Here is a 113,470-nt window from a genome sequence, read left to right as displayed (position 1 = left end):
ACTGCGAGACGATGCGCGCCGGGCCCAACTGGGAACTGTTCGGCAACTGGTGGGGGATCTCACCGGCGATCATCATCCTGATCTTCCCGCTCGGCTTCCGCCTGACCTGCTACTACTACCGCAAGGCCTACTACCGGGGCTTCTGGGCCGCCCCGCCGGCCTGCGCGGTGGCCGAGCCGCACAAGAAGTACTCCGGGGAGACCCGCTTCCCGCTGATCCTGCAGAACGTCCACCGGTACTTCTTCTACGCGGCGCTCCTGGTCGCCGGGGTGCTGACCTACGACACCGTCCTCGCCTTCCGCGACGAGCACTACGCGTGGGGCCATATGGGGCTCGGCACCCTCGTCTTCCTGGTCAACATCGCGCTGATCTGGGCGTACACCATCTCCTGTCACTCCTGCCGGCACATCGTCGGCGGAAAGCTCAAGCACTTCTCGAAGCATCCCGTGCGCTACCGGATGTGGCAGTGGGTGAGCCGGCTGAACGCCCGGCACATGCAGCTCGCCTGGGCGTCGCTGGTGAGCGTGGCGGTCGCCGACTTCTACGTCTATCTCCTCGCGTCCGGTGTCTTCGACGATCCGCGCTTCTTCTGATGAGTGGGGCCTTTTGAGATGACCGTGGTCGACCGGCAGGAATGGGACGTCGTCGTGGTCGGTGCGGGCGGCGCCGGGCTGCGCGCCGCCATCGAGGCACGCGAGCGGGGGGCGCGTACGGCGGTGATCTGCAAGTCGCTGTTCGGCAAGGCGCACACCGTGATGGCCGAGGGCGGCATCGCCGCCGCCATGGCCAACGCCAACGAGCACGACACCTGGCAGGTCCACTTCCGCGACACCATGCGCGGCGGGAAGTTCCTCAACCAGTGGCGGATGGCCGAGCTGCACGCCCAGGAGGCACCGCAGCGGGTGTGGGAGCTGGAGACCTGGGGTGCGCTGTTCGACCGGACGAAGGACGGCCGGATCTCGCAGCGGAACTTCGGCGGCCACGAGTACCCCCGCCTCGCCCACGTCGGCGACCGGACCGGCCTGGAGCTGATCCGCACCCTCCAGCAGAAGATCGTCGCGCTCCAGCAGGAGGACTTCCGGGAGACCGGGGACTACGAGTCCCGGCTGAAGGTCTTCCAGGAGTGCACGGTCACCCGGGTGCTGAAGGACGGACCCCGTGTCTCCGGCGTCTTCGGCTACGAGCGGGAGTCCGGCCGTTTCTTCGTGCTGGAGGCGCCCGCCGTGGTCCTCGCGACGGGCGGCATCGGCAAGTCGTTCAAGGTGACGTCGAACTCGTGGGAGTACACCGGGGACGGACACGCGCTGGCGCTGCTGGCCGGGGCCCCGCTGGTCAACATGGAGTTCGTGCAGTTCCATCCGACGGGCATGGTCTGGCCACCGTCGGTGAAGGGCATCCTGGTCACCGAGTCGGTGCGCGGTGACGGCGGGGTGCTGCGCAACTCCGAGGGCAAGCGGTTCATGTTCGACTACGTGCCGGACGTCTTCAAGGAGAAGTACGCCGAGTCCGAGGAGGAGGGCGACCGCTGGTACGACGACCCGGAGCACAACCGGCGTCCCCCCGAGCTGCTCCCCCGCGACGAGGTGGCCCGCGCGATCAACGCCGAGGTGAAGGCGGGCCGTGGCTCCCCGCACGGCGGGGTCTTCCTGGACGTGTCCACCCGGATGCCCGCCGACGTCGTCAAGCGCCGGCTGCCGTCGATGTACCACCAGTTCAAGGAGCTGGCGGACGTCGACATCACGGCGGAGGCGATGGAGGTCGGCCCGACCTGCCACTACGTGATGGGCGGCATCGCCGTCGACTCCGACACGGCGGCGACGCGCGGGGTGCCGGGGCTGTTCGCGGCCGGTGAGGTGGCCGGCGGGATGCACGGCTCCAACCGGCTGGGCGGGAACTCCCTGTCCGACCTGCTGGTGTTCGGGCGCCGGGCGGGCCGGCACGCGGCCGAACACGCGGGGGCGCACACCGCCGGGACGGGCGCCGAGCGGCCCCGGGTGGACGAGGCCCAGGTCGACGCCGCGGCGGCGGAGGCCCTGCGGCCCTTCTCCGTCGAGGCCGGGGAACCGGCGAGGGGTCCGGCGTCCGCTCCGGAGAATCCGTACACCCTGCACCAGGAACTCCAGCAGACGATGAACGACCTGGTCGGCATCATCCGCCGGGAGCACGAGATGGAGGAGGCCCTGCACAAGCTCGCCGAGCTGCGGGTACGGGCGCGCCGGGCCGGGGTCGAGGGGCACCGGCAGTTCAACCCGGGCTGGCACCTCGCCCTGGACCTGCGGAACATGCTGCTGGTCAGCGAGTGTGTGGCACGGGCCGCGCGGGAGCGCACCGAGTCACGCGGCGGGCACACCCGCGAGGACCACTCCGAGATGGAACGCGCCTGGCGCAACGTCAATCTGCTGTGCTCGATGACCGATCCCACCGGCGGCACCGCGGCCACCGCCCCGGAGCGCGGCCAGATCACCCTGACCCGTGAGACCACCGAACCCATCCGCCCCGACCTGCTCGCCCTCTTCGAGAAGGAGGAGCTGGTCAAGTACCTCGCCGAAGAGGAGCTGTACGAGTGAGCAGCTATGAGGCCCGCTTCAAGGTGTGGCGGGGGGATGTCGAGGGCGGCGGCCTGGAGGACTTCCGCGTCGAGGTGAACGACGGCGAGGTGGTCCTCGACATCGTCCACCGGCTCCAGGCCACCCAGGCCCCCGACCTGGCCGTGCGCTGGAACTGCAAGGCCGGCAAGTGCGGCTCGTGCTCGGCGGAGGTCAACGGGCGCCCCCGGCTGCTGTGCATGACCCGGATGTCGGTGTTCGACCGGGACGAGACGGTCACGGTGACCCCGCTGCGGGCCTTCCCGGTGATCCGCGACCTGGTGACCGACGTCGGCTTCAACTACACGAAGGCACGCCAGGTGCCGGCCTTCGTACCGCCGAAGGGCCTCGGGCCCGGCGAGTACCGGATGACGCAGGAGGACGTGGACCGCCCGCAGGAGTTCCGCAAGTGCATCGAGTGCTTCCTGTGCCAGGACGTCTGCCATGTGGTCCGCGACCACGAGGAGAACAAGCGGGCGTTCGCGGGTCCGCGGTTCCTGATGCGGGTGGCGGAGCTGGACATGCATCCGCTGGACGCCGCCGAGGAGGCCGGCCTGGACCGCGGGCGCACGGCCCAGGACGAGCACGGGCTCGGCTACTGCAACATCACCAAGTGCTGCACGGAGGTGTGCCCCGAGGGCATCCGGATCACGGACAACGCACTGATCCCGCTGAAGGAACGGGCGGTCGACCGCAAGTACGACCCGCTCGTCTGGCTCGGCGACAAGATCCGGCGCCGGTCCGCGTCGTCCTGATCCGCCCGGTGCGTCAGGGACGGTTCACCCAGCCCTTTCGGTACGCCGTCCAGTCCGCCTCCGTCGCCGCGAAGTCCACGTAGAGGGCGACGCCGAAGCGGGGGCGGTCGGCGTCGGTGCGGGACAGCCCGAGCCGGACACCGCGGACGGCGGCGGGGACGGTCTCGGCGTGGGCCCAGTGGCCGAACCGGTTCTCCTTGAAGAAGGGCAGGCCCATGAGGAGGTCGGTGCCGGGCGGGGTGACCTCCAGGGCGAGCGCGGTCTGCTGGGCGACGTAGCCGCCGTAGGTGCCCTCCAGCGGCTGCATGGTGTCGTACGACATGACGGCGATCTGGTCGACGCGGCGCGCGACCTGCCCGAAGAACTCCTGCGACCACCACTTGGGGTGGCCGGTGACCGCGCCCCAGAAGGAGTGGAAGCCGGGGAGCGGGTCGATCTGGTGGGCGGCGACGGACAGCGGCACGTCGCGGGAGCCGGTCTCCTCGTGCAGGGCGTCGAGGAGCTCGAGGTAGTCGGCGTCCCCGGAGTGCAGGGGCTCGAGGTCGAAGTGGACGCCGTCGTAGCCGGTGTCCAGGATCTCCCGGGTGGACCGGAGGATCGCGGCGCGGGACTCGGCGCGCTCCAGGTGCAGCGCCTCGGGGTGCTCGGGCGCGAGGATGTCCCCGAGCCAGGCCTGGACCCGGACGCCGGGTATCTCCCGGTGCACGGACTCGATCAGCCAACGGGCCTGCGGGTAAAGGGACTTCGGCAGGCTTCCGTCGTGCTTCAGGGGTCCCGAGTGGACGTAGAGGTCGCGTATCCCGGTGCCCTCGAGGCGGCGGGCGAGGGCGGTGACGTCGGCGTCCTTCTTCCGCCCGTCGACCCAGGCGTGCCCGAGCCAGAGGGCGTCGCGGTCCCGGGTGTACGTCCCGTCGGCCGGGTCGCCGGTGAAGTTGACCCGTAACACCGTCCCGGCGGTCAGCAGGGGCACGAGGACGACGAGCACGACCGCGAGCGCGGTCCACGTGAGCCGGCGCTTCCAGCTCCGGGGCCGCTCGTCCGGCCGGTCTCGGGTGTGCTCCGCGCCCGCGGATCCGGGTGCGCCCGACTCCGTGGGTTCAGTGGCTTCCGTGGACCCTGTGGCTTCCGCGGGTTCCGTGCCTGACATCGCGCGTCCCCTCCGCCGCCGGTCCGTCCGGGCCGCGCGGCTGATCTTGCGGAGGAGGACGACGGCGGGGGGCCCGCGGTTGCGTTTCAGGCGGCGGTCGGCGCGTGCCGTTCGTGCACGTGTCCGTCCAGGGGGAAGGCGGGCGGTGCGGCCGGGAGGACACCGGTCCGTGCGAAACCGGCCTTCTCGGCGACGCGGCAGGACGCCACGTTGTCGGCCTGGTGCACCAGCTCCAGGCGGGTCAGGCCTTCCCGGGTGAAGGCCTCGAACGCCCAGTCGGTCAGCGCCGTCAGAGCTCGGTGGGCCACTCCCCGGCCGCGGGCGGGTGCCGCGGTCCAGTAGCCCACCTCGGCACAACCCGATCCCCTGGCCGCGTACTTGAGGACGGCGTGGCCGACGAGCCGCGGCGCGGAGCCGGGAACTCCCGTCTCCTGCACGGCGAACGCGAACCTGTCTCCCGCCTCCCAGCCCCGCTGCTGTGCCGTCACCCAGCGCGCCGCGCTCGCCTCGTCGTGCACGGCGGCGCTCGTCCAGCGGCGCATCGCCTCGTCCTGGAACAGCTCGGCCAGGCCGGCGGAGTCCTCCGGGCTCCAGGGCCGCAGGGTGAGGGTACCGACTGCCAGGTGTAACGGGATCGGGGGCATGGGGGCGAGCGTAGACGAGCGGCGGTCGGTCGACGTGTCGGGGGTCAGAAAAGGCTCATGAGGGCTTCGGCCGGGTCGGCGAGGGGGGTTTCGCCGCCGGGGAGGGGGAGTTCGAACCAGACGGTCTTGCCGCGGGGGGTACGACGGGAGCCCCAGGCCGCGCTGAGCAGGCCGACGAGCTGGAGACCTCGGCCGCCCTCGTCGGTGTCGCGGGCGCGGCGGCGGCGCGGCTGGACCAGGCCGGAGTCCCAGACCTCACAGACCAGGGTGCGGTCGAGCAGGAGGCGGAGCCTGATCTCTCCCTCGCCGTATCGCAGGGCGTTGGTGACCAGCTCGCTGACCAGGAGTTCCGTGGTGTCGACGAGGGGTTCCAGGTCCCAGGCGAGCAGTTGCGCGCGGGCGTACTCGCGGGCGCGGCCCACGCTGCGGGGTTCGCGCGGCAGCGTCCAGTCGCCGACGGAATCGGCGGGCAGCCCCTGGACCCTGGCCATCAGCAGCGCGATGTCGTCTTCGCCGTGGTGGGTGTTGAGGGCGTTGAGGACGTGGTCGCAGACGTCCTCCAGGTCCCTGTGGGTGTCGGCGCGCGGCGCCGTCGTCGCGGAGTGGCGGGCGGGCGACGGGTGGGACGGGCCGGTGAGGGCGCCCACGAAGGCCTGGAGGCCCTCGTCGAGGGGGTGGTCGCGGCTTTCGACCAGCCCGTCCGTGTAGAGCGCGAGCAGGGCGCCCTCGGGCAGTTCGACCTCGACCTCCTCGAAGGGCTCCCCGCCGACGCCGAGCGGCATGCCCGGCGGCACGTCCAGCATCAGGGCGGCCTCCCCCGGTTCGACCAGGACCGGCGGCGGATGGCCCGCGTTGGCGAAGGTGCACCGCCTGGTCACCGGGTCGTAGACCGCGTAGACGCAGGTCGCCAGGTAGACCTCGGAGAGGTCGGCCTCCCGGGGGCGGCGGGCGGCCCGGGTCGCCTGCTGGACGCCTCCGGGGGCGCCGAGTCCCTGGACGATCTCGTCCAAATGGGAGAGCACCTCCGCGGGTTCGAGGTCGAGCTGGGCCAGGGTGCGGACAGCGCTGCGCAGTTCACCCATGGCCACCGCGGCACGCAGCCCCCGCCCCATCACGTCCCCGACGACCAGCGCGGTGCGGTGGCCGGGCAGTTCGATGACGTCGAACCAGTCGCCGCCGACCTCGCCGGAGCGGCCGGTCGCCGCGCTGCCGGGCAGGTAGCGGCAGGCGATGTCGAGACCGGAGGCCTCCGGGTCGCCGGGCGGCAGCAGGGACCGCTGCAGCAGCAGGGCGCGTTCGTGCTCGCGCCGGTAGAGGCGGGCGTTGTCGATGCAGACGGCGGCGCGCGCGGCCAGTTCCACGGCGAGGTCGCGGTCGCGGTCCCCGAACGGCTCGCTGCCCTTGGTACGGGCGAACTGGGCGAGCCCGACCACCGTGTCGTGGGCGACCATCGGCACGGCGAGCGTGGTCCGCACCAGCCCGCCCTCCTCGCCCGGCACCAGTCGCGGGCGGCCGGTGCGCAGGGCGTCCGCGCACGGCGAGTTGAACGCGTAGTTGTGGACGGCGCCCAGCTTGACGGGCTCGCCGGTGACGCTGAACGGCGCTTCGGAGACGGCACTGGCGAAGGCGACGCGGCGCACGTCCGCACTGCCGTCGGCCAGCCCCGGCGGGGTCTCGTCGCCGGCCAGCAGCCCCTGATAGAGGTCGACGGTGGCCAGGTCGCAGAAGCCGGGGACGACGACGTCCAGGAGTTCGCGGGCCGTGGTCTCCAGGTCGAGGGAATTGCCGATCCGGGCGCCGGCCTCGTTGAGCAGGGCGAGGTTGCGCCGTGCGGCGGCGGCCTCGCGGGCGGCGGCACGGCGGGCGGTGATGTCGATTCCCAGCCAGGCGATGCCGATGGGACGGCCGCTGCCGCTGTGCACGCGGTAGAGGTTGACCGACCAGTGGCGCCGCCCGTCGGTGTCCGGGATGAATCCGGTGACGTGCATGTCCGTGATGGACTCGCCGGTCTCCAGCACCCTGCGCATGGTCGCGGCCACCCGCTCGGCCTCGGCGCGCGGCAGGTAGTCGTGGACACCCTTGCCCCGGTGGTCGTCGGGCATGCCGCCGAAGGTGGACGCGAACCGCTGGTTGGCGCGGCGCACCCGCAGGTCGGGGTCGATCAGCAGGAAGCCGAAGGGGGATTGGCCGAATATGGCCTGCGAGGCGGCGAGATCGGTCTCGATGCTGCGCAGGGTGCGCACGTCGACGACGATGCAGACGGCTGCCTTCTCGCCGTCCTCGGTGCGCGTCGGCATGACGTAGACCTCGGCGACTCCCTCCCGGCCGGGCCCGTCGTCCACCGTGTCGGGGGTCCGGAAGGGCACGACTCCGGTCCACTCCCGGCCGTCGAGGATCTCGGTCATCTTGCGCTGGCCCCGCTCACGCCGGTCCGGATCGACGAACGCCGCGATGGGGTCCATCCCGACGGCCCGCTCCGCCGGGATGCCGAGGAGCTGTTCGGCGCGCAGGCTCCACTGGTCGACCAGTCCGTCGGGGCCGATGGAGAAGGAGGCGACCTTTATGTAGTCGTACATGGAGCCGGGAGGGCTGCTCTGCCACATGCCATCGACGGTCGGGGCGTCGGTGGGGAAGGGGGCGCCGGAAGAGGCGTCGGTGGCCAATGCCTCGACGGGAGAAACGCCGGCGGGCACGGCGCCCGCGGACGGGACGTCGCCGGACGAGGCATCGCCGGAAGTGAGGCCGTCAGCGGCCTCGGCCCTTGCACCGTCCGACGGGTCCTTGGACTCCGTGGCCTTCGCTGGTATCTCGCCCACGCGAACCGTCCCCTCCAGCTCACCGCGTCCGGCACCGGTCGCCGGGGGCGGCTGCCCGCAGTATCCAGCACTACGGCGCCACACAACACGGTGTTCACGATCACAGCACGGTCCCGATGCTTTTCGGTCCGAACTGTGAGAACACTCCCAGTCTTCTAACCAGCGGACACGTCATCGAACCCCCTTCTTCGACAACCATCAGGGGCCGGAACCGGCCGCTCGACAGGAGTGGCCCGTGCGTACACGGCCGAGGCGCGGGACAGCGCCTCGTTTCAGCCGGGCGCGAACGCCTCACTCGGGCACCGTGAGTTCGAACCACACGGTCTTGCCGACCTCGCCCGGCCGGGTGCCCCAGCGGCGGGCGGTGCGGGCGACGAGCTGCAGCCCGCGCCCGCCCTCGTCCTCGGCCCGGGCCACGCGCTCGTGCGGGAAGTCCGGCAGCGGGTCGGAGACCTCGACCCGCAGGACGCCGTCCGGGCCGGAGGGACGCGACAGGCAGACGCCGATGGGACCGGTGGCGTGCCGCAGGGCGTTGGTGACCAGCTCACTGACCAGCAGGGCCGCCAGGTCACCGACGCCGTCGAGACCCCAGCCGTGCAACTGCGCGCGGACCGTGGAGCGCGCGGCGCCCACGGCACCCGGCTCCGCGGGGAAGGTCCACGTGACCCGGTCGTCTTCGGTGTCGATCACGCGGACCACTTCCGTCACTCCGGGGCTGACAACAGACTCCCCATATCAGGTTTCATGGGGTCAATGGACCCATACCCGACATCCCCGCCCGGGTATCGCGCATACGGACATCGGTCACAGGCCCGTCACCTCGAACGCACCGCGGGCTCCGCGTTCGGCGTCGCTCATGAGGTGCGAGGCGAACGGACAGGTACCCGTATCGGGGAAGGCGAGTCCGACGAGCCCTCCCGGTCCCGGGACCCCGAAGGGCCCCACCGCGCGTCAAGCGGCGGGGCCCTCGATCGGGTACGGGGTCGGGGCGGGTGGTCTAGGCGAGTTCGCCGGTGGCGGCCAGATCGTCGAAGAGCAACTGGTCCACTGGCGGCACCAGTTCCCGGTCGGCGTACGAGAACCAGGCCATCTCCTCGATCTCGCTGCTCGGCTCCGGCTCCCCCTCGCCCTCGGCGGTGTAACAGGCCATCCGGACGACCGCGCCCTTTGGAAGGCCGGGGGTCCCGAGGGTCCCGGGGATCGCCGCCTCGTACGTGCCCACGTGGACGGCCGTGTCCGGGTCGAGTGCGACCGCGAGCTCTTCCCTGATCTCCCGCAGCAGCGTCTCGACGTCGCTCTCCGCCCCCTCGCGCTTGCCGCCGGGGATGTAGAAGACGTCCTTCCCGCGCGGGCGCGCACACAGGATGCGGCCCTTCTCGATCCGCACCCAGGCCACCGTGTCGATCAGCACCGAACCCGTCCCGTTTCCGCTCGTTCGAACCACAGTCGAGCGGGACCCTACCGGGACGCGTGACGTCAGTCGGCGGTCGTCGCGTTCTGACCGATGCGCTCGACCCAGTACAGCTGCTTGTGCCCGCGGCCGTCGAGACTGTCCGCGATCTTCTGCGCCTCGGCCCGGGTCGCGTACCGGCCCACGCGGTACCGGTTGCCGTTGTCGTCCTGCCGCACCACGAGCCAGGGAAGCGTGGCCGTGCCGTCGCTCATCGCGCCCCTCCACTTCCCGCCCGCGACCTGCGTCGCGCCCAGCCCGGTAAGGAAACCCCAATCCGCATATGCCCGAGCCTACGCCTTACCTTTACGCAGCGAACATGGGTTTGCACAAAGAGGTACGCAACCAGCCAGTACCCAGGGGGCGCACGGTGGCGAACGCGCCGTACGCAAGCCCGACGTATCCGGTCAGCGGCATGCCGCCCCGGCTCCCCCAGCTCGGGGGCCACCTGCGAGAACGGCCAGATTTCTACGTCGCCCGACCAGGCATGCCGCCGCCCCGCCCCCGTCCGGACGCAGGGACGGGGCGCAGGCGGGGCGCAGAGGGAGCACTCCGGGCCCGGCGACGGCTCCGGGGCGATCTCCCGGGGCCGCCGCCCGCGATGTCCCGGGACGGGGCGGCTACCTCACCGGGAGGTGGTACGCGACCCGGTAGCGGTCGGCGGGGATCACCACGTCGGCCGTCTCGACCGGGCGGCCCGAGGCGTAGTACGTGCGCCGGACGACCAGGACGACGTGACCGGGGACGCCGCCCAGCGACGCCAGCTCCTCGGCGAGGCCGGGGCGGGCGCCGACCTCCTCGGTGACGTTGTCCACGATCACGTCGATGGCTCGCATGCGCTCGACCACGCCCATACCGCCGAGCGGCCCCTCCTCGGGCAGCATCACGGGCGTCCGGCCGGTCAGGGCGAGCGGCTCCCAGGAGGTGGAGAGCATCATCGGCTCGCCGGCCTCCCGGAAGAGGTACCGGGTGCGCATCACCCGGTCGCCCGGCTCGATCCCGAGCCGCTCGGCGACGGCCCCGCAGGCATCGGCCTGCGCACTGCTCGACTCCCAGGTGCCCTGCACGCTCCCGTCCGCCTGCTCCTGCCGGAACGGGGTGGCGCCACGCTCCGGACGGAACCCCGAACGGGCGATGCGCCGGGGGACGGGCCGCTCCCGGACGTAGGTCCCCGAGCCGGAGCGGCCCTCGACGAGGCCTTCCGCCATGAGCACCTTGCGCGCCTCCAGCGCGACCGTGTCGGAGACGCCGTACTCCTCGCGGATCCTCGCCTGGGACGGGAGGCGGGTGTGCGGCGGCAGCCGACCGTCGACGATCTTCTTACGGAGATCACCCGCGACGCGCAGATATGCCGGCTGCTCACCGAATGTCACTGGCCGCTCCCGTCAGGTTGTACAGATAGCGACAGGGTGGCAACCGTGGGTTGTACCGGGCAAGTAAAGGCCAGAGAATCACTCGAAGTGATGACGGACCCTTGCCGGGGTCTTTACCCAGGCACTTTCTCCCCGCTGTGGAAGCCCTCACACCTCGAGACTGCCGTCATCGGCCCCGTCGTTCCCGCCTCCGGTCCCACTCTCGCTCCCGCTCTCGCCCTCGTCGAACGTCGGCGGGATGGTGGCCAGGCCCAGAGCCTTGCGCGCGGTGACCGTCTTGCGGGCATCGATGAGCTCCCATCCCTCAGCGGAGTGCTCGTAGAAGGCGTCCAGGCCGTCGGCCTCGGCGGCCTTCGCCCATGCGGCCTCGGCCTTCTCGAGCTCACCGACGAGTTTCGTCACCGGCCGCTCGGCGTCGGCGGGCCACTCGTGCTCCCGCAGCATCCCGCTCTGCTGGGCGAGCGCCTCGGACATCTGCCCCGCCCACTTCTGGTTGCCGGGCAGGTCCTCCTCGGCCTCCTCCAAGGGGATCTGGTCCAGCGCCGCGTTGAGTACGTGCGTGGCCTTCAGATAGGCCACCTGGTCCGCGTCGAGCGTGCTCTCGTCCCGGCGCAGCGACCCGGTGAGGGTGGCGTCCGCGTCCCGGTTGCCGAACACACAGGTGATCACGCGGTCGCCGTAGTCCCAGCTCTCCCGGGACGGCGTGATGTGGTACACGTCCACGTCGGACGGCAGGGCCCAGGCGTCCATGGCGTAACCGTCCTGGAGGGCGTAGCACCGGTCGTCGGCGGTGTCGACGAGGCTGTCGTCGCCCGGGAAGGCGCCGTCGGGCAGGGTGACGAGGGCGAAGACCTCCCCGTCGTGCTCCTGCGAGCAGGGCACCTGGTCGGCCTCGATCGCCCAGCCCACCAGTCCGTCGGGCGAGTCGAAGCAGTCGCCCTCCTCCAGGGCGAGGACCGTGTTGCCGCGCGCCCCCTCCTTGAAGCCCTCCCAGAAGTCGGCCGCGGCACCGGTGGAGAGCGACAGCACCCACAGCGCCAGCCCGACGGAGGACAGCACGGATCCGGCGATCGCCATGCCCCGGCCGCGCTCCGAGCGCCGACGGATCTGCCACAGCGCGATCAGCCCCAGCACGAGCCCGACAGCCGGCAGGAAGCACAGCAGGCCGCACACGAGGGCGGCGATGGCGACCCCGTTGACAGTGCCGCCGGCGGCCGGGGGCTGCAGCCCGTAGGGGCCGTACGGGGGATAAGGGCCCTGGGGGCCGTGGAGGCCTTGAGGCCCGTAGGGGAACTGCGGTGGCGGAGGGGCCCCTTGCGGCTGCGGAGCAGCGTACGGGCCCTGGGGGTACTGCCCCTGGGCGTGCGGGCCCGGGAAGTCCTCGGGCTGACGGGGCCCGGGGGGCGGGGGTATGGACACGGGTGCCGTGCTCCTGGTTCTGCCGTGCTGATGCGGAGAGGTGCATCCGCTGGACGCGGGCCGACATACGGCTCCGCGCGCATCGTAAGCGGGCTGTACGCGGGGCCCGTCGGGGTGCCCCCGGTTCGGGCCGGGCCGGGTCCGCGGGGCTGCGTACCTCTCAGGACCTCTCAGGACCTCTCACCGCATGCCCGTGCCCCGCCGCGGGGGCGGGGCACAGGAACAGCATTGACGCGGGGTCAGGCCCTACGTCAGAACTGCAGGGCCCAGCCGTTGAGCCGGCCGGTGTCCCACCACGAACGGTCGCTGACGCGCAGCTTCCACGTGCCGTTCGCGGTCTCCGAGGAGGCATCGACCGTGTACGTGGTGTTGATGTCGTCCGCGCTGCCGCCGGTGCCGTACGACTTCAGCGTGTACGCCGTGCCGTCGGGGGCGATCAGCTGGACCTGGAGGTCACCGATGTAGGTGTGGGTGATGTCCACGTCGACGGCCAGGTCGGACGGTGCGTTGCCGGAGACGCCCGAGACGGTGATCGGGGACTCGACGGTGGAGAGGTCGTTGATTGTGTAGTCGGTGGTGTTCTCGAAGCGGTCACCGGTGGGCGGCGGGGTGGTGCCGCCCTCCCCCACGTTCAGCAGGAGGTTGGGGGAGCCGCTGCCCGGGTTGCCGACGACGCCGGTGGTGGCGGCGGCCGTCAGCGCGGAGGAGACCTGGGCAGGGGTGGCCGAGGGGTTGGCGGCCAGGTGGAGGGCGGCCGCTCCGGCGGCGTGCGGGCTCGCCATGGACGTACCGGAGATGGTGTTGGTGGCCGTGTCGCCGGTGTGCCAGGCGGAGGTGATGGAGGAGCCGGGCGCGAACACGTCGAGGATCGAGCCGTAGTTGGAGTAGCTGGCGCGGGCGTCGCTGGAGGTGGTGGCGCCGACGGTGATCGCCTCGGCGACGCGGGCCGGGGACTTGGTGGAGGCGTTGGTGGACTCGTTGCCCGCCGCGACGACGAAGGTGACGCCGGAGGCGACCGCGTTGCGCACGGCCGTGTCGAGGGCGCTGTCGGCACCGCCGCCGAGGGACATGTTGGCGACGGCGGGCTTGACCGCGTTCCGGGCGACCCAGTCGATGCCGGCGACGACCTGGGCGGTGGTGCCGGAGCCGGAGTTGTTCAGCACGCGGACGCCGACGACCTTCGCCTTCTTGGCCACGCCGTAGGCGTTGCCGGCGACGGTGCCCGCGACGTGGGTGCCGTGGCCGTTGCCGTCCTGGGCGGTGTTGTCGTTGTCGACGGCGTCGTAGCCGTAGGAGGCACGGCCACCGAAGTCGCTGTGCGTGATGCGGACGCCGGTGTCGATGACGTAGGCGGTCACGCCCTGCCCGGCCGAGTCCGGGTAGGTGTACGAGTTGTTCAGCGGCAGGTTCCGCTGGTCGATGCGGTCCAGGCCCCAGGAGGGCGGGCTGGGCTGGGTGGCGGTGATGTGGAAGGTGCGGTTCTGGATCACCGAGGCGACGGCCGGGTCGGCGGCGAGACGTTTCGCCTCGGCCTCGGAGGCCTCGACCTCGTAGCCGTTGAGGGCCTTGGTGTAGGTCCGCTCGATCTCGGCCCCGTACTTCTCCGCCAGGGCGCGGCCCTTGGCGGAGCCGGCCTTGGCCTCGTCCGCCTTCAGGGTCACGATGAAGCTGTCGGCGACGGCGTTCGCCGCGCCCTCGTACTGGATGCGGCCTTCGGCAGCGGCGGGGGCCGCGCCGGCGGGGAGTGCGGCGACGAGCCCCGCCACGAGCGCCGCGCTGGTCGCGACGCCGAGGGTGGCCATTCTTCGCCGGGGGTGACGCATCACTGCCATGTGAGGGTTCCTCCTCAGTCGGTGGTGCGTTGCTGTGGGGGGATGGTGCGGTCGACGCACGTGCTGCGCCGGTGGCACAGCGGGTCCACTATTGACCTGCTCATGTCAACTCTCTGTGACCGGTCAACTCCGTGCGCCAGATGAAAGATTGAGGGTTCCACAGGAATCGCACAAGGGCCCTGCGCGAACGAAACAGACCCGCCATGCGCGCGTCATATTCCCGCCGGGCCTTCGACGGCGCTTCTCCGGCGGCGCACCACGTCACGCGAAAGACCCCGCCGAACGCCCTCGAGCGAACACACGAAAGCCGCACCTCGGTCGAAGTGCGGCACGGTGAACACGAGATCACCGCGGGGCCTCGCCAGGCTCCGCGAACGGGTCCGAACGGTCGAGGTCCTGGGCGGCGACGTCAGCGCGGGCCGGCGGGCGGGCAGCGGTCTCGTCGTACGGGCCTGCCCACCCGCGGGACGGCCGTCGTGCCGCTCCCGCCGGTGGCCGGCCGTAGCAGCCCCCTCATGGGGTCAGGGCAGGGGCGTACCGCCCGTCGCGTTGAGGATCTCCGCGGTGATGAAACCGGCCTGCGCCGAGGCCAGATAGACATAGGCCGGTGCCATCTCCGCCGGCTGGGCGGGGCGGCCGAGAGGGCTCTGTTTGCCGAACTCGGCGGTGTCCTCCAGCGTCGCGGGGATCAGCGGGGTCCACACGGGCCCGGGCGCCACGGCGTTCACCCGGATCCCGTCGGACGCGAGCATCTGGGCCAGGCCCTGCGTGAACGTGACGATCCCCCCCTTCGTCATCGCGTAGTCGAGGAGATGGGGAGTGGGCTTGTAGGCCTGGACGGAAGCGGAGTTGATGATCGAGCCGCCCGCCGGGATGTGCGGCAGGGAGAACTTGCACAGCCAGAACATGCCGTAGAGGTTGGTGCGCACGACCCGGTCGAACTGCTCGGTGGAGATACTGCCGATGCCCTTCGGCTGAGCCATCTGGTAGGCGGCGTTGTTGACGAGGACGTCGATGCGCCCGAATTCCGCCACGGCCCTGTCGACCAGCGACCGGCACTGGGACTCCTCGCGGATGTCGCAGACGACGGCCACGGCGCGCCGGCCCGCCTCCTCCACGAGCCGCGTCGTCTCGCGCGCCTCGTCCCCTTCCTCCCGCAGATGGGTGAACAGGACGTCGGCGCCCTCCCGGGCGAACGCGAGGGCGACCGCTCGGCCGATACCGGAGTCGCCCCCGGTGACCACGGTCTTCCGGTCCTTCAGCAGCCCGCTGCCGCGGTAGGAGTCCTCGCCGTGGTCGGGCGGCGGGTCCATCGGACCGGTCCAACCCGGGTGCGGCTGGTCCTGCGAGGGAAAGTCCGGCTGCGGGTGCAGGCCGGTGGGGTCCTGCGGTGCCTCGTTCCCGTCCGTCATCGTGTCGCCTTCCTGTTCATGTCGTCCCCTGCTCGCGCCGCACTCCGTCCGCGCAGCACTCCGTCCGCGCCGCACTCCGTCCACGTCGCGTTCTGTCCGCCTCGCGCTCGGCCGTCACACGGAACGCTGGTTGTACGCCCTCGACGCGCGATCGTTGAGCGCGCTGCCCCATGCGCGGACCCTGCGCGCCACCGGATGGGACGGCGGTCCGACCTCGGCACCCCTCCGGAGCCCTCGCGGGCCGCCTCCGGCAGACGGCAGCATGCGGGCGGCCAGGGCGGTGGCCCGGGTGGTGAGCGTCGGCGCCACACCGTGCGCGAGGCCGGCCGCGCGGGCGGCGGGCGTGAGCACGATGCGCGTACGCCGCCGCTGGATGCCGCGGACGATGGCCTTCGCCGCCCGGCCGGCGTCCATGGACACCAACGGCATGCCCGCCAGCGTCGAGAACCAGGCGAACTCCTTCTCCTGCTCGCCCCCGAAAACGGCGTGCAGGTGCGAACCGGTGCGCATGAGGCCCGGATGGACGGCGGTGACGGTGACGCCGTCGCGGGCGGCTTCGGCGTAAAGCCCTTCCGCCAGCGTTCCCACGGCGGACTTGGCGCAGGAGTACGGCAGCAGGTGCGGGGCGGCGAGCAGCCCGCCGACCGAACCGATCAGCGCGAGCCGGCCGCCGGCCGGACTCCTCCGCAGATAAGGCAGCGCCTCCAGCGACGTGTGCAACGCGCCGTAGAAGATCGTGTCCATCGCGGACCGGAACTCCTCGGCACCGACGGCCTCCACGGGCGCCACCTGGATGATCCCCGCGTTGGCGATCACCAGGTCGACGCCTCCGCAGTCCCGGGCGGTTTCGCCGAGCACGTCCCGCACGGCCGCACGGTCCCGCACGTCGCACACCGCTGTACGGATGCGTGCCCCGCGGCGTCGGCGGAGCAGTTCCGCCGCCAGGGTCAGCTCTTCGCCGTCCCGGGCGACCATCGTCACGGCGCAGTGCCGAGCGGCCAGCTCGTCCGCGAGGAGCAGCCCCAGCCCCCGCGAGCCGCCGGTGACCACGGCTGACAGTCCCCGGATGGACGGGGCGGCGGTCAGAGGTGACATCACGGCCTCCTTGTACGGTGCGCGGCCCGCGCGGCTTCCTGGCGTTGCGGATCGGGGTGCCTCGCGGACGAGTGCCCATGTCGTGCGCGGTTAACGCCTGCGGCACGACGCGGTGGAGCAGCGCGGTGCGGTGCGGCAGCGCGGTGTGGCATGCCGCTGGTTGCGGGTACCCGCAGAGCGCCAGTGCCTGTGACATCCATGTGAGACATGTGAGACATGCGAGACAGAGGAGACGCGTCATGCCGTCCGGATCGAGCGCCAAGCGAGAGCGGCAGTACGAGCACATCAAGGAGAGCGCCGAGGAGCGCGGCAGGTCGGAGGAGCGTGCGAAGGAGATCGCCGCACGCACGGTGAACAAGGAGCGTGCGCGTTCGGGTGAGGCCAAGACCTCGAGCAAAACCTCCACACAGGACCCGAAGTCCGCCTCGCAGCGTGGCGGAGAGCGTTCCCACAGGGGTGCGCAGGGCCCCACGAAGGACCAGCTCTACGAAGAGGCGAAGAAGAAGAACATCGAAGGCCGTTCGTCCATGAACAAGCAACAACTGCGCAAGGCCGTCGGGCGCTGACCGCCCACGCCGAAACGGGCCGGCAGGGCCGCCCCGCGGCCCTGCCGGCACCGCGCGCCCGCCTCTACCGCTCCGGTGCGGGCGCGCGGCGCCGGCGTTCAGCCGCGTTCGCCAGTTCGCAGAGGAGCTGGTGGGTCTCGACGACGAGTTCGCCGCCCGTGGCGACCGCCGCTCCTTCTTCCCGCTGGATGTCCGTGATCAGTGCGTCGTGGGCGGTCAGCGCTTCTTCCAGTGCGGCATCCCGCCGGTCCTGCTGCGCTGCGGAGGGGGACCGTCCGGCCTGCTCCAGGATCTCCGCGTCCACGCGACACACGGTCGCCGCCTGCCCCAGCACTTCGGCACAGCGGGCCAGGCACGCGGAGGAGGGGGCCACCAGGCGCGGCTCGTCGCCGGCCGCGCCGTCGAGGGTGCGGGTGATGGCGACGAGATGACCGCTGATCCGCTCCCAGGCCACGTCCGCTTCGGCCGGGGGCAGCGCGGGACCGTTGCGGCGCATCCGCCGCCCGGGGTTGAACCGGTAGCTCTCCGAGGTCCACCGCCTGGCATCGGCCAGGGCCTGCACCGTCCCACCCAGCCGCCGGGCGCGGTCGTGCCACTGCGCGGCGTCCGAAAGCCCGTCCTCCTCACGGAGCCCCTCGGCCACCGAGGCCAGTAGCTCCCCACTGTGGTGGACCAGCCCATGAAGGTTCTCCCGCACACTGCGCAGATGCACCGGCGGCAGCACGAACGCGTTGACCGCAATGCCGACCACGGCACCGATCAGCGTCTCGAGCAGCCGGTGGCCGACGTCTCCCGCTGCGGACGCGCCGTAGGTGATGACGAACAGAGCCGTGGTGGCGCCGTAGATGCCCTGGCTGCCCAGTCGGCGGTAGTTGCCGATCAGCACCAGGGGCGGCAGGGTGAGGGCCATCGCGCCCAGGGTGGAATTCCCGGCGACGGCCAATGCCGCCGAAGCCCACAGCGTGCCCACCACGATGACGGCGAACTGCTGCACCCCCGAGTGCACCGACCGGTAGACGGTGCTCGCCACCAGCACGATGGCGGTCCAGGGTGCCAGCAGGGCCATCGGCGCTTCGAGCCACCATCCGGTCAGCGCCCAGGCGGCGATCGCCGCGCCGGCGGCCTTGAGCGACTGCACCATGGTGTCCCGTTCGGGGCCCGGACGCCTCAGCGCGGAACGTGCGCTACGGCCCACTGCGGCAAGCTCCCACCCCAGCGTGCGAGCCACCCTTCGAAGCCACGCTGCCAACCGATCTTCCTCCTGTTCCACGTCCGATCTCTCCCGGCCGCCGCCGTGGCGCGGCCCGCGCGCCGGCAACACCCCCGCCCCTTCGCCTCGGCGCGAGTACCCCGGCGCGGCCCGGGACACGCGCACCCGGCCGGCCGGGACGGTATAAAGAATTCCTATATCCGAGGAAACACTCTTCGCGGCTAGGCTCATGCCTCAATCATCCGGGCCGGTATCCAGACCTTCCGCATTTCGCCGCGCAAAAGGAGTCCATCCGTTGAACGCGATGTGGCGAGTACAGCCGAAGAATACGGCACTGCTCGTGATCGACATGCAGAACGATTTCGTTCCGGAGGGGCATCCGATGGAGGTGCCGATGGCACGCCGGAGGATACCGGAGATGCAGAAGGTCATTACCGGATGCCGGGAGGCCGGCATCCGGTGATTTACACCCAGCACATTCTGCTCGGCACGTTCGACGTGTCGCCGCTGGAATCCACCTACAATCCGGCGCTGCTGACCGCGGGCATGCGCGGCAGCACGTTCGGCGCGCAGGTCGTCGACGCCCTCGCACCGGAGCCCGAGGACGTCGTCGTCCAGAAGCACCGCTACGACGCCTTCCACAACACGCGGCTGGAAAGCGTACTGGCCGGCGTCTCGGGCCTGCGCCAGGTGGACACGGTGATCATCATCGGCACCCTCACCGAGGTCTGCTGCGATTCCACCGCGCGCGGCGCGTACATGCGCGACTTCAAGGTGGCTTTCGTCGCCGACGCCACCGGAGCGCGCAGCGACGCGGCACAGAAGGCGACGGAGGACACCATGGGCACTTTCTTCGGCCGGGTCCTCGACAGCGGAGAGCTGGTCACGGAAATCCGTGAAAGCGAAAGCAGAGAAGGAAGAGCGGCATGACAACAAAAGAGTACGACATCCGCTATGAGCGCTCGGCTTTTCTGCTGCTGTCCCTGGGATTCGGTCTCGTCGGCCTGGACCGCTGGATCATCAGCCCGCTCTTCCCCTCGATGATGAAGGAACTCGGGCTCGACTATCAGGACCTGGGCAACATCATCGGCGTCCTCGGTCTGGCCTGGGGTTGTTCCTCCCTCCTCATGGGCGGTCTCTCCGACCGGCTGGGACGGCGCAAGGTCCTGGTCGGTTCGATCGTGTTCTTCTCGGTCTGCTCGCTGCTGACCGGCATGGTCGGCGGGCTCGTCAGCCTGCTCCTGGTGCGGGTCGTCATGGGCGTCACCGAGGGGGCGTTCTCCCCGACCGCGGTGGCCGCCACGGCGGAGGCTTCGCGGCCCGAGCGGCGAGGGTTGAACATGGGCATCCAGCAGAGCACCTTCGCCCTGTTCGGGGTCGGCCTGGGGCCGGACCGGGTGACCCGCGCGTGAGCGCACCGTCAGCTCGACCAGCTCGATCTCGGTCGCCGTCTCGGACACGCAGGCCCAGGCCCCCACCAGCAGCAGCCCCAGGAGCAGCACCCACCGGAACACCGGACCCGCCCCCGCCGTCCTCACCGACCCACCCCGGCACCCCGCGCCCGTTCGACGCGGCCCAGTGTCCCCGCGGACGACGGACTTGATCAACGACGGTCCCGGGCAGTGGACGGCCCGTCGACGACCGGGCCGGTGGGCCGCCGCTCTCCCTGCCGCTCATTCGGGCGCTGTGGGCCTCCCGTCGGTCATGCCCAGGCGTGCCTGTTCCTCCTCGACGATCCGGCGCGCCAACTCGGTGTCCGAGACGTCGACCGCGTCCGGGGTGGCTTCGGCCACGGCGCTGCGGCGTGCGTAGGCGTCGAACAGGCGGGTCTTGTCCTCCAGCATCCTCACCATGCGTTCGTCCACTCCCCCGGTGGCGAGGAGTCGGTGCACGCAGACCGGCCTGACCTGACCCATGCGGTGGGCCCGGGCCACCGCCTGGTGCTCGAGGGTCGGCTTGATCTGGGGTTCGCAGATGATGACGACCGAGGCGGCCTGCATGTTGAGGCCGACGCCCGCCGCCTGGATCTGCGCCAGGAGCACCGCGGGGCCCGGGACACCGGCGAAGTCGTCGACGATCTGCTGCCGTCGTCCGGCCGGGACGCCTCCGGTGAGCGGACCGAACACCGCGGTGCCGGCAGCGGGTCCTGCGTCGAGTGCCTCCTTCACCACGCCCAGGACGTCCTTGAAGTTGGAGAAGACCACTGTCTTCTGCCCGTTCTCACCGGCCTCCTGGACGATCTCCCGGAGCCGGTCCAGCTTGGCCGACTTCCCGGGGCGCAGGTACGCGGCCCTGCGCATCGCCATGAAGTTGCCGGCGCGCACGGCCTCACGGTATGCCTCCTCGTCCGAGGCGCTCAGCTCCTCCCACTCGTCGGTCTGCTGGAGACTCGGCAGTTCCGTCAGCACGTCCTCCTGGTTGCGTCGCAGGTAGACCGGGGCGACGGCCTTGCGGAAGGCGACCGATCCGGCCAGCGCGTCCCGCTCGCCCAGGGATTCCGCGACGTCGCCGTCGAGCATCCGGACCAGATTGCGGAACTCCACGACCCTGTTCTCCATCGGGGTTCCGGTCATGAAGAGGACGCGCTCGCAGTGCTCCGCCCACAGGGCGACCGCCTGGGACCGCTTGGCCTTCGGGTTCTTCACACAGTGCGCCTCGTCGACCACGATCAGTCCGACCTCTCCGCCTCCCGGCGCGGGAAATCCCCGCAGCGCGTCGAACGTGGTCACCCCGACCCCGCCCCGCCCTTTCCAGTCGGCGAACGCGTCGTGCCGGTCGGGGCCGTGGAGCACCATGGCGCGCAGTGCGCTGCGGGTCTCGATCTCCCGGGTCCAGTTCACGAGGACGCTCGCCGGGCAGACGACCATGAAGTGGCTCTGCCCCTCGGCGGCCAGATGTGCCAGCACGGCGATCGCCTGGATGGTCTTGCCGAGCCCCATCTCGTCGCCGAGTACTACCTTGCGCTGCGCGAGGGCGAACCGCGCGCCGAACGCCTGGTAACCGCGCAGGGAGACCCGCCGGTGGGAGTCGTCGAGATGCTGGGTCCGTACCCGCTCGGCGATCTCGTCGGGCAGGAACCCCTCGGCGGCGGCCGCGTCGGGCAGCCGCCCGGAGATCTCGGCGAGCAGGCTGTAGTACTCGGCCGAGCGGAGCTCGAAGTCCACCCAGGCCGCGACGTCGGACGAGGGCCCCCGCAGCAGGTCCACCGAAGCCTGGGCGAGCAGTCCGGGCAGGCCCGCCTGCTCCTCCTCGTCCACCAGCACCCGGATCCCGGTGACCGCGGCCAGCGCGCGCGCCCTCTTCTCCCGGCCCGCCATGAGCATCCGGAAACGCCCGGCGGCGGGCCTGGCATCGGCCAGCAACGGACCGAGCCGCTCCGACAGCGCGGTGGCTTTGTCGACGGCGCGCCGGGCGTCCGGTCCGGCCTCCACCAATACGTGCAGGGCCCCGACGAGCGCAGTGGTGCTCGGTTCCGGCCGGTCCACGTCGATGTGGACGGCCACGGTCTCGTGCGCGGCCTCGGAAAGCCGGCGGGCGGCGGCGAGCATCTGGTCGACGGTGCGCTGCCCGACACCGGGAATCTGCCGCAACCGGTAGGGACCCGCTTCGAGCACACTGCCCACCGTGCGCAGTCCGCTCTTCTCGACGCCCCCCAGTCGGAGCCGCCCTTCGGTGACGTCCTGCAGCCGGGCGACGGGGATGGCGTCGAGTTCCCGCTGCACCGCCGCGTCGTGGATCGGCCTCAGTGCCGCCCGCACCGCCTCGACGGCCCTGCCGTGGTCACCGACCACCGCCTGCGCCGCCTCGTACAGTCGCGCTCCCCTCACGACCGTGTCCCGCTCACCCCGCCCCACGCTTCCCGCCCTTCCCTCGCCCTCCCCGCATCCTCCCACCGCCCGCACCGGGCCCCGCCGGACGTCCGCGGTGCGCTGCGGATCGTCCCGGCCCCACGCGCTCTCGGCCCCGGGCCCGGGTGTGTGCCGGGTGTGTAAGTGACAGGAGAGCGGACAAACGCGCGGAATGAGCAACTATCCCGAGAGGACCGTCCCGAGCGACAGCAGGTCCCCGTCCACGGTCTCGTGGCGCGGCCCGTCCCAGGGTGGGGTTCCGGGTGCAGGCCCGTCCCCGATGCGGCCCCGGCGGGACGGCGACGGCAGCCTCGCTCACGTGGTGGAAACCCTGCTGGACAAGGGCCTCGTGCTCAACGCCGACATCATGGTCTCGGTGGCCGGGGTGGAACTGCTGGGCATCCGGCTGCGCGCGGCGCTGGCCTCTTTCGAGACGGCTGCCCGCTACGGGCTGGAGTTCCCGTCCGGCACGGACACGGAGACCGCCGCGTGGCGCCGTACACGCGAGGAGAAGGAGACCTGCCCGGCCTGCGGCAAGCGCGCCCCGGTCGAGCAACTGCTGGACGAGTGGTGCCCCTGGTGCGGGTGGCGCAGCGCGCAGGCCCAGGTGCGGAGCCGCTCCGAGCACACACTCCCGGCGGCGGTGTCCGAGCGCCGGGAGGAGTCCACCACCACCGACGACGAGAGCGAGGGCGAGGCGGAACGGCGTGACGGCTGACCTGGCACCGATGCGCCCCACGCGGGATCCGCGGGTCACCCTGGACGACCTGCTGGAAGTCCTGTTGAACAAGGGCGCGGTCCTGCACCTCGACCTGATCGTCGCCGTGGCCGACATCCCGCTGATCGGCGTCTCCGTCCGGGCGGCCGTCGCCGGAATGGAGACGATGCTGGAGTACGGGATGATGCGCCACTGGGACGAGGACACCCGCGCCTGGGCCGAGCGGTCCGTCGCCCGCCGTGCCCTCGACCTGGGGGAGGACGAGAACATCGTCTGCCGGATGAGCGGCGGCCACCTCCTGACGGAGGGCCTCTACCACGGATGGCGGCCCGGCACCGTCTACCTCACCGACCGGCGCCTCGTCGTCCTGCGGGACGAACCGCGGGAGATCCTGTGGGAGACCGGACTCGACGCCGTCACCGCCGTGCGTCTCGAACCGGAGAGGACGGTGGGGGGCGAGGAACGGCTGCGCCTGGACGTCGCCCTGGCCGACGGCGGTCGGGAACGCCTCTCGGCCCGGGAGCCCGGAGAACTGCACGCCCTCCTCACCGAGGCGTGCGCGGGCCGCCCGGTGGCCGCCCTCCCGTTCACGCCCCCCGTCGAAGAGGATCCGCCTTTCGTCGAGGGGCACCTGTGGTACCACGAACCGCGCCGGGGCGGGCCGTTGTGGCGCGGCGGTCAGGGGCGGCTGACCGCCGACAGGCTGGTCTGGAAGTCTCCCGTGGATTCCCGGCCGGCGCTCGTGCTGTCCACGGCGGACATCACCGCGGTGCGACAGGTGCCCGCGTACAGCCCTGCCGGGGAGGGCTGCGTCCTCGCGGTGCACACCGCCACGGGCGACGAGGTGAGGCTGGCCGCGGACGATCCGGCGGCCTGGGCGGAACGGCTGCGCGCGACGGGGCCCGTGGCGGCGACCGGATGAGCGGGCGAGCACGACAGCAGGAGGAGGGAGAGCCGACATGCCGTTGACCGTCGACGAGAAGAGCCTCAAACACGGGGTGCTGTCCTTGGTGGTCACCTTGGTGGAGGTCATCCAGGAGGCGCTGGACCGCCAGGCGCTGCGCCGCATGAACGGCCACGACCTGACTCCGCAGGAGGCCGAACGCCTGGCGAACGCCCTGCTGGAACTGGACGAGGCGCTGGAGCAGATCAAGGAGGACCACGGCATCGTCTCCTCGGTCGCCGACCTGCACAGGGGGCTGGACGAGGTGGTCGACGACGTCGTGGACAAGCTGATCAACCCGCAGCGCTGGGCGGAGGAGGCAGACGGATGACCGAGCACACCGCGCTGTACGTGTACGCGCTGCTCCGGGACCGGCCGGACGCGGCCGACGGCGTCACCGGGATCGACGGCCACCCGCTGCGGCTGGTGCGCGTTCCCGGCACCTCCGTCGCGGCACTGGTACACGACGCTCCGCCGGCTCCTCTCCAGGGCAGCGACGAACAGGTGCGCCGCTGGGTGGAGGAGCAGAGCCGAGCGGTGAACACCGTGTGGGAACGCACCGGCAGCGTCCTGCCGATGACCTTCAACGTCCTGGTCGCCGAGGAGCCGCCGGCCGAGGGGCGGCCCGCGGCCGGGCGGAGCGCCGAACGGCGCCTGACCGAGTGGATCACCGAGCAGGCGGCGGACATCGCGGGCCGGTTGGAGGAACTGGCCGGCCGGTGCGAACTGCGGGTCGACATCACCGTGGACCACACGGCCGTCACCACGGACGAAGCGGGAGAGGACGCGCCCGAGGGCCGGCCGGACGGTCTGTCGCCCGGCATGCGCAGGCTGATGGCCAAGCAGCGGGAGCACCGGGCCCGCAACGCGGCCGGACGGCTCGCCGACACCCTGCACGCCGAGACCAGGCACCGTCTGCTGTCCATCGCCGAGGACTACCGCAACCGCGGCCCCACCCACCGTGCCGCGGACGAGACGGACGTCCTGTGCGCCGCCCTGCTCGTCGGACGGGAGGACATCGACACCGTCGGCACCGTGCTGGCCGACCTGCGGGCCCGCCGACCCGCCGTCCGCATCCGCTTCCTGGGCCCCTGGCCCCCGTACTCCTTCATCGACACCCGGCACCGCACACAGGCGGCAGAAACGGCCCCTTGAGCGTCCGTGAACGAACTGATCACCGCCAGCACTCGGCGTCCTACGTTCCCGCCAGGCACCGACATGGCGATGCTGCGCCCACTCACACGTTGAAGCGGAACGCCTGCCATCCGATCCTGACCTGCGGCGGCGCCCCGCCCAAGCCTCTGAACAGGGCTTTCACCGTTGACTGCGTTGGGTTCCGACGGCTGTCCACGAACGTCTTGCGGACTCTCTGCGGACCGGCGGACCGCCACTGGCCTGGAAATACATGGCACCGGGGACAGCAGGTCAATGAGACTACGCAGGTGAGCCGCCACTACCCCTGTCCTTGCTGTGGGCATCTCGTCCTGGACGAGATGCCCGGCTCGTACGCCATCTGCCCCGTCTGCTTCTGGGAGGACGACGCCATCCAGTTCCGGTGGCCCACCATGGACGGCGGGGCGAACAAGGTCTCCCTCATCGAGGCCCAGCACAACTACCGGGACTTCGGTGCCTGCGACCAGCACGGCCGACGGTTCGTCCGACCCCCGACAGCGGACGAACCGCCCGATCCGGCCTGGCGCCCGATCGACCTCACCCGGGATTCCTTCGAAGTCTGGGGAACGGAGGACTGGGCCCCGTGGCCGACGGACCCCTCCGTCCTCTGCTGGTGGCTGCCCACCTTCTGGCGCCGCGACCAGCCGGTGTCATGACCGCCCACATCAAGAGACTCGTCCAGCAGCTCGACGGAGAAGCCGGCGAGTCCTACGACGCCCGCGCGGAGCTGATCTGGATAGGCTCCGACGCCATCCCCGTCATCGTCGACGGCCTGCCTTCCCTCGGCGGCTTCGGGCAGCTGACCGCCATCGAGGTCTTCGAGGAAGTGGGCGCTCCCCACTGCGGCCCCGCCCTCATCAGACTGCTGGACAGCGACGACCCGACCGTCCGCGAATGGGCAGCCATGGCCCTGGCCAACCTGGAGATCGACGACTCCATCGAGCCCCTGCGCCGCGCCTACCGCGCCTGCCTGGAACGGCAGACCCCGCCCGACTGGACCGAGCCCAGCGGCATCCGCTGGGCCTTGACGGAACTCGGCGCCCGCACCCCGGTCGTCCCGCCGCTCACCGCGCGCCTACGAGCCAGCGCTGCGGACGACGCTCCTGGCTGGCCCTCGGCCCACTTCGCCGAGATCATCAACGACCTTGCCGACCACGCCCAGGTGATCCTCTGCTCCCAGTTCTGGCGGGTGGACGCCGGCCGCACGTACGGCATCTCCGGCACCGGCCTGGAGTGGGAGCTCGACTGGGCGGCGCCCTGGGAGCACCTGGTCGAGGAGTCCCGCACCTGGTCCCTGCTGGAAGCCTCCGAAGCCCCCGCCGGCGACACCATCTTCGTCGCTCCCACCTGGATCGACCGTACCGACCTGTACCCGGAGAGGTGACCGATGCCGTTCCAGCACCCCGAGGAGACCAGCTACGGCCAAGTGGTCGAGCGCTACGTGACGAGGACGTACGCGGGCCTCCCGCGCTACCTCGTACTGAACGGCGGACGCTTCCTGAGCCCCCGGTGGTGGCACACCACCCGCTTCACCCGACACCTACTCAACGACGCCGCCGCGATCACCGACGAGGAACTGGAAGCCCTCCTCGGGTACGAATGGCGCTCACGTCTCACAGCCAGCTGGCTGATCGGCGTCGACCGCCGTGACCGGTTCCGGGCGCGCATCGGCGACCTGCTCCTGGCCAGTGAGGTCTGCTACTCCGGCAGCGCCTACTGCTTCGCCCTGGCCCGCCTCGGCACCCACGCCGACGCCGAGATCCTCACCGCGTACCTCGACCGCTACCTCCCCCGCACCGACCTCCGCTACGACCAGCCCGCCGCCCTCGGCGCCCTCCTCCGCCTCGACGCCCACCTCGGCACCCACCACGCCGACCACTTCATCCAGCCCGAAGGCCTCTGGGACCGGTGGGTCCAGGCCCTGGTCCACCCCCGCGACCACCCCGGCTGCACACCCGCCGAACAGCACCGCCGGACCAACCTCCAGCTCGACTTCGCCAACGGCTGGACCCGCCCGTAGCCAGTGTGAACCGCTATTTCGGGAGTGTCGCATCACCGGCCCTGTCTCCCATACGGTGCCGGTCCTGCTCGATCGCGCGTCCGCGACTGCTCCCCTTGAAGCTCGGACCAGGCACATCAGCAATGACTTTCCGTTACCACCGCATGTGAGACAGGGCCGTTAAAGTGACACACCCAGACCCGGTGGTCGAGCGGAAGAGGCCCAGGGGGTCATCCCCCCACCTCCTCGAAACCCGCCCCACATCGACGCCATACAGGGGTATGGTATTGGTATGGCTACCAAGAAGGTGACGATCACCCTCGATGAATCCTTGGTCGCGGCCCTGGCGGGCGCCGCCGAGGAAGAAGGCATCCCGCTGTCCCGGCTCGTCGCCGGAGCAGCTGAGCGAGAGTTGCGGCTGCGAGCCGGACGGGCCGTGGTCCAGGAGTGGCAGGCGGAGCACGGAGGCTTCACCCCCGAAGAGCTCGCCGCCGCCCGCTCTGAGATGGCCGACGCCGACGCCGAGTACCTCAGCAGCTCGAGGGCCTCGGCCGCGTGAACATCCCCTATCTGTACGACGCCGGTGCGCTCATCGCCATCGACAACGGCGACCGGCACATGTGGGCCCGCCACCATCTGGCTCTGGAGGACGGCCGGGACATCCACGTCCCCTCTGTCGTCGTGAGCCAAGCCTGGCGGGACGCCCGGCGCCAGGTCCGGCTCGGCAAGTTCCTCGCCGGATGCGATGTCGCGCCCGTGGGCCTGGAGACCGCCAAGGCTGCGGGCATCCTGTGCGGCAAAGCAGGCACTGCCGACGTCGTCGACGCCACCGTCGTCGTCATGGCCGCCACACTCGGCGCCATCATCTGGACCTCCGACCCGGACGACATCCGCACCCTCATCGACGCCCAGGACATCAAGCCCGCCCCCGTCATCCGCACCGTCTGACCTCCCGTGCTCCCCGGTCGACACCCGGCCGGAGGGTCAGCACCAAGTCAGCACACGACCCGGAAACAGCCCACATCCGCAGGAGGAAACAGGAAGGGGCCAGACCCAAAGATCTGGCCCCTGACCTGGGGTTTCCTACCCCGACCAGCCGCTTCCGGCGATCAAGGAATCAGGCGCTACACGTTGAAGCGGAACTCCACCACGTCGCCGTCGCGCATGACGTAGTCCTTGCCCTCCATGCGGGCCTTGCCCTTGGCGCGGGCCTCGGTGACCGAGCCGGTTTCGACGAGGTCGGCGAAGGAGATGACCTCCGCCTTGATGAAGCCCTTCTGGAAGTCGGTGTGGATGACTCCGGCGGCCTCGGGGGCGGTGGCGCCGCGCTTGATGGTCCAGGCGCGGGACTCCTTCGGGCCGGCCGTGAGGTACGTCTGCAGGCCGAGGGTGTTGAAGCCGACGCGGGCGAGGGTGGCGAGGCCGGGTTCCTCGGCGCCGACCGACTCCAGCAGCTCCATCGCGTCCTCCTCGTCCAGCTCGGCGAGGTCCGCCTCCAGCTTGGCGTTGAGGAAGATCGCCTCGGCGGGTGCGACCAGGGCGCGCTGCTCGTTCTTGAAGTCCTCGTCGGTCAGCTCGTCCTCGTCGACGTTGAAGACGTAGAGGAAGGGCTTGGTGGTGAGCAGGTGCAGGTCGTGCAGGAGCTCGTCGCGCTCGCTGCCCTGGAGGATGCCGTGCGCGAAGAGCGTGTCGCCCTTCTCCAGGATCTCCTTGGCCTCCTCGACCGCCTTGACCTTGGGCGCGATGTCCTTCTTGATCCGCGACTCCTTCTGCAGGCGCGGCAGGACCTTCTCGATGGTCTGCAGGTCGGCGAGGATCAGCTCGGTGTTGATCGTCTCGATGTCGTCCTTCGGCGAGACCTTGCCGTCGACGTGGACGACGTTCTCGTCCTTGAAGGCGCGGATGACCTGGCAGATCGCGTCGGACTCGCGGATGTTCGCCAGGAACTTGTTGCCGAGTCCCTCACCCTCGCTGGCGCCGCGCACGATGCCCGCGATGTCGACGAAGTCGACCGTCGCCGGGAGGATCCGCTGGGAGCCGAAGATCTCCGCGAGCTTCGTCAGGCGGGCGTCGGGGACGCCGACCACGCCGACGTTCGGCTCGATGGTGGCGAACGGGTAGTTGGCCGCCAGCACGTCGTTCTTGGTCAGGGCGTTGAACAGGGTCGACTTGCCGACATTCGGCAGGCCGACGATTCCGATCGTGAGCGACACGTTGCGACTTCCCGTACGTGAGGTTGGGGGACTGAGGCCCCGCCGACTGGGCTGCGTGGGCCGATCCACCAGTCTACGGCGTGCCCGCCCTCACCCCGGCGATCCGTCGAACGTCTGGACGGTCTTCGCTTCCCGGCGTGTCTGACGGGCTATTCAGCACATAAACAGACCTAAGTTGGTCCAGTGGAGCAACACAGGACGCGACCCGCCCGGTACGGACCGCGACGCGACAGGCCGCCCCGGCCGCCCCGGCCACCGCTGCCCCCGCAGGCGGGGCGGGCACCCGGGGGCGGGGTCGCGCGGTCCGCCCGGCCCGCCGCCCGCCCGGTGCCGGGCCGGCCGGCCCGGGCGCGGCGGCCCGCTCCCCCTGCCGCCCGGCACCTGCCGAACCCCCGGCTCACCGGGCTGGGCGGAGGCCTCTTCTGCGGGTTCGTGATGCTGACGCTCGGGTTCCTCGTCGCGCTGCTGTTCGGGTCGGTCCAGACCGTGTACGGCGTTCTGTTCCTGCCGGTGTGCGTGCTGACGGCGCTGTGGGTGCGCGAGGGGGACCTGCTCACCGCGCCCGTGATCGTCCCGATCGCCTTCGCCCTGGGGCTGCTTCCCCTGGTCGACGACGGCGGGAGCGGCGGCTGGCTGATGGGCATGGTGACCGGCCTCGCCACCCAGGCCGGCTGGCTGTACGGGGGCACCCTCGTCGCCGGTGCGACCGTGCTCGGCCGGAGGATGCGCACGATCCGCGTGATCAACCGCCGGGCCGCCGCCGCCCGGAGCCGTCTCCGGGCCTGAGCGGCTCCCCGGTCCGGAGCCGACTCCGGGCCCGATCCGTCGGGCGTCGCGTCACATGCCCGTGGCCGCCCGCATCGCCGCCCCGACGATGCCCGCGTTGTTCTGCAGCTGCGCCGGGACGATCTCGGCCTTGATGCCGTGGATGTGGTGCAGGAACTTGTCGGACTTGCGACTGACGCCGCCGCCGATGACGAAGAGCTCCGGCGAGAACAGCATCTCCACATGGGCCAGGTACTTCTGCACCCGGCGCGCCCAGTGCTCCCACGTCAGGTTGTGGTCCTCCTTGGCCTTGCTGGAGGCACGCTTCTCCGCCTCGTGGCCGTTCAGCTCCAGATGGCCGAGCTCCGTGTTGGGGACGAGGAGGCCGTCCACGAACACGGCGCTGCCGATCCCCGTGCCGAAGGTCAGCAGGACGACCGTGCCCCGGCGGCCCCGGCCGGCGCCGAAGTGCACCTCGGCGATGCCCGCCGCGTCCGCGTCGTTGACCACCGTCACGGGCATGCCGCCGAGACGGTCACCGAGCAGCATGCGCGCGTCGGTGTCGATCCAGCCCTTGTCGACGTTGGCCGCCGAACGGACCGTGCTGCCGTCGGTGACCACACCGGGGAAGGTGACCCCGACCGGCCCGGACCAGCCGAAGTGGTCGACGACCTCCTTGACGCCGTCGGCCACCGCGTCCGGCGTCGACGGCTGCGGGGTGAGGACCTTGTGGCGCTCCTGCGCGAGGTCCCCCTTGTCCAGGTCGACCGGGGCACCCTTGATGCCGGAACCGCCGATGTCCACACCGAAGATCTGCATGAACCTACGGTATGCCGGACGGCGGACGGTCACCGAACCGGATACCGCCGCCCTCCGGAACCCTCCGAAACCTTCACGGGGTCACCCCGCGGAGTTCGCCCCCTGCTCGTCCGACCCGGTGCCGCCGCGTTCCGCCACCAGCGCCGCCGCCTCCTCGCGCAGGTCGCGGCGCAGCTCCTTCGGCAGCGAGAAGATGATGGACTCCTCGGCGGCCTTGACGATCTCGACGTCCTCGAAGCCGCGCTGCGCGAGCCATTCCAGGACCTGCTCGACCAGCACCTCCGGCACCGAGGCGCCCGAGGTCAGGCCGACCGTGGAGACGCCCTCCAGCCAGGCCTCGTCGATCTCGTCGGCGAAGTCCACCAGGTACGCCGCGCGGGCGCCCGCGAGCTTGGCGACCTCGACCAGCCGCTTGGAGTTGGAGGAGTTGCGCGAGCCGACCACGATCACCAGGTCCGCCTCGGCGCCCATCTGCTTGACCGCGAGCTGACGGTTCTGCGTGGCGTAGCAGATGTCGTCGCTGGGCGGGGAGATCAGCTGGGGGAACTTGTCCTTGAGCGCGTCGACGGTCTCCATGGTCTCGTCGACGGAGAGCGTGGTCTGGGAGAGCCAGACGACCTTCGACGGGTCGCGGACCTCGACCTTGGCGACGTCCTCGGGGCCGTCGACGAGCTGGATGTGGTCGGGCGCCTCGCCGGAGGTGCCGATGACCTCCTCGTGGCCCTCGTGCCCGATCAGGAGGATGTCGTAGTCCTCCTTGGCGAACCGGACCGCTTCCTTGTGCACCTTGGTGACCAGCGGGCAGGTCGCGTCGATGGTGGCGAGCCGGCCGCGCTCGGCCTCCTCGTGGACGACGGGGGCCACGCCGTGCGCGGAGAACATGACGATGTTGCCCGGGGGGACCTCCTCCGTCTGCTCGACGAAGACGGCGCCCTTCTTCTCCAGGGTCTGCACGACGTACTTGTTGTGCACGATCTCGTGCCGGACGTAGACGGGGGCCCCGTACTGCTCGAGGGCCTTCTCGACGGCGATCACGGCGCGGTCCACGCCCGCGCAGTAGCCCCGGGGGGCGGCGAGCAGGACACGGCGGCCAGACGAAGCGGTCATGCGTCCCATCGTAAGGGCCATGCCCGGCGGGCCGGTGATCGCGTCCGGTAAGCGGTGCGGGCCGGTGGACGCCGGCGGGGGAGGAGGGCCTGCGTCGCCTGCGGGTGAGGGGGCCTGCGTTGTCGGTGGCGCACACTACTCTCGCGGCATGGCTCTCAACACGTCTGCGGAAGCGCCCATCCCGGTCGGTGAGGTCTCGCGGCTCATCGGGGGGTGGATCGACCGGCTCGGCGCGGTGTGGGTCGAGGGGCAGATCACCCAGCTGTCGCGGCGTCCGGGCGCCGGGATGGTGTTCCTGACGCTGCGGGACGCCTCGTACGACGTCTCCGTCGGCGTCACCTGCTACCGACAGGTGTTCGACGCCGTCGCCGACGTCGTGAGCGAGGGCGCGCGCGTCGTGGTGCACTGCAAGCCCGAGTGGTACGCCCCGCGCGGACAGCTGTCGCTGCGGGCCGCCGAGATCAGGCCGGTCGGGGTCGGGGAACTGCTCGCCCGGCTGGAGCAGCTGAAGAAGTCCCTCGCGCGGGAGGGTCTTTTCGCGCCGGAGCTGAAGAAGCCGCTGCCGTTCCTGCCGCGGTTGATCGGGCTGGTCTGCGGACGCGCCTCGGCCGCCGAGCGGGACGTGCTGGAGAACGCCCGACGCCGCTGGCCCGCCGTCCGCTTCGAGGTGCGCAACGTCGCCGTGCAGGGGGTGCACGCGGTGCCGCAGGTCGTCCAGGCCGTGAAGGAGCTGGACGCGGTCGACGAGGTGGACGTGATCGTCGTCGCGCGGGGCGGGGGCAGCGTGGAGGACCTGCTGCCGTTCTCCGACGAGCAGCTGGTGCGGGCGGTGGCGGCCTGTCGTACGCCGGTCGTCTCCGCGATCGGGCACGAGCCGGACAGCCCGCTCCTGGACCATGTCGCCGACGTGCGGGCCTCCACCCCGACGGACGCCGCCAAGAAGGTCGTCCCGGACGTGGGCGAGGAGTACGAGCGGGTGCGGCTGCTGCGCGACCGCGCGCGGCGCTGCGTTCAGGCGTTCGTCGACCGGGAGGAGCGGGGGCTGGCCCACGCCCTGGCCCGGCCGTCGATCGAGGATCCGTACCGGATGGTCGACGCGCGGGCCGAGGAGGTCACGGCGCTGCTCGACCGGGCCCGGCGCTGTCTGCGGCACCAGCTGGACCGGATCGACTCCGAGCTGACGCACACGCACGCGCGCGTGGTGGCCCTGTCCCCCGCCGCGACGCTCGAGCGCGGGTACGCCGTGCTGCAGCGGGCCGACGGGCACGCGGTGCGCGATCCGGGCGAGGTGGAGCCCGGTGAGGCGTTGCGGGCCCGGGTGTCCGAGGGTGAGTTCACTGTCCGAGTCGATGCGTAGGGTGGGCGGATGACCAGCAAGAAGGACCAGTCGACGGCGGCCTCGGCCGAGGCCGAGGCGCTCGGTTACGAGCAGGCGCGGGACGAGTTGATCGAGGTCGTGCGCCGCCTGGAGACGGGCGGTACGACGCTGGAGGAGTCGCTCGCGCTCTGGGAGCGGGGCGAGGAGCTGGCTAAGGTGTGCCGGCGCCGGCTGGACGGGGCACGGGCCCGGCTGGACGCGGCGCTCACGGAGGAGACCGGGGGTGAGGGCTCCGAGGGCTCCGGGCGGGGAGGCGCCGGCTGACCGCGGCTGTGAAGTGGGCCACCGGGCTCCGCATTTAATTGAAGATTGAACTTCATTGGCGTAACGTCGTTCCCGTCAGCCGATACGTGGCACCACCACGGACTTGGCTCACGGATCCGACGTATATCCCGAGAAGGTTCCCCATGTCTCTCGTTCTTGACCCCGCCGCCCAGGACCTGCTGTTCCGCGAGGCGCGCACCGCCAACACGTTCACCGACGAGCCGGTGACCGACGAGCAGATTCAGGCGATCTACGACCTGGTCAAGTACGGCCCGACCTCCATGAACCAGTCGCCGCTGCGCGTCACCCTGGTCCGCTCCCCCGAGGCCCGCGAGCGCCTCGTCCAGCACATGGCTGAGGGCAACGCGACCAAGACGGCCGCCGCCCCGCTGGTCGCCATCCTTTCCGCGGACAACGAGTTCCACGAGGAACTGCCGCAGCTCTTCCCGCACTTCCCCGGGGCCAAGGACATGTTCGCCGGCGACCGCTCGATGCGGGAGGGCCAGGCCTCCCTGAACGCCGCCCTGCAGGCCGCGTACTTCATCGTCGGCGTCCGCGCCGCGGGTCTGGCCGCCGGACCGATGACCGGCTGCGACTTCGAGGGCATCCGCAAGGAGTTCCTCGACGACGACCACACCCCGCTGATGGTCGTCAACATCGGCCGCCCCGGCGAGAACGCCTGGTTCCCGCGCAGCCCGCGCCTGGAGTACGACGAGGTCGTCACCACCGTCTGATCGTCGCCTCGCGGCATACGGCAGGACCCCCCGACACGTCGTGTCGGGGGGTCCTGCCGTATGCCTGCCGTCGCGAACCGGTCAGTCGGCCGATTCGGTGCGCAGGGCCTCGGCCATCCGCGTCAGCTGGTCGAAGGAGGCCGTGCCCGTCACCACCGTGGTCGAGCCCTCGGGGTCCTCGTGCACCAGCGCGTCGTAGTGATCGCCCTCGTACCGGGTCCAGGTCCTGCCGTCGATCTGCTGGGTGGTCCCGGTCTTCTCCGCGCCCTGGGTCGCGTCCTCGATGAAGACCACCGGCTTCTCGGTGGACTGCTCGACCGCCACGTACTCCCCGTCGGGAGCCCGGTAGCCGAGGTGCCAGGACTCGAAGTCCTCGCTCCGGAAGCGGACGGAGGTGGGTTTCCACGCCTCGGGCAGCCCCTCGGGCGCGGCCACCGCGTAGGAGGCGGCGCGGCGCGCGGTCAGCAGGTCGACCCGGTAGTCGACGCGCCTGAGATCGGGCTCCGAGTCGTCGTGCGGGATGAACAGCCAGATCACTCCCGCGACGAGCAAGATGAGACCCAGGGAGAGAACCATGTCCCGGGCCGATTTCTGCGTGCTGTTCGTTCCTGCCACGCCCCTATCGTCGCAGGTGCCCGTCGCGCTCATCCGTGGGGTCCCCTGCTCATTTTGTCATCCCGGCGCTAGAGTCAACCCATACCCTCATCCGGCCGTCGTCGTACAGAAAGGTGCGCTCCGATGACCGAACACCATCAATTGCCGTCCGAGCTCGATGTGCCCTCCGAAGCTCCCGACCGCAACCTCGCCCTGGAACTCGTCCGGGTCACCGAGGCGGCGGCGATGGCCGCGGGGCGCTGGGTCGGACGGGGCGACAAGAACGGCGCCGACGGCGCCGCGGTACGCGCCATGCGCACGCTCGTCTCCACCGTCTCGATGAACGGCGTCGTCGTCATCGGCGAGGGCGAGAAGGACGAGGCCCCGATGCTCTTCAACGGGGAGCGCGTGGGCGACGGGACGGGGCCCGAGTGCGACATCGCCGTCGACCCGATCGACGGCACCACGCTGACCGCGAAGGGCATGACCAACGCGATCGCCGTGCTCGCCGCCGCCGAACGCGGCTCGATGTTCGACCCGTCCGCGGTGTTCTACATGGACAAGCTGGTCACCGGGCCCGAGGCGGCCGACTTCGTCGACATCGACGCGCCGGTCTCCGTGAACATCCGCCGGGTCGCCAAGGCCAAGCGGGTCACGCCCGAGGACGTCACCGTGGTGATCCTCGACCGGCCGCGGCACGAGGGCATCATCAAGGAGATCCGGGAGACCGGGGCGCGCATCAAGCTGATCTCCGACGGCGACGTGGCCGGCTCGATCCTCGCCCTGCGCGAGGGCACCGGCATCGACCTGCTGCTCGGCATCGGCGGCACCCCCGAGGGCATCATCTCGGCCTGTGCCGTGAAGTGCCTCGGCGGCACCCTCCAGGGCAAGCTGTGGCCGCAGGACGACGCGGAGCGGCAGCGCGCGATCGACGCGGGGCACGACCTCGACCGGGTGCTGACCGACGCCGACCTGGTCACCGGGGAGAACGTCTTCTTCGTGGCCACCGGCATCACCGACGGCGAGCTGCTGCGCGGGGTGCGCTACCGCTCCGAGACCGCCACGACCGACTCCATCGTGATGCGCTCCAAGTCCGGCACGGTCCGCCGGATCGACTCCGAGCACCGGCTGAGCAAGCTGCGCGCCTACAGTGCGGTGGATTTCGACCGGGCGAGGTAGCTCCCGCCGGGTTCGCCGAAGGACGTGCGGGTGACCCACGGGTGTGCGGTCCGTGGGTCCCCGTGGGTCTGCCTCGCCGAACGGTGCGCCTCAGCCGGCCGCCGCTATGGATCCCGTCGTGCGCGCCGCCTTCTGCAGTTCCAGGTCGCGGCGGCGGCGCCGGGCCAGGACCACCCGGCGCTCGGCGGCGGTCAGGCCGCCCCAGACGCCGTAGGGCTCGGGCTGGAGCAGGGCGTGTTCCCGGCACTCGACCATCACCGGGCAGCGGCCACAGACCCGCTTGGCGGCCTCCTCGCGGGAGAGCCGGGCGGCCGTGGGTTCCTTCGAGGGGGCGAAGAACAGCCCTGCCTCGTCACGCCGGCACACCGCCTCGGTGTGCCAGGGCGCGTCCTGATCCCTGTCTCGCGTCGGCACCCGCCGGGCCGGAACGGCAGCTACCTGCAGGGACGAATGCGGCGGTTGCGGCACGGGTCTACTCCTGACGACGGATTCGCGAGCGAGAGACGATGCAGCAAGGCCTACCCGCTGTGCGCACGCCTATGCACTGAGTTCCGAACCGCGGCTTCCGGCACCGGAATTCGGCACGGACCACCTCCGCGCCCCGCGGACGCGGTGCCTTCGCCCACCCCGCCGCACGAGCGCCGGAGCGTCAGAGCGTCAGAGCGTCAACGGTCCAGGCCCTTGCGCTTGTCCACCGAGCGCTGCACCCGGTCGAGGATGTCCGCCACCAGCTTGCCCCGCTTGGGCCGCGCCTCGATGTTGCCCAGCACCGACCAGCCGTCCACGTAGACCACCGGGGCCTCGGGGTCCTCCGCGTCCAGCGAGGCGACCTCGAAGTTGCCGAGCACGCCACCGCCCATACCGCGCAGCGACACGTTCTGCGGGACGCGGACCTCGACGTTGCCGAAGACCGAGAAGGCCTTGATCACGACCTGCTGGTGGTCGAAGAGCGCCTCGCTGAGGTCTATCTCGACGTTGCCGAAGACCGCGTACACATGGATGCGGCGACCGGCCCGCCAGCGGCCCTTGCGGGTGGCGGAACTGAAGATCGCCACCACGTTCTCGTCGGGGTCCGTCGGGATGGCACCGGCGGTGGGGCGGCTCGGCGCCGAGGCATGGACCGCGCGCCTCTGGTGGGCGGCCGGCAGATCCCGGACGAACACCTCGAGCTCCCCGGCCGTCTTGGCAGTCAGCACGCCCTCGACACGCTCCGCGTGCTCGTCGGCGGTCAGCCGGCCCTCCGCGAGGGCCTCGCGCAGGAGGTCGGCGATGCGGTCACGGTCCGCGTCCGAGACGCGCAGGTCGGCGGCCGGCGCGGCACCGCCCTGGGGCTGGGCATGCTTCTGAAGGTCCACGGCAGCAGCGTACCCAAACGCGATAGATCGCGACCAGCCCCTGTCGGGAACTACTCGTGAACGAGTCCGGAACTCGTCGAAAACCTCTCCGCGCCCCCATGAGGACCCGTCACCCCCCCATGAGAACCCGTCCGCAAACCTGTCGGGAACTTCGGAAACCACTGAGGACAACCTCACAAGCCCACCCGCGGCGACAGGCCATACGCTGGTGAGCGCCCGCCGACGGAGGCGGGCGGCCGTCTGTCGAGTGAGGAATGGGCGAGATGCCTGAGTTCGAGTACGCCGATCTGCTCCCCATGGGAGAGGACACCACCCCCTACCGGCTGGTGACCTCCGAAGGTGTCTCCACCTTCGAGGCCGACGGACGGACCTTCCTCAAGGTGGAGCCGGATGCGCTGCGCAAGCTCGCCGAAGAGGCCATCCGCGACATCCAGCACTACCTGCGCCCCGCGCACCTCACCCAGCTGCGCCGCATCATCGACGACCCCGAGGCCTCGTCCAACGACAAGTTCGTCGCCCTGGACCTGCTGAAGAACGCCAACATCGCGGCGGCCGGCGTGCTCCCCATGTGCCAGGACACCGGCACCGCGATCGTCATGGGCAAGCGCGGTCAGAACGTCCTCACCGAGGGCGGCGACGAGGAGGCCCTGTCCCGGGGCATCTACGACGCCTACCAGAAGCTCAACCTGCGCTACTCCCAGATGGCGCCGCTGACCATGTGGGAGGAGAAGAACACCGGCTCCAACCTCCCCGCCCAGATCGAGCTCTATGCCACCGACGGCGACGCCTACAAGTTCCTGTTCATGGCCAAGGGCGGCGGCTCCGCCAACAAGAGCTTCCTCTACCAGGAGACCAAGGCCGTTCTGAACGAGACCTCCATGATGAAGTTCCTGGAGGAGAAGATCCGTTTGCTCGGCACGGCCGCCTGCCCGCCGTACCACCTGGCGATCGTCGTCGGCGGTACGTCCGCCGAGTACGCGCTGAAGACCGCGAAGTACGCCTCCGCGCACTACCTCGACGAGATCCCCACCGAGGGCTCCCCGCTGGGCCACGGCTTCCGGGACAAGGAGCTGGAGCAGAAGGTCTTCGAGCTGACGCAGAGGATCGGCATCGGCGCGCAGTTCGGCGGCAAGTACTTCTGCCACGACGTCCGCGTGGTCCGCCTGCCGCGGCACGGCGCGTCCTGCCCAGTCGCCATCGCCGTCTCCTGCTCCGCCGACCGCCAGGCCGTCGCGAAGATCACCGCCGAGGGCGTCTTCCTGGAGCAGTTGGAGAAGGACCCCGCGCGGTTCCTGCCCGAGACGACGGACGAGCAGCTGGCTGAGTCCAATAGCGGCTCCGCCGCGGGAGAGGGCGACGTCGTCAAGGTCGACCTGAACCAGCCGATGGACGCCATCCTGGCGGAGCTCACCAAGTACCCGGTCAAGACCCGGCTCTCGCTCACCGGCCCGCTGGTGGTGGCCCGCGACATCGCGCACGCCAAGATCAAGGAGCGGCTGGACGCGGGCGAGGGGATGCCGCAGTACCTCAAGGACCACCCGGTGTACTACGCCGGTCCGGCCAAGACGCCCGAGGGCTACGCGTCCGGCTCCTTCGGCCCGACGACGGCCGGCCGCATGGACTCCTACGTCGAGCAGTTCCAGGCGGCCGGCGGCTCCAAGGTGATGCTGGCCAAGGGCAACCGCAGCAAGCAGGTCACCGACGCGTGCGAGGCGCACGGCGGCTTCTACCTCGGCTCGATCGGCGGCCCGGCCGCCCGGCTCGCCCAGGACTGCATCAAGAAGGTCGAGGTCCTGGAGTACGAGGAGCTCGGCATGGAGGCGGTCTGGAAGATCGAGGTCGAGGACTTCCCGGCGTTCGTGGTCGTCGACGACAAGGGCAACGACTTCTTCCAGGACCCGGCACCGGCACCGACGTTCACGACGATTCCGGTGCGGGGGCCGGGACTGGCGTAGTGCCCGGGGGCGGCGGTCGAGGGTTTCAGCTCCCGCCGCCCCTTCCCTTCCCGGCTCCGAGGGCGCGCCCCTGGCCCCCTTCGGCCCTGAACGGGTCCCGCCCTCGAACGCCGGACGGGCCGGGGCGGCCCACCACCGCCCGCAGTTCGCCCTCGACCGGCCGGGACAGCTCGACACCGACCGTGCCCTCACGGCGGATTCCGGCCCCGGAAACGCCCGTGGGGGCTGCTGCGGGGTTCCGCGTGCCCGGATGACGGACGCCGTGTTCCTTTTTTGGACAACCTGCCCACACGGGCCCCATTTCCGTTGACTCCCTCAACTTCCACTGTGAGCCTTCTCACCATTCTGACATGCACACGCTATGTCGGACTCCCTGTGGCCCACCCCACGGCCACTCCCCGAAGGAGACAGTGTGAGACGACGATTCGCCGTGGCGAGCTTCTCCCTCGCCGTCGTGCTCGGCTGCGGAACACTCCCCGCCGCGGCCGCCGCTCCCGCGGACACGAGCCGGTCCGCCCTCGCCGCGGACGCGCTCGCCGCGCCCGACGTCGACGTGACGAAGGTGCAGGCGCACCTGAGCGAGCTCAGCGCCATCGCCGGCCGCAACGGCGGCAACCGCCGCTCCACCACCCAGGGGTACCGCGACTCCGTCGCCTACGTGAAGGGCAAGCTGCAGGCGGCCGGTTACACCGTCACCGAGCAGCCCTGCACCTCCGGCTGCACCAGCGGAGCGGGCCCCAACCTGATCGCCGAGTGGCCGCGGGGCGACGCGAACAACGTCTACATGTTCGGCGCCCACCTCGACGGCGTCTCGGCGGGCCCCGGCATGAACGACAACGGTTCCGGCTCGGCCGCACTCCTGGAGAACGCCCTGACCCTGGCCCAGCAGAACCCGGCCATGCGCAACCGGGTCCGCTTCGCCTGGTGGACCGACGAGGAGCAGGGCCTCAACGGCTCGAAGTTCTACGTCCGTTCGCTGTCCTCCACCCAGCGCTCCCAGATCCGGGCGTACTACAACTTCGACATGGTCGCCTCAACCAACGGCGGCTACTTCATCAACCACATCACCTCGTCGGCCGCCGCGCCGATGAAGGCGTACTGGGACTCGCTGGGCCTGCGGCCCGAGGAGAACACCGAGGGCGCGGGACGCAGCGACGACTACCCCTTCGAGCAGGCCGGCATCCCCACCTCCGGCTACGCGATGGGCGCCAGTGCCCGCAAGACGTCCGCACAGGCCGCCAAATGGGGCGGCACTGCCGGTTCCGCCTACGACCCCTGCTACCACCGGTCCTGCGACACCCTCACCAACATCAACACCACCGGCCTGAACCGCGCGGCCGACGGCATCGCCCACACCCTCTGGCAGCAGGCCGTCTCCTGAAGCCGGAACACCGCCGGGTGGCCGTCTCCCCGCGGCCGGTGAGAGCGCGTCCCGGCGGACGGGCCCTCTGACCGACGACGCGTGCCTCCGCGCACCTGGTCGGCGCCGGCCTCCACGCGGTACTCCGCCCCGCCGCCCCCTCGCGGCGGGGCGGAGTCCGTTCCGGGTACCCGCGCGCGATGCTGGCAAGGGGCCGGCAGGAATACACCCGGCCCGCACCACTGCTGTGGACTTTCGGAGGTACGACGATGACGACCACGGACGACAACCGGCACTACCGCATCGAGCACGACTCCATGGGGGAGGTGAAGGTACCGGCCGACGCCAAGTGGCGGGCGCAGACACAGCGGGCCGTGGAGAACTTCCCGGTCTCCGGGCAGCGCATCGAACGCGCCCACATCGAGGCCCTCGCCCGGATCAAGGGCGCCGCCGCGAAGGTGAACGCGGACCTCGGGGTGCTGGACGAGGACATCGCCGAGGCGATCGGCGCGGCGGCCGGTGAGGTCGCCGAGGGCACATGGGACGAGCACTTCCCGGTCGACGTGTTCCAGACGGGCTCGGGCACCTCGTCCAACATGAACACCAACGAGGTCATCGCCACCCTGGCGACCGAGCGGCTCGGGCGGGCCGTGCACCCCAACGACCACGTCAACGCCTCCCAGTCGTCCAACGACGTCTTCCCGTCCTCGATCCACATCGCCGCCACCGCCGCCGTCACCCGGGACCTCGTGCCGGCCCTGGAGCACCTCGCGGCCTCGCTGGAGCGCAAGGCCGAGGAGTTCGCCGACGTGGTGAAGTCCGGGCGGACGCACCTCATGGACGCCACGCCCGTGACCCTGGGGCAGGAGTTCGGCGGGTACGCCGCCCAGATGCGGTACGGGGTGGAGCGGCTGCGCGCCTCCCTGCCCCGGCTCGCCGAACTCCCCCTCGGCGGGACCGCCGTCGGCACCGGCATCAACACCCCGCCCGGGTTCTCGGCCGCCGTCATCGAGGAGGTCGCCCGGGTCACCGGGCTGCCGCTGACCGAGGCCCGCGACCACTTCGAGGCACAGGGCGCCCGGGACGGGATCGTGGAGACCAGCGGTCAGCTGCGCACGATCGCCGTCGGGCTGACGAAGATCGCCAACGATCTGCGCTGGATGGCCTCCGGTCCCCGCACCGGCCTCGCCGAGATCGCCCTGCCCGATCTGCAGCCCGGCTCCTCGATCATGCCCGGCAAGGTCAACCCGGTCGTCCCGGAAGCCGTCCTCATGGTCTGCGCGCAGGTCATGGGCAACGACGCGGCGGTCGCCACCGCGGGCGCCTCCGGCAACTTCGAACTCAACGTGATGCTGCCCGTCATCGCGAAGAACACCCTGGAGTCGATCCGGCTGCTCGCCAACGCCTCCCGGCTGCTCGCCGACCGTACCGTCGACGGGATCGTCGCCGACCGCGAGCGGGCCCGCGAGTACGCTGAGTCCTCCCCCTCCGTGGTCACCCCGCTCAACAGGTACATCGGCTACGAGGAGGCCGCGAAGGTCGCCAAGAAGGCGCTGGCGGAGCGGAGGACCATCCGCCAGGTGGTCCTGGAGAGCGGGTACGTCGAGCGCGGCGACCTCACCCTGGAGCAGCTCGACGAGGCCCTGGACGTCCTGCGGATGACGCGCCCGTGAAGCCGTGCGGCCCAGGTCTGTGTCCCCGTCATGTCCCTGCCGTGCCGCACGGGTGAACCGTGACGGGGACCGCAGCGTCGGGTTCCACGGGCACCTAATATCTGCCCATGACAGAGGGCGGAGCGGCAGGACGAGGGAAAGCGGGCGGCCCACGGCACGGAGACGGGGCGGCGGGCACCCCGAAGGGCCTCGGGGGCCACTGGGCGCCCGGGACGCAGGTGCTGTGGCGTTACCGGGAGAACGGCGGCGCGCACATTCACATCGCGCGCCCCGTCACGGTCGTACGCGACGATCCCGAACTGCTCGCCGTGTGGATGGCGCCCGGCACCGAGTGCGTGAAGCCGGTGCTCGCCGACGGTACGCCCGTGCACCGGGAACCGCTCCCGACCCGGTACACCAAGCCCCGTACGGTGCGGCGCGACCGCTGGTCCGGGACCGGTGTGCTGAAGCTGGCCCGGCCCGGCGACCCCTGGTCGGTGTGGTTGTTCTGGGATCCGGGCTGGCGGTTCAAGAACTGGTACGTGAACCTGGAGGAGCCGCTGGCCCGTTGGGCGGGCGGGGTGGACTCCGAGGACCACTTCCTGGACATCTCCGTTCATCCTGACCGCAGTTGGCACTGGCGTGACGAGGACGAGTTCGCGCAGGCCCAGCGGGACGGGCTCGTGGACGCCGCCCTGGCCAGAAGGGTGCGGAAGGCCGGCCGGGACGCGGTGGACGTGATCGCCCGGTGGGGTGCGCCGTTCTCGGACGGCTGGCAGAACTGGCGCCCGGATCCGGCCTGGACGGTACCGTCACTGCCACCGGACTGGGACCGCACTCCCGCGCATCTGTCGTCATGAGACTCTTGATGCACCCCGGGGCAAGAAACGTAGGATCGTCCTCCGCAAGGCACGGAGCGGCAGCAACTTCCTTAACACGCTCCGGGCTTGACCGGACGTCACCGAGGGGCGGCAGGACGTGAGCGAGGGGTACGGCACCACCGGTGCGGGCCGGGGACGGTCGGCAGGCGGCACAGGAACAACCTCTGACCACGCGGGAATTCCGTTCCGGGGGCACACGATCCGGGTATCGGAGTTCCGGCGGGACGTACCGTGCGCACGGCGTGCGTCCCTGCCCTCGCACCCGCGGGGCAGGCGGGAATGCAGGTACGCCAAGTACGCCGAGTACGCCGAGTACAACGAGTGCTACGAGGACCACGAGTACTGCGAGGACAGGGACATGGCCCCGGACGGATGGACTCGACACGCGTGACGGAGCAGCCGACCTCCTACGAGCGCCCGGAACCGGGCGCCACCCCCGCGGATGCCCGCGGGGCGCTCCTGCCCGCCTCGACACCGGCCCACGGGCCGGGTGTGACATCGTCGTCAGCGGCGGGCCCGGCGGGCGGCCCCGGCGCCGAGCACTCCCAGCCGGGCGCCGGGCAGGACGCCGGACCGGACGCGCACCGGCCCCGGCCCGCGCCCGAGGGCATCCCGCTGCAGCCGGCCGGAGAACCCGGAGCACCCGGAGCACCCGGAGAGCAGGGCCACAAGCCCGACGCACCGGACGGCCCGGCACCGGACGGGCCGTCGCAGGACCGTTCCGCGCGGCTTCCCGGCGGTTCGGAGCGTCGCACCGGGCAGGTGACGGCGCCCGGGCGGCCCACTCCGATGCGACGGGACGGGGACCGGCTGAGGTTCGTCGGCGCCGCGACCCGGCGGATCGCCCGCGGTATCGATCTCGAAGAGATCGTGATGGGGCTGTGCCGGGCCACCGTGCCCACCTTCGCCGACACGATCCTGGTCTATCTGCGCGAGCCGCTGCCGGTAGGCGACGAGCGGCCCACCGGTCCGCTGGTGCTGCGGCTGCGCCGCAGCGACCGGATCCCGGCCGCCCGCGACACCGAGAACGGGTTCGTGCCGGCCCTCCCGCCCGAGCCGTCCGCGCTGGACTCGGTCGGCGCGGAGCGGTGCACGGTGCGGCCCGGCAGCGCGCTCGCCGAAGTGCTGCGCGGCGTACGGCCGGTGTTCACGGACGCGCCCGCCGCCCGGGCCGCGCTGCCCGAACTCCTCGGCGAGGAGGGCGGGGCGGCCGTGCCCGACGGGCAGCGGGCGATCCTCGCGCCGCTGCGCGGCCGGCGCCGGGTCATCGGCGCGGCCCTGTTCCTGCGCGGCCCCGAGCGCACCGCCTTCGAGGCCGACGACCTGCTGGTCGCCGCCCAACTCGCCACGCACAGCGCCCTCGGCATCGACAAGGCGGTGCTGTACGGGCGGGAGGCGTACATCGCCGACGAGCTCCAGCGCACCATGCTGCCGGAGAACCTGCCGCGCTGCACGGGTGTGCGGCTGGCCTCCCGTTATCTGCCGGCCGCGGAGACCGCGCGGGTGGGCGGTGACTGGTACGACGCCATCCCGCTGCCCGGCAGCAGGGTCGCGCTGGTGGTCGGCGACGTCATGGGGCACTCCATGACCTCCGCCGCGATCATGGGCCAACTGCGCACCACCGCCCAGACCCTGGCCGGGCTCGACCTGCCCCCGCAGGAGGTGCTGCACCACCTGGACGAGCAGGCGCAGCGGCTCGGCGCGGACCGCATGGCGACCTGTCTGTACGCGGTGTACGACCCGGTCGCGCACCGCATCACCATCGCCAACGCCGGTCATCCGCCGCCCATCCTGCTGCCCCTGGGCGGCCGGGCCGAGGTGCTGCGGGTGCCCGCGGGCGCCCCGATCGGGGTCGGCGGCGTGGACTTCGAGGCCGTGGAGCTGGAGGCGCCGGCCGGGGCGACGCTGCTGCTCTACACCGACGGGCTGGTCGAGTCGCGGCTGAGGGACGTGTGGACCGGCATCGACCAGTTGCGCGACAAGCTCGCCGCGACCGCGCAGTTGACCGGCCCGGATCATCCGCCGCCGCTGGAGGCGCTGTGCGACGAGGTGCTCGACATGCTCGGACCGGGTGACCGGGACGACGACATCGCGCTGCTCGCCGCCCGCTTCGACGGGATCGCGCCGAGCGATGTGGCGTACTGGTTCCTGGAGCCGGAGGACGCCGCTCCCGGCCGGGCCCGCCGACTGGCCCGCAAGGCGCTGTCCCGGTGGGGCCTGGAGGAGCTGACCGATTCGGTGGAGCTGCTGGTCAGCGAGGTGGTGACCAACGCGGTGCGGTACGCCTCCCGGCCGGTCACGCTGCGGCTGCTGCGTACGGACGTACTGCGCTGCGAGGTCGGCGACGACGTGCCGCAGCTGCCCCGGCTCCGGCAGGCGCGTGCCACGGACGAGGGCGGACGCGGCCTGTACCTGGTCAACCGGCTGGCCCGGCGCTGGGGCGCGACCCGGCTGAGCACGGGCAAGGTGGTGTGGTTCGAACTGAACCACGGCGGCTGAGCACAACGGCTGAACCACGGCGGCCGTACGGCACGAAGAGGTGTGGGGCGCCCGGTGACGTCACCGGGCGCCCCACACCTCTTTCTCGCCCCGTCTACTCCTCCGCGCGGTCCGTCGGCTTGCCCGGGTCCTCCGGGACCTCGATCGTCGGCGGGGTGAAGGGCGGAGGCGTCGGCGTCGTGGTCGTCGGCTCCTCGGTCGGGGGTTCGGTGGTGGGCGTCTCGGTCGTCGGCTCCTCGGTCGGCGGCTCGGTGGTGGGCGCCTCGGTCGTCGGCTCCTCGGTCGGCGTGTCCGACGGCGTCGGGGTGGAGGACGACGGCGACGGCGGCGGCTTGACGGCCGCGCCCTGGCTGGTCTCCAGGTCGAACCTGCTGGTCTTCTCCATCACGCCGAAGGTGTACGCCGACCAGATCTGCGCCGGGAAACCACCGCCGTTGACCCGGTCCTCGCCGCCCGCGCCGTACATCTCGACCTGCTTGTGCGGGGGCTTGTCGTCCTCGCCGAACAGGCCGACCGCGGTGACCAGGTCGGGGGTGTAGCCGGCGAACCACGCCGACAGGTTGTTGTCGGAGGTGCCGGTCTTGCCGGCGACCTGCTGGCCGCCGCGCAGCGGATGGTCCCGGACGGCCGCGCGGGCCGTGCCGTCGTCGACCACGCCGGTCAGGACCGAGGTCACGGTGTCGGCGGCCTCACGGCTGATGACCTGCTCGCCGACCGCGTCCGGGGCGGTGACGGTGCGGTCGAGGTGCTCCGCCGACTTCAGGATCGTCGGGGTGGTCTTCTTGCCGTGGTTGTCGAGGGTGGCGTAGACACCGGCCATCTCCAGCGGGCTCGCGCCCATGGAACCCAGGGTCTGGGCGGGCACCGCCTCCAGCTTCTCGACGTTCATGCCGAGCTTGCCGGCGGTCTCCATCACCTTCTCCATCCCGATGTCGACGCCCATCTGCGCGAAGACGGAGTTGACGGACTTGTTCATGGCCGTCTGGACGGTGATGTCGTCGTAGTCGACGTCGCCCTGGTTCTCCGGGGCGAACCCGACCTGCCTGCCGTTCTCGACGACGGGGCGCTTGCTGGTGCCGTCGTAGACGGTGTTGGCCGTGATCGGCTCGCCGTCCTGGGTCTCAGCCTGCTCCTCGACGGCGGCGGCCAGGATCACCGGCTTGAAGGTGGAAGCGGGCTGGTAGTCGGGGCGGGTGGCGTTGTTCCAGTAGTGCTTGAGGTAGTCCACCCCGCCGTACATCGCCACGACCGCGCCCGTCTTCGGGTCCACGGACACGGCGCCGGCCTGGACGTCGGCGTCGACCTTGCGTTCCTTCGGGTCCAGCTTGTCGATGAGCTGGCTCTTGACCGCCTTCTCCAGCGCCGCCTGCTTCTTCTTGTCGATGTTGAGCGTGATGGTCCAGCCGCCGAGGTCCACCAGGGCGTCGGCCTGCTTGGCGTCCTCGACGGCGCCCTCGGCGACCAGTTGCTTCTTCAAGGCGCTGTTGGCCGCCTCCACCAGGTAGCCGGTCTGGCCCGCCATGCCCGGGTTGCCCTTGGGGGCCTCCGGTACCGGGAACTCCATGCCGGACCGCTCGGAGGCGTCCAGCCAGCCCTGCCCGACCATGTTGTCCAGTACGTAGTTCCAGCGGTTCTTGACCAGCTTCTTGCCGGTCTCCGAGGCCACCGCCCAGTCGTACTGGCTCGGCGCCTGGAGGAGCGCGGCGAGGTAGGCGCCCTGCTCGACCGTGAGCTCCTCGCTGTCGACGCCGTAGTAGGCCTGCGCGGCGGCCTGGACACCGTAGGCGCCCCGGCCGTAGTAGCTGGTGTTCATGTAGCCGGCGAGGATGTAGTCCTTGGACTTCTCCTGGTCCAGCTTCAGGGAGATGACGAGTTCCTTGAGCTTGCGGGAGACCGTCTGGTCCTGGGTCAGGTAGTAGTTCTTCACGTACTGCTGGGTGATCGTCGAACCGCCCTGCGCGCCCTTGCCGGAGAGGGTGTTCAGCACACCGCGCGCGGTGCCCTTGAGGTCGACGCCGGCGTCCTTGTAGAACGTCTTGTTCTCGGCGGCGACGAAGGCCCGCTGGACCGGCTTGGGAACCTGCGCCAGCTCGACCACCTCACGGTTGACCTTGCCGTCGCGGGCCATGATCGAGCCGTCGCCGTACTTGTAGACGTTGCTCTGTTCCTGGGCGTCGGCGTTCCCCTCGGGGATGTCGATCACCATGTACAGCACGATGAAGGCGCCCATGCCGAGCAGGCAGAGCCCGAAGAACGTGCCGAGGATCTTCTTCCAGGTGAACAGGCGGCGTATCCGGCCCCGGCCCTGCCCACCCGACGAACGGCCCCCGGATGCCACACGGTGCCCCCCGCGCTGTCGTGCGCGTCGTTCTTCCGCTCGTCCCATGGGTCCGCTCTGCTCCGCTTCGTTCATGTGTGCGCCACTGCCACACGGGTTCGTCCCTCTGGTCAACTCTGCAAGCTAACACCGGGAGGTATGACAAACGGCCGCTGATCCGATCTTTACGGACGTGACAATCAGCACCCGCCCCACTGGAACCGACGTGCGAACGGTGGTCAAGGTTGCCGCGATCCGTTAAAGTGATATCACTTAGATAGGCAGGCGCTAGCGGTGCGAAGGTCGCGCGGCGGGCGCCCCGAAAGGCGGGGGATCACCCATGTCCACACATGACGCGCAGGTCACGGCCGTGGTGCCGGAGATGCCGGCACCACGCGTACGGGAGAAGGCGGCACACAGCATCGGCGGCGGGCTGGCCCTGATACTCGGACTGGCCGGACTGCTGCTCGGCGTCGGACTGGCCGTCAGCGCCACGGCGGTCACCGGGGACGGACTGAAGGCCCTGCTGATCGTCAGCGGCATCCTGATCGCCATGGCCGCGTTCCTCGCGATGTGCGGGCTGAACATGGTCGCGCCGGGTGAGGCCCGCGTGGTCCAGCTCTTCGGGCGGTACCGGGGCACGATCCGGCAGGACGGCCTGCGCTGGGTGAACCCCTTCACCTCACGCACCAAGATCTCGACCCGCGTCCGCAATCACGAGACCGCGGTCCTCAAGGTGAACGACGCCTACGGCAACCCCATCGAGCTCGCCTCGGTCGTAGTGTGGCGGGTGGAGGACACCGCGCAGGCCACCTTCGAGGTGGACGACTACGTCGAGTTCGTCTCCACCCAGACCGAGGCCGCCGTCCGGCACATCGCCATCGAGTACCCCTACGACGCCCACGAGGAGGGCGGCCTCTCGCTGCGCGGCAACGCCGAGGAGATCACCGAGAAGCTCGCGGTCGAGCTGCGCGCCCGGGTGGAGGCGGCCGGCGTCGAGATCATCGAGTCCCGCTTCACCCACCTCGCCTACGCGCCGGAGATCGCCTCGGCGATGCTCCAGCGGCAGCAGGCGGGCGCGGTCGTGGCGGCCCGGCAGCTGATCGTGGAGGGCGCCGTGGGCATGGTCGAGACGGCGCTGGCCCGGATCACCGAGCACGACATCGTGGAACTGGACCCCGAGCGCAAGGCCGCGATGGTGTCCAACCTGATGGTGGTGCTCTGCGGCGACCGCGCCGCGCAGCCGGTCCTCAACACGGGATCCCTCTACCAGTGACCACCCCCTCCGATCCCCCCGAGGGCAGGGCTCCTCGGCGCAGGCCGCAGCAGCAGCGCAAGCAGGTGCTGCTGCGGCTGGACCCACTGGTGTACGAGGCGCTGGCGCGGTGGGCCAACGACGAGCTGCGCTCGGCCAACGCGCAGATCGAGTTCCTGCTGCGCCGCGCCCTCGCGGAGGCGGGTCGCCTCCCCGGCGAGGCGGGCCCCCTCCCCCGCCGAGGCCGCCCACCGGCCCAGCCCCCCGGCGACTCTCCCAAGTCCGGGTGACACCCCACCCGGGCCCCGGCGCCCACGGCACCCCGGTGACAGAACCGTGACAATGGGCCCCCACCTGGGCTTCCGCGCCCTCCCTCGCACCCTCCCCGGCGCTCTGCACACGCGTTGTATACACGGAGCGTATACACCGTGTGTAGAGTCCTCCGCATGTCCATCGGTCACACCCTTCTCGGGCTCCTGGAGTCCGGCCCCCGCCACGGTTACGACCTGAAGCGGGCCTTCGACGCGACGTTCGGTCACGACCGGCCGCTGCACTACGGCCAGGTCTACTCGACGATGTCCCGCCTGCTGAAGAACGGACTCGTCGAAGTCGACGGCATCGAGGCCGGCGACGGCCCCGAGCGCAAGCGGTACGCGATCACCGAGGCCGGCGTCACCGACGTCGCGCGCTGGCTCGCCACACCGGAGAAGCCGGAGCCGTACCTCCAGTCGACGCTCTACACCAAGGTGGTGCTCGCGCTGCTCACCAGCCGCGACGCCGCCGACATCCTCGACACGCAGCGTTCCGAGCACCTGCGCGGCATGCGCGTCCTCACCGAGCGCAAACGCCAGGGCGACCTGGCCGACCAGCTCATCTGCGACCACGCCCTTTTCCACCTCGAGGCCGATCTGCGCTGGCTGGAGCTCACCGCGGCGCGCCTCGACAAGCTCCGTGAGGCGGTCACCCGATGACGATCCCCGCCGGATCCCTGCTCGCCGCCCGGGACCTGCGCAAGGCGTACGGCCCGACCACCGCGCTGGACGGCGCCGCGTTCTCCATCCACCCCGGCGAGGTCGTCGCCGTGATGGGCCCCTCCGGGTCGGGCAAGTCGACCCTGCTGCACTGCCTCGCCGGGATCGTCACCCCCGACTCCGGCTCCATCACCTACGACGGGCGCGAACTGACCGCGATGAACGACTCCGAGCGCAGCAGGCTCAGGCGCTCGGAGTTCGGCTTCGTCTTCCAGTTCGGCCAGCTCGTGCCGGAGCTGACCTGCGTGGAGAACGTCGCCCTGCCGATGCGGCTGAACGGCACGCCCCGCAAGGAGGCCGAGCGGGCCGCCCTGTCCTGGCTCGAGCGCCTCGAGGTGGACGACGTGCGCGGGAAGCGGCCCGGTGAGGTCTCCGGCGGTCAGGGCCAGCGGGTCGCCGTGGCCAGGTCGCTGGTCACCGGCCCGCGGGTGCTGTTCGCCGACGAGCCGACCGGCGCGCTCGACTCGCTCAACGGCGAGCGCGTGATGGAACTGCTCACCGACGCCGCGCGGTCCACCAACGCCGCCGTCGTCCTCGTCACGCACGAGGCGCGGGTCGCCGCGTACTCCGACCGCGAGATCGTCGTGCGCGACGGGAAGTCCCGGGACATGGAGCACGCCGTATGAGCGGGACGCACTCCGGCGGGACGGAGGGGCAATCGCCCGCCGCCCGTACCGAGTCGAAGGTCCGGGCCGTGGTCCGGGACCTGGGCATGGGCCTGCGGTTCGCCCTGGCCGGCGGGCGTGAGGGATGGGTCCGGGCCCTGCTCACCGGCGTCGGCGTCGGCCTCGGGGTGGCACTGCTGCTGCTCACCGCCGCCATCCCCGGCGCACTGGAGGAGCGGCACCGGCGGGAGGAGGCGCGCCTCGACTGGCCCTTCAACAGCCAGATGGCCGAGTCCGGCGCCGACAACACCCTGCTCGTCGCGCGTGTCGACACCCAGTTCCGGGACCGGGAGATCCGCGGCCGTGTGCTGGAGCCGGAGGGTCCGAAGGCGCCGCTGCCGCCGGGCCTGAAGGAGTTCCCGGCAGCCGGTGACATGGTCGTCTCCCCCGCCCTGAAGGAGTTCCTCGCCTCGGACGACGCACGGCTGCTCCGCGAGCGGCTGCCGTACGACATCGTCGGGACGATCGGCGAGCAGGGACTCATCGGCTCCCAGGAACTCGCCTACTACGCCGGCGGCACGGACCTCGCGGACCGGATCAACTCGGGCACGGTACGCCTCACCGCGCTCGGCTCACCCGAGCCGACCCACGAGGAACTCGACCCGGTGCTCATGCTGCTGGTCCTGGTCGTCTTCGTGGCGCTGCTGACACCGGTCGCCGTGTTCATCGCGACCGCCGTACGGTTCGGCGGCGAGCGGCGCGACCGCAGGCTGGCGGCGCTGCGGCTGGTCGGCTCCGACGCCGCGGCCACCCGGCGGATCGCGGCGGGCGAGGCGCTCGCCGGGTCGCTGCTCGGGCTGGCCCTCGGTACGGTCTTCTTCCTGATCGGACGGGAGGTCGCCGCCTCCGTCGAGATCTTCCGCATCAGCGTGTTCCCAAGCTATCTGAACCCCTCTCCTCTGCTGGCGCTGCTGGTCGCGGTGGCGGTTCCGGCCGCCGCGGTGCTGGTGACGCTGCTCGCACTGCGCGGGGTCGTCATCGAACCGCTGGGCGTGGTGCGCACGGCACGGCCGGCCCGGCGCCGGCTGTGGTGGCGGCTGCTGCTGCCGCTGGCCGGCATCATGCTGCTCTCCCCCATGATCGGACAGGGCCGGGACGGCGGGGAGTTCAACCAGTACCTGGTCATCAGCGGTGTCCTGCTGCTGCTCGTCGGGGTCACCGCACTGCTGCCGTGGCTCGTGGAGACGGTCGTCGCCCGGCTCGGCAAGGGCAGCGTCTCCTGGCAACTGGCAGTCCGCCGACTCCAGTTGAGCAGCGGCACGGCGGCCCGCATGGTCAACGGCATCGCGGTGGCGGTGGCCGGGGCGATCGCGCTGCAGATGCTGTTCGCCGGCGTCGAGGACGACTACACCAAGGCCACCGGGTACGACGTTTCACGGGCCCAGATACAGATCGCCGTACCGAGGGGCGTGGAACTGGCCTCGGTCGCACAGAAGGTGCAGGACACCGAGGGGGTGCAGCACGTCCACGCGCTGTCCAAGGGCCACTTCGGCGACCTGCCCTGGCGACAGGAACCGGAGCGCTTCGCCTCACTGACCGTCGGTGACTGCGCGACCTTGCGCGAGGTGGCGAAGCTCCCCTCCTGCCGTGACGGCGACGTGTTCGCGCTCTCCGGCGCCGAGCACGACACCGACACGCCGTCGCTGAACACGCCGGGCCAGAAGCTGTACCTGGAGGTGCCCGACCCCACCAACCCCTCGGAGTACGGTGAGGACGTCCTCTGGACCGTCCCGAAGGGAGTGAAGCAGGCCCGGTCGATCCCGGACCCGACGACCTACAGACGCGGCGGCTTCCTGATGACCCCGGGCGCGGTGCCGGCGGGGCTGGCGAGCGCGGTCTCCGGCGATCTCTACATCGCGCTCGACGACTCGGTGCCGTACGCCCACGAGTACGTCCGCAACACGGCCGCCGCGATCGACCCGCTGTCCGAGCCGATGGCGTGGCAGGAGAGCGAACGCTCCAACCGCTACGAATCCATCCGTACCGGCCTGTTCGTCGGCGCCGTCTGCGTCCTGGTGCTGATCGGGGCGAGCCTGCTGGTCTCCCAGCTGGAGCAACTGCGTGAACGCCGCAAACTGCTGTCGGCGCTGGTCGCCTTCGGCACCCGGCGGCGCACGCTGAGCCTGTCGGTGCTGTGGCAGACGGCCGTCCCGATCGGCCTGGGGCTGGCGCTGGCCGCGACGGTGGGCGTCGCGCTGGGCGCGGTCCTGCTGCGGATGGCCGGGACCTCGGTACGGGTGGACTGGGCGAGTCTGTTCCAGATGACCGGCATCGGTGCGGGCGTCGTCCTGGCGGTGACCCTGCTGAGCCTGCCGCCCCTGCTGCGCATGATGCGTCCGGACGGCCTTCGCACGGAGTGACCCGGCCCGCCCCCGCCCCGCACCACGGGGCGGGGCGGGGCGGGGGCGGCGGTCAGGCGGCGTCCGGGACGATCCGTACCGGCAGGTCCGCCATCGCCTCCCGGAGGGCCGCCGCCAGTTCCTCGTACTCCGCGGCGCGGGCCGCGCCCGTGCGCATGGCGAGGGCGATACGGCGGGAGGGGGCCGGGTCGGTGAAGCACGCGGTGCGCAGGCGGCCGGCGCGGCTGGTCTCGACCTCGACGGCGGTACGGGGCAGCAGGGTCACGCCCAGGCCCCCCGCCACCAGTTGCACCAGTGTGGACAGTCCCGCCGCCGTCGTGGTGGCCGCGACTCCGGCTCGGCCCGCCTCGCGGCAGATGTCGAGGGCCTGGTCGCGCAGGCAGTGCCCCTCGTCGAGCAGCAGCAGGTTCAGCTCGCGCAGGACCGCACGGGGAAGCCGCACCCGGCCGCCGAGCGGGTGGTCCGGCGGTGTGACGAGCACGAAGTCCTCGTCGAACAGCGGCATTTCGGTCACGCCCTGCGCCCCGTACGAGTACCCCCGCCCGGACCCGCTCGCGGCCGGGGACGCACTCGCCGCCGGGGGCGACACGGCGAGGAGCAGCAGGTCCAGCCGGCCGACGGCCAGCCCTTCCAGCAGGCTCGCGGTCTGCTCCTCGTGCACCTGGAGGTCGAGGTGCGGATAGCGGACGCGGACCTGCCGCAGGACGGTGGGCAGCAGGTACGGCGCCACCGTCGGGATCACCCCGAGCCGGAACACCCCGGTGAACGGTGCCCGCAGCGCCTCCGCCTCCTCGATCAGCGCCCCGACGTCCTCCAGCACCGCCTTGGCCCGCACCGAGAGGCGCTCACCGGCGGGCGAGAGCAGCACCTTGCGCGTCGTACGCTCCACGAGGGTGACACCCAGTGTCTCCTCCAGTGCCGACACGGCCCCCGACAGCGCGGGCTGGCTCATCCCGATGGCCGCGGCGGCGTCCCGGAAATGCAGATGCTCGGCCACTGCGGAGAACGCGCGCAGCTGCGCCAGGCTGGGCTGTCGTCTGCGCCGATTACCCACGGTCACTCATAGGTTCCTCCGATCAACCTGACCGATTGTAGCTATTTCACTAATCAATGCACCCTGTGCCAACATCAATCACGTCCAACCCATGGGAAACCCCTGCAATCCGGGTGTTTCCTCGCTGCAAGGAGAGCCTGTGCTCACTGTTGGTGACAAGTTCCCCGAGTTCGAACTGACGGCCTGTGTCTCACTGGAGAAGGGCAAGGAGTTCGACACGATCAACCACAAGACCTACGAGGGCAAGTGGAAGATCATCTTTGCGTGGCCCAAGGACTTCACCTTCGTGTGCCCGACCGAGATCGCTGCCTTCGGCAAGCTGAACGACGAGTTCGCCGACCGTGACGCCCAGATCCTCGGCTTCTCCGGTGACTCGGAGTTCGTCCACCACGCCTGGCGCAAGGACCACGACGACCTGCGCGACCTGCCGTTCCCGATGATGGCGGACTCCAAGCACGAGCTGATGCGCGACCTCGGCATCGAGGGCGAGGACGGTTTCGCCAAGCGCGCCGTGTTCATCGTGGACCAGAACAACGAGATCCAGTTCACCATGGTGACCGCCGGCTCCGTCGGCCGTAACCCCAAGGAGGTCCTGCGGGTCCTGGACGCCCTGCAGACCGACGAGCTCTGCCCGTGCAACTGGTCCAAGGGCGACGAGACCCTGGACCCGGTCGCGCTGCTGGCCGGGGAGTGACCTGACATGTCGCTCGACTCCCTCAAGTCCCGCCTCCCGGACTACGCCAAGGACCTGAAGCTCAACCTGGGCTCGGTCATCGGCAACTCCGGCCTTCCCGCCCAGCAGCTGTGGGGCACGGTGCTGTCGACCGCGATCGCCTCGCGCTCGGCCATCGTGCTGCGCGAGCTGGAGCCCGAGGCGAAGGCGAACCTGTCGCCCGAGGCGTACACGGCGGCGAAGGCCGCCGCCGCGGTGATGGCGATGAACAACGTCTTCTACCGCACCCGCCACCTGCTGTCGGACGACGAGTACGGCACGCTGCGCGCCGGCCTGCGGATGAACGTCATCGGCAACCCGGGCGTCGACAAGGTCGACTTCGAGTTCTGGTCGTTCGCGGTGTCCGCGATCAACGGCTGCGGACAGTGCCTCGACTCCCACGAGCAGGTCCTGCGCAAGGCCGGCGTCGAACGCGAGGTCATCCAGGAGGCGTTCAAGATCGCCGCGGTGGTCCAGGCCGTCGCCGCCACGCTGGACGCGGAGGCGGCTCTCTCGGAGTAACTCCGTAACTCCGCGGACCCTCCCTCCTCATCCGCAGCGGGCCCGATCACCACGACGGTGACCGGGCCCGCTGTCGTGCACCACCGCCGTGCCACTCCCGCACTAACCCCGTGTGTCCTCCAGCGGAACCGGCCCCGGCGGGGCCGGCGGCTCCGGAGGTGCCGGGGGCACCTCCGGTACCGGGGGCGCCGGCGGCCCGTGGTGGCTCATGGCCGCCGAAACCGCCGTGGCGCCCCGGGGCCCGGGGGCGAGACGTACGGCCGCCTCCTGCGAGTACGCACGCAGATAGCCCACGACGGTGTTCGTCACCGCGACCAGCGGTACGGCGACCACCGCACCGCCGATCCCGGCCACCATCCCGCCGGTCGCGACCGCCAGCACCACCGCGAGCGGATGGACGCGCACCGCGCGGCCCAGGATGAACGGCTGGAGGATGTGGCCCTCGATCTGCTGCACCGCCAGGACCACCACCAGCGTCATGACCGCCGTGAACACGCCCTGGGTGACCAGCGCGACGACGACGGCCAGCACCCCCGACACCACCGCACCGACGAGCGGGATGAAGGCGAACAGGAAGATGAAGACGGCGAGCGGCACCGCCATCGGCACGTCCAGGAAGTAGATGCCGAGGCCGATGAAGATCGCGTCGATCAGCGCCACTATCACCGTGCCGCGCACATACGCCGTCAGCGTCCGCCACGCGGCCGGCCCCGCACCGGCGACACCCGGGCGGGCGGCGGCGGGCACCAGCTTCAGCGTCCACTCCCAGATGCGCTTGCCGTCGTAGAGCAGGAACAGCGTCGAGAAGACCGCGAGCAGGATGCCGGTGAGCGCCTCGACGACGACGGTCACGCCCTCCAGGCCCGCCGAGGTGATCTGCTCGGTGTTGGCGCCGACCGCCTCACGCAGGTTCTTGGCGATCTCGTTGATCTGCTTGTCGGTGACGTGGAAGGGGCTGTTGAGCAGCCAGTTGCGCAGCTCGTCGATGCCGTCCTGGATCTGGTCGGAGAGGTGGTCGATGTTCTCCATGACCTGCCAGGTCACGAACCAGCCTATGAGGCCGATGACGACGAACCCGAACAGCGCGGTCAGCGCCGTGGCCGGGCCGCGCGGCAGCCCGAGCTGCCGCAGCCAGGCCACCGTCGGCTGCAGCAGCGCCGTGATCAGCAGCGCGGAGACGAAGGCCAGCACCACCAGTTGGACGGCGCCGATGACCCGCATGAGCACCCAGACCGTGCCCGCGAGCACCAGCAGGCGCCAGCCGGCCTCGGCGGCGACCCGTACGCCCCACGGCACGGCCTGGGCGGGGTCCGGGCGGGAGGGTATGACATGAGCCGGAGCAGAAGCGTGCCCGGAATCGGCTGCGGGGGTGTGGCCGCCCGGCAGCTCGGGGGCCCGGTCGGCGGGTGCGGCGGCCGGTTCGGTCGGCTCGATCGCCTCGGCGTGCTCCGGAGTGTCCCGGCTCTCCCGTTCCATCTCGGCGCGGCGCTCTTCCAACCGCCTGCTCACTTCGGTCAGTCGGGCTCCGACCCGGCCGAGCCATCCTGGCACTCGTGACATGACCCGTCCCTTGCCCCCGTTTCGCACCACCACTCCCCCTGGAGTCGTCGCTCCGACCGTACATGGCGAAAGCCCCACACCTTGAGGACGGTGTGGGGCTCTGCCGAGGTTGAGCGGGACCGCGGGACGGTGGGTCCGGCACGATCCAGGAAGCCTAGTACCAGTGGTTGGCCTGCCAGAACGACCAGGCGCCACAGGGGCTGCCGTAGCGCTCGTTCATGTAGCCGAGGCCCCACTTGATCTGGGTGGCCGGGTTGGTCTGCCAGTCAGCGCCGGCCGAGGCCATCTTGGTGCCCGGCAGCGCCTGGACGAGACCGTAGGCACCGGAGGAGGGGTTCATGGCTTTGTAGTTCCAGGTGGACTCGCGCTGCACGATGTTGCTGAAGCACTGGAACTGGTCGCCCGGAATCATCTGCCGGGCCATCGCCTGGACCTGGGCGACGGTGTACGAGCTCTGGACCGCGAAGTCGGAGGCGGAGGCGGACGCGGACGCCGTCTTGGTGCGGCTGGCGGCCTTCTCGGCCTCCGCGCGCTCCTTGGCCTCCTTCGCGGCCTGGGCTTCCTTGGCCGCCTGCTCGGCGGCTTCCTTCTTCTTGGCGATCGCGGTCTCGGCGGCGGCCTTGCGGGCTGCCTCCTCCGCGTCCTTCTTGGCACTCGTGTCCGCGGCGATGGCCATGGTTTCGGCCTGCTGCGTCAGGGATGCGGTCTGCACCTGGGCCTGCTGGCCCGCGGGGATGTCCGCGAGCAGCGTGGTGCCGGCTGCCGTCGCCTCGAGGTCGTCGTTGGTCTGCGCGGTACTGCCCGACGCAACACCGACGACGCTTCCGACAGCGGTGACCGCCGTGGCCGAGGCCACTGCGAATCCCCGGACCGAAATCCGGCTCACACGGTTTCCTTCCAGCATCGACCGCTTCGGTGACCCTCGCGGACGCAATCGTGCCCCTGGCACTGGCCTCCCCAACTCGGGTCACGGGAGGCACGGGCCCGGTGGGCAACTCCCGAACGGGAGCGCCGCGTGGTGCTCGGGCGGCATACGACGACGCTATGCAGTTGGCGCTGGTGCCTGTGTGGTGCCCTACCGCTGGGGGTGAGGCTGTGTCGCATGCGGGGCCTGACAGGAGTGAGACTCTGCCGTAATCCGGAGGCGCGAGGCAATTCCATCACGCGTGTGAAAGCTCACATCTCGTTTGTCCCTGGAGATTCCCGGAAAGCCGCACGCGCGCCGACGCCGCCCGGCTAGGCTCTTCGCCTTTCCGGACGGCGCCAACTGCCGTGCTGTCGAACCCTGTTCGGAGGCAGGACCAAAAGGGCCCACCTGACCCACAAGGCCCTTTGAAGGACTCTCCCGGCCTATCGTCCCAATGAGCCCGATAGACCTCGACATGCCCGATAGAACCCGGACGGCCCATCAGGGTCGGATCAGGTTCATATCAGGAGTGGACGTGTCAGAGCTGCCCGTCCTCCAGCATTTCGGTCACGAGGGCGGCGATCTGGGACCTCTCGGACCGGTTCAGGGTCACGTGCGCGAAGAGCGGATGTCCCTTCAGCTTCTCGACGACGGCGACCACACCGTCGTACCGGCCCACCCGGAGGTTGTCCCGCTGGGCGACGTCGTGGGTCAGGACGACCCGCGAGTTGGCGCCGATCCGGGACAGAACGGTCAGCAGCACGTTCCGTTCCAGTGACTGCGCCTCGTCGACGATCACGAACGCGTCGTGCAGCGAGCGGCCCCGGATGTGCGTGAGCGGCAGGACCTCCAGCATGCCGCGCGCGGTGACCTCCTCGATGACCTCACGGCTGGTGACCGCCGACAGCGTGTCGAAGACGGCCTGCGCCCAGGGGCTCATCTTCTCGGCCTCGCTGCCGGGCAGATAACCGAGCTCCTGCCCGCCCACCGCGTACAGCGGGCGGAAGACCATCACCTTCTGGTGCTGCCGGCGCTCCAGCACGGCCTCCAGGCCCGCGCACAGCGCCAGCGCCGACTTGCCGGTGCCGGCCCGGCCGCCCAGGGACAGGATCCCCACGTCCGGGTCGAGCAGCAGGTCGAGCGCGATCCGCTGCTCGGCGCTCCGGCCCTTGATGCCGAACGCCTCCCGGTCGCCGCGCACCAGACGGACGTCGCCCTCGGGCGTGACCCGGCCGAGGGCCTTGCCGCGCTCGGACTGGATGGTCAGCCCCGTGTGCACGGGCAGGTCGGCCGCTTCGGGCACGTGGATGTGCCCCTCCTCGAAGAGGACGTCCACCTGCTCGGCGGGCAGGTTCAGTTCGGACATCCCGGTCCAGCCGGAGGCGTCCGTGACGGCGAGCTCCGCACGGTACTCCTCGGCGAGGAGGCCCACGGAGGACGCCTTGATCCTGAGCGGGAGGTCCTTCGACACCACGGTGACGTCGAATCCCTCGGCCTGCAGGTTGCGGGCGACCGCGAGGATGCGGGAGTCGTTGTCCCCCAGGCGGTAGCCACTGGGCAGCACGCCGGGGTCCGAGTGGTTGAGCTCGACACGCAGGGTTCCGCCGAGGTCCCCGATCGGAAGGGGGGCGTCGAGGCGGCCGTACCTCACCCGGTAGTCGTCGAGCAGGCGCAGCGCCTGCCGGGCGAAGTAGCCGAGTTCGGGATGGTTCCGCTTGGCCTCCAACTCCGTCACCACGACAACGGGAAGCACGACCTCGTGCTCGTCGAAGCGGCTCAGGGCGTTGGGGTCGGCCAGCAGGACGCTGGTGTCGATGACGTAGGTGCGCCGGTCGGGCTTGTGGCGCTGTGTGCTGGTCACCACGGAAGGACGTACCCCCTCGGAAGAGGTCGGGGAGCGACGGAGCGGAGCTGGACCGGTTGACGGCGCCGATGCACGGGCCGAGAACCGGCCCTCCGCTGCTTCGTCCGTGCCGTGACCGCACGGTCGGGCTGGTGCAAAGGGCCTCCCGGGCGGACGGCCCCGGGCCGCCCGCTGAGATCCGACACCCGTGGTTCGGGCGTCGACCTGTCTGAGTTATGCCCTCGAACAATCGCCGTCATGCCAGACCGCACGACGGCGTCCCGATGAACTCCCCGTTACGCGGGGACGGCCTCAGCCGCCGAAACGCCGGTGACGAGCGGCGTAGTCACGCAGGGCCCGCAGGAAGTCGACCTTGCGGAAGGCCGGCCAGAAGACCTCGCAGAAGTAGTACTCCGCGTGAGCGGTCTGCCAGAGCATGAATCCGGACAGCCGCTGTTCGCCACTCGTACGGATGACGAGGTCCGGGTCGGGCTGGGCCTTGGTGTAGAGGTGACGCCCGATCATGTCGACGTCGACGGCCTCGGCGAGCTCCTCCATCGAGGTGCCCTTCTCGTGGGCCTCGAGCATCATGGAGCGCACCGCGTCGGCGATCTCCTGGCGACCGCCGTACCCGATGGCGACGTTGACCACTATGCCGTCGACCTGCGCGGTGGCCTCCTCGGCCTCCTTGAGCGTGGTCTGCATCCCGGACGGCAGCAGGTCGGGCGTGCCGACATGGTGCACCTGCCAGCGGCCGTCGGTGCCGAGGGTGCGTACGACGTCCTCGATGATACCGAGGAGCGGGACGAGTTCCTCCTCCGGCCGGTCGAAGTTGTCCGTCGACAGCAGCCAGAGCGTGACGACCTTGACGTCGGTCTCGGTGCACCAGCCGAGGAACTCCCCGATCTTGTCCGCGCCGGCCCGGTGGCCGTGGACGGTGCTGGAACCGGAAGCCTTCGCCCAACGGCGGTTGCCATCCATGATGACGCCGATGTGCTTGGGCACCTGAGCGGGGTCCAGGTGGCCTTCCACCCGGCGCGCGTACAGCCTGACCAGCAGGCCGCGCAGCTTGTCGCGCAGGTTCACGTGATCGTCAGCCCCTCCGTACGGATCGGACAGGAGCGGCACCCGCCGCGATCCACGGCATGCGGCACGCTCTCGGCCGCGGGCGAATCCTGTCCCTCTGGCAGCCCCCGGACGCGAAGCCTACCCCCGCGGGGGTAGGGCCCAGAAAAACGGGCCGGTCCGTGGGGGGGATACGGACCGGCCCGAGGGGGGGTTTCCACCATAACCCTTCGTAAGTGATGCTGCGCGCATCGGCGGGCCACAACTACTCTCCGGAACCGCCCGGCAACACCCCGACGCCTACGGAATCCCGCATTCCAGGCACTTCGATGACAGAAATGAAGCCGCTCCCCCGGGAAGAAACAGGAAATACACGGACATCGCGCCCGGCGTGGCGCGACCTGCCCGCGACCGGCCCCCACCACACCAACACTTCCAGCCGTCCCCCCGACGGGTGACCCCACCAGGAACGCCCACTTGACCCCGCCCCGCCGACGGGACGACGGGACGGCGGGACGGCGGGACGACAGGGCGACGGACTGAAGAATGGCCCCCGATCGAAGCGACGGAGGCAATGAAAGCGATGGAGAGGTCGCGCAGTCCCCTCCACTGCGCACCCCCTCCCGCGCAGCTTTGCTCACGCGAATCTCGGCGACGTGAACACCGTCCGACCAACGGCCTAAACCGAACCACACGGCGATCGAGAAGAAACCGCCTACGACACCGCTGTCCCCACCCGCGGTGCCACTTCCTCCGCCGCGAACCGCACGAACCCCTCCGGGTCCGGCTCGTCCCCCGTCGGCTGGAGGACCACGGAGTCGGCCCCCGCCTCGGCCAGCCGCTGAACCGCCTCGGCGACGGCGCCGGCCTCCCCGGCCACACCGAGACCGGGTTCGGAGCCGACGCCTTCGGCGATCAGCTCGGCCCGGAGCCGCTCGTGGGCGCCGGGCCCGGTGGCGGTGAGGAGGTAGACGACGACTCTGTGCCGCCCGGCATCCCGCCCTGCCGCCACCCGCCCCTCCTCGATGAGCCGCCGGGCACGCCGCACACCCTCGGGTGAGGTGGACGCGGTAAGGACAGTGCCCTCGGCGACCTCACCGGTGAGCCGCAGGGTAAGCGGTCCGGTGGCCCCGGCCAGCACGTCGACGGCCCCCTCGGGCGGCCAGTCGAGGGCGACGTCGTCGAGCCTGACGTACCGTCCCTCCATGGTGAGCCGCTCCCCGCGCAACAGGGCCCGCAGCGCCACGAGATGCTCCCGCAGCAGCGTCACCGGCGACTCGACCCGCGCCCCGACCTGCCCCATCCAGTCCTGCACCCCGTGCCCGACGCCGAGCACGGCTCGCCCGGGGAACATCCGGTGCAGGGTGGCGGCCTCCATGGCGGTAACGGCGACGTTCCGCAGCGGCACGGGGAGCAGCCCGACCCCGATCCGCACCCGTTCCGTCCAGGCCAGGGCGGCAGCAGCCGTGGAGATCCCACCCTCCCGGAAACAGTCCTCCCACAACCACAACTCACCCAGCCCGGCATCCTCCGCACGACGAACAACAGCCCGAAGCCGCTCAGGAGCCAACTGCGGCCGGAACACAGCACCAAGTGTGGTCATGGGGCTGTACCTACCCGGCGGATCCCAGCCGCCCACACCCGGCCGGCCCCCTCTCCCCTCTACGGCCTTTCAAAGCTGACGCTTTCGGCGATCACCCGCAGAATCGCCCGGTACTCCGCGCGCCGGGCCAGAGCCGTGGTGGTGAGCGTGAGCACGGCGAGCCGTCGGCAGTCCGGGTGCGGCAGATGGGCATGCATCTGAAGCAGCGGACGCCGCGGCAGACCACTCCCGCTTGCCGGAGTGGAACCCACCTCGCTGAACGAAGCAAGCCCGGCGGCCAACTCGACGAACTCGACCCGCACATGCCCACCACCGGACGCCACGGCACGCGCCGCCGTGACACCCCTGGGCGCGGGGGCGGTCTCCCGCCAGGAAACCGTGAAGAGCGAAAACAACAACTCGCCCGCCCCACCGACATCATCCCGATGCAACCCAACAGAACAGTGCACCGTACCGACTTCCCGAAGGGCAGCCAGAAGCTGCTGCCCGGCGGCAAAAGCCGCAATGAACTGCTGGCGAGCCAGCGAATCCCTCGACGTTCCCAGAAACGGAGCAGCTGCCTCCCTTAAGGAGTCCGCCGCTTGTGATTCAGGGGCAGGAAGCAAAGAATCGAGGGGAAGTGCACTGAACCCAGCAGGTTCAACAAACCAGAGCGCAGCGTGCGGATCATCGAACGAGTCATGGAGGAGGATTTCCGAGTTGGCCACAAATAGTTCCAAGATGGTCAGGGGTGAGCAGGGTGAACTCCGACGCGTCGCCCACGCTCCACGTCCTCCGCTGTAGCCCCCCATTTCCCGAATCTTTCACTGTCTTGCGAGGCCATCCGCTGCTCAAGGACATGCAGCCGACGAGGGGCGGTGCCGTTACTCTGAGATGCGGCAATTATCCCGATGAAACGGGGGTCACCAACAAACCAGATCTTTTCGATTTCCGCCTTCAACGCAGGCTTGGCACGGGGTGACATTCTCCGGTGCCACCATTCCGTGCGATGGTGCCGAGAGAATACGAGCGGAATTTTGTGTTCAGGACGGGAGGGGTTGGAAAACTCAAACCATCCATAATGCCTGCAGGGAACTTCAGGATGCTGCGTCAGCCCACATGTGACCCCCCGAATAATATGCCACGGGTACGTTCGCATAATGCGTCTCATTCGGAGAGCTGGGGAGAAATAAAACAGCTGCACTATTGTCCTGTAGAAGGAGTAACAGAGAGGAAGCGCGAAGAGAAAGGAAAATCCTGGAGAGAGGTGCACAGCCAGCACATAAAGTAGGGAAACCCAGGTGAAAGCCCAGCCCAGCAGCCCTACAGAGTTCATCATCATGTGCCTCATGTAGGACCGACGGGTGGGAGGGTGATCCCAAGCCACATGAAACTCCTCAGGATTCACGGGCCCCCTTTCGCTTGCGTCGATGTTAGAAGGCATGGCGAACGATGTTGAAGATTCCTCCGTTGTCCAGGATGAGTCGCGTGCCGTCGATACCTGCGACACTGCCGTCCTTGATGCCGTCGTCGTCCGCGTCCACAACCTTGTTGTAGAGTCCAAACCCAGCAGTGCCCACGCCGGCCAGCCCGGAAATGACCGTCACCGTGTTTGCCGCTGCCGCAGGATTGCTGAAACTCCGGACAGCTCGCCCCACCAGAGGGTTGTCCAGCCGAGTAATAATCTGCATGCTATCCATGGTCTTCGTGCCAAAAATTGCGGCTTTTTGCGCGTGCGAGAGTGCCCCTCCTCCAGCCCGAATGGCGTTCACCGTTCCCTTTGCTCCCGCAGCAGCCGCTCCAAGACCAGGCACCGTTCCCGCCGCATCGGCACCTACCGATACCAGGTTGCTCCAGAAGTCAGCGTCTAACTCGCCTTTGGTGAATCCATCCCTCAAAGACTCGAGGGTCTCGGGGTTCGCGAAGAGGCGGAGACTGAGTGCAACAGCACTCAGTCCGGACGCCGTGAGCATTAAGGCCGCCACCATCGCCAACCCCAGCGGACCTGCAAAGAGAATTGCCACGACTCCTGCGACACCCGCCAAGAAACTGAGGATGTCCGGCAGGTTGTCCGTCAGCCAGTCGAGTGCCTTGTCGAACATGCCTGGCTCATGAGGGGCCAGCTTCCTCGTCGCATCTCGGATCTTCTGCGCACGGTGTCCGGCCTGGCGCTCATGTTCCTCGGCCAACCTTTTCGCCTTGCCGATGACCTTGTCGAGTGCAGCCTGCGCCTCTTCGACCTCGGCGTTGGCACGGGTCAGTGCCCGCTGTGCCGCACCATCCCCGGTTCCCTTCTTCTCAAGGTCGGGGTGGTCCTCCGCCTTGAGAGCACGCCCCTTCGCCCGGTCCACCGCGGCCTGTGCCTCTTCGGCATCGTTCTCCAGTCGCTTCGCACGCCGCTGGAGGTCGTCCAACTCCGCTTCCCAGCAGCTCAGTTGCTTGGTCGCCTTACGAATGGACCGGGCTGCGTTCCTCAGGTTCAGCGGCAACGGACCGTCGTCGAGCTGTTCGCGGAAGGCGACGGCGGCGTCGCCCTTCCAGTAGCTGCCGTCCAGCAACTTGGTGACCAGTCCGTGGGCGTCCTCGAGGACTTTCGCGCAACCGCTCAGCTTCTTGTGCAGTCCGCGAATGGTCTCGGTGTCCCCCGGTACGGGGTTGAACCCCAGGTGTGGATAGTCGGGGTACGGGATGCGGGGCGCCGACTTGAGCCCCTGGGGTTTTCCGAGGTCGGCCCTCGACTTCGGATCGAGAGCCGCGCCGGTGTCGTCGATCTGGGTGACGGTCACGGACGGCCACCCCCGCCCTTACCGGCTCGGGACCGTTGGAGCGCGGCTTCCAGGGCCTTGTCGACTTCGAGGTAGCTGTCCTTGCTCTTGCCGATGATCTCGGCGAGGTCCTCGGTCTGTTTGCCGATCTCCTCGGCTCCGTACTTCCAGTCGTCCTGAAAGTACTCGCAGGCTCGGTCGAGATCGTCCGTACCGAGCCCGGTGACGGTCGCGTCCGCGAGCGCCTGCCGCACACCCCGCAGCGAACTCGACGACTTGCGCAGCGACTTCATGAACCGCCCGAGTTCATCCCCGTCAACGACCAACCGCGGCTCAGCCATGGGCTCGTCCCGTCTCCCGATCCACCTGCACCAACGGGAGGAACGAGAGGCCCCGACTTTCGTAGCGCCCCCGCAGAACAGGGCCCTCGTTAGGAGGAGCGCGTTTCGGACAACAGAGGCGGAGGGGGCGCGTTCAGCGGTTGATGGCTTGGATCTCCTGGACGACGACGTCCTGGGTGGCTCCGAAGCTCCCGTCGGGAAGGTCTCCGCCCGCGCCGCCGGTGCCCGTCCACTCGATCTTCCAGGTGACCGTGGCCTGGAGCGGGAAGGTGCCGTCGCCCGAGGAACGCAGGTACTTCACACCGCAGGGCGGGGTCTGCTCCGCCTTGCCCTTGGCGTAGGGCTCACCGATGCGGCCGCCGTTGATCTCGCAGACGCCGGAAGCCGGGAACGTCTCGGCGTCGGGCGTGCCCGGCTCGATCTCCAGCGAGACCGGTTCCGCCGTGGCCGTCGCCTCGATACCGATCACCGGTACCGACGCGGTGACCGAGACCGGCTTGAACTCCGCTCCGTCCAGCCACGCCCACGTTGGAAGGTTCACCTTGGCCGCCTCGGCCGGAGCCAGCGTCACCTCTGTCCCGGGGACCCGAATCTCGGAGTAGGCAAGTTCCGCCAGGATCTCCGGAGTGACGGCGTTCTCGATACCGGCCGGCGGCGGGTCGCCCTGGTCCACCCAGAAAATTTGTTCCTCGCAGGAGTCCCAACCCGGCGGGAAGTCCTCATCGACAAACGAGTCCCAGAAGTAGCCCTTGCCGGCCTTGTCCTTGTTGAAGTCCTTGTACGGGTGGCCCTTGACGTACCGGTCACGTTGCTTGGCGTCCCACTCATGCCCCGTGGAACCAGCCTCCCAGATCGGCTCCAGGTACTTTTGCAACTGCTCCGGCGTGTACTTCGGGGCATACCAGCACGGAGGCGGCGTCCATGACGTGGACGGCGTCAACGCACCGGCGGAGCGACCACTCCCGTTCTTCGAACGGTCGAACACCACACCGCCGACAGTGACGGAAACAGTGCCGTCGCCACTGGTGTCAGCGTGCTGCTCCGTTTCGCCATCCGTCGCGCCGCCGAAGCCCTTCTCCGCATACGCAGGGGCAGCAGCGGTGAGGATGAGAGTGACAGCAAGCCCGAGGGGAACCAACAGGCCATCGCGCCGCATCAAGGCTGACACTTTGCACTCCCTCTCTGGGAGATCAGCCGCTCGGTAACCCACACGCCGTCCTTATTCTTGCGCAGAGTACCGGCATAGACGACGTAGGAGTCCTTACTCACCGAAGTGACGTCGGTCTTTCCAGTCTCCAGGAACTTATTGAACGCCTTACTCTGGTCCTCGCAGTACACGAGAGAGGCCGTTCCGTCATCTTTTATGGCCACGCTCTCGCTGTAGAAGCGGGTCAAGCCCGTCGTGCGTGCCTTGTGATCGACAAAGTCCTGAATGTACTTCTGGCTCCCGGCAGCAGCCGCGCCCTCGGAGTAGAAGCGGTAGGCCTCATGGAGCGGATCCTGCTCGGCGATAGCCATGTCTACAGCCTTGATGCGCTGCTCGGCATCGCTGAGCAGCGCATCCTCGTCCGCATCGCCGGTCTTCTCCCATTCGAACTTGTACGTGACGTCCGACGGCAACTCAATCTTCGGGCGGCCCTCGGCGGCCGGGGCTGATTCGCTCGGCGAGGCCGACTTCTCATCGCCCGTGTCAGCGCCCGCGATCGCGTCGCTGTCCTTGGCGGGGCTCTCGTCGTCGCTGCCGCACGCGGAGAGCGTCAGGGCCGCGGCGGCGGTCAGCGCGAGTGCTGCGAGCAGGGTAGGGCGGCGGTTCACGGTCGACTCCCGGTGGGGCGAGACTTCTCTCGAGCGAACCAACGCTATCCAGCGAGGCGTGACGACACCAGTGAGGAAGGTGACGACTCGCCGGACGTATCCGGCCAAATCCCGTGCCATCCAACTCACTTGGAACGTTTCCGTTGCGCCCGCCGCCCCTGCGGTGCCCCATCTCGCCGCGGACCTGGACGCGGCCGTCGAGAGCCTGACCGAGACCGCCCAGACCCTGGCCGCCCTTGCGACCCGAATCCGCAGGGGACAAGGGACCTCTTTCCCGGCGGATCGTGTCGGCCGGAACCCTGGGTCACAGCCCGCAGGAGCCGCGGTCGAGGTGGAAGTACCGGGCGTTGGCCCAGCGGCACAGCCCGATACCGACGGCGACGCCGACGATGGTGACCAGGGCGGGCAGGTATCCGCTGGCGACCTGGATGATCGGGATTGCCGGGCAGCCACCCGAGATCGCCCAGCCCGTACCGAACAGCACCGCGCCGGGTATCACACCGGCGTGGATGCGCCCCGGGGTGCGGCGGACCCGCAGCAGAGCGAACACGCACACGATGATTCCGACGGCACCCGCGAAGGAGAAGAACATGCGCAGGTCCTGGAAGGTGAACATGCGGTTCAGCTCGGCGTAGTCCCCGAAGCCGATGTTGGTGACGGTGTAACCGAGGGCCAGTCCGGTGATGATGTTGGCCAGCAGGATCGTTCCCCGGGTACGCATCAGATCACCTTCCACAAGAGGAACGACACCGCGACGGCGGTACCGAAGAAGACAGCGGTCGCCACGATGCTGACCGGGCGCAGACGCCCGCAGCCGCTGAGTCCGTGGCCGGAGCTGCATCCGCCGGCCAGTCGGGTGCCGAAGCCGACCAGCACGCCGCCCAGGAACAACAGGCCGATCATGGCAGCCGAGTTGGCGGTGACCAGGTCCTTGAAACCGGGGCCCATGTCGAAGCGGAGCTGGAACCGCCCGGAGGTGACCGCGGCGATCAGTCCGCCGAGGAAAATCGACACCAGCAGGGCAGCCTGGGTGACCAGCGGGACCGGACGCAGGCTCGCGGCCGACGGGCTCTCACTCGGCGTCGGTTCGTTGTCCGACTCCAGCGGCTGCGGCTTCCCGTACGCAACCGGCGGCGAGGTGGCCACGCCGGAGCCGGGGCCGGGGCGGGTACCGAAGTGTTCCGCGGTGGCTGCGGCGAGCGCGTCGGCGAGAGCTTGATCGTCGGCGAACTCCTCGTCCATCCGCTCGATGCGGCGTTCGCTGCGCCAGTGCAACACGCGGTCCCACGCCGACGACACCCCGAGAGACCGATCGGTGAGGAGGGTGTAGGTGATGGTGACCAGAGCAAGTCCGACAGCGCCTGCCCACCAGGGCCAGTAGGTACTCATGCGGGGCCTCTCATCCAGTCGGCGAGTCGGGCCCACCAGCCGCGCTTCGAGCGGGGGGCTCTCCGCGTGTGCCGTGCGACGCGGTCCGGCGGGTGGGGCGTCTGTATGCGTGGTGACGGTTGGTGATGCAGGGCGGGGGCCGACGGGGGTACCGGCTCAAACGGGGGCACCCTCTCCGGCGCCGGCGGCGGGGTCTGCCGGGGCGCCTGGCTCGGGTTGGCCCCGCCGGGTCCGTTCGCGTCGGCCCCGTTCGCGCCGGGTCCGTTCGCATCAGCCACGGGTTCGAGATGCCGTGCACGGGCTCCGTTGGGCAGCAGGCTGATGGGCACGGGCTCGCCGGTGAGTGCCAACTGGTAGCGCGCGCAGTCGTGCCACTGGCCCACGCTGTCGCAGTAGTAGTCGCGCCAACCTTGCAAGCTCGCCCTGAGGAGCGGGAAAAGGGGACATCCTGCGGCGTGCGAGCAACTCACGTCGCTCCCTCCTGACCGGCGCACACCGCCCGTTCGGGGTGGGCGGTTGCCGTTCTCGGTGTTTGTCCTGGCTGCGCTTGGTCGACGATCTCAAAGAGTCCAGAATGTAGGCGCAACGCCATACTCCGACTTTCCGTCACCACGTTCAGGCGTGATGCAACCACTGTTCCGGTATCCCGGGCAACTTCAGGAGGATTTTCCAGCAGACCAGTTGACAGCACGCGGTCAGTTGCGCCAAGCGGAGAATATGCCCGTCCATCTCTCTTGTCCGGACATTCGGGAGGCATCGTCGAGGCCGCTTGGATCACGCTTCGGCCTGATAACCGCGCTCCCGCTGAAGTAATTCCGTCACTCATGGAGAGGCTGCAAACATCGGAGCCATTTGTGACGTGTGTGTGAATATCTCAGATCACTGATGAAGAAGTTGTCGAAGGGGAGTCATGTGCCAACGTGCTGTCTGTCGGTCGTGCCGGAAGGTGACCTACGAGGGCTGCGGGAGACATGTGGAGCAGGTGCTCGCGGGTGTGCCCACGACTCAGCGGTGCGCGTGTGAGCCTGCGGGGCGCATGGGTACGCGCACGGCCGAGGCGATGTCTCGATCGGGACCGGCGCCGAGCCGGCCGGGGGGTGGCCGGTGGGCCCGGCTCGTCGACTGGGTGAAGCGCCCGTCGTGAGACGACAGCCGGAAGACGCCGAGCGGGAATTGGGTTAGGTCATCGGCCACCGCGATCGTCAGGGTGGCCCTGGCCGCCCTCCCCCGTCCCGCCAACCGCGCAGGAGCTGACTTCCGGGGCCTGGCGGGGATAGGTTCGGCGTGGACGGTTGATCGTTCGGTGGTGGAGTGAAGGGGTGGGGTGGGTCGCTGATGGCGCGCTGGCATGACGGGCGTGGGGAGTTGGTCATCCCCGGCGACGACGACCGGTCTGCTGCGCGCGTGCCGCTGGAGATCGCCGGCTCCTATCGGGCTCGTACCAAGGGGCTGTTGGGACGGGACGCCCTCGACGGCGCGCTGCTCCTCTCCCCCGCCAACAGCATCCACACCTTCCGTATGCGCATGTCCATCGACGTCGCCTACCTCGACCGGCGTCTCCGCGTCATCGCCGTACGCACCATGCCGCCGGGGCGGCTCGGGCTGCCGAGGATCCGGGCGCGGCATGTGATCGAGGCGGAGGCCGGGACCATGGCGGGGTGGGGCCTGCGGGCAGGGGTGCGGGTAGAGGTGGTGCGGGAAGGGGAGTGACGGGGCCTCTACGGCTTTCCGTCCACGTATGCGGACGCGCCTTCCCTGGGCAGGACCGCCCACATGCGGGTGCCTCCGCCCGGCTCCCGCGCGTCGCCGAAGCCCCAGTCGCCGGCGCACGCCCTGACGACGCATGCGAGCACCCTGAGTGCGGTCCGCCGGCGGGCGTCACACGAGGCCGCCAGGCGGGGGTGCGTGTGGCGGGGGTGTGCGTCGTAGAGGACCACGCGCAGGGTGTCGTCCCGGTAGCGGAGGGACACGTACACCTGGGCTGCGGGGGCCAGGCGGCATGCACAGGCGGCCAGTTCGCCCACGACCTGTACCGCCGCGTCGGTCATGTCGTCCAGGCCGTGGGCCCGCAGGATCGACCGGGTGGCGGTGCGGGCGATGGCGGGGCTCTGCAGGACCGGGGGGAGGGTGAGGCTGTAGTTGAGAGTGGCGGGGGTCTGCGGAGTGGGCGGCTTGTCGATGGGGGCGACGATCGGGCAGAGGGCGGTCGATTCGGGCATGGCAACTCCTTCGGACAACAGGTGGTCGTGGCTCCGCCCAGTGGCTCGTCTCCCTGACGCGAACGCGCCCCTCCCAGGGCAGGAGAGTGCGGGCAGGCTCGCGCGATGCCCTTCCGGATCGGTGCGGGTCGTAGTCGACCTGTCACGGAAGGTAGAAGAGATGGGGTCACAATGTCCATTGATCCATTGATAATTACCCCCATCGATGGGTGGATCGGCAGCACCGCTCCACGGCAGACTTCGTCTCGACAGCGACAGGAGGGGCGGCATGGCGACGAGGAACTTGCCGACTGAGCGGCAGAAGCGGCTTGGTGCAGAGATGCGCAAGATGAGGCTGGCGGCGGGCGTCACCACGGAGTACGCGGCCGGGCTGCTTGGCATTGACCGAACCCGGCTGTCCAACATGGAGTCGGGCATCCGTCCCTTCTCGGCCGAGCGCGTTCGCACGCTGGCCTGCAACTACGCCTGTGGCGACATCGGTTATGTCGAGGCTCTGGCCATCATGGCGGACCACAAGGAACGGGGATGGTGGGAGCAGTACCGGGGCACGTTGCCCGCCGGGCTGCTGGACATCGCCGAGTTGGAATGGCATGCCACTCGAGTGCGCACTGCGCAGGTCATGCACGTGCCAGGGCTGCTCCAGAGCGAGGAGTACGCCCGAGCGGTGTTCGCCGCGGTGCTCCCGCCGTTGAGTCGGCTCGAGGTCGAACTTCGAGTGGCCCACCGCATGGAGCGGCAGCAGGTACTCCAGCGAGCCGAGCCGCTTCCGTATCTGGCGTACGTCCACGAGGCCGCACTGCGCATGCCGTACGGCGGTCCCGGGGTGGCCCGGCAGCAGCTCGCCCGCCTCGCGGCCGAGTCCGAGCGTGAAGAACTCGAGTTGCGAGTCATTCCGAACGGCGCAGGCGACTTCCCCGGAGCAGGACACGCCTTGCTCTATGCCGAGGGACCCGTGCCCCAACTCGACACCGTGCAGTTGGACTCGGCTCATGGGCCGGATTTCACCGGCGCTGAGGCTCAGCTCACCAAGTACCGTGCTCATCTGGACTGGATGGACGATGCGGCGCTGCCTTCAGCGGCCTCGCGAGATCTCATCCGCACCGTTGCCCGCGACATCTGAGGAGCCACCATCATGGCCGGCATTGACTGGGAAGAGGCCTTCTGCGGCGAAGGCAACAACTGTTTCCGCATAGGGACCGACAGCGAGGGCAACGCCTACATCGCCGTCGCCGGGCAGGAGGAGCACCCGTTGACCGACAGCAGAGAGGCCCTGCGCTCCCTGATCCTGGAGATCAAGGCGGGCAAGGCCGATCATTTGCTGTAGTCAGCTCTCTGCGCGGGGGAAGGAGATCTCCACCCTGCGGTTCTTCTTGCGGCCGGCCTCCGTCGAGTTGTCGGCGATCGGGTACTGCTCGCCGTAGCCGCGTACCTCGTACGTGAGGCCGGAGTCGTTCAGCTCCTGCTCGAGGACGCCGTGTACGGCGTTCGCGCGCCGGCGGGACAGGACGTCGCCGTGCGCGGAGGAGCCCAGGTTGTCCGTGAAGCCGAAGACGCGGATCTTCGTCGCGTTCTGCGCCTTGATCTCCTCGGCGATCGTGGAGATACGGGACTTCGCCTGCGCGCTCAGCTTGGCGCTGTCCTTGCCGAACAGGACTTCGGCCTGGAGTGCGAACTTCACGTCCGAGTTGGTGTCCTCGCGACGTTCGTCGCCGCTCTGGTCTTCGACGACTTGCTTGATGTCCAGGACCTTGGGCTCCGCGAGGGTGGCGCCGTCCGGGAGCTTGAGGTCCGGGTCGTTGGGGTCGAGTTCCACGGGGGCGGAAGCGGTGGCTTCGGTGCCTGGGGGGACGCTGGGGGCGTCGGCGGCGACGGAAGCTGTGGCACTGTAGAGGCTCGCGGCGACCAGGAATGTAGCGGTAGTCAAAGTCGAGACGAAACGCGTTGACAACGGATGCCTTTGAGTATGCGTCATGACTGGCCTCATCCAGAGATCTGAATGGTGCCGCTGGCAAACGTCGGCAATTGAAGGCTGACTTCGTCAGCGTCGGTCGGCGGTGAGGGGAACTGCATGAACACTGCGAGGCTCTCCCCGGCCTTGATTGTCGAGAAACCCGTGGTCGTCAACGGGCGGCCGTCCGTATCACGCAGGACGTAGTACCGCTTCTTGCCCTTCGAGTCGATGAGCGTAGCGCCGCCGAGCGACCTGCCATTCTTGATGATCTCGGTCTCATTTCCGCTCAGCGCAGAAGGGATCGGCAGGCTCTTGTCTCCGTCGTTCTTGAGGTTGCCGTTCACCGTGACGAAGCCGCCCGCATCGCGCTCGGCAGAGGTGACCTGAAGGAGCAACCCATTGGAGCCCTTCAACTCCGCCAAGAACTCCTCCGACTGACCCTCTTGGGCACTTGGGTTGGGCCCCCCGTCCTTGGATGCCGAAGCCGTCGTCTGCGGCTTCTTGTCGTCCCCGCCCTCGCTGCAGCCGGCCACACCGAGGGCCAGTCCGGCCGCAACGGCCAGCGCGACCATCCCCCTGCGGGCCTTCGTTGTAGACCGAATGCTCATGCCTCTGCTTCCTTAGTCACTCGTCGTTCGCTTGTCAGTCGGCCAAGTGGACATCGAAGAGGTCCTCGGGCTCGGGGAGGAGGTCCTTGGGCGTCTTCGGGTCCAGGTCCCAATCCCTGCCCCCCTTGCAGGCGAGCAGGGGCAGGGTGTCATCCTCCGCATCCTCGACGGGAAGCTGGAACGTGCAACGCGGCTCGATCACAGCAGTGGCGGTCTCTTTCGACCGCTTGTCCTCCGTGCCGGGCACGATGGAGTCTCCCACGGTGTTGTTCGTCTCGACTTCAACCGTGTAACCCAGTAGGCCGTCTGGAGCACAGCTCAGCACAACGGCATCGTTCCGCGCCGCGAGTTGATCCGCCCTCCAACACGAGGGGGCGAGCCCGAGACCCTTGCCGTCGAAGATGTCCTGCCACTTGGTCGGGTCGAGAAGGCTCTCCACCCAGGCCCCGGCGAGCTTGTCTCGCTTGTCCTGCGCTGCCGCGAGCGCGGCGGCGTCAGCGGCCGTCTGGGCGCTGTTCCGATTCGCTGCGGCCTGACCGACCGCAAGGTACGCGAACGCGAGGAAGAGCAGGCCCCCCACCACCGTGATGTAGATGGGGAATGCCTGCCCTGCGTCGCCGAACTTGCGGGGCTTTATCAACCGCCGGTGACCTCGCCGATCTTGGCCGTGATCGCGTCGAAGATCGACTGACCGAGATCCGTCCCCGTGATCGCCAGTACGATCGCCACGACCACCGCGATGATGCCCAGGTACTCCACCGCGGTCTGGCCCTTGTCGTTGCGGGCTGCGCGGGACTGGAGGTACGTGACCGTCGTGTTGATCCAGTTGCTCATGGTGTTCCCCTCCGGCTGACGCGGTTGCGGCTTCCGCTTTCTTCGCGGTGCCGCTTTCGACATCAGTAAGGTACGGCGAATTTCCCCGCCCGCCAGAGGGCCCCAGGGCCCAATCCCGGGCCCAATCACCGGCCCGGCTCCTCGTCCCCCGTACCGTCACCGCAGGTCACCCGTCCCTCGGTCCGAACCCGGTGCCGTGCCCAGCCACTTCGCGGCGGCCTCGGAACGGCTCGTGCTGTGGAGTTTCGCGAAGATGCGGTTGATGTGGTTCTTGACCGTCTTCTCACTGATGAAGCACGTGGCGGCGATCTGCTGGTTGGTCATGCCGGACGCGATGAGGTCCATGATCTCCGCCTCCCTGGTGCTCAGTTGGAACCTCGACCTGTCGGGAGCAGCCGGGCGGCCGCTTGCCCACCCAGACATCGACTGTGCCACATTCGGTTGCAGCCGCGAAAGGTTTTCCGAAGAAGTAGGCGGATCCGGGATGCGCGGAAGCCCGAATCCATCCGAACTCGCCTGCACACTCGGAGGAATGACCCCCGTCCGCCCCAGCCCCTCCGGTAGCGCCTGACCCGTACCCATCCCCTGACGCAGTTGCGCCAGCAACGCCCCGGCCGCTGTCGGGGTGAAGTGCGGTCTGCCGTGCTTGATGTCCCGTACCGCCGACACCAGCTGGTCCGCCGTGAACTCGCCGTGGACCAGGTAGCCGCCCGCTCCCCTGCGCAGGGCCTCCTGGACGATCTCCGACTCCCTGCTGTACGTCAGCATCACGACCGGGGCGATCCGCACCAGGTACGGGAGGGCGGAGATGCCGTCCACGCCCGGCATGCGGACGTCCAGGAGGACGACGTCGGGGCGGTGTTCGTGGGCCGCCTCGTACGCCTGCCTGCCGTCCGCCGCTTCCGCCACGACCGAGATGTCCTCGCGGCCGGAGAGCAGGGCGGTGAGGCCGGCGCGGACCACCGGGTTGTCGTCGGCCACGACCACCCGGAGCACGGCGGGTGGTGGGGCGTTCTCGAAGGGGTTCGGCGGCGGCTGCACGGGGCTGCCTCCTCTCCGGGAGTGGGGGGACGGGTACGGCGTCTGCTCGGTCATGCGGCCCTGCCTTCCGCCGGATTCGGGCCCGGCGTCATCACGGCCGCCAGCGGGAGTTCCAGACGGACCTCCGTGCCGTGGGCCTGTGTGCCCCGGCCTATGCGGATACGGGCCCCGACGGAGGCGGCCCGCTCGACCATACCGACCAGGCCGAAGTGGCCTGCCCGGCGGAGCTGTTCGAGGCTGGTGCCGGGTGGGAGCCCGCGGCCGTCGTCGTGGACGCTGATGCGGAGCAGGTCGCCGTGGACGCCCGCGCGGACGTCGACCCGGGTCGGTTCCGCGTGGCGGTGGGCGTTCTCCATGGCCTCCGAGGCGATGGTGAGGATCTGGCGGGCCACAGCCGGCGGCACTGGTGGGACCACCGTGTGGTCGACGGTCGGACGGTAGGTCGTCGGCAGGCCGGTGCGCGTGCTGAAGTCGTGGGTGCGCGCCGCCAGTTCCTCCAGGACGTCCGTGCCCTGGGCCGGGTCGGACTCGCGGCGCAGATCGGCCAGCAGTTCACGGGACTCCGCCGCCGCGCGGCGGGCCGAGCGGGCGACGAGTTCTGCCTGCTGCTTCACCAGCTCCGGTTCCATGTGCCGCGCGCCCGCCGAACCGGCCAGTCCGTCCGCCGCCAGGGCGACTCCGTGCAGCGTCTTGGCCACCGAGTCGTGCATCTCCCGGGCCAGGCGGGCGCGTTCCGCGCCGACCGCCTCGGTGACGGCCAGGCGGGCCTGGACCGTGGTGAGGGCCTGGGTCGCCGCGCCGAAGCGGAGCATCAGGCCGCGCAGGGTGGAGCCGGCCGCCCCCGCGACCACGCAGAGGCCGGGCAGGAGCGAGGTCTCCGCCAGGCTCGCGTGCGGGTTCTCCACGGCCGCGTAGACCAGCAGCAGGACCAGGCCCTGGAGGGACGCGAAGACGGCCGCGCCCCGCCAGCCGTAGACCAGGCCGGCCAGGAGCGGCGTGCAGACGCTGACGTAGGCGAGGGTGGTGTCCGGGCCCGCCGAGATGAGGAGCAGGGCACCGAAGGCGGTGTCCACCGCGAGGAGCGTGGGGTGGCGCAGGAGGAGGGGGCCGAAGCGTTCCCAGTCCCGGAAGAGGACGTAGGAGGCCATGAAGGTGACCACCACCGCGATGCCGACGAGGCGGGTGCCCCAGCCGGGACTCGCGTTGAGCAGGGCGGCGGGGGCGGCCAGTGCGATCATCGCCAGCCGGAAACCGAACACCTGTCGGCACAGGGCCTGAAGGGCGTTGATCTGGATGTCGACGTCCGGTGCGGGCGCGTGGAGGGTGCCCCGGTTTTCGGCCGGCGGGAACTCATTCCCGCCCGCACCACCTGTGCGGCTTTCGCCGTCGGCCGCGGGTGGTCCCTGGGAGGGCCGGGCGTCGGCTGCCAGGGCGTTCACCCGGCCCGCTGCCGTCAGCTCCCAGCCCGGTGGCAGCGCCGGCGTCACCGACGTCACCGGGATGTCCGGCGCTCCCGTGCGGACGTGCTCCGGGAGGACCGTGCCCGCCGGTGGGGTGGTGATCTCCGCAGCTCTGGGGAGGCGGCGGAGCCGCACCGTGCGTTCCCTCTCGATCGTCATGGCACCCTGCCCCGTCCTACTCGCCCGTGATCGAGCCGAAGTCGGTGCCGGAGCCGAGGATCAGGCCGGCGCCGAGGAGGATCATCGTGGCCGGGACCATGAACGTGGTGATCATCATGGTGGCCTTGGGAACCGCGCGGGCGGCCTTGCGGCGGGCGTTCTGCGCGTCCGTGCGGCGCATGTCCTTCGCCAGCGCCACCAGCGTGTCGACGATCGGGGCTCCCAGTTCCTCGCCCTGCTGCAGCGCCGTGACGAACATGGCGACCTGTTCGGAGTCGTTCCGCCTCCGGAGTTCCGCGAAGGCCTGGCGGCGGCTCATGCCGAGGTCCATCTGGCGCAGGGTGATGCGCAGTTCGTCCGCCCAGGGGCCCTCGTACCTCGCGGCCACGCGGTCCAGGGCCTGGCGGAATCCGAGGCCCGCGCTCACCACGACCGCGAGGACGTCCAGGAAGTCGGGCAGCGTGCGCTCGATCACGTCCTTGCGGATGCGGATCGCCGACCAGATGCCGACCTCCGTCCAGAACGCGCCGAAGGCGAGCAGCAGCAGGGCCACGAAGAGCTGGCCGCGCATGAGGAAGACCAGGAAGCCGACGCCGCCGAGGAAGCCGTAGACCGCGCGGCGGGCGGCGTAGCGGTCGATGGTGAGGCCGCCGGGGTTGCCCGCCAGGTCGATCTTGCGGCGGTACTTGGCGACCTGCTTGGGGCCCATGGCCCGCAGTACGGCCGGGGCGTAGCGCATGCCGAGGCGGTCGACCAGGGAGTCGACCGCGCCGGTGCGGGTGGAGCCGACCTCCAGGGCGAGGGCCAGGTCGCTGGGGAGTTTCGCCTCGGCCCGGTACATGCGGATGCCGGCGAAGACGCCCCAGACGCCGACGGCCATGGTCAGTGCGAGCAGAAGTGCCATGTCGGGTGCTCCTCTCCGCTCAGACGTCGATGCGGGACATGCGGCGGATGAGGACGAAGCCGACGGCGTAGAGCCCGAAGGCGATGACGACCGCGGCCTGGCCGACCGGGGAGCCGGTCATGCGTTCCAGCGCGCCGTCCTTCACCCCGTTCATCAGGAACAGGGAGCCGACGCCCAGGACGGGAACGGCGTACGACGTCATGCTGACCTGGGAGAGCTGGGTGCGGACCTCGCGCCGGGTCTCCTTGCGCTCCTCCAGCGTCTCCGTCAGGTTGCGCAGCGCGCTCACCACATGGCCGCCGGCCCGGTTGGACAGCACCAGGGTGGTGACCAGGACGACCAGCTCGCGGGAGGGAAGGCGGTCGGTGAGTTCGCCCAGTGCGTCGTCCATCGAGGCGCCCACCGCCAGTTGGTCGGCTACTTTCGCCAGTTCCTCGCCCGCCGGGGCCTCCAGTTCCTCCGCCGCCATGCCGATCGCGGTACGGAGGGCCAGGCCGGCCTGGGTGGCGTTGGCGAGGATGCGGGACAGCTCCGGAAGCTGGTTGATGAACTTCTCGATGCGTTTCTGGCGTTGCCAGTTGAGGAACTGGAAAGCCACCCAGATGCCCAGGAGTCCGGCGAGCGGGCCGAAGAAGGGGGCCAGCATGGCCTGGCCGGTGAGCCAGAGGCCGGCGACCGTGGCGAGCATGGAGACGAAGAACTCGCCCGGGGTGATGTCCAGGCCGGTGGCCGCCAGGCGCAGTTCCAGTTTCTTGCCGGTCCTGGTGCGGCGCAGGCGGCGGTCCAGGCCGTGGAAGTGGCGCCGACGGCCGACGACGGGGATCTGGCCGGTGGCCGAGAGCCGGTCCACCAGCACCTGCCGCTGCGCCTTGCCCATGGCGTAGGAGTGCACGCCCACGACGGCGAGGACGCAGGTCAGCAGGGCGACGCCCGTGGTCAGCGTGATCAGGTTCTGCAGATCCATGGGGACGGTTCCTACCTGGCTTCTCGGGCGGCGAGCTGGTCGGTGGACTGGGCGATGCCGAAGGCCTGGGGAACGGCCTGGCTCGCCATGTAGAGGCGGTCGGCGGTGCGACGCGGCAGCGGGTGGTACTCGAACGCGCCGTGGATCCGGCCGTCGGCGGTCATCGGCTGCGCGTTGAAGCGGGCGGCCGTGGCCAGCCGGTACGGTTCGCCCCCGTGGCTCTCCAGCAGGGCGATCTCGGTGATGCGGCGGGCGCCGTCGGCGAAGCGGGTGAGCTGGACGATGACGTCGACGGCGCTGTTGATCTGGTCGTGGAGGGCCACGAAGGGGATCTCCACCTCCGACATGGAGGCGAGGGTCTGGAGTCGCATCAGGGCGTCCTCCGCGCTGTTGGCGTGGACGGTGGCGAGGGATCCGTCGTGGCCGGTGGACATGGCCTGGAGCATGTCCAGGGACTCACCGCCGCGGACCTCTCCGACGACGATGCGGTCGGGGCGCATGCGCAGCGAGTTGCGCACCAGGTCGCGGATGGTGACCCGGCCCTTGCCCTCGACGTTCGGCGGGCGGGACTCCAGGCGGATGACGTGCGGCTGCTGGAGCTGGAGTTCGGCCGAGTCCTCGATGGTGATGATGCGTTCACCCTCCGGGATCAGCCCGGACAGGGCGTTGAGGAGGGTCGTCTTGCCGGTGCCCGTCGCGCCCGAGACGATGACGTTGAACCGCGCCTGCACCAGGCCGGCGAGCAGGTACAGCATGGGCTCGTCGAGGGAGCCGAGTCCGATGAGCTCCTGAAGGGTGAAGGAGCGCGGGAAGCGGCGGATGGTGAGGATGGCACCGGTCAGGGACAGCGGCGGGATGATGACGTTGACGCGTTCACCGGAGGGGAGGCGTGCGTCGACCATCGGGTTGGACTCGTCCACGCGGCGGTTGACGGTCGAGACGATGCGCTCGATCGTCTGCATGAGCTGGTCGTTGGAGGCGAAGCGCAGGGGCAGTTGTTCCACCCTGCCGCCGCGCTCGACGAAGATCGCGTCAGGGCCGTTGACCATGATCTCCGTGATGGAGGCGTCCTCCAGGAGCGGTTCCAGGATGCCGAGGCCCAGGGCCTCGTCGACGACCCTGCGGATCAGCTGGGAGCGTTCGACCGTGGACAGGACCGGGCCCTCACGGCTGATGATGTGCCCGAGCACCCGCTCCAGGCGCACCCGGCGCTCGGCGGCGGCCATCGAACTCATCTCCGCGAGGTCGATCTCCTCGAGGAGTTTGGCGCGGTAGGCGGCGACCCGGTGACCGTCCTCGCCCCGGCTTCCCTTCTCCTCTGGGGAGTTGATACGTGCCCGCAGACTCATGAGTCCGGTGCTCCTCTCCTCGTTTTCGTCCTGGACGGTCGTCGGTGGCCGACGGCCGGTCGGCGGTGGTGGTGACCGGCGGTCAGTCGGTGTGGTGACCGGCGGCCGGGCGGCGGCGTCAGTGGTCGATCGGCATCGTGGCGGACTTCCGTGCCGGGTCGAAGTCCCAGCCGGGGACGATCGAGGGGATGTCGATCGTGGCGGTGACGGTGACCTCGTCGCCGCCGTACGCGGCCCGGCAGTCGGTGCCGTCGGCGAGCCAGCCGCTGACGGCGGCGGTGCAGGCCTGCCCGGTGCCCCGGTCGAGCGAGGCGCTGCGCGCCGCGGCTCGGGCCGCGGTGCCGGCCTGCTGGGCGGTGTACGCGATCAGGCCGAGTTGTACGACGGCCATGCCGACGATGATCAGGACCGGGATGAAGCCCAGGAACTCGATCGCCGCCTGGCCCCGGTCACGGCGCCTGTGGTGGTACGGCATGTCAGTCCACCTCCTCCACCGCGCCCGCGGTGCCCGTCACATCGAAGGGGAAGTCGGCTGTGCCGGGGAACAGCACGGGGACGTTCAGCTTCACTTCGGCCGTGACATGGCCGCCCGCCGTCGTGCAGTTCACCGTCGCGGCGCCCTTCCACGCGTCGGGCAGCTTGTCCAACCCGGCCTCGCGGCAGGCGCCCTGGCGCCAGGCCCGCTCCGTTGCCGTCCCCGCCCGTACCGCCTCGTCCGCGGCGTTCCCCGCGAGGGTGAACGTGTATCCCACCAGCACGAGCTGCCACAGCACCACCAACGTCACGAGAATCGCCGGTGTCATACCGAGGAACTCGATGGTGACCTGGCCCCGGTCCCGTTCCCGGTTCCGGACTCGGTCACGCGCCCTTCGCATCGTCAGCATCCTCATTCCCTCTGGTCCTTGCGCCGCCGGAGGTTGACCGATCCCCGGTCGCCGCGCAGTCGACCGGCCTTGTGGGCACCCTCGGTGGCCTTGACCAGGCCGAGTTCGCCGGCCAGGCCCCACAGGGCCTGCTTCACCGTGCTCTTGCTCTCCAGCTCGTGGACACGGCCCGCGTCCACGACGCTCTGCAGTTCCTTGAAGTTGGCGGGGACCGCGGTCGCCGCGACCACTGTGCCGGTGATCCTCTGGATCAGCGGGGGCTGGATCTCCGTGGCCCGGGTGTGACGGTTGACGACCACCGTGGTCTCCTCGGCCTTGCGGATCTGCAGCCGCTCCCACATCCGCACCGTCCGCTTGGCGCCCCGGACCGCCACCACGTCCGGCGTGGTGACCAGGAGCGCCGTGCCGGCCATCTCGACCGCCGCCGCGCCCGCCCCGCCGAGCTGGGCTCCGCAGTCGATGACGACGACCTCGTAGCGGGAGCGCAGGGCGCTGACGATCTGCCGGGTGGCGCGGTCGGTGACGTCCTCACCGCGTTCGCCCTCGGCGGGGGCGAGCAGCAGCGCGACACCGGTGTCGTGCCGGAAGACGGCGTCGGCGAGGACGCGCGGGGAGATGTCGGTGACCGCCGCGAGGTCGACGACCGAGCGACGGAACTGGACGTCCAGGTAGGAGGCGACGTCGCCGGTCTGGAGGTCCATGTCGACCAGGGCTGCGGCTCGGCCGGACGCCTGTGCGGCGAGGGCCAGCTGGATCGCCGTCAGGGTCGTCCCTACGCCGCCCTTCGCCCCACTGACCGTGACGACGGTGCCGCCGACGCCGGTGAAGACGTCGCCGCTCGCGCCCAGATGACGGCGTACGCCGACCGACCACTGGGCCACCGCCTGGACGCGGCTGCCGAGTTCCTCGTAACTGAGCGGGAGGGCGATCAGGCCGCGGGCACCATAGTCCATCGCGGCCTGGAACAGGCCGGGGCTCGCATCCGAGGTGACGAGGATGACGCCGACGGCGGGGAAGCGCAGGGCGACTTCGCGGATCAGCTCCAGTGCCGGGACGGGACCGATCCGCTCGTGGACGATCACGACCTCGGGCAGCTCGTCGACCGACTCGGCGGCCAGGCGCGCGAGGGTGTCGATGAGCTGGGTGGAGTCGGCCACCGGAGCCACCGGCTCGGCGTCCGGAAGCTGACTGAGCAGTGTGGTGATGGACCGCACCGCGTCCGCGTCGCCGACCGCCGGGAGGATCCTCGTGGGCATGCGGCTCTCACTTGTCCTTTGCGAGTTCGTACGTCCGCTGGGAGTCCGGGACGGTGGTGTCGCTGCCGGGGGCGACCAGCGCGAGCCGGACACGCTGGGCGAATGACTCGGCGTAGGTGATGCGCTGGGCGTCGATGGTGGACAGCGCGAAGGTGATCGGGACGCCGTCGGTGGGCTGCCGCCCTCGCTTCTCCTCGTCGGGCTCGAGGGCGGTGATCCGGCCGACGTCGAGGACCTTGGCGTTCGTTACGATGATCTTGGACTGGGCGGGGTCACCCTGCTGCGCTCCGGCGAAGGTGGCGTAGACGTTGACCGTCGATCCCGGTGTGATCTTGCCGGCGACACCGGTCGCGGCATCGATCATGATGGCGACCTCCTGCTGCCCCGGCTTCAGGGCGGGCTGGTTCACGATCATGTCGTTCTGCAGAAGAGAGCCCTTCCGCAGCGTGGTGACGGCGATCTTGCCCTGGATCTCGTCCAGGTCGGTGACGGCGTTCTGGGACAGCCACCTCTCGGGCATCCGGACCTTTTCGAACTGGCCGGTACTGAGCTCGGTATAGGGCGCCACGCTGGTCTTCAGCCGGTACGCGGCGACCTCGGGGCCGACTTTGGAGTTCACGTCACTGATGACGGACAGCACGCCGGCGAACGCGCCGAGGGCGCACAGGACCGACAGGAGCAGGAGTATCACGCCGCGGCGCTGACGGGAGTTCATGAACCGTGCAACCTCATTGGGGATATCGGTCGAGCGGAGTCGGGTGGGGTGAGCGTGGTGAACAGGCGCCCGGGCGGGCGTGGGCAGGATCCCCGGGCCACGGGTACCGCGGCGCGCCGCGTGTGTTCGGGCCTCACCCGGCGGCCGTCCGGTTCCCGGGGCGGGGTTGGGGCGGGGCGTCGTGGCCGGGCGGGGTGGCCGAACAGAACACGCACCGGTCGCCGAGGACGTCGAGGCCGCACCAGTGGCAGACACCGCGCCGCACGGACGTGACCAGTTGATACAGAACGGACAGGTCGGGCAGGTAGGTGCAGAACTCGATCAGCTTGCCGGTTCCCCACCACCCCGGGGACGCGGTCGGCAGTGGCGCCTCGCGCAGCCCCTGCACGCTCCAGGACGGGGCCAGGGTGCCGGTGACCCAGTCGGACTGGAGCTGGCCCTTGGCAACGAGCATCCACGTGCCGAACTCCGGTCCGTCCAGTGCGGCTTCCGGGCCGAGGCGCACGAGCTGCGGATGAGGGTGGGCGAGTACGGCGAACTGGCTGCCCGGGAGCCAGGACTTGGCGTGCTGCTTCAGGTTCACGGGGACGCGGTCGAGCCGGGCGACCGAACCCAGCAGGGCGCCGGCGTGGATGTAGTGGACCAGCAGCCGGCCGGCCGAGGCCAGCACGCCGGGGCTGAGATCGCACGAGGCCAGCTGCCGCAACTGGCGGGCCAGGACGGCCAGTCCGAGCGGTGGCAGGTCGGGCTGGAAGAGCGCGATCCGGTCGGTCTCCAGCAGGGAGCGCAGGCTGTGCAACCGCCGCTGGACGGCGGTGGGCGCGGCCGGGGACGAGACCACGATGACGTGCCCGTGCTGCTCGATGAGCGTCTGCAGATCGGTCAGCGCCTGTTCGAGCGGGCGGGTTTCGATGTCCTGCAGCACGACGGCCGGCAGGGTTCGTTCGTCCTGCGGCGGCAGCGCCAGGTCGGCGCCGGTCACAGCGATGGCGGTTGGCACGCGCGGTTCCCCCGTTCTTCCCCTGCCCAGCGGCCCACCGGTTGTTTCACCAGGCGCACCGCGTCCACTCCACAGCGTCACTACGTCCGCACTGTATCCGCGGCTTCATGACCGGAGAACAGCGTTTGTGTAGCCGAACGGCAACGGGCATCACGCAAGACGCTCCAAAACGGGACACGTAGAGCATCTTGGCGGGCTCAATTCGGCACGGGACGAGTGGGCCCTGTGCGCCGCTTTGACACTGGGCCCGGTTTGGGCCCTCGGGCCCACGCTTTCCGGCCACGACCGTACATACGCTCGCGGTCCACACCGAGGCTGCTGGGCGAGGAGGGGTGCCGTATGGCTCGCGGGGGCATACGGACGGGCGGGCGACACAGACACGTCCGGGACGACCGGGGGGCGAGTGCCCCGGAGTATCTCGGGATGGTCGTGGTCAGTGCCGCCATCGTCCTGGCGGTCTCCGCCACGGGCATCGGGCAGTCGGTCTACGACGAGATCGCGGCCCAGGTCTGCCGGGTCACCGGCGGCGGGAACTGCGGAACCGGTGGGAACGGCGGGAACGAGCAGGGCAAGCCGCTCACCGACGCCGACTTCGAGCCGGCGCTGTGCCAGGTCTCCTCGGTCACCGACAAGGCGGGCTCGAAGGTGAAGATCGCCTTCTGGGAGATCGGCAACGAGTACGGCTTCCAGGAACAGCGGGTCAAGGCGAAGACGGACGTCAACGGCGACGGCAAGGTCGACGACAACGACGAGATGGTGTACCTGACCTTCACCGACGCGGCGTCCGTAGCGGCCAAGAAGGACTTCAAGCCCGGCATGAAGGTCGGCAAGTTCGGCACCGACAAGGTGGAGCTCGGCCTCGGCATCAAGGTCACCAACGGTGACACCTGGGTCTTCGAGAGCCCCGAGGAGGCCCAGCGGTTCCGGGACGACGTCGAGACGCTGCAGATGTACGAGATGCGGCGGAGGTCACCGCACGGCGGGGAGGTGGCCCTGAGCGACAGCATCCTCTACCTGTTCGGGACCGGCCCGCTGAAGGACGAGGAGGAGACGCGGGAGCGGATCGAGAACGACCTCGGTGACAACCGGAAGATCACTTACGGCAAGGTGAACCTGGAGGCCTCGGCAGCGGCCGGCCTGAAGTTCTCGGTGGCCGACGAGAAGAAACTGAGCGCCACGCTCAGCGGCAACTTCAAGTACGCCCCCGAGGTCACCTGGACCGACAACGCGTACAAGAACACCAGGTCGTACACGTACTCCTCGTCCATCGAGTACGGCGCCAAGGGGAGCTACGAGGCGGGCGCGCTCAACGGCGACGCCTCGGCGAACACCACGCAGACCGGCACCATCACCGTCACCTACGACAAGACCACCGGCAAGCTGATCCGCATCGACACCACCCGCACTGTCGAGGAGGGCAGCCAGAAGGACGGCGCCAAGCTGGGCGGCGACAACGGCCGGAGCGGGAAGGACAAGCGGGGCGGGAGCTCGAGCGTGAAGGGCACGGACAGCCCCAACGGGGTCGAGATCGTCACCAACACCCTGGCCTTCGACCCGGGACCGGCCGGCGACCAGGACCGGGCGATCGCCGAGCAATGGCTCGACGGCAACAACGAGCAGTTCGGGACACCGTTCCAGTACATGTTCAACGACAACGCGCCCACCGACCGCCCCGGTGCCGACGACCCGTTCGGGCAGCTGATGTTCGACAAGGGCAAGTCGAGCCGGATGAACTACACGGGCGAGGTGAACGCCGCCGAGTACGGCTTCGAACTGAACCTCGGGCTCAGCCTCGGCCTGTCCATCAGCACCGAGCAGAAGGCGGAGACCCTGACCGACGCGCAGTTCCTCGGCGCCCCCAAGGGGAACAACCGCTCCTACGTCCCCTATAGCTACTGTGCCGACTGACCGGACAAGGAGCCCGCACCGATGACTCATCCGAAGCCCCGCAGTACGTACCTGACCACCGGCCTGCTGGCCCTCACCCTCGCCCTCTCCGGCTGCGGCACGGACGACTCCGCCTCCGGCTCCGCCTCGGTGCCGGACGGCTGGGGGACGCTGAAGACCAAGGGTGTCTCCGTGTCGTACCCCGAGGGGTACGAGGAGCAGAGCGCGGCAGAGCGCAGCAAGTTCAACGCGGCCGCGGCCGAGCGCACGGAGGGCGGCAGGACCGTCTCGCTGATCACCGTGCAGCTCGGCTTCACCCAGGCGGACTCCGCCGAACGGGCGGCCATCGCCGCCGAGGCCGGCATCCAGATGGGCGCGGACGTCAAGGGCCAGAAGGAGGTCGAGCTGGCCGGCACGGACGAGGCCCGCCGGATCGACTTCACCTTCAAGGCCGCCGGCGGGGACGGCGGACCGCCCGAGGGCACACCTGTGAACGGCGTGATCCTGACCGGCCTGGACTCCGCCGAGCAGACCTTCCAGGTCCGGATCGACGCCCAGCGGGGGAAGCTCTCCGACGCCGATGTACGGCGGATCGTCGAGTCGGTGGAGGTCCACTAGCCATGGAGGTGCACTGGCCGTGGAGGTGCCGGGCGCCGGGTACGTCGTACCCGCTCTGCTCGTGGCGTTGTCCGGCCGGCCGGCGTCGACGTACGCGCGGTGGCTGGTGACGGTGGCGCGGGTACTGCGGCGCGGGGTGCGCACCGGCGGCGGGTGCGTGCGGGTGAAGAGCAAGCCGTACCACCGCTCGGACGCCCGGCGCCACTTCTCCGCCTTCTGCACGGCCGACGGCACTCGGGCCGAGTCGAGGACCTGGCCGGTTGGTCGACGCAGAAGGGCACGCCGGTGACCGTGACGTACGACCCACAGGATCCGGAGGGATCCGCGACGGCGGCGGACCGGGGCACGCGGTCGCCGGTGCTGGGACCGCCCGCCGTCGTCGTGGGATGCGGTATGGCGACCGTGGGTTTCGCGGTGGTCCTGTACTTCGAGATACGGAGAGGTTCCTGATGACCCGCTACGACACCCCGACGCGGGCCGGCTCGCCCGCCCTCGCGCTCGTACGGTCGTGGGCGGCGGGCGTGATCGTCCTGGTCGTCACGGCGGCGGTGCAGGGGACACTGGTGTACGACCACCTGCTGGGCCCGGAGGGCGTCGGGTCGTTCGGGGCGGCGCTGGGGCTGGTGCATCTGCCGAACCTGGTGTGCGTGGTGCTGGCGACATGGGCGGCGGCGTCGGTGCATCCGGAGCCGTGGCGGGAGGTGCCGCCGCGGCACGCGGCGGCGGCCTGCGCGGTGCCGGTCGCGGCCCAGGTGCTCACCCTGTCACTGCACTGGGACCGGGCGGGGGTCGGGACGCTCGCGTTCTGGTTGTCGACGGGCGTGCTGCTGGCGGGTTGTGTGCTGGGGGTGCTGCTGGACCGCTTGTGGAAGGCACGGGATTGACGCGCAAGCGACACAGGGCAGCGGGGAAGCACGGCAGGTGGCCGGCCTGAGGGGCCGATGAATGGTCCGGACCCATTGACAAGCCTATTGGTCTGGACCATTTTGTATCCCCAGCGGTGGCCACCATCGTTCCCTCCTCTCCTTCTCCCCCACCGGAGGCCCCAGTGGATCGCGCACCCAGCACGCCAGGACCCAGGCGCAGACGTCTGTGGGCGGGCGCCCTCGTCTCCGCCCTGGCTCTCACCCTCCCCCTCGCAGGCGCGGGCCAGGCGGTCGCGGCGGACGTCAACAACGTCAGGAACGCCGGCTTCGAGGCGGGCCTGAGTAACTGGACCTGCTCGGCGAACAGCGGGACGACCGTCTCGTCCCCCGTGCACGGCGGCACGGCCGCGCTCAAGGCCACACCGTCCGGACAGGACAACGCCCGCTGCACGCAGACCGTCGCGGTGCGGCCCGACTCCACGTACTCCCTGAGCTCCTGGGTGCAGGGCGGCTACGCCTACCTGGGCGTGACCGGCACCGGCACGACGGACGTCTCGACCTGGACCCCGGACTCCAGCAGCTGGAAGCATCTGACGACGAGCTTCCGGACCGGCTCCGCGACCACCTCGGTGACCGTCTACACCCACGGCTGGTACGGGCAGCAGGCCTACTACGCGGACGACCTGTCGGTCTTCGGCCCCGACGGGGGCGGTGGCGGTGACCCGCAGCCCACGGTCCCGGCCACGCCGGGCGGCCTCAGCGTCTCCGGTACGACGTCCTCGTCGGTGTCGCTGGCGTGGAACGCGGTGTCGGGCGCGACCGGTTACACCGTCTACCGCGACGGTACGAAGGTGACGGCGGTGTCGGGCACGTCGGCGACGGTGACCGGCCTCGCGGCCTCGACGTCGTACTCCTTCCAGGTGGCCGCCACCAACGCGGCGGGCGAGTCGACGAAGTCGACGGCGGTGACGGCCCGGACGAGGGAGAACGGTGGCGGAGGCGGTGGTCTGCCCAAGCACGCGGTGACCGGCTACTGGCAGAACTTCAACAACGGCGCGGCGGTGCAGCGCATCTCGGACGTCCCGGCGCAGTACGACATCATCGCGGTCGCCTTCGCCGACGCGACGGGCACGCCGGGAGCGGTCACCTTCAACCTGGACACGGCCGGCCTGAACGGCTACACCGTCGACCGGTTCAAGGCGGACGTGCGGGCCAAGCAGGCGGCCGGCAAGAAGGTCGTCATCTCGGTGGGCGGCGAACTGGGCACCGTGTCGGTGAACAACCCCACCTCCGCGACGAACTTCGCGAACTCCGTGTACGCCGTGATGCAGGAGTACGGCTTCGACGGCGTCGACATCGACCTGGAGAACGGTCTCAACGCGACCTACATGACGCAGGCGCTGCGGTCGCTGTCCGCGAAGGCGGGCCCGGGCATGATCCTGACGATGGCTCCGCAGACCATCGACATGCAGTCCACGTCCAACTCCTACTTCCAGACCGCGCTGAACGTGAAGGACATCCTCACAGTCGTCAACATGCAGTACTACAACAGCGGTTCGATGCTGGGCTGCGACGGCAAGGTCTACAGCCAGGGCTCGGTGGACTTCCTGACCGCGCTGGCCTGCATCCAGCTGGAGGGCGGCCTCGACCCGTCCCAGGTGGGCCTCGGCCTCCCGGCCTCCACCCGCGGCGCGGGCAGCGGCTACGTCTCCCCGGCCGTGGTGAACAACGCCCTGGACTGCCTGACGCGCGGCACCAACTGCGGCTCCTTCAAGCCCTCCAGGACCTACCCGGGCCTGCGCGGCGCCATGACCTGGTCCACCAACTGGGACGCCACCGCCGGCAACGCCTGGTCCAACGCGGTCGGCCCCCACGTCCACGCCCTGCCGTAACCCGTAAGAGGGAGTGGTCCGGTCTCGGCACGCTCGGTTCTCCGGGTGCCGAGACCGGACCTCCGGGGGCGCGCCTCAGGCGTTCTTCAGCTCGATGCCCTTGGTCTCCTTCATCAGGTAGACGGCGACACCGGTGCAGAGACACAGCACCATGATGTAGAACTCGGACAGCTGCGCCATCTTCAGGTCGATGAAGAGCTGGTTGAGGTAGGGGGCGGTACCGCCGAAGAGGGCGACGGAGATGGAGTAGGCGAAACCGATGCCCTGGGTGCGCACCTTGGTCGGGAAGGTCTCCGACATGGTGGCCGACAGCAGCGCGCCGGGGATGGCCACGATGACGAGCGCCACCGTGGCGGCGACGAAGAGCGTCCAGCCCGCCGAGCCGATCATCCCGGTGAGCGGCATGTGCAGCGCCGTCATCAGCACCACGAAGCCGATCAGCATCGGTCGGCGGCCGACCCGGTCGGAGACGTGTCCCCACAACGGCAGCGTCGCCAGCGCGATGCACTGGGCCGCGACGGAGCACCAGTAGGCGACGCCGGGGTCCATGCCGTGCTGGGTGATGGCGTAGGTGGAGACGTACGAGGTCCAGGTGTAGTGGGCCGAGGTGATGCCGGACGTCATCAGGATGACCAGCAGCACCGACCGGGTCACCTGCTTGCGGGAGACCTGCCGGCCGGCGTCCTCCGGGCCGGACTGCTGGTTCTCGAACACGTCGCTCTCGTCCATGCTGCGACGCAGGTACAGCGCCGCCAGCGCGAGGAACGCGCCGAGGAAGAACGGGATGCGCCAGCCCCAGTCGGCTACGGCGCTCTCCGTCAGGGTGGAGGTGACCACGCCGCCCACGGTGTAGGCGACGACGGAGCCACCGAAGATGGCGACGAAGACGATGCTGCCCCACATGCCGCGCCGGTGGCTGGGCGCGATCTCCGCCACGTAGGTGTTGGCGGTGGCGGACTCGCCGCCGTGCGCGAATCCCTGCACCACCCGGGCCAGCAGCAGGATCAGCGAGGCCCAGGCGCCGATGGAGGCGTACGAGGGGAGGAAGCCGATGACGAGGCTGCCGCCGGCCATCATCAGCATGGTGGTGACCAGCACGAACTTGCGCCCGCGCCGGTCGGCGACCCGGCCGAAGACGATGCCGCCCAGGGGCCGCATGAGGAAGCCGACCGCGAAGACCGCGAGGGTGGACAACAGCGCGGACACCGAGTCCTGGGAGTTGAACATGGCCGTGGCGATGAACGGAGTGAAGACGGCGTACGCGCTCCACTCGTACCACTCGAGGACGTTGCCGACCGTGCTGGCGATGAGGGACTTGCGCTTGGCGCGCAGCGAGAGCCCGGTCTGGGCTCCGGCTCCGTCCGGCGCACCACGATGTGTCTGTACGTCGCTCACGAGAGCTCCTTTGCTCTGGGGCGGGCAGGGGCGAGGGCAGTGCGTCACGGCGATGCGTGGTGAGGGGGCACGGTCAGCGGGCGGCGTGGGCGGCGGCCGCCTCCAGCAGGAGGGGCACCCCTGTCTCCAGCGACGGTCCGAAGGTGCGGTCGTGCGGGCGCTCCCCGCGCAGCCACCGGGTGTGGATGGCCTCGCAGAAGATCGCCGCCTTCCACAGCGCGAGCGTCTGGTACCAGGGGAGGGCGGTGAGATCGAGGTGGTCCATGCCCGCGTGGTAGCGCCGGACCAGCTCGGCGCGCGTCGGATACCCCTCCTCGCCTGTGACGGGGGTGAGTTCGAGCGGGGTGACGGGTTGTCCCGGCTCGGCATACGTGGCCGTGAGGTAGCCGAGGTCGGCCAGGGGATCGCCGAGGGTGGCCATCTCCCAGTCGAGGACGGCCAGCAGCCGGGGCGGGCCTTCGGGCGCGAACATCAGGTTGCCCATGCGGTAGTCGCCGTGCACCACCGTGGCGGCCTGGCTGACGGGCAGGTTGCCGGCGAGCCAGTCGGCGAGCCGGGCCACCGCCGGCAGGCTGCGGGTGGTGTTGACCTCCCACAGGCCCGCGAAGCGCTCCACCTGCCGGGCCAGATAGCCCTCGGGCCGTCCGAAGGAGGCGAGTTCGCCCCGGGTGACGTCGACGCGGTGCAGGCCGACGAGGGCGTCGACGACCGCCAGGCCGGTGGCCCGGCGCCGTTCCGGTGTGTCGAGGTGGGCGGGGACGGCGTCGGTGATGACGGTGCCGTCGAGATGCCCCATCAGGTAGAAGGGCACTCCGAGCACCGAGTCGTCCTCGCAGATGGCGAGGATCTCCGGCACCGGCACTCCGTGGCCGCCCACGGCCTGCTGGATCCGGGCCTCGCGGACCATGTCGTGGGTGGACCTGGGCAGCGGCGGGCGCGGCCCGCGGCGCAGGACGACGGAGGCGTCGCCGCGCCGGAGCAGATAGGTGACGTTGGAGTGACCGTCGCCGATGCGTCCCCAGGCGAGGGGGCCGCTGCCGATGCCGTGCTTGTCGAGGAAGTCGGTGATCTCGTCGACGACGAGCAGGGGCGGGACGGTCAGCCGGTCGGCGGTCTCCCGATCGGCGACGACCTCGATGCCGTCGGGGGTGGTGTGCATCAGGCTTCCCCGCCCCGGACGGTGGCGGTGCCCTGGTGGCGTTCGCCGGCCTCCACTTCGGCGCGGCGCCGCTTGGCGGTGCGGCGGGCGATCGCCCACTTGTGGGTCTCGGTGGAGCCGTCGTAGATGCGGAACGGGCGGACCTCGTTGAGGTACTGGGCCAGCGGCAGCCCGTCGGAGACGCCGTCGCCGCCGCACAGCTGCACCGCCCGGTCGATGACCCGGGAGATCGCCTCCGAGCAGTGCACCTTGGCGACCGAGGACAGCGCGGAGCCGGCTCTGGGGTCGCTCGCCAGCAGCTCGGCCGTCTTGGTGATGATCGCGTCGGAGGTCTCGATGTCGATGACGGACTCGGCGATGAGGTTCTGCGCCAGGCCGAGCGAGTTCATCGGAGCACCGAACAGCTCCCGCCGTTCGGCCCGGTCGAGGGCGATGTCGAGGGAGCGCCGGGCCAGCCCGAGCCATCGCATGCAGTGAGTGAGCCGTGCCGGTCCGAGCCGCACCTGCGCGTACCGGAAGCCCTGGCCGACCGAGCCGAGGACGGCGTCGTCGGGCACGAGGCAGTCCTCCAGGTGGACGTGCGGATGGCCGCCGTCGATGTAGCGGTCGACGGTGTGGACGGGGGCGCCGACCCGGATGCCGGGGTTGTCCATGTCGACCAGGAACATGGTGGCGCCCTCGGGTGCGTCCCCGGTCTCGGGGGTGCGGGCCATCACGATGCAGAAGCCCGCGCCGACGGCCCCGCTGATGAACCGCTTGTGCCCGTTGATCACCCAGCCGCCCTCCGCCCGTACGGCGGTGGTGCGCAGCGCCGCCGGATCGGAGCCCGCGCCGGGGTGCGGCTCGGTCATGCCGAAGCAGGAGCGGATCTCGCCTGCGGCGAGCGGGACCAGGTAGCGCTTCTTCTGCTCCTCGGTGGCGATGAGGTGGAGCATGTGCATGTTGCCCTCGTCGGGGGCCATGCAGTTGAGCACACTGGGGCCGATGGGCGAGTAGCCCGCCTCCTGCAGGACCGGTGACCAGTGCTCGACGGACAGGCCCTGGCCCCCGTACTCGGCCGGCATGTGCGGGGCGAAGACCCCGGCCTCCTTGGCCGCGGCCTGCAGCCGGTCGCGTGTGGCCTTCTCCAGGCGTTCGCCGGGGACGGGCTCGGCGTCGACGACGGTCTCACGGATGAAACGGCGGGTGCGCTCGCGCAGCTCCTCCACCGCGGACGGCAGGTGGCTGGTGGGCATGCTCGGATCCTTTCGCTGATCGGGTGCCGCGAGGTCAGGCGGTGCCGCCGGCGACCGCGAGGCCGCCGTCGACGGTGAGGACATGGCCGGTGACCCAGGAGGCGTCGTCGGAGACGAGGTAGGCGACGGCGGAGGCCACGTCGGCGGGTGCGCCGAGCCGCCGCATCGGGTAGCCGGCGGCGACCTCGTCCTCCCTGTCCTGGTAGAGCGCCTCGGCGAAGCGGGTCTTGACGACGGCCGGGGCGACGGCGTTGACACGGACGTCCGGGCCGAGTTCGGCGGCCAGGGCACGGGTGAGGTGCGAGACGGCGGCCTTGCTGACGCTGTACAGGCCGATGCCGGGGGCAGGCGTGTCACCGGTGACGGAGGAGAGGTTGACGACGGTGCCGCGGCGCTCGACGAAGCGCAGCTGCGGGTGGGCGAGAGCGGCCTGCACCCAGGCCAGCGTGGCGAGCACGTTGACCTCCAGCACCTTGCGGGCGACGTCGAGGCCGATCTCGGTGACCGGGCCGTAGGCGGGGTTGATGCCGGCGTTGTTGACCAGGATGTCGAGGCCGCCGAACTCCCGCGCCACGGTGTCGAGGACCTCGGCGCGGTGCTCGGGGTCGTCCGCCTTGCCCGCCACGGTGAGCACACTGGCGGCGGGCAGCGTCCGGGCGGCCTCGCGCAGCGGTTCGGGCTTGCGGGCGGTGATGCACACCCGCGCGCCCTCGGCCACCAGGCGTTCGGCGATGGCCAGGCCGATACCGCGGCTGGCTCCGGTCACGACGGCGGTGCGTCCGGCGAGGCGGCCCGTTGCCCGCGTGGCCTGGTTCTGGTCGGCGTGGTGGTGCTGCACCGGTCAGCCTTTCGTCGTGGTGTCAGGGCGGTCACGGTCCGCCGCCCCGCGCAGTTCGGTGCGGCGGATCTTGCCGCTCTGGGTCTTGGGGAGCTCGGCACGGATGTGCAGCTCGGTGGGGCGTTTGTACGCGGCCAGCCGTTCGCGGGTGAAGGAGATCAGCTCTTCCGGGCTGGCCGTGGCACCGGCGGTGAGCGAGACGTAGGCGACGACGGTCTCGCCGCGGTAGTCGTCCGGCTGCCCGACCACGGCGGCCTCGTGCACCGCCGGGTGCTCGTAGAGGGCGTCCTCGACCTCACGCGGCCAGACCTTGTAACCGGAGGCGTTGATCTGGTCCTTGAGCCGGTCGACGAGATAGATCCACCCCCGCTCGTCGATGATCGCGCCGTCGCCGGTGCGCAACCGGCCGCCCGGCATGGTCTGTTCGGTGGCGGCGGGCTGCCGCCAGTAGCCGGGGATCACCTGGGGGCCGCTCAGTTCGAGCTCCCCCTGTTCGCCGGGGGGCAGCGGATTGCCGTCGAGGTCGACGACCCGGGCGGTGAGGTTGGGCAGCGGGACGCCGATGGAGAGGGTGCCGCCGGCCTCGTGCACGGGCGCGGTGGTGCCGGGCGGCACGGCGATGACGGCGGAGGTGGTCTCCGTCATGCCGTAGATGTTGTGGATGTAGACGCCGAATCGTTCCCGGAACCGGTCGACCGTGGCGGGCGGGATGGGGGCGCCGCCGGAGAAGAGGTGCTTGGCGGTGGCGAAGTGCTCCGGCCCGGCGTGCTCCACCGTGGACAGCGCGTTGTACGCGGTGATCGAGCCGACCGTGTGGGTGACCCGGTGCTCGACGAACGCGTCCAGTGCCACGTCGGGGCGGAAGCGGCCGGTGAGGACCAGGGTGGTGGGGGTGATCAGCGAGACGACCGCGTTCACCACCGCCCCCGTGATGTGGAAGAGCGGGGCCAGCGCGTACACCGCGTCGCCGTCGCCCAGATCGGCCCAGGCGGCGTTGGTGAGCGCCACGTTGAGGACGTTGCCGTGGGTGTTCATGGCGCCCTTGGGCGGGCCGGTGGTGCCGGAGGTGTAGGTCAGCAGGGCCACGTCGTCGCGGGTGAGATCCACCGGCTCGGGACTGCGGCCCGCGAACTCGCGGAGGAGGGCGGCGAGATCGCCGTCGGGGGCGGGAGCGGGACGCTCGGTCGAGGGGAAGGCGCGCGGGTCGTCGCGGGTCTGGAAGTCCAGCGCCGACGTACTGATCGTCCAGCGCACCGAGCTGCCGGCGAGGGTCCCGCGGGTCTCCTCGACGTCGGTGTCCGCGCAGACGATGCCGACGGCCCCGGCGTCGTCGATCAGGCGGCGCAGCTCGCCTCGGCGGTACATCGGGTTGAGGAGGAGCGCGGTGGCGCCCAGTTTCCACAGGGCCAGCAGCACCAGGGCGTACTGCGGGACGTTCTGCAGGTAGATGCCGACCCGGTCACCGCGCCGGGTGCCGCGGGCCGCGAAGGCTGCGGCCAGTGCGTCGGAGGCGGCGTCCGCCTCCCGGGCCGTCAGCGCGCCGTCGAAGTAGCGCAGGGCGACGGCGTCGGGGTCGCGCGCCACCCGGGCCCGCCACGCGGCCGTCAGGGAGTCGTGGCCGACCGTCATTTCCGCCGGCACCGCGGCCGGGTACAGCTCCCGCCACGGACGCGCCTCGGGCATCGACATCTCCCGCTCCCTCCACCGGCTCCGAACAGCCCGGGGTATGCTGGACAACGTACCGACCGAGCGCTCGCTCGGTATTGCAGGTGAGGATCTACGGGGCGCGTCAGCGTGTCAAGGGGGTGCGCGGTGGAGGGCTCCCGGCGGCGGTCGCCCGGCAGAACGGGCGCAGCGCCTGTGCATACTTACGTACCGGCACGAGCACACGCGGCGAGGAGAGCATGACCGAAGCCGACGCACTGACCACCGGCGGAGCTGCCGCGACCGGAGACGACGGGGCCGGAACCACGGCGGACTGGAGGCTCTACACCAGTGACGGCCTTCCGCCCGTCCTGGGGGCCGCCCTGGCCTGTTTCGTGGAGCAGGGGTACCACGGCACCACGATCCGGGAGGTGGCGGCGCGGGCCGGCCTGTCGGTGCCGGGGGTGTACCACCACTACCCGTCGAAACACGCCCTGCTGGTCGGCATCGTCACCCGGGCGATGGCGGAGCTGTGGGAGCGCAGCACAGCGGCACTGGAGGAGGCCGGACCGGACGTCGGGAGGCGGCTGGACCTGCTGGTGGAGTGCCTGGTGCTGTTCCACGCGCACCGGCGGGACCTGGCGTTCATCGCGGCGAGCGAGATCCGCAGCCTGCTCGACGACGACCGCACCACTTACCTCCAGGCCCGCGACCGGCAGCAGCGCCTGATGGACGCGGCCATCGAGGAGGGCGTGGCGCGGGGGACGTTCACGACACCGTACCCCCGCGAGGTCAGCCGGGCGATCGTCACGATGTGCACTGCGGTGTCCCAGTGGTACCGCGTGGACGGCAGGCTCTCCCCCTCCGAACTGGCCGCCCGCTACCGCACCATGGCCCGCATGACCGTCGGCGCGGCACCGCTGGGACCGTCCGCGCCGTCCCCCTGACCGGCTTCCCCGACTCACGGGCCATGGCGTCGGGAGGCCCGGTCGGCCGACTGCGGTGAGGAAGCCGGCTGCTTCCGCCTCGGAACCGATCGCCCTCGGTTCCGGCTACATCGCCATGGCCGGAGCCGAGGACGACCACCTCACCGACAGCCGGAACGCCCTGCGGCGCGGGCAACGCCTGGTCCAACGCGGTCGGCTCCCACGTCCACGCCCTGCCGTAACCGAACCCCCTCCCACCGCCCCGCCTTGCGGGCGCCGCTCCGCCCGCATTGTTCCGGGAGCACTGCACACCCTTCCGAAAGCGTGAGCACTTCGGCTGCCGCTGTCCGAATGCCGCTCATTTGGGCGCTTACGTGACAGTTGGCCGCCAAGTGCTCACGCTTTTCGGCAACCTGCCCTGCACCGCCCCACCTGCTGTGACGTTCGGGTGAAACATTTCCCCGGGCCACCGCATCAGAGAAGTGAGAGTGGCGGGGCGCGGGAGGGGCGTACTGATGGGGCAGGGCGGACGCATGGACGGATACAGGGAGTTCGCGGCGGCGCGGGCCGGGCATTTGTACCGGTCCGCGTGCCTGCTCACCGCCGGTGACACGCACCTGGCCGAGGATCTGGTCCAGGAGACCCTGGGGCGGGTGTACGTCCGCTGGGGGCGGGTGGCCCGTGCGGACAACCCCGCCGGGTACGCGCAGACCGTTCTCACCCGCGCGTTCCTGGCCCACCGGCGGCGGCGCAGCAGTACCGAGCACTCGACCGCCGAGTTCCCGGATCTGCCGGGCGCCGCCACCGACGACCCGTCCCTGCGGCTCACCCTGCTCGACGCCCTCGCCCGGCTGCCCGCGAAGGACCGCGCGGTGATCGTCCTGCGGTATTGGGAGGACCGCTCGGTCCAGGAAACCGCCGACACGATGAACGCCAGCCCGGCGGCGGTGCGGACGCGCAGCGTGCGCGCCCTGGCCCGGCTGCGGGAACTGCTCGGCGAGGAACTCGGTGAGTACGCCCGGTCCTGACCGGCCGCAGGCCGTCCCCCTCCTCATTCCTCCGTGTTCACCTCAGTTCACCTCCGTTCACCTCAGTTCACCTCAGCTCACCTCACGGAAGCGGTGGTTCGTCATGTCCGTCGACCAGCACAGCGACCCCTTCGAGGAGCGGCTCTCCTCCGCTCTGCACGACACCGGCAACGCCTTCGAGGCCGACCGGGGCGCCCTCACCGACGGGGGGCAGGCTCGCGGAAGGCGGATGCGGGTGCGGCGGCGGGCCGCCGTCCTCGGAGGTGCGGCCGGGATCGCGCTCGTGGGAGTGGGCGGGGCGCTGCTCGTGCCCGGCGGGGGCGGGGAGAGCGGGCGGGCGTCGGCAGCCTCGGGAGCCGAGGTCACCGCCGCCGCCCAGGGCACTCCGGCACCCGTCTCCGGTGAGGAACTCATCCGCACGCTGAAGGGACTCCTTCCCGACGGGGAGTTCAGCGGGGAGCAGGGGCGCGGGACCGACGCGGCCTTCGAGCCGTTCGCCCAGGTCGTGTACGACGACGGCAAGGGACCCGCCGTCGTCTCCGTCAGTCTCGGCCGCGTCGAGCCAGGGACCTCCCAGGCCCGCCAGGCCACCCGGTGCCCGGACAAGGTGTTCACCCCGTACGACAGTTGTGCCACCAGCACCCTGGCGGACGGGTCGAAGCTCATGCTGTTCAAGGGGTACGAGTATCCGGACCGGCGCGTGGACACCAAGTGGTGGAACGCCGTGCTCGTCACGCCCCAGGGGCAGCAGATCAGCGTGAGCGAGTGGAACTCGGCCGCCGAGAAGGACGCGCCCATCAGCCGGCCCACGCCCCCGCTGTCCGCCTCGCAGCTCAAGGAACTCGCCACGGCTCCGCAGTGGCGGTCCGTCGTCGACGCCCTTCCGGAGAGGGCCGGGAAGCCGTCCGCGGAATCAAGCGCACCGCCGCCGCGTGCCGACGGCCCGGTGATCCGGGAGACGCTCGCCGAACTCGTCCCCGACCGTGTCGAGGTGGTGTCGAAGGGCGGCCAGGATTCGGAGTACGCCTATCTCGTCCTCGACGACGGCAAGGGGAAGAGCTTCGTCCAGATCAACGTCCAGCACGACATGCTCGATGTCGCCGACCAGCTCTACGGATCCGCCGAGACGCTGGACGACGGAACCCTGGTGGCGACCCGGCAGGGGCCGGGTGAGAAGGGCGCCGCCGGGGTCGTCATGTGGACCGTCGACACCATGCGGGCCGACGGCAGGCGTGTGGTGATCAGCGCCTTCAACACCGGTGCTCAGCACGAGGACGCCACGCGCGACGCCCCCGCGCTGAGCATGGAGGAACTCCGGGCGATCGCCCTCAGCCCGCGGTGGGACGATCTGACCTGACCGCTAGAAGAACTCCGACCAGGGCTGGTCCCAGACCTGTTTGACGCACAGGACCAGGAAGAGGAGGCCCGCGATGGCGAGCATGGTGTTGCTGAGGGGGCCGTTGCGCCATTCGCGGGGAGTGCGGGCGGAGTTGAGGAGCCAGACCAGGGTGAGGGCGAGGAAGGGCATGAAGGCGGCGCCGAGGACGCCGTAGATGATGATCAGGCGGAACGGCTGGCCTTCGAACAGCAGGATCATGGGTGGGAAGGTCAGCCACAGCAGGTAGGCACGGAACGGCCAGGACTTCTCCGGGCCGCCGGAGGCGATGGCCTCGCCCGTCGACGGCTTCGCCTTCTTCCGGCCGCGGGCCACGAAGTCGGCGAACATCAGGCTCACCCCGTGCCACACGCCGATCAGTGACGTGAACGAGGTGGCGAAGAAGCCGATCAGGAAGAACTTGGCCGTCGTGGCACCGTACTTGTCCTCCAGGATGTCGCTCAGCTGGATCAGGCCCTTGTCCCCGCCGGCGATCGCGACACCGGCGGAGTTCAGGAGTTCGGCGCCGACGACGAGCATCGCGATCACGAAGATGCCGGTGGTGAGGTAGGCGACGCGGTTGTCCAGCCGCATCACCTTCATCCAGCCGGAGTCGGTCCAGCCCTTGGCGTTGATCCAGTAGCCGTACGCGGCCAGCGTGATCGTGCCGCCCACGCCGCCGATCAGGCCGAGGGTGTAGAGGACCGAGTCGTCCGCGTCGGGCAGGACCGGGAGCAGTCCGGCGAAGGCGTCGCCCAGGTTCGGGACCACCCTGACCGCCAGGTAGACCGTCACCGCGAACATGACGCCCACCAGGACCGTCATGACCTTCTCGAAGACCGCGTACCGGTTGAACCAGACGAAGGCCAGGCCCACCAGGGCGCAGGCGATGCCCCACCACTCGAGGTCCATCACGCCCGGGAAGAGGGCCTGCAGGGGCAGGGCGCTCGACGACATCGCCGCCGCGCCGTAGACGAAGCCCCAGATGACGACGTAGACGCCGAAGAAGTACGTCGTCCAACGGCCGAGGCTCGCCCAGCCGTCGAACAGGGTGCGGCCGGTGGCCAGATGCCAGCGACCCGCGGCCTCGGCGAGGGAGATCTTCACCAGGCAGCCGATCACCGCCGCCCACAGGAGGGTGTAGCCGAAGCTGCTGCCGGCGATGAGGGTGGCGACCAGGTCGCCGGCGCCCACCCCGGTCGCGGCGACGACGATGCCGGGGCCGATGTGGCGCCAACCGGACTTGCGGGGCTGGGGTCCGGGGCCGTGAAGTGGCGCCCCGGTGTCCTGGATGTTTCCCGTGTTTCCCGTGGTGTCCGCCATGAGGGCAAGAAAGCCGATGGAGGCCGGTCGGACAAGGGGGCGTGCGGGGATCTTCACCGGATGCACCTGGTCGGGTGGCCGAATGGTCGAATGATCGACCGACATGACGGTATTGACCTGATCATGTCATGCGCGCAAGATTGCGGCACCGTACACCGCACCAGGCACGTCGCCATGGACAACCCCACCTCCCACAAGGAGACTTCATGCGACTTCGCACACGCGGCAGACGCTCCGCCGTGCTCGCCGCACTCCTCGCCCTCGCCCTCGCCGCGCCCGTGTCGATGACGGCCACTCAGGCCGACGCCGACAGCGCGGAGCCGGCGGCGGCCTCGGCCGACGACATCCGCCAGTACGAGATCCATCAGCGCACGACTCCCGTGACCCGTACGGAGATCCAGCGGGCCGGGGTCACCGTGGACGAGGCCGACGAGGAGACGGTGGTCGTCTCCGGCCGCGCTGACCAGATCCGCACCCTGCGCCGGCAGGGTTACGAGGTCACGCCGTTGGGCGCCGCTCCCGACCGCTCGACCGCCGCCGACGGTCTGCGGCTGTTCGACTTCCCCTCGGCCGACTCCCGCTACCACAACTACGCCGAGATGAACGCGGAGATCGACCAGCGGCTGTCGGCGTACCCGAACATCATGAGCAAGCGGGTGATCGGCCGCTCCTACCAGGGCCGGGACATCGTCGCCATCAAGATCAGCGACAACGTGACGGTGGACGAGAACGAGCCCGAGGTCCTGTTCACCCACCACCAGCACGCGCGTGAGCACCTGACCGTCGAGATGGCGCTGTACCTGCTGCGCGAACTCGGCGCGGGATACGGCAGCGACTCGCGGATCACCAACATGGTCAACGGCCGGGAGATCTGGATCATCCCGGACCTCAACCCGGACGGCGGCGAGTACGACATCGCCACCGGCTCCTACCGCTCCTGGCGCAAGAACCGGCAGCCCAACTCCGGTTCGTCGTACGTCGGCACCGACCTGAACCGCAACTGGAACTACCGCTGGGGCTGCTGCGGCGGCTCCTCCGGCTCCACGTCCTCCGAGACCTACCGGGGTTCGGCTCCCGAGTCCGCGCCCGAGGTGAAGGTCGTCGCCGACTTCGTGCGCAGCCGGGTCGTGGGCGGGGTGCAGCAGATCAAGGCAGGCGTCGACTTCCACACGTACAGCGAGCTGGTGCTGTGGCCGTTCGGCTACACCTACTCCGACACCACGACCGGGATGACGGCCGACGACCAGGCCGCCTTCCGGACGGTCGGTCAGAAGATGGCCGCGAGCAACGGCTACACGCCGCAGCAGTCCAGCGATCTGTACATCACGGACGGGTCGATCGACGACTACCTGTGGGGCACGCACAAGATCTTCGGCTACACCTTCGAGATGTATCCGAGGTCCTCGTCGGGCGGCGGCTTCTACCCGCCCGACGAGGTCATCGAGCGGGAGACGTCCCGGAACCGGGACGCCGTCCTGCAACTCCTGGAGAACGCGGACTGCATGTACCGCTCCATCGGCAAGGAGGCACAGTACTGCCGTTAGCGGCGCCGCCGCCCGGCGCGAGGAGTCGTCGCGGTGCTAGGACTTGTCCTCCTTCGCCTTCACGTCGGCCTTCGCGTCGGCGTCCGGCTCGGACTTCCCGGCGTCCGCGTCGGCTTCCGCGTCCGCGTCGGCTTCCGTGTCGGGCGTGTCCGCGTCGGGCGAGTCCGTGTCGGACGCCTCGGGCTCGGGCGCCTCGGGCTCCGGTGCCTCGTCGTCGAAGTAGGCGTCCAGGACCGCGTCCAGCTCCGTGTCCCACTCGGCGAAGCGGCTTCGGGACGCGGCCTCGATCTCCAGCGGGTACCAGCGCCTGTCCGTGGTGTGGACGGTGACCGTGTAGCGCTTGCCGAAACGGGCGGTCTCCGTCTCCACCGCGCCGATCTCGTCCCAGCGGAAATGGCACTCCTGGTCGTCCAGGTGGAGCCATACGCCACCGTGGTCGGCGACGATCCTGGCGCGGCGGTCGGACGCCTCGAAGACCGGGCCGTCGGGGACGGGCTCCTCCTCCTCGGAGGCGTCGGACTCGCCGGAGGCGTCCGAGGCGCCGGCGGCCTCGGGCTTCTCCGGTGAGGTCCTCTCCTCGGACTCCGCCGCCGTATCCGCGTCCGCCTGCTCCGACGCCGCCTTCGAGTCCTCCGGCTCCACCTCGTCCTTCACGTCCGCCTTGCGGCCGGACGCGGGGGCGGTGAGCCCGGGGATGAAGGCCGGGTCGAATCCGGCGCCTTCCAGGGGCTGGCTGCTCGAACCTATGCGCTGCTCCACACCGGAGGAGTATGGTCGACGATCCTGTGCGGGACACAGCCAGCCCCTGTTTTCGTTATCAGACGCCTACATGGGACCCACCGTTCGCACCAATCGGACGATGATCCGACAGGACGCGCGGGCCGGATTCGGCGGGCCGGGTCAGACGGCCAGGCTGAGCGCCGCCGCGACCACGAAGCCGGCCACCGACAGGACGCTCTCCAGCACCGTCCACGTCTTCAGTGTGTCCCGCTCGCTGATGCCGAAGTACTTGGCGACCATCCAGAACCCGCCGTCGTTGACGTGCGAGGCGAAGATGGAGCCCGCCGAGATGGCCATGATGACGAGGGCCACGAACGCCTGGGAGTAGTCCCCCTCGGACAGCAGCGGGGCCACGATGCCCGCCGTCGTGACGATCGCCACCGTCGCCGAGCCCTGCGCGACCCGGAGCACCACGGAGATCAGGTACGACAGGACGATCACCGGCAGCCCGACGTCGTTGAACGTGTCGGACAGCGCCTGGGCGACCCCGCTCCCCTTGAGGACCGCGCCGAAGACACCGCCGGCGCCGACGACCAGCAGGATGTTGCCGACCGGCTTCAGCGAGGACGTCGAGACGGTCTCCAGGGACTTGCGGGACCAGCCGCGCCGGATGCCGAGCAGGTAGTACGCCATGAACAGGGCGATGGTGAGCGCGACGAACGGGTGGCCGAAGAACTCGACGACCGAGCGCAGCGTCGACTCCTCCAGGGCGATCGAGGAGAAGGTCGCGGCGAGGATCAGCAGGAGCGGCGTGCCGATGATGCCGAGGACCGTGCCGAGCGGCACCGGCGTCTCGCGCGGCTCGACTCCTTCCCCCAAGCTCTCGGCTTCGCTCGAGCAGGGGGCGCCCCCAGCGCGCTGCTCGTCGAGGACGGCCTGCTTGGACTCCTCGGCGGCCTCGACCATGTCCTGCGGTACGGCGACGAAGATCCGCTTGCCGATCCAGGCGGAGTAGACCCAGGCGGCGACGACGGCCGGGATGCCGGTGACGACGCCCATGAGGATGACCCAGCCGAGGTCGACGCCGAGCAGTCCGGCGGCGGCCACCGGGCCGGGGTGCGGGGGCAGGAAGGCGTGGGTGACGGACAGGCCCGCGAGCAGCGGCAGGCAGTAGAGCAGGATCGACTTGCCGGAGCGCTTGGCGGCGGCGTACACGATCGGCGCGAGGACGAAGATGCCGACGTCGAAGAAGACCGGGACACCGAAGATCAGACCGGTCAGGCCCATGGCGAGCGGGGCCCGCTTCTCGCCGAACACGCCGAGCAGCCTCGAGGCCAGCACCTCGGCGCCGCCGCTGACCTCGAGGATCGCGCCGAGCATGGTGCCGAGGCCGATGATGATCGCGACATGGCCGAGAATGCCGCCCATCCCGGACTCGATGGTGGACACCGCGTCCGAGCGCTGGACCGTGCCGAAGAGTTCGGTGACCGACAGGCCGGCCATCAGGCCGACGGCTATGGAGACGCCGAGCAGCGCGACGAAGGGCTGCACCCGCGCCTTGATGATCAGGAAGAGGAGCAGTGCGATGCCGATGGCGGCGACGGTCAGCAGACCGGCGGTGCCGTCGATCAGCAGGAGCAGCCCTTCGGTGTGCGGGGGTGCCTCGGCCGCGGCGTCAGCGGCGAGCGAAAAGGATGGTCGAGACAGTTGGGACATTCGGGGGTCCTCTGCTGGAGCACACGAAGCTTTTGGGCATGGGGGACCGCGGCACGGCGTCCCGGGGGTGGTGGACGCCGTGCCGTGGCACACGAGGTGTGAGGGGGGTACGGAAAAACGAAGAGGAAGGGAGCGCGCGTCAGCCCAGTACGGCCAGTGCGTCGATCTCGATGAGGAGCCCCGCGGGCAGGCCGACGTAGACGGTCGTGCGCGCGGCGGGCGGCTGGGTGAGGCCCTGCTCCTCGAAGTAGGTGTTGTAGATCTGGTTCATCTCGGCGAAGTGGTCCACGTCGGTGAGGTAGACGCGGATCATCATCACGTCGTCCCAGGTCGCGCCGCCCTCTTCGAGGATCGCCTTGACGTTGGCGAGGGTCTGGAGGGTCTGCTCGCGCAGGGCGGGACCGGCGGGCGTGGGCGCCTTGCCCTCCTCGGCGGGGAGGAACCCGACCTGGCCGGCGACCTGGAGGATGTTGCCCTTCCGCACGCCGTGGGAGAACTTCGCGGGCGGGGTGGTGTGGGTCTTCGGGGTGAGCGCGATCTTGTCGGTCATAGGGTTTCCCTGTCGGATCGATGCACGGGCGTCCTGCCGGAGTACTCGCCGCTGATCGCGTCCGCGGTGCGGCGGACCAGCGGGAGCAGGGTGAGGAGTTCGTCGGCGGTGACGACGACGTTCGGCGCGGAGACCGACATCGCGGCGATCACCCGGCCGTCGGCGCCGCGGATCGGCGCGGCGACGCAGTTGATGGACTCCTCGTGGCCGCCGAGGTCGGTGGCCCAGCCCTGTTCGCGCACCTTCTCCAACTCCCGCAGGAACGCGGTCGGGTTGGGTGTCGAACGGGACGTGTACATGGGGTAGTCGAGCTGCTCCGCGAGGGCGCGGCGCTCGGGCTCGGGCAGGTCGGCGAGGAGCAGCTTGGCCACGGCGGCGACGGTGATCGCGACGGGCTTGCCGATCCGCGAGTACATGCGCACCGGGTAGCGGCTCTCCACCTTGTCGATGTAGAGGACCTCGTTCTCCTCGTACACGGCGAGGTGCACGGTGTGGCCGCACCGCTCGTTGAGGCGGGCGAGGTGGGGGTGGGCGATCTCCCGGACGTCGAGGTTCTCCATCGCCTCCTGGGCGAGGGCGAAGAGGCGGGCGCCGAGCCGGTAGCGCTGGTCGGACTGGCGGTAGACGAGTCCGTGCTCGTGCAGGGTGCGCAGCAGCCGCAGCGCCGTGGACTTGTGCACGCCCAGGCGGTCGGCGACCTGCCCGAGGTCGGCGGGGCCCTCGGCGAGCAGCGGCAGGATGCTCAGCGCACGGTCGACGGTCTGGCTCATGGGGTACGTCCCTCCTCCTCGGCCCGGTCCGCGTGGCCCGCGTCCGGGTGCGCGCCCGCGGGGTCGGTCTCGGTCCAACCGGGGCCGAGACGCAGTCTCCCCCACGCCGGGTCGTCCAGGGCGGCCAGCCGGTCGGCCAGGTCGCGGGCGGGGGGTGCGGCGAGGTCGCCGGAGGTGGTGAGGGCGGCGGCGGCCGCGAGGTGGCCGTGCCGGAGCCGGTCCCGTACGGGCAGGGCGCGCAGGGTGGCGGAGAGGAACCCGGCGGCGAAGGCGTCGCCCGCGCCGACGGCGGCCACGACGTCCACATCGAGGGACGGGGCGAAGACCGCGGCGCCGGCGTCGGTCCCGTCCGGGCCGTAGGCCGTCGCGCCGCGGCCGCCCTGCTTGACGACCAGGGTCTCCGGTTCCGGCAGTGCCTCCCGTACGGCGGCGGCGTCCCGCAGGCCCCAGGCCTCGCGTGCCTCGTCCTCGCCCACGAAGACGATGTCGGCGCCGCGGGCCAGTTCCAGCAGTACCTCGGGGCCGTGGGCGGCGCTGTCGCGCCACAGTCCCGGCCGGTGGTTGACGTCGAAGGAGACGAGCGGGCGGCCGGGGCGGCGGGCGGTCAGCTCCCGCAGGAGGTCCAGGCAGCCGGCGGAGAGCGCGGCGGTGATGCCGGACAGGTGCAGGACGCGGGCGGCGCGGGCGGCGGCCAGGTCGACGGTGCGGGGGGTCATCGCGGAGGCGGCGGAGCCGGCGCGGTAGTAGGCGACCTCGTGGGCGTCGGTGGCGCGGTCGCCGGCGGTGCGGAAGTAGACGCCGGTGGGGCGGTGCGGGTCGCGCCGGACGTACGACACGTCGACGCCGTACTCCCCGATGGTCCGGACGAGGTGGTCGCCGAAGCCGTCCTGGCCGACCGCGCTGATCCAGCGCGCCGGGTGCCCGGCCGCCGCGAGCACGCACGCGGTGTTGGACTCCGCGCCGCCGATGGCCCGTTCGAAGGAGGGCACGTCGGCCAGGGGGCCCGGCCGGGAGGGCAGGAACGTCACCATGGACTCGCCCAGCGCGACGACGTCGACGACCTCCACGACGTCGGGGGCGGTGCGGGGTCCGGTGGCGGTCACGATGGCGGGGCTCCTCGGCGTGGCGGGGTCGGGCGGCGGGGGCGGTGGCGGGCGTCCACGGTGTCGCCCGCGGTGCCGTCCGCGGCGGTCGCGTGGGCGGTTGCGGTGGTGGCGGGGACGCGTTTCCGTTGACCCCGCGTGGCCGAGATGTTAGACAGCCGTAAGCGACGTACGCAATGGGTGTTGCAGAGAGTGCAACACACCAGATCAGGGAGGCTCTGATGGTCCTCGACCCCGGCTCCGACAGCTACCAGCACCTCACCGAGGAACGCGTCGACCACCGTTTCAAGGGCCTCCCGCCGGACGCCGCCGGGCTGACCGTCGGCGAGCTGGCCGCCCAGCACCGCAACCTGTTCACCGGCGGTTTCACCACCCCGGTGCTCGCGCTGTCCGCCGAGCGCCTGGAGCACAACCTGAAGCTGATGGAGACGTACGCGGCCCGGCACGGCCTCGCCTTCGCCCCGCATGGCAAGACCTCCATGGCCCCGCAGCTCTTCCGGCGCCAGATCGAGCACGGCGCCTGGGGCATCACGCTCGCGGTGCCGCACCAGGCGCGGGTGGCGCGGGTGTTCGGTGTCCAGCGGATCTTCCTGGCCAACGAGGTGGTGGACACGGCGGCCCTGCACTGGGTCTCCGGCGAGCTGGACGCCGACCCGGACTTCCGCTTCGTCTGCTACGTCGACTCCGTGCGCGGCGTCGAGCTGATGGACACCGCGCTGGCCGGGTCCGCCCGCCCGGTGGACGTGGTGATCGAGCTGGCCGCCGGCGAGGGCGCCCGGACCGGGGTGCGCACGGAGGCGGAGTGCGCCGCCGTCGCCGACGCGGTGGCGGGCGCGCGCGGTCTGCGGCTGGTCGGGGTCGCCGGGTACGAGGGCGAGGTGCCGGACGCCGACCCGGAGCGGGTGCGGGCGTGGCTGCGGCGGCTGGTGTCCCTGGCGGTGGACTTCGACAAGGCGGGCCGGTTCGCGGGCCTGAACGAGATCGTGGTGAGCGCGGGCGGCAGCGCCTGGTTCGACGCGGTGGCCGACGTCTTCGCCGAGATCCCCGAACTCTCCTCCCCCGTACTGAAGTTGCTGCGCTCGGGTGCGTACGTCTCGCACGACGACGGGCACTACAGCGCGGTGACGCCGTTCAACCGGGTACCGGAGGAGGGCGCGCTGGAACCCGCGTTCCGGCTGTGGACGCAGATCGTGTCCCGCCCGTCCGCCGAACAGGCCTTCGCCAACGCCGGCAAGCGGGACGCGGCCTACGACCTCGACCTGCCGTTCGCCCAGGTGATCCGCCGGGACGGCGCCGAGCGTCCGGCGACCGGCGTCTCGGTGGTCTCCCTCTCCGACCAGCACGCCTGGCTGCGCACCACCCCGGAGACCGACCTGGAGGTCGGCGACTGGCTGGGGCTCGGGCTGTCGCACCCGTGCACCTCGTTCGACAAGTGGGTACTCATTCCCGTGGCGGAGGCGGACGGCACGGTGGTCGACTACATCCGCACGTTCTTCTAGGGGGGCCGCGGCATGGAGGAACTCGTCATCCGGGACGCCGATGTCGTGGACGGCTCCGGCGGCCACGCCTACCGCGCGGACGTGGTCGTCGACGGCGGCCGGATCGTCTCGATCGTGAAGGAGGCGGCGGCAGCGGGCTGTCAGCGCCCGAAGGCCCGCCGCGAACTGGACGCCGAGGGGCTGGTCCTGGCCCCCGGCTTCATCGACATGCACGCGCACAGCGATCTGGCGCTGCTGCGCGACCCCGACCACAGCGCCAAGGCGGCGCAGGGCGTCACCCTCGAAGTACTGGGCCAGGACGGCCTGTCGTACGCGCCGGTCGACGACCGCACGCTCGGCGAGGTGCGCTCGGCCATCGCCGGCTGGAACGGCGGCGGGGACGACGTCGACTTCGACTGGCGGTCGGTGGGCGAGTACCTGGACCGGCTCGACGCGGGCATCGCGGTCAACGCCGCGTACCTGATCCCGCAGGGCACGGTCCGCGCGCTCGCCGTCGGCTGGGAGGACCGGGAGGCGACGCCCCAGGAGCTGGACCGGATGCGGCAGTTGGTCGCGGAGGGGATGGAGCAGGGCGCGGTCGGCATGTCGTCGGGGCTGACGTACACGCCCGGCATGTACGCCAAGGAGGCCGAACTCACCGAGCTGTGCCGGGTGGTGGCGCGGTACGGCGGCTACTACTGCCCGCACCACCGCTCCTACGGCGCGGGCGCGCTCGAGGCGTACGAGGAGATGGTGGCGCTCACCCGGGAGGCGGGCTGCGCGCTGCACCTGGCGCACGCGACGATGAACTTCGGCGTGAACAAGGGCAGGGCGCCCGAGCTGCTGGCGCTGCTGGACGAGGCGCTGGCCGCCGGCGCCGACATCAGCCTCGACACGTACCCGTACACGCCGGGCTGCACCACCCTCGTCGCGATGCTGCCGAGCTGGGCGAGCGAGGGCGGCCCGGAGGAGACGCTCAGGCGGCTCGCGGACGACGGGACGGCCGAGCGGATCCGGCACCACCTGGAGGTGACCGGCTCGGACGGCTGCCACGGGGTGCCCATCGAGTGGGACACCATCGAGATCTCCGGGGTGGGCGACCCCGCGCTCGGCGAGTACGTGGGCCGCACGGTGCGGGAGTCGGCCGCGCTGCGCGGGGAGAGCCCGTGGGCCCTCGCGCGTGAGCTGCTGCTCAAGGACAGGCTGGCCCCGTCGATCCTGCAGCACGTCGGCCACGAGGAGAACGTGCGGGCGATCATGCGACACCGGGTGCACACCGGCGGCTCGGACGGCATTCTCCAGGGCGCCAAGCCGCACCCGCGCGCGTACGGCACGTTCCCGCAGTATCTCGGGCGGTACGTGCGGGAGTTGGGTGTGCTGTCGCTGGAGGAGTGCGTCGCGCACCTGACGTCTCGGCCGGCCGCCCGGCTGCGGCTCGCGGACCGCGGACTGGTCCGCGAGGGGTACAAGGCCGACCTGGTGCTGTTCGACCCGCGGACGGTGGCCGCGGGCTCCACCTTCGAGCAGCCCCGGACACTCCCCGTGGGCATCCCGTACGTGCTGGTCGACGGGCGGTTCGTGATGGAGGACGGGCGGCGCACCGACGTACTGGCGGGGCGGGCGGTCCGCAGGTCTCCCCGCTGACCACCCGCCCGCGCCGGGCGGGTCACGGCTTGGGCAGGGTGCAGCCGCTCGCGTACAGGTCGAGCTTGCCGTCCAGGCCGAAGCAGGCGGTGAACGGGTAGGTCTGCTGGGCGTAGTTGATGCCCCGGCGGACCGTGACGGCGCCGTTCTCGTCGACCTCGCACGGGTTGTTCATCGTGCAGCGCCCGCCGTCCGTGTTGCCGGTGTTGTTGACGGCGACCACCTTCCCGGTGGCGTCGTCGACGACCGGCGAGCCGGAGGTGCCGCCGATGGTGTTGCAGGCGGGGGTGTAGCGGACCGAGTCCTTGAAGGTCCAGCCCGCCTCCTTCAGCCGGTACGCGAACCCGTCGACGGAGCAGTTGTAGATCCGCTTCCAGTATCCGGAGGGCACGCTGACGGCCGTGCCGGCCGCCGGGCGGGTGTCGGCGAGCGTGAGCGCGTCGATGCCGTACGCGCTCTTGATCTGCGCGTAGGTGGTGCCGAGGCGGTAGACCGCCGCGTCGGTGTCGGTCATGGTCGCGTAGACCAGCCGGTCGGCGCGCAGGGTGGCGACCTTGGCACCGGAGGCGTTCAGCAGTCCGAAACTTCGGCCGGACGCCCGGTCGACGAGCACCTCGCCGGCCCCGGGGAAGCCGCTCTCCAGGCAGTGGCCGTTGGTGAGGACGAGCGCGGGGTCGTCGGCCGCCGAGTCGGGCATGCGGACGACTGAGCCGGAGCAGTTGCTGAGCGAGACGGTGCCCGCGAGGTTCACCGCCCCGGCCCGCGGCGCGGTGAGTCCGGCCACGGTCTCCGACGCGGTGTCCGTCACGGTGGAGACGACGTTGTCGACCACGCCGTTGACGACGTCCGGCACCGCGGTCGAACCCGCGCCGGTGCCCGTGGCCGTGTCCGCGCCCGTGGGGGTGGGCGCGGCGGCGACCGCGGGCGTCGCACCGGCCGCGGCCAGGGCCAGGGCGCAGAGCGCGACGACGAGAGGTTTTCTCATATGGGGGTCCCCTCTTGCGACGGAGGTGGCGCGGATTCCTCCGGCCACCCACAGAATTGTCATGTGCATTTTCAGCACGCCCGCGTCGAGAGGACAAGCCCTTGTTTCCGGCCGGTAGGTTCACGGGGCCGCCCGGCCGTCACCCGCGCCCACCTGGGTTCTTCGGACTTCCTCGACCCCATCCGGGACGGTCACGGAAGTCGCCCGAGCCAGGGTCTCCCGGATCTGTGGAAGGGGAGGCGGCCGACGTGAAAAAGGTCGGTGTGGAGGTGGTGGAGGCGTCGGACTGATACACGTTCGGGGGAACTCGGGGCGTCGAGCGCCGCACCCCTCGGACCGCCCGAGAGGACCCGGGCCGGGCGCCGCACCGCGGGGAAGCGGGCGCCCACAAGGGCCCCGCGCGGACCCCACGACCCGAACCGACGCATCTCACGTGGCGGATGACACGGCGCGCGGGGCATTACCGAGTCGTAAGCTCCCAGCATGCAGGTGATCCAGTCGACCAAGCTCGCCAACGTCTGTTACGAGATCCGGGGCCCGGTGCTCGAGGAGGCGATGCGGCTGGAAGCTGCCGGTCACCGCATCCTCAAGCTGAACACCGGAAACCCGGCCGCGTTCGGCTTCGAGTGCCCGCCCGAGATCCTCGAGGACGTCCTGCGCAACGTGTCGTCGGCGCACGGCTACGGCGACGCGAAGGGGCTGCTGGCCGCGCGCCGGGCGGTCGTCATGCACAACCAGACCCTCGGCATCGAGACCGACGTCGAGCACGTCTTCATCGGCAACGGCGTCTCCGAGCTGATCGTGATGGCGATGCAGGCGCTGCTGGACGACGGGGACGAGGTGCTGGTCCCGGCGCCGGACTACCCGCTGTGGACGGCCGCCGTGTCCCTGTCGGGCGGCACGGCGGTGCACTACCGCTGCGACGAGCAGGCCGACTGGATGCCGGACCTCGCCGACATCGAACGCAAGGTCACCGACCGCACCAAGGCGATCGTGATCATCAACCCGAACAACCCGACCGGCGCGGTGTACGACGAGGCGATGGTCAAGGGCCTGACCGACATCGCCCGCCGCCACAACCTGCTGGTCTGCTCGGACGAGATCTACGACAAGATCCTCTACGACGGCGCCGTCCACACCCCCACCGCCTCCGTCGCCCCCGACCTGCTCACCCTCACCTTCAACGGCATGTCGAAGGCGTACCGGGTGGCCGGCTACCGGGTGGGCTGGATGTCGGTCTCCGGGCCCCGCGCGCACGCCGACTCCTACATAGAGGGTCTGACGATCCTGGCGAACATGCGCCTGTGCGCGAACATGCCGGGCCAGCACGGAGTGGTCGCCGCGCTCAGCGGACGCCAGACGATCAACGACCTGGTGCTGCCGGGCGGCCGGCTGCGCGAGCAGCGGGACGTGGCGTACGAACTGCTGACCCAGATCCCGGGCGTGACCTGCGTGAAGCCGAAGGGGGCGCTGTACCTCTTCCCGCGCCTCGACCCCGACGTCTTCAAGATCAGGGACGACCGGCAGATGGTCCTGGACCTGCTGCGCAGCGAGAAGATCATGGTCGTGCACGGCACCGGCTTCAACTGGACGGAACCCGACCACTTCCGGGTGGTGACCCTGCCGTCGGTCGACGACCTGCGGGACGCGGTGGGCCGGATCGCCCGTTTCCTGGACGGCTACGGCCAGCTCTGACGGGGTGCGCGCTCACCCTGTGTGTCTAAGCTGTCCGATCTTGTGAGCGACTCAACTTTAGACGAAATCCAAGCTAGGATGGTTTCCTGTTAGCACTCAGGAGGCCATCCATGTACGAACCGATCCGCAGCAAGTCGGTCCACCGCACGATGGCCGGCACTCCCCACGACTTCCCCCACCGCTCCCGTGAGGAAGAGCTGGACATCCAGCTCGCGGGCCATCTCGCCGCGCTGCTCGCCGTCACCGACGAGCTGCGTGTCGCGGCACCCTCGACCGATCTGGACACCGCGGCCGAGCGGCTCGCCGAGCAGGTGACCCGCCTGCGGGGAGGACGTAAGCCGGCCCGCGCGTCGGCGACCACGAGGGGCCGTCAGGCGAACGCCACGGCCCTGCACCGACAGGCGCACGCCCGCGCGGGCCGCGCCCTGGTCGTCGCCGCCTCCCGCGCCGACACGGTGGCCGCGATTCTGGCCGCCGAACGGATGGACGCGCACACCGCGGCCCTCGAGCTGCGCGAACTCGCGTCCCGCTGAGCCCCGCCGGGCTCCCCCTTACGGCCCCGGTCCGCGTGCACCCGCAGCGACGCGCGGACCGGGCGCCACGCACCGCGCACCCCCGACGGGGCACTCCGGGCAGCCCGCCCGAAGTGCCCCGTCGCCGTTTCCCCGCGGGATCGGTTCGCGTATGCGGATCAGCCCGCGTACTCCGACGCGCCCGCCGTGCGGCGGATCTCCGGCAGCGCCGAGTAGAGCGCGACACCCGGGCAGAGCGTGGCGAAGCCGTCGCGGTGGCCGGAAATCGCGTTCAGCGTG

At 70.4% G+C, this 113,470-nt stretch carries 111 protein-coding genes (2 of these 111 only partly in view); 50 read left to right on the top strand and 61 right to left on the bottom strand.

The genetic code is table 11. The features are described 5' to 3' along the window. The 3 genes in view from DIZ27_RS03770 to DIZ27_RS03760 are tightly spaced (at most 18 nt apart) and all read left to right on the top strand, a layout consistent with a single transcriptional unit that may run on beyond the window. A protein-coding gene (locus tag DIZ27_RS03770) for a hypothetical protein (protein ID WP_109376824.1) crosses the window boundary here: on the top strand, positions 1–593 show its 3' portion. 244 nt of this gene lie to the left of the window's left edge; 593 of the gene's 837 nt are visible here — the last part of the coding sequence; the start codon falls outside the window, past its left edge; it ends in the stop codon at positions 591–593. A gap of 18 nt (positions 594–611) precedes the next feature. Beyond that, a complete protein-coding gene (locus tag DIZ27_RS03765; RefSeq protein ID WP_109376823.1) occupies positions 612–2,567 on the top strand; it encodes a fumarate reductase/succinate dehydrogenase flavoprotein subunit in 1,956 nt (651 codons plus the stop codon). Continuing rightward, positions 2,564–3,340 (top strand): succinate dehydrogenase/fumarate reductase iron-sulfur subunit, encoded by a 777-nt coding sequence (locus DIZ27_RS03760; protein WP_109376822.1) that lies wholly within the window; start codon positions 2,564–2,566, stop codon positions 3,338–3,340. Before DIZ27_RS03765 ends, DIZ27_RS03760 begins: the two co-directional genes overlap by 4 nt. A gap of 13 nt (positions 3,341–3,353) precedes the next feature. Here DIZ27_RS03760 and DIZ27_RS03755 read toward each other — a convergent pair whose 3' ends face one another. From DIZ27_RS03755 to DIZ27_RS03705, 11 genes are all read right to left on the bottom strand, one after another. Then, a complete protein-coding gene (locus DIZ27_RS03755) occupies positions 3,354–4,487 on the bottom strand; it encodes a glycoside hydrolase family 18 protein (protein WP_258308220.1) in 1,134 nt (377 codons plus the stop codon). Between the two features lie 86 nt (positions 4,488–4,573). Continuing rightward, positions 4,574–5,131, bottom strand: a complete 558-nt coding sequence (locus tag DIZ27_RS03750) for a GNAT family N-acetyltransferase (RefSeq protein WP_109376821.1) — start codon at positions 5,129–5,131, stop codon at positions 4,574–4,576. 44 nt (positions 5,132–5,175) lie between these two features. Beyond that, positions 5,176–7,947, bottom strand: a complete 2,772-nt coding sequence (locus DIZ27_RS03745; protein ID WP_109376820.1) for a SpoIIE family protein phosphatase — start codon at positions 7,945–7,947, stop codon at positions 5,176–5,178. A gap of 291 nt (positions 7,948–8,238) precedes the next feature. Next, entirely contained in the window at positions 8,239–8,646 is a 408-nt protein-coding gene (locus DIZ27_RS03740; protein ID WP_109377017.1) for an ATP-binding protein, read from the bottom strand. A gap of 298 nt (positions 8,647–8,944) precedes the next feature. Beyond that, the gene (locus tag DIZ27_RS03735; protein WP_109376819.1) at positions 8,945–9,358 is read right to left on the bottom strand and encodes an NUDIX domain-containing protein; all 414 of its coding nucleotides are present in this window, start codon (positions 9,356–9,358) and stop codon (positions 8,945–8,947) included. 65 nt (positions 9,359–9,423) lie between these two features. Further along, positions 9,424–9,612 carry an SPOR domain-containing protein gene (locus DIZ27_RS03730; protein ID WP_109376818.1) on the bottom strand — a complete coding sequence of 63 codons (189 nt, stop codon included), beginning with the start codon at positions 9,610–9,612 and terminating at the stop codon, positions 9,424–9,426. 405 nt (positions 9,613–10,017) lie between these two features. Further along, positions 10,018–10,770, bottom strand: a complete 753-nt coding sequence (locus DIZ27_RS03725; RefSeq protein WP_109376817.1) for a GntR family transcriptional regulator — start codon at positions 10,768–10,770, stop codon at positions 10,018–10,020. Between the two features lie 147 nt (positions 10,771–10,917). Then, positions 10,918–12,189 (bottom strand): DUF4190 domain-containing protein, encoded by a 1,272-nt coding sequence (locus DIZ27_RS03720; RefSeq protein WP_109376816.1) that lies wholly within the window; start codon positions 12,187–12,189, stop codon positions 10,918–10,920. 251 nt (positions 12,190–12,440) lie between these two features. Next, positions 12,441–14,021, bottom strand: coding sequence for a S8 family peptidase (locus DIZ27_RS03715; protein ID WP_109376815.1), 1,581 nt, complete (start codon positions 14,019–14,021; stop codon positions 12,441–12,443). 521 nt (positions 14,022–14,542) lie between these two features. Then, complete coding sequence (locus DIZ27_RS03710) at positions 14,543–15,433, bottom strand: SDR family oxidoreductase (protein WP_109376814.1); 891 nt, start codon at positions 15,431–15,433, stop codon at positions 14,543–14,545. A gap of 114 nt (positions 15,434–15,547) precedes the next feature. Then, positions 15,548–16,528 carry an SDR family oxidoreductase gene (locus tag DIZ27_RS03705; RefSeq protein ID WP_109376813.1) on the bottom strand — a complete coding sequence of 327 codons (981 nt, stop codon included), beginning with the start codon at positions 16,526–16,528 and terminating at the stop codon, positions 15,548–15,550. A 239-nt stretch (positions 16,529–16,767) separates the two neighbouring features. On the opposite strand from DIZ27_RS03705, the gene DIZ27_RS03700 reads away from it, so the two are divergent. Continuing rightward, positions 16,768–17,094 carry a plasmid stabilization protein gene (locus tag DIZ27_RS03700; RefSeq protein WP_109376812.1) on the top strand — a complete coding sequence of 109 codons (327 nt, stop codon included), beginning with the start codon at positions 16,768–16,770 and terminating at the stop codon, positions 17,092–17,094. 64 nt (positions 17,095–17,158) lie between these two features. Here the strand turns inward: DIZ27_RS03700 and DIZ27_RS03695 are convergent, their stop codons facing one another. Then, positions 17,159–18,289 carry an aromatic acid exporter family protein gene (locus DIZ27_RS03695; RefSeq protein WP_181383361.1) on the bottom strand — a complete coding sequence of 377 codons (1,131 nt, stop codon included), beginning with the start codon at positions 18,287–18,289 and terminating at the stop codon, positions 17,159–17,161. A gap of 310 nt (positions 18,290–18,599) precedes the next feature. Between DIZ27_RS03695 and DIZ27_RS03690 the strand changes: the two genes are divergently transcribed. Genes DIZ27_RS03690 through DIZ27_RS03680 form a run of 3 tightly spaced genes read left to right on the top strand, consistent with a single transcriptional unit; the run spans position 18,600 to position 19,716 of the window. After that, a complete protein-coding gene (locus DIZ27_RS03690) occupies positions 18,600–18,767 on the top strand; it encodes a cysteine hydrolase family protein (RefSeq protein WP_181383360.1) in 168 nt (55 codons plus the stop codon). Continuing rightward, on the top strand, positions 18,764–19,234 hold the full coding sequence (locus DIZ27_RS03685) for an isochorismatase family cysteine hydrolase (RefSeq protein ID WP_181383359.1): 471 nt from the start codon (positions 18,764–18,766) through the stop codon (positions 19,232–19,234). Before DIZ27_RS03690 ends, DIZ27_RS03685 begins: the two co-directional genes overlap by 4 nt. Continuing rightward, on the top strand, positions 19,231–19,716 hold the full coding sequence (locus tag DIZ27_RS03680) for an MFS transporter (protein WP_109376808.1): 486 nt from the start codon (positions 19,231–19,233) through the stop codon (positions 19,714–19,716). The genes DIZ27_RS03685 and DIZ27_RS03680 overlap by 4 nt, the downstream gene beginning before the upstream one ends. Before the next feature lie 261 nt (positions 19,717–19,977). On the opposite strand, the gene DIZ27_RS03675 is transcribed toward DIZ27_RS03680, so the two are convergent. Beyond that, on the bottom strand, positions 19,978–22,158 hold the full coding sequence (locus DIZ27_RS03675; RefSeq protein WP_109376807.1) for a DEAD/DEAH box helicase: 2,181 nt from the start codon (positions 22,156–22,158) through the stop codon (positions 19,978–19,980). 313 nt (positions 22,159–22,471) lie between these two features. Between DIZ27_RS03675 and DIZ27_RS48380 the strand changes: the two genes are divergently transcribed. The 9 genes from DIZ27_RS48380 (at position 22,472) to DIZ27_RS03630 (ending at position 27,933) form a co-directional block, all read left to right on the top strand. Next, positions 22,472–22,870, top strand: coding sequence for a gas vesicle protein (locus DIZ27_RS48380; protein WP_309074837.1), 399 nt, complete (start codon positions 22,472–22,474; stop codon positions 22,868–22,870). Next, positions 22,860–23,792 carry a gas vesicle protein GvpJ gene (gene gvpJ, locus DIZ27_RS03665; protein ID WP_258308219.1) on the top strand — a complete coding sequence of 311 codons (933 nt, stop codon included), beginning with the start codon at positions 22,860–22,862 and terminating at the stop codon, positions 23,790–23,792. Before DIZ27_RS48380 ends, gvpJ begins: the two co-directional genes overlap by 11 nt. 37 nt (positions 23,793–23,829) lie before the next feature. After that, positions 23,830–24,144, top strand: coding sequence for a gas vesicle protein K (locus tag DIZ27_RS03660; protein ID WP_109376805.1), 315 nt, complete (start codon positions 23,830–23,832; stop codon positions 24,142–24,144). Further along, positions 24,141–24,968 carry a GvpL/GvpF family gas vesicle protein gene (locus DIZ27_RS03655; RefSeq protein WP_109376804.1) on the top strand — a complete coding sequence of 276 codons (828 nt, stop codon included), beginning with the start codon at positions 24,141–24,143 and terminating at the stop codon, positions 24,966–24,968. The genes DIZ27_RS03660 and DIZ27_RS03655 overlap by 4 nt, the downstream gene beginning before the upstream one ends. A gap of 287 nt (positions 24,969–25,255) precedes the next feature. Continuing rightward, entirely contained in the window at positions 25,256–25,642 is a 387-nt protein-coding gene (locus DIZ27_RS03650) for a CPCC family cysteine-rich protein (RefSeq protein ID WP_109376803.1), read from the top strand. Then, a complete protein-coding gene (locus DIZ27_RS03645) occupies positions 25,639–26,370 on the top strand; it encodes a HEAT repeat domain-containing protein (protein ID WP_109376802.1) in 732 nt (243 codons plus the stop codon). The genes DIZ27_RS03650 and DIZ27_RS03645 overlap by 4 nt, the downstream gene beginning before the upstream one ends. A 3-nt stretch (positions 26,371–26,373) precedes the next feature. After that, complete coding sequence (locus tag DIZ27_RS03640) at positions 26,374–27,006, top strand: DUF6000 family protein (protein WP_181383358.1); 633 nt, start codon at positions 26,374–26,376, stop codon at positions 27,004–27,006. A 271-nt stretch (positions 27,007–27,277) separates the two neighbouring features. Next, on the top strand, positions 27,278–27,544 hold the full coding sequence (locus tag DIZ27_RS03635; RefSeq protein ID WP_109376801.1) for a hypothetical protein: 267 nt from the start codon (positions 27,278–27,280) through the stop codon (positions 27,542–27,544). Continuing rightward, positions 27,541–27,933, top strand: a complete 393-nt coding sequence (locus tag DIZ27_RS03630) for a twitching motility protein PilT (protein WP_065002042.1) — start codon at positions 27,541–27,543, stop codon at positions 27,931–27,933. The genes DIZ27_RS03635 and DIZ27_RS03630 overlap by 4 nt, the downstream gene beginning before the upstream one ends. Before the next feature lie 176 nt (positions 27,934–28,109). On the opposite strand, the gene ychF is transcribed toward DIZ27_RS03630, so the two are convergent. Then, positions 28,110–29,198: a redox-regulated ATPase YchF gene (gene ychF, locus DIZ27_RS03625; protein WP_109376800.1), complete on the bottom strand. Its 1,089-nt coding sequence runs from the start codon at positions 29,196–29,198 to the stop codon at positions 28,110–28,112. A gap of 183 nt (positions 29,199–29,381) precedes the next feature. Here ychF and DIZ27_RS03620 point away from each other — a divergent pair, with 183 nt between their 5' ends. Then, positions 29,382–29,984 (top strand): DUF6542 domain-containing protein, encoded by a 603-nt coding sequence (locus tag DIZ27_RS03620; RefSeq protein ID WP_109376799.1) that lies wholly within the window; start codon positions 29,382–29,384, stop codon positions 29,982–29,984. A 51-nt stretch (positions 29,985–30,035) separates the two neighbouring features. On the opposite strand, the gene ppgK is transcribed toward DIZ27_RS03620, so the two are convergent. Further along, positions 30,036–30,782, bottom strand: coding sequence for a polyphosphate--glucose phosphotransferase (gene ppgK, locus DIZ27_RS03615; protein WP_109376798.1), 747 nt, complete (start codon positions 30,780–30,782; stop codon positions 30,036–30,038). Positions 30,783–30,863: 81 nt separating this feature from the next. Next, complete coding sequence (locus tag DIZ27_RS03610) at positions 30,864–31,898, bottom strand: 4-hydroxy-3-methylbut-2-enyl diphosphate reductase (protein ID WP_109376797.1); 1,035 nt, start codon at positions 31,896–31,898, stop codon at positions 30,864–30,866. Between the two features lie 139 nt (positions 31,899–32,037). Here DIZ27_RS03610 and xseA point away from each other — a divergent pair, with 139 nt between their 5' ends. From xseA to DIZ27_RS03595, 3 genes are all read left to right on the top strand, one after another. Continuing rightward, on the top strand, positions 32,038–33,246 hold the full coding sequence (gene xseA, locus DIZ27_RS03605; RefSeq protein WP_109376796.1) for an exodeoxyribonuclease VII large subunit: 1,209 nt from the start codon (positions 32,038–32,040) through the stop codon (positions 33,244–33,246). A 9-nt stretch (positions 33,247–33,255) separates the two neighbouring features. Next, positions 33,256–33,531: an exodeoxyribonuclease VII small subunit gene (locus DIZ27_RS03600; protein WP_109376795.1), complete on the top strand. Its 276-nt coding sequence runs from the start codon at positions 33,256–33,258 to the stop codon at positions 33,529–33,531. A gap of 143 nt (positions 33,532–33,674) precedes the next feature. Continuing rightward, the gene (locus DIZ27_RS03595) at positions 33,675–34,265 is read left to right on the top strand and encodes a malonic semialdehyde reductase (protein WP_109376794.1); all 591 of its coding nucleotides are present in this window, start codon (positions 33,675–33,677) and stop codon (positions 34,263–34,265) included. 81 nt (positions 34,266–34,346) lie between these two features. Here the strand turns inward: DIZ27_RS03595 and DIZ27_RS03590 are convergent, their stop codons facing one another. After that, positions 34,347–34,880 (bottom strand): DUF4245 domain-containing protein, encoded by a 534-nt coding sequence (locus DIZ27_RS03590; RefSeq protein WP_109376793.1) that lies wholly within the window; start codon positions 34,878–34,880, stop codon positions 34,347–34,349. Positions 34,881–35,003: 123 nt separating this feature from the next. Here DIZ27_RS03590 and glpX point away from each other — a divergent pair, with 123 nt between their 5' ends. Continuing rightward, positions 35,004–36,038: a class II fructose-bisphosphatase gene (glpX, locus tag DIZ27_RS03585; RefSeq protein ID WP_109376792.1), complete on the top strand. Its 1,035-nt coding sequence runs from the start codon at positions 35,004–35,006 to the stop codon at positions 36,036–36,038. Positions 36,039–36,128: 90 nt separating this feature from the next. Here glpX and DIZ27_RS03580 read toward each other — a convergent pair whose 3' ends face one another. After that, positions 36,129–36,506, bottom strand: coding sequence for a WhiB family transcriptional regulator (locus tag DIZ27_RS03580; protein WP_109376791.1), 378 nt, complete (start codon positions 36,504–36,506; stop codon positions 36,129–36,131). Between the two features lie 197 nt (positions 36,507–36,703). Continuing rightward, positions 36,704–37,393: a DUF1707 domain-containing protein gene (locus DIZ27_RS03575; protein ID WP_109376790.1), complete on the bottom strand. Its 690-nt coding sequence runs from the start codon at positions 37,391–37,393 to the stop codon at positions 36,704–36,706. A 263-nt stretch (positions 37,394–37,656) separates the two neighbouring features. Here DIZ27_RS03575 and DIZ27_RS03570 point away from each other — a divergent pair, with 263 nt between their 5' ends. The 5 genes from DIZ27_RS03570 (at position 37,657) to DIZ27_RS03550 (ending at position 45,740) form a co-directional block, all read left to right on the top strand. Next, positions 37,657–39,348, top strand: coding sequence for a fumarate hydratase (locus tag DIZ27_RS03570; protein ID WP_181383357.1), 1,692 nt, complete (start codon positions 37,657–37,659; stop codon positions 39,346–39,348). A gap of 412 nt (positions 39,349–39,760) precedes the next feature. Further along, entirely contained in the window at positions 39,761–40,729 is a 969-nt protein-coding gene (locus tag DIZ27_RS03565; protein WP_258308218.1) for a M28 family metallopeptidase, read from the top strand. A 248-nt stretch (positions 40,730–40,977) separates the two neighbouring features. Then, positions 40,978–42,381, top strand: a complete 1,404-nt coding sequence (locus tag DIZ27_RS03560) for an aspartate ammonia-lyase (RefSeq protein ID WP_109376787.1) — start codon at positions 40,978–40,980, stop codon at positions 42,379–42,381. 107 nt (positions 42,382–42,488) lie between these two features. Next, entirely contained in the window at positions 42,489–43,220 is a 732-nt protein-coding gene (locus DIZ27_RS03555; protein WP_109376786.1) for a DUF402 domain-containing protein, read from the top strand. 393 nt (positions 43,221–43,613) lie between these two features. Continuing rightward, entirely contained in the window at positions 43,614–45,740 is a 2,127-nt protein-coding gene (locus DIZ27_RS03550) for a SpoIIE family protein phosphatase (protein ID WP_181383356.1), read from the top strand. Between the two features lie 94 nt (positions 45,741–45,834). Here the strand turns inward: DIZ27_RS03550 and DIZ27_RS03545 are convergent, their stop codons facing one another. After that, a complete protein-coding gene (locus DIZ27_RS03545) occupies positions 45,835–48,126 on the bottom strand; it encodes a transglycosylase domain-containing protein (RefSeq protein WP_109377013.1) in 2,292 nt (763 codons plus the stop codon). Positions 48,127–48,397: 271 nt separating this feature from the next. On the opposite strand from DIZ27_RS03545, the gene DIZ27_RS03540 reads away from it, so the two are divergent. The 5 genes from DIZ27_RS03540 to DIZ27_RS03520 all read left to right on the top strand — a co-directional run bounded on the left by DIZ27_RS03540 (position 48,398) and on the right by DIZ27_RS03520 (position 53,368). Continuing rightward, positions 48,398–49,333, top strand: coding sequence for an SPFH domain-containing protein (locus DIZ27_RS03540; RefSeq protein WP_109376785.1), 936 nt, complete (start codon positions 48,398–48,400; stop codon positions 49,331–49,333). Beyond that, positions 49,330–49,602 carry a hypothetical protein gene (locus tag DIZ27_RS03535; RefSeq protein WP_109376784.1) on the top strand — a complete coding sequence of 91 codons (273 nt, stop codon included), beginning with the start codon at positions 49,330–49,332 and terminating at the stop codon, positions 49,600–49,602. Before DIZ27_RS03540 ends, DIZ27_RS03535 begins: the two co-directional genes overlap by 4 nt. 156 nt (positions 49,603–49,758) lie before the next feature. Next, a complete protein-coding gene (locus DIZ27_RS03530; protein ID WP_109376783.1) occupies positions 49,759–50,283 on the top strand; it encodes a PadR family transcriptional regulator in 525 nt (174 codons plus the stop codon). Next, entirely contained in the window at positions 50,280–50,969 is a 690-nt protein-coding gene (locus DIZ27_RS03525; protein WP_109376782.1) for an ABC transporter ATP-binding protein, read from the top strand. The genes DIZ27_RS03530 and DIZ27_RS03525 overlap by 4 nt, the downstream gene beginning before the upstream one ends. Positions 50,970–51,055: 86 nt before the next feature. Beyond that, positions 51,056–53,368, top strand: a complete 2,313-nt coding sequence (locus tag DIZ27_RS03520) for an ABC transporter permease (protein WP_181383381.1) — start codon at positions 51,056–51,058, stop codon at positions 53,366–53,368. A gap of 52 nt (positions 53,369–53,420) precedes the next feature. Here the strand turns inward: DIZ27_RS03520 and DIZ27_RS03515 are convergent, their stop codons facing one another. Next, on the bottom strand, positions 53,421–54,428 hold the full coding sequence (locus tag DIZ27_RS03515) for a LysR substrate-binding domain-containing protein (protein ID WP_109376780.1): 1,008 nt from the start codon (positions 54,426–54,428) through the stop codon (positions 53,421–53,423). Between the two features lie 133 nt (positions 54,429–54,561). Here DIZ27_RS03515 and DIZ27_RS03510 point away from each other — a divergent pair, with 133 nt between their 5' ends. Further along, the gene (locus DIZ27_RS03510) at positions 54,562–55,116 is read left to right on the top strand and encodes a peroxiredoxin (protein ID WP_109376779.1); all 555 of its coding nucleotides are present in this window, start codon (positions 54,562–54,564) and stop codon (positions 55,114–55,116) included. A gap of 6 nt (positions 55,117–55,122) precedes the next feature. Further along, entirely contained in the window at positions 55,123–55,656 is a 534-nt protein-coding gene (locus tag DIZ27_RS03505; RefSeq protein ID WP_109376778.1) for an alkyl hydroperoxide reductase, read from the top strand. 102 nt (positions 55,657–55,758) lie between these two features. Here the strand turns inward: DIZ27_RS03505 and DIZ27_RS03500 are convergent, their stop codons facing one another. From DIZ27_RS03500 to DIZ27_RS03440, 12 genes are all read right to left on the bottom strand, one after another. Next, a complete protein-coding gene (locus tag DIZ27_RS03500) occupies positions 55,759–57,216 on the bottom strand; it encodes an AI-2E family transporter (RefSeq protein WP_109376777.1) in 1,458 nt (485 codons plus the stop codon). Between the two features lie 154 nt (positions 57,217–57,370). Next, positions 57,371–58,102: a lytic transglycosylase domain-containing protein gene (locus DIZ27_RS03495; RefSeq protein ID WP_258308217.1), complete on the bottom strand. Its 732-nt coding sequence runs from the start codon at positions 58,100–58,102 to the stop codon at positions 57,371–57,373. A 559-nt stretch (positions 58,103–58,661) separates the two neighbouring features. Continuing rightward, on the bottom strand, positions 58,662–59,987 hold the full coding sequence (locus tag DIZ27_RS03490; RefSeq protein ID WP_109376775.1) for a PhoH family protein: 1,326 nt from the start codon (positions 59,985–59,987) through the stop codon (positions 58,662–58,664). Positions 59,988–60,278: 291 nt separating this feature from the next. Beyond that, the gene (locus DIZ27_RS03480) at positions 60,279–61,052 is read right to left on the bottom strand and encodes an isoprenyl transferase (protein ID WP_109377011.1); all 774 of its coding nucleotides are present in this window, start codon (positions 61,050–61,052) and stop codon (positions 60,279–60,281) included. Positions 61,053–61,746: 694 nt separating this feature from the next. Further along, entirely contained in the window at positions 61,747–62,634 is an 888-nt protein-coding gene (locus tag DIZ27_RS03475; RefSeq protein WP_109376774.1) for an LLM class flavin-dependent oxidoreductase, read from the bottom strand. A 59-nt stretch (positions 62,635–62,693) separates the two neighbouring features. Beyond that, on the bottom strand, positions 62,694–63,341 hold the full coding sequence (locus tag DIZ27_RS45050; RefSeq protein ID WP_146228900.1) for a hypothetical protein: 648 nt from the start codon (positions 63,339–63,341) through the stop codon (positions 62,694–62,696). 705 nt (positions 63,342–64,046) lie between these two features. After that, positions 64,047–65,399 carry a hypothetical protein gene (locus DIZ27_RS03465; RefSeq protein WP_109376772.1) on the bottom strand — a complete coding sequence of 451 codons (1,353 nt, stop codon included), beginning with the start codon at positions 65,397–65,399 and terminating at the stop codon, positions 64,047–64,049. Further along, positions 65,396–65,719, bottom strand: coding sequence for a hypothetical protein (locus tag DIZ27_RS03460; RefSeq protein ID WP_109376771.1), 324 nt, complete (start codon positions 65,717–65,719; stop codon positions 65,396–65,398). The genes DIZ27_RS03465 and DIZ27_RS03460 overlap by 4 nt, the downstream gene beginning before the upstream one ends. Positions 65,720–65,852: 133 nt before the next feature. After that, the gene (locus DIZ27_RS03455; protein ID WP_109376770.1) at positions 65,853–66,875 is read right to left on the bottom strand and encodes a hypothetical protein; all 1,023 of its coding nucleotides are present in this window, start codon (positions 66,873–66,875) and stop codon (positions 65,853–65,855) included. Next, on the bottom strand, positions 66,875–67,534 hold the full coding sequence (locus tag DIZ27_RS03450; RefSeq protein WP_109376769.1) for a hypothetical protein: 660 nt from the start codon (positions 67,532–67,534) through the stop codon (positions 66,875–66,877). The genes DIZ27_RS03455 and DIZ27_RS03450 overlap by 1 nt, the downstream gene beginning before the upstream one ends. A gap of 304 nt (positions 67,535–67,838) precedes the next feature. Continuing rightward, entirely contained in the window at positions 67,839–68,255 is a 417-nt protein-coding gene (locus DIZ27_RS03445) for a YeeE/YedE thiosulfate transporter family protein (RefSeq protein ID WP_109376768.1), read from the bottom strand. After that, on the bottom strand, positions 68,255–68,923 hold the full coding sequence (locus DIZ27_RS03440; protein WP_109376767.1) for a YeeE/YedE family protein: 669 nt from the start codon (positions 68,921–68,923) through the stop codon (positions 68,255–68,257). Before DIZ27_RS03440 ends, DIZ27_RS03445 begins: the two co-directional genes overlap by 1 nt. Positions 68,924–70,258: 1,335 nt before the next feature. Between DIZ27_RS03440 and DIZ27_RS03425 the strand changes: the two genes are divergently transcribed. Next, complete coding sequence (locus tag DIZ27_RS03425; RefSeq protein ID WP_109376764.1) at positions 70,259–70,633, top strand: DUF192 domain-containing protein; 375 nt, start codon at positions 70,259–70,261, stop codon at positions 70,631–70,633. A gap of 8 nt (positions 70,634–70,641) precedes the next feature. Here DIZ27_RS03425 and DIZ27_RS03420 read toward each other — a convergent pair whose 3' ends face one another. Further along, complete coding sequence (locus tag DIZ27_RS03420) at positions 70,642–71,142, bottom strand: sensor histidine kinase (protein WP_109376763.1); 501 nt, start codon at positions 71,140–71,142, stop codon at positions 70,642–70,644. Between the two features lie 268 nt (positions 71,143–71,410). Here DIZ27_RS03420 and DIZ27_RS03415 point away from each other — a divergent pair, with 268 nt between their 5' ends. Both DIZ27_RS03415 and DIZ27_RS03410 read left to right on the top strand, forming a co-directional pair. Next, a complete protein-coding gene (locus DIZ27_RS03415) occupies positions 71,411–72,262 on the top strand; it encodes a helix-turn-helix transcriptional regulator (RefSeq protein ID WP_109376762.1) in 852 nt (283 codons plus the stop codon). Between the two features lie 12 nt (positions 72,263–72,274). Further along, positions 72,275–72,466, top strand: a complete 192-nt coding sequence (locus DIZ27_RS03410; RefSeq protein WP_109376761.1) for a hypothetical protein — start codon at positions 72,275–72,277, stop codon at positions 72,464–72,466. Here the strand turns inward: DIZ27_RS03410 and DIZ27_RS03405 are convergent, their stop codons facing one another. From DIZ27_RS03405 to DIZ27_RS03340, 14 genes are all read right to left on the bottom strand, one after another. Continuing rightward, positions 72,467–73,114 carry an OmpA family protein gene (locus DIZ27_RS03405; protein ID WP_109376760.1) on the bottom strand — a complete coding sequence of 216 codons (648 nt, stop codon included), beginning with the start codon at positions 73,112–73,114 and terminating at the stop codon, positions 72,467–72,469. A gap of 8 nt (positions 73,115–73,122) precedes the next feature. Next, positions 73,123–73,701, bottom strand: coding sequence for a hypothetical protein (locus DIZ27_RS03400; RefSeq protein WP_109376759.1), 579 nt, complete (start codon positions 73,699–73,701; stop codon positions 73,123–73,125). 34 nt (positions 73,702–73,735) lie between these two features. After that, on the bottom strand, positions 73,736–74,338 hold the full coding sequence (locus DIZ27_RS03395; protein WP_109377010.1) for a pilus assembly protein TadG-related protein: 603 nt from the start codon (positions 74,336–74,338) through the stop codon (positions 73,736–73,738). Next, positions 74,338–74,535, bottom strand: coding sequence for a Flp family type IVb pilin (locus DIZ27_RS03390; protein WP_109376758.1), 198 nt, complete (start codon positions 74,533–74,535; stop codon positions 74,338–74,340). Before DIZ27_RS03390 ends, DIZ27_RS03395 begins: the two co-directional genes overlap by 1 nt. A gap of 156 nt (positions 74,536–74,691) precedes the next feature. Next, positions 74,692–75,630, bottom strand: a complete 939-nt coding sequence (locus tag DIZ27_RS03385) for a response regulator transcription factor (RefSeq protein WP_109376757.1) — start codon at positions 75,628–75,630, stop codon at positions 74,692–74,694. Continuing rightward, on the bottom strand, positions 75,627–77,195 hold the full coding sequence (locus DIZ27_RS03380; RefSeq protein WP_109376756.1) for a sensor histidine kinase: 1,569 nt from the start codon (positions 77,193–77,195) through the stop codon (positions 75,627–75,629). The genes DIZ27_RS03385 and DIZ27_RS03380 overlap by 4 nt, the downstream gene beginning before the upstream one ends. Before the next feature lie 16 nt (positions 77,196–77,211). Beyond that, on the bottom strand, positions 77,212–78,099 hold the full coding sequence (locus DIZ27_RS03375) for a DUF5936 domain-containing protein (protein WP_109376755.1): 888 nt from the start codon (positions 78,097–78,099) through the stop codon (positions 77,212–77,214). Between the two features lie 19 nt (positions 78,100–78,118). Next, a complete protein-coding gene (locus DIZ27_RS03370) occupies positions 78,119–79,063 on the bottom strand; it encodes a type II secretion system F family protein (protein WP_109376754.1) in 945 nt (314 codons plus the stop codon). An 11-nt stretch (positions 79,064–79,074) separates the two neighbouring features. Continuing rightward, positions 79,075–80,412, bottom strand: a complete 1,338-nt coding sequence (locus tag DIZ27_RS03365; RefSeq protein WP_109376753.1) for a CpaF family protein — start codon at positions 80,410–80,412, stop codon at positions 79,075–79,077. A gap of 118 nt (positions 80,413–80,530) precedes the next feature. After that, the gene (locus DIZ27_RS03360) at positions 80,531–80,887 is read right to left on the bottom strand and encodes a TadE/TadG family type IV pilus assembly protein (RefSeq protein ID WP_109376752.1); all 357 of its coding nucleotides are present in this window, start codon (positions 80,885–80,887) and stop codon (positions 80,531–80,533) included. 1 nt (position 80,888) lies between these two features. Then, positions 80,889–81,302: a pilus assembly protein gene (locus tag DIZ27_RS03355; RefSeq protein WP_375231927.1), complete on the bottom strand. Its 414-nt coding sequence runs from the start codon at positions 81,300–81,302 to the stop codon at positions 80,889–80,891. Beyond that, positions 81,299–82,552 (bottom strand): AAA family ATPase, encoded by a 1,254-nt coding sequence (locus DIZ27_RS03350; RefSeq protein ID WP_109376751.1) that lies wholly within the window; start codon positions 82,550–82,552, stop codon positions 81,299–81,301. The genes DIZ27_RS03355 and DIZ27_RS03350 overlap by 4 nt, the downstream gene beginning before the upstream one ends. A 7-nt stretch (positions 82,553–82,559) precedes the next feature. Beyond that, the gene (gene cpaB, locus DIZ27_RS03345) at positions 82,560–83,267 is read right to left on the bottom strand and encodes a Flp pilus assembly protein CpaB (RefSeq protein ID WP_109376750.1); all 708 of its coding nucleotides are present in this window, start codon (positions 83,265–83,267) and stop codon (positions 82,560–82,562) included. 133 nt (positions 83,268–83,400) lie between these two features. Next, complete coding sequence (locus DIZ27_RS03340) at positions 83,401–84,249, bottom strand: hypothetical protein (RefSeq protein ID WP_181383379.1); 849 nt, start codon at positions 84,247–84,249, stop codon at positions 83,401–83,403. A gap of 441 nt (positions 84,250–84,690) precedes the next feature. On the opposite strand from DIZ27_RS03340, the gene DIZ27_RS03335 reads away from it, so the two are divergent. The 6 genes from DIZ27_RS03335 (at position 84,691) to DIZ27_RS03315 (ending at position 89,530) form a co-directional block, all read left to right on the top strand. Continuing rightward, on the top strand, positions 84,691–86,175 hold the full coding sequence (locus DIZ27_RS03335; RefSeq protein ID WP_258308216.1) for a hypothetical protein: 1,485 nt from the start codon (positions 84,691–84,693) through the stop codon (positions 86,173–86,175). A 21-nt stretch (positions 86,176–86,196) separates the two neighbouring features. Beyond that, positions 86,197–86,772, top strand: a complete 576-nt coding sequence (locus DIZ27_RS03330) for a hypothetical protein (protein WP_109376748.1) — start codon at positions 86,197–86,199, stop codon at positions 86,770–86,772. A gap of 19 nt (positions 86,773–86,791) precedes the next feature. Continuing rightward, complete coding sequence (locus tag DIZ27_RS46780; protein ID WP_258308215.1) at positions 86,792–87,061, top strand: hypothetical protein; 270 nt, start codon at positions 86,792–86,794, stop codon at positions 87,059–87,061. A gap of 2 nt (positions 87,062–87,063) precedes the next feature. Next, positions 87,064–87,222 (top strand): hypothetical protein, encoded by a 159-nt coding sequence (locus DIZ27_RS46775; protein ID WP_258308214.1) that lies wholly within the window; start codon positions 87,064–87,066, stop codon positions 87,220–87,222. After that, positions 87,222–87,656 (top strand): hypothetical protein, encoded by a 435-nt coding sequence (locus DIZ27_RS03320; RefSeq protein ID WP_109376747.1) that lies wholly within the window; start codon positions 87,222–87,224, stop codon positions 87,654–87,656. Before DIZ27_RS46775 ends, DIZ27_RS03320 begins: the two co-directional genes overlap by 1 nt. Before the next feature lie 164 nt (positions 87,657–87,820). Beyond that, a complete protein-coding gene (locus DIZ27_RS03315; protein WP_109376746.1) occupies positions 87,821–89,530 on the top strand; it encodes a chitinase in 1,710 nt (569 codons plus the stop codon). A gap of 75 nt (positions 89,531–89,605) precedes the next feature. Here DIZ27_RS03315 and DIZ27_RS03310 read toward each other — a convergent pair whose 3' ends face one another. From DIZ27_RS03310 to DIZ27_RS03290, 5 genes are all read right to left on the bottom strand, one after another. Next, positions 89,606–90,925, bottom strand: coding sequence for an MFS transporter (locus tag DIZ27_RS03310; RefSeq protein ID WP_219933582.1), 1,320 nt, complete (start codon positions 90,923–90,925; stop codon positions 89,606–89,608). Positions 90,926–90,998: 73 nt separating this feature from the next. After that, entirely contained in the window at positions 90,999–92,084 is a 1,086-nt protein-coding gene (locus DIZ27_RS03305; protein WP_258308213.1) for a phosphotransferase family protein, read from the bottom strand. After that, a complete protein-coding gene (locus tag DIZ27_RS03300) occupies positions 92,084–93,319 on the bottom strand; it encodes an acyl-CoA dehydrogenase family protein (protein WP_109376745.1) in 1,236 nt (411 codons plus the stop codon). Before DIZ27_RS03300 ends, DIZ27_RS03305 begins: the two co-directional genes overlap by 1 nt. A 34-nt stretch (positions 93,320–93,353) precedes the next feature. Continuing rightward, positions 93,354–94,157, bottom strand: a complete 804-nt coding sequence (locus tag DIZ27_RS03295; RefSeq protein WP_109376744.1) for an SDR family oxidoreductase — start codon at positions 94,155–94,157, stop codon at positions 93,354–93,356. A 3-nt stretch (positions 94,158–94,160) separates the two neighbouring features. Next, complete coding sequence (locus tag DIZ27_RS03290; RefSeq protein WP_109376743.1) at positions 94,161–95,846, bottom strand: class I adenylate-forming enzyme family protein; 1,686 nt, start codon at positions 95,844–95,846, stop codon at positions 94,161–94,163. 215 nt (positions 95,847–96,061) lie between these two features. On the opposite strand from DIZ27_RS03290, the gene DIZ27_RS03285 reads away from it, so the two are divergent. From DIZ27_RS03285 to DIZ27_RS03270, 3 genes are all read left to right on the top strand, one after another. Continuing rightward, a complete protein-coding gene (locus DIZ27_RS03285; protein ID WP_109376742.1) occupies positions 96,062–96,748 on the top strand; it encodes a TetR/AcrR family transcriptional regulator in 687 nt (228 codons plus the stop codon). A 494-nt stretch (positions 96,749–97,242) separates the two neighbouring features. Then, a complete protein-coding gene (locus DIZ27_RS03275) occupies positions 97,243–97,755 on the top strand; it encodes a SigE family RNA polymerase sigma factor (RefSeq protein WP_109376740.1) in 513 nt (170 codons plus the stop codon). A 103-nt stretch (positions 97,756–97,858) separates the two neighbouring features. Further along, on the top strand, positions 97,859–99,112 hold the full coding sequence (locus tag DIZ27_RS03270) for a hypothetical protein (protein ID WP_109376739.1): 1,254 nt from the start codon (positions 97,859–97,861) through the stop codon (positions 99,110–99,112). 3 nt (positions 99,113–99,115) lie between these two features. Here the strand turns inward: DIZ27_RS03270 and DIZ27_RS03265 are convergent, their stop codons facing one another. After that, a complete protein-coding gene (locus DIZ27_RS03265; protein WP_109377005.1) occupies positions 99,116–100,453 on the bottom strand; it encodes an Nramp family divalent metal transporter in 1,338 nt (445 codons plus the stop codon). 206 nt (positions 100,454–100,659) lie between these two features. Here DIZ27_RS03265 and DIZ27_RS03260 point away from each other — a divergent pair, with 206 nt between their 5' ends. Continuing rightward, positions 100,660–101,997: a M14 family metallopeptidase gene (locus DIZ27_RS03260; RefSeq protein WP_109376738.1), complete on the top strand. Its 1,338-nt coding sequence runs from the start codon at positions 100,660–100,662 to the stop codon at positions 101,995–101,997. A 36-nt stretch (positions 101,998–102,033) separates the two neighbouring features. Here DIZ27_RS03260 and DIZ27_RS03255 read toward each other — a convergent pair whose 3' ends face one another. The 5 genes from DIZ27_RS03255 to DIZ27_RS03235 form a co-directional block, all read right to left on the bottom strand. Next, positions 102,034–102,756 carry a hypothetical protein gene (locus DIZ27_RS03255; RefSeq protein WP_109376737.1) on the bottom strand — a complete coding sequence of 241 codons (723 nt, stop codon included), beginning with the start codon at positions 102,754–102,756 and terminating at the stop codon, positions 102,034–102,036. A 141-nt stretch (positions 102,757–102,897) separates the two neighbouring features. Beyond that, positions 102,898–104,433 (bottom strand): GntP family permease, encoded by a 1,536-nt coding sequence (locus DIZ27_RS03250; RefSeq protein WP_109376736.1) that lies wholly within the window; start codon positions 104,431–104,433, stop codon positions 102,898–102,900. Between the two features lie 139 nt (positions 104,434–104,572). Beyond that, positions 104,573–104,983: a RidA family protein gene (locus tag DIZ27_RS03245; RefSeq protein WP_109376735.1), complete on the bottom strand. Its 411-nt coding sequence runs from the start codon at positions 104,981–104,983 to the stop codon at positions 104,573–104,575. After that, complete coding sequence (locus DIZ27_RS03240) at positions 104,980–105,753, bottom strand: IclR family transcriptional regulator (RefSeq protein WP_109376734.1); 774 nt, start codon at positions 105,751–105,753, stop codon at positions 104,980–104,982. The genes DIZ27_RS03245 and DIZ27_RS03240 overlap by 4 nt, the downstream gene beginning before the upstream one ends. Then, complete coding sequence (locus tag DIZ27_RS03235) at positions 105,750–106,856, bottom strand: sugar kinase (RefSeq protein ID WP_109376733.1); 1,107 nt, start codon at positions 106,854–106,856, stop codon at positions 105,750–105,752. Before DIZ27_RS03235 ends, DIZ27_RS03240 begins: the two co-directional genes overlap by 4 nt. A 221-nt stretch (positions 106,857–107,077) precedes the next feature. On the opposite strand from DIZ27_RS03235, the gene DIZ27_RS03230 reads away from it, so the two are divergent. Next, on the top strand, positions 107,078–108,355 hold the full coding sequence (locus DIZ27_RS03230; RefSeq protein ID WP_109376732.1) for an amino acid deaminase: 1,278 nt from the start codon (positions 107,078–107,080) through the stop codon (positions 108,353–108,355). A gap of 12 nt (positions 108,356–108,367) precedes the next feature. Continuing rightward, entirely contained in the window at positions 108,368–109,978 is a 1,611-nt protein-coding gene (locus tag DIZ27_RS03225) for an amidohydrolase family protein (protein ID WP_109376731.1), read from the top strand. Positions 109,979–110,000: 22 nt separating this feature from the next. Here DIZ27_RS03225 and DIZ27_RS03220 read toward each other — a convergent pair whose 3' ends face one another. Beyond that, a complete protein-coding gene (locus DIZ27_RS03220; protein WP_109376730.1) occupies positions 110,001–110,963 on the bottom strand; it encodes a serine protease in 963 nt (320 codons plus the stop codon). Between the two features lie 483 nt (positions 110,964–111,446). Here DIZ27_RS03220 and DIZ27_RS03215 point away from each other — a divergent pair, with 483 nt between their 5' ends. Next, positions 111,447–112,658, top strand: a complete 1,212-nt coding sequence (locus tag DIZ27_RS03215) for a pyridoxal phosphate-dependent aminotransferase (RefSeq protein ID WP_109376729.1) — start codon at positions 111,447–111,449, stop codon at positions 112,656–112,658. A gap of 110 nt (positions 112,659–112,768) precedes the next feature. Next, the gene (locus DIZ27_RS03210) at positions 112,769–113,191 is read left to right on the top strand and encodes a hypothetical protein (RefSeq protein ID WP_109376728.1); all 423 of its coding nucleotides are present in this window, start codon (positions 112,769–112,771) and stop codon (positions 113,189–113,191) included. Between the two features lie 158 nt (positions 113,192–113,349). Here the strand turns inward: DIZ27_RS03210 and DIZ27_RS03205 are convergent, their stop codons facing one another. Next, positions 113,350–113,470, bottom strand: the end of a protein-coding gene (locus tag DIZ27_RS03205) for an N-acetylmuramoyl-L-alanine amidase (protein WP_109377004.1). The gene runs 1,589 nt beyond the window's last position; the window shows 121 of its 1,710 coding nt (coding positions 1,590–1,710); the start codon falls outside the window, past its right edge; its stop codon occupies positions 113,350–113,352.

It is taken from the genome of Streptomyces sp. NWU339, assembly GCF_003143855.1.
GTDB lineage: Bacteria > Actinomycetota > Actinomycetes > Streptomycetales > Streptomycetaceae > Streptomyces.
Note: the sequence above shows the minus strand (reverse complement) of the source record. Positions and strands in the feature narration are given on the sequence as shown.

Bases quoted from the DNA above. Each gene is read 5' to 3' on its own strand.
- DIZ27_RS03765 (WP_109376823.1), top strand. From the start codon at position 612: ATGACCGTGGTCGACCGGCAGGAATGGGACGTCGTCGTGGTCGGTGCG.
- DIZ27_RS03755 (WP_258308220.1), bottom strand. From the start codon at position 4,487: ATGTCAGGCACGGAACCCGCGGAAGCCACAGGGTCCACGGAAGCCACT.
- DIZ27_RS03750 (WP_109376821.1), bottom strand. From the start codon at position 5,131: ATGCCCCCGATCCCGTTACACCTGGCAGTCGGTACCCTCACCCTGCGG.
- DIZ27_RS03730 (WP_109376818.1), bottom strand. From the start codon at position 9,612: ATGAGCGACGGCACGGCCACGCTTCCCTGGCTCGTGGTGCGGCAGGAC.
- DIZ27_RS03715 (WP_109376815.1), bottom strand. From the start codon at position 14,021: ATGGCAGTGATGCGTCACCCCCGGCGAAGAATGGCCACCCTCGGCGTC.
- DIZ27_RS03710 (WP_109376814.1), bottom strand. From the start codon at position 15,433: ATGACGGACGGGAACGAGGCACCGCAGGACCCCACCGGCCTGCACCCG.
- DIZ27_RS03705 (WP_109376813.1), bottom strand. From the start codon at position 16,528: ATGTCACCTCTGACCGCCGCCCCGTCCATCCGGGGACTGTCAGCCGTG.
- DIZ27_RS03700 (WP_109376812.1), top strand. From the start codon at position 16,768: ATGCCGTCCGGATCGAGCGCCAAGCGAGAGCGGCAGTACGAGCACATC.
- DIZ27_RS03680 (WP_109376808.1), top strand. From the start codon at position 19,231: ATGACAACAAAAGAGTACGACATCCGCTATGAGCGCTCGGCTTTTCTG.
- DIZ27_RS03660 (WP_109376805.1), top strand. From the start codon at position 23,830: ATGCCGTTGACCGTCGACGAGAAGAGCCTCAAACACGGGGTGCTGTCC.
- DIZ27_RS03655 (WP_109376804.1), top strand. From the start codon at position 24,141: ATGACCGAGCACACCGCGCTGTACGTGTACGCGCTGCTCCGGGACCGG.
- DIZ27_RS03645 (WP_109376802.1), top strand. From the start codon at position 25,639: ATGACCGCCCACATCAAGAGACTCGTCCAGCAGCTCGACGGAGAAGCC.
- DIZ27_RS03640 (WP_181383358.1), top strand. From the start codon at position 26,374: ATGCCGTTCCAGCACCCCGAGGAGACCAGCTACGGCCAAGTGGTCGAG.
- DIZ27_RS03635 (WP_109376801.1), top strand. From the start codon at position 27,278: ATGGCTACCAAGAAGGTGACGATCACCCTCGATGAATCCTTGGTCGCG.
- ppgK (WP_109376798.1), bottom strand. From the start codon at position 30,782: ATGCAGATCTTCGGTGTGGACATCGGCGGTTCCGGCATCAAGGGTGCC.
- DIZ27_RS03610 (WP_109376797.1), bottom strand. From the start codon at position 31,898: ATGGGACGCATGACCGCTTCGTCTGGCCGCCGTGTCCTGCTCGCCGCC.
- xseA (WP_109376796.1), top strand. From the start codon at position 32,038: ATGGCTCTCAACACGTCTGCGGAAGCGCCCATCCCGGTCGGTGAGGTC.
- DIZ27_RS03600 (WP_109376795.1), top strand. From the start codon at position 33,256: ATGACCAGCAAGAAGGACCAGTCGACGGCGGCCTCGGCCGAGGCCGAG.
- DIZ27_RS03595 (WP_109376794.1), top strand. From the start codon at position 33,675: ATGTCTCTCGTTCTTGACCCCGCCGCCCAGGACCTGCTGTTCCGCGAG.
- glpX (WP_109376792.1), top strand. From the start codon at position 35,004: ATGACCGAACACCATCAATTGCCGTCCGAGCTCGATGTGCCCTCCGAA.
- DIZ27_RS03570 (WP_181383357.1), top strand. From the start codon at position 37,657: ATGCCTGAGTTCGAGTACGCCGATCTGCTCCCCATGGGAGAGGACACC.
- DIZ27_RS03560 (WP_109376787.1), top strand. From the start codon at position 40,978: ATGACGACCACGGACGACAACCGGCACTACCGCATCGAGCACGACTCC.
- DIZ27_RS03555 (WP_109376786.1), top strand. From the start codon at position 42,489: ATGACAGAGGGCGGAGCGGCAGGACGAGGGAAAGCGGGCGGCCCACGG.
- DIZ27_RS03550 (WP_181383356.1), top strand. From the start codon at position 43,614: ATGGACTCGACACGCGTGACGGAGCAGCCGACCTCCTACGAGCGCCCG.
- DIZ27_RS03545 (WP_109377013.1), bottom strand. From the start codon at position 48,126: ATGGGACGAGCGGAAGAACGACGCGCACGACAGCGCGGGGGGCACCGT.
- DIZ27_RS03540 (WP_109376785.1), top strand. From the start codon at position 48,398: ATGTCCACACATGACGCGCAGGTCACGGCCGTGGTGCCGGAGATGCCG.
- DIZ27_RS03530 (WP_109376783.1), top strand. From the start codon at position 49,759: ATGTCCATCGGTCACACCCTTCTCGGGCTCCTGGAGTCCGGCCCCCGC.
- DIZ27_RS03525 (WP_109376782.1), top strand. From the start codon at position 50,280: ATGACGATCCCCGCCGGATCCCTGCTCGCCGCCCGGGACCTGCGCAAG.
- DIZ27_RS03520 (WP_181383381.1), top strand. From the start codon at position 51,056: ATGGGCCTGCGGTTCGCCCTGGCCGGCGGGCGTGAGGGATGGGTCCGG.
- DIZ27_RS03505 (WP_109376778.1), top strand. From the start codon at position 55,123: ATGTCGCTCGACTCCCTCAAGTCCCGCCTCCCGGACTACGCCAAGGAC.
- DIZ27_RS03500 (WP_109376777.1), bottom strand. From the start codon at position 57,216: ATGTCACGAGTGCCAGGATGGCTCGGCCGGGTCGGAGCCCGACTGACC.
- DIZ27_RS03475 (WP_109376774.1), bottom strand. From the start codon at position 62,634: ATGACCACACTTGGTGCTGTGTTCCGGCCGCAGTTGGCTCCTGAGCGG.
- DIZ27_RS03460 (WP_109376771.1), bottom strand. From the start codon at position 65,719: ATGGCTGAGCCGCGGTTGGTCGTTGACGGGGATGAACTCGGGCGGTTC.
- DIZ27_RS03455 (WP_109376770.1), bottom strand. From the start codon at position 66,875: ATGCGGCGCGATGGCCTGTTGGTTCCCCTCGGGCTTGCTGTCACTCTC.
- DIZ27_RS03445 (WP_109376768.1), bottom strand. From the start codon at position 68,255: ATGCGTACCCGGGGAACGATCCTGCTGGCCAACATCATCACCGGACTG.
- DIZ27_RS03440 (WP_109376767.1), bottom strand. From the start codon at position 68,923: ATGAGTACCTACTGGCCCTGGTGGGCAGGCGCTGTCGGACTTGCTCTG.
- DIZ27_RS03425 (WP_109376764.1), top strand. From the start codon at position 70,259: ATGGCGCGCTGGCATGACGGGCGTGGGGAGTTGGTCATCCCCGGCGAC.
- DIZ27_RS03420 (WP_109376763.1), bottom strand. From the start codon at position 71,142: ATGCCCGAATCGACCGCCCTCTGCCCGATCGTCGCCCCCATCGACAAG.
- DIZ27_RS03415 (WP_109376762.1), top strand. From the start codon at position 71,411: ATGGCGACGAGGAACTTGCCGACTGAGCGGCAGAAGCGGCTTGGTGCA.
- DIZ27_RS03410 (WP_109376761.1), top strand. From the start codon at position 72,275: ATGGCCGGCATTGACTGGGAAGAGGCCTTCTGCGGCGAAGGCAACAAC.
- DIZ27_RS03405 (WP_109376760.1), bottom strand. From the start codon at position 73,114: ATGACGCATACTCAAAGGCATCCGTTGTCAACGCGTTTCGTCTCGACT.
- DIZ27_RS03400 (WP_109376759.1), bottom strand. From the start codon at position 73,701: ATGAGCATTCGGTCTACAACGAAGGCCCGCAGGGGGATGGTCGCGCTG.
- DIZ27_RS03390 (WP_109376758.1), bottom strand. From the start codon at position 74,535: ATGAGCAACTGGATCAACACGACGGTCACGTACCTCCAGTCCCGCGCA.
- DIZ27_RS03385 (WP_109376757.1), bottom strand. From the start codon at position 75,630: ATGACCGAGCAGACGCCGTACCCGTCCCCCCACTCCCGGAGAGGAGGC.
- DIZ27_RS03380 (WP_109376756.1), bottom strand. From the start codon at position 77,195: ATGACGATCGAGAGGGAACGCACGGTGCGGCTCCGCCGCCTCCCCAGA.
- DIZ27_RS03375 (WP_109376755.1), bottom strand. From the start codon at position 78,099: ATGGCACTTCTGCTCGCACTGACCATGGCCGTCGGCGTCTGGGGCGTC.
- DIZ27_RS03370 (WP_109376754.1), bottom strand. From the start codon at position 79,063: ATGGATCTGCAGAACCTGATCACGCTGACCACGGGCGTCGCCCTGCTG.
- DIZ27_RS03365 (WP_109376753.1), bottom strand. From the start codon at position 80,412: ATGAGTCTGCGGGCACGTATCAACTCCCCAGAGGAGAAGGGAAGCCGG.
- DIZ27_RS03360 (WP_109376752.1), bottom strand. From the start codon at position 80,887: ATGCCGTACCACCACAGGCGCCGTGACCGGGGCCAGGCGGCGATCGAG.
- DIZ27_RS03355 (WP_375231927.1), bottom strand. From the start codon at position 81,302: ATGAGGATGCTGACGATGCGAAGGGCGCGTGACCGAGTCCGGAACCGG.
- DIZ27_RS03350 (WP_109376751.1), bottom strand. From the start codon at position 82,552: ATGCCCACGAGGATCCTCCCGGCGGTCGGCGACGCGGACGCGGTGCGG.
- cpaB (WP_109376750.1), bottom strand. From the start codon at position 83,267: ATGAACTCCCGTCAGCGCCGCGGCGTGATACTCCTGCTCCTGTCGGTC.
- DIZ27_RS03335 (WP_258308216.1), top strand. From the start codon at position 84,691: ATGGTCGTGGTCAGTGCCGCCATCGTCCTGGCGGTCTCCGCCACGGGC.
- DIZ27_RS03330 (WP_109376748.1), top strand. From the start codon at position 86,197: ATGACTCATCCGAAGCCCCGCAGTACGTACCTGACCACCGGCCTGCTG.
- DIZ27_RS03320 (WP_109376747.1), top strand. From the start codon at position 87,222: ATGACCCGCTACGACACCCCGACGCGGGCCGGCTCGCCCGCCCTCGCG.
- DIZ27_RS03305 (WP_258308213.1), bottom strand. From the start codon at position 92,084: ATGCACACCACCCCCGACGGCATCGAGGTCGTCGCCGATCGGGAGACC.
- DIZ27_RS03300 (WP_109376745.1), bottom strand. From the start codon at position 93,319: ATGCCCACCAGCCACCTGCCGTCCGCGGTGGAGGAGCTGCGCGAGCGC.
- DIZ27_RS03290 (WP_109376743.1), bottom strand. From the start codon at position 95,846: ATGTCGATGCCCGAGGCGCGTCCGTGGCGGGAGCTGTACCCGGCCGCG.
- DIZ27_RS03285 (WP_109376742.1), top strand. From the start codon at position 96,062: ATGACCGAAGCCGACGCACTGACCACCGGCGGAGCTGCCGCGACCGGA.
- DIZ27_RS03275 (WP_109376740.1), top strand. From the start codon at position 97,243: ATGGGGCAGGGCGGACGCATGGACGGATACAGGGAGTTCGCGGCGGCG.
- DIZ27_RS03270 (WP_109376739.1), top strand. From the start codon at position 97,859: ATGTCCGTCGACCAGCACAGCGACCCCTTCGAGGAGCGGCTCTCCTCC.
- DIZ27_RS03265 (WP_109377005.1), bottom strand. From the start codon at position 100,453: ATGGCGGACACCACGGGAAACACGGGAAACATCCAGGACACCGGGGCG.
- DIZ27_RS03260 (WP_109376738.1), top strand. From the start codon at position 100,660: ATGCGACTTCGCACACGCGGCAGACGCTCCGCCGTGCTCGCCGCACTC.
- DIZ27_RS03250 (WP_109376736.1), bottom strand. From the start codon at position 104,433: ATGTCCCAACTGTCTCGACCATCCTTTTCGCTCGCCGCTGACGCCGCG.
- DIZ27_RS03245 (WP_109376735.1), bottom strand. From the start codon at position 104,983: ATGACCGACAAGATCGCGCTCACCCCGAAGACCCACACCACCCCGCCC.
- DIZ27_RS03240 (WP_109376734.1), bottom strand. From the start codon at position 105,753: ATGAGCCAGACCGTCGACCGTGCGCTGAGCATCCTGCCGCTGCTCGCC.
- DIZ27_RS03230 (WP_109376732.1), top strand. From the start codon at position 107,078: ATGGTCCTCGACCCCGGCTCCGACAGCTACCAGCACCTCACCGAGGAA.
- DIZ27_RS03225 (WP_109376731.1), top strand. From the start codon at position 108,368: ATGGAGGAACTCGTCATCCGGGACGCCGATGTCGTGGACGGCTCCGGC.
- DIZ27_RS03220 (WP_109376730.1), bottom strand. From the start codon at position 110,963: ATGAGAAAACCTCTCGTCGTCGCGCTCTGCGCCCTGGCCCTGGCCGCG.
- DIZ27_RS03215 (WP_109376729.1), top strand. From the start codon at position 111,447: ATGCAGGTGATCCAGTCGACCAAGCTCGCCAACGTCTGTTACGAGATC.
- DIZ27_RS03210 (WP_109376728.1), top strand. From the start codon at position 112,769: ATGTACGAACCGATCCGCAGCAAGTCGGTCCACCGCACGATGGCCGGC.